Annotated in this window: 117 protein-coding genes and 2 tRNA genes (2 of these 119 running past the window's edge); 28 read left to right on the top strand and 91 right to left on the bottom strand. The window is 38.9% G+C overall.

Annotated features, from left to right (window positions below):
* The 3 genes from R2Q78_RS17375 to R2Q78_RS17365 all read right to left on the bottom strand — a co-directional run.
* A protein-coding gene (locus R2Q78_RS17375; RefSeq protein WP_316793818.1) for an ATP-dependent Clp protease ATP-binding subunit crosses the window boundary here: on the bottom strand, positions 1 to 1,090 show its 5' end (the start). 1,448 nt of this gene lie to the left of the window's left edge; only the first 1,090 of its 2,538 coding nucleotides appear in the window; it begins with the start codon at positions 1,088 to 1,090; the stop codon falls past the left edge of the window.
* Positions 1,091 to 1,406: 316 nt separating this feature from the next.
* Complete coding sequence (locus R2Q78_RS17370; protein ID WP_316793817.1) at positions 1,407 to 1,802, bottom strand: helix-turn-helix domain-containing protein; 396 nt, start codon at positions 1,800 to 1,802, stop codon at positions 1,407 to 1,409.
* A 354-nt stretch (positions 1,803 to 2,156) separates the two neighbouring features.
* Positions 2,157 to 3,728, bottom strand: coding sequence for a S10 family serine carboxypeptidase-like protein (locus R2Q78_RS17365; protein ID WP_316793816.1), 1,572 nt, complete (start codon positions 3,726 to 3,728; stop codon positions 2,157 to 2,159).
* Between the two features lie 160 nt (positions 3,729 to 3,888).
* Here R2Q78_RS17365 and ettA point away from each other — a divergent pair, with 160 nt between their 5' ends.
* Positions 3,889 to 5,565 carry an energy-dependent translational throttle protein EttA gene (gene ettA, locus R2Q78_RS17360; protein WP_316793815.1) on the top strand — a complete coding sequence of 559 codons (1,677 nt, stop codon included), beginning with the start codon at positions 3,889 to 3,891 and terminating at the stop codon, positions 5,563 to 5,565.
* Positions 5,566 to 5,593: 28 nt separating this feature from the next.
* Here ettA and R2Q78_RS17355 read toward each other — a convergent pair whose 3' ends face one another.
* The 8 genes from R2Q78_RS17355 to R2Q78_RS17320 form a co-directional block, all read right to left on the bottom strand.
* Positions 5,594 to 6,514: a sugar phosphate isomerase/epimerase family protein gene (locus R2Q78_RS17355; RefSeq protein WP_316793814.1), complete on the bottom strand. Its 921-nt coding sequence runs from the start codon at positions 6,512 to 6,514 to the stop codon at positions 5,594 to 5,596.
* A gap of 144 nt (positions 6,515 to 6,658) precedes the next feature.
* Complete coding sequence (locus tag R2Q78_RS17350; RefSeq protein ID WP_316793813.1) at positions 6,659 to 7,480, bottom strand: alpha/beta hydrolase family protein; 822 nt, start codon at positions 7,478 to 7,480, stop codon at positions 6,659 to 6,661.
* A gap of 5 nt (positions 7,481 to 7,485) precedes the next feature.
* The gene (locus R2Q78_RS17345) at positions 7,486 to 8,358 is read right to left on the bottom strand and encodes an ROK family protein (RefSeq protein ID WP_316793812.1); all 873 of its coding nucleotides are present in this window, start codon (positions 8,356 to 8,358) and stop codon (positions 7,486 to 7,488) included.
* Positions 8,359 to 8,561: 203 nt separating this feature from the next.
* Positions 8,562 to 9,563, bottom strand: coding sequence for a type IX secretion system membrane protein PorP/SprF (locus R2Q78_RS17340; RefSeq protein ID WP_316793811.1), 1,002 nt, complete (start codon positions 9,561 to 9,563; stop codon positions 8,562 to 8,564).
* 4 nt (positions 9,564 to 9,567) lie between these two features.
* Positions 9,568 to 11,574: a gliding motility-associated C-terminal domain-containing protein gene (locus R2Q78_RS17335; protein WP_316793810.1), complete on the bottom strand. Its 2,007-nt coding sequence runs from the start codon at positions 11,572 to 11,574 to the stop codon at positions 9,568 to 9,570.
* 132 nt (positions 11,575 to 11,706) lie between these two features.
* Positions 11,707 to 11,946 (bottom strand): DUF1456 family protein, encoded by a 240-nt coding sequence (locus R2Q78_RS17330; RefSeq protein WP_316793809.1) that lies wholly within the window; start codon positions 11,944 to 11,946, stop codon positions 11,707 to 11,709.
* A gap of 1 nt (position 11,947) precedes the next feature.
* Entirely contained in the window at positions 11,948 to 13,255 is a 1,308-nt protein-coding gene (locus R2Q78_RS17325) for a DEAD/DEAH box helicase (RefSeq protein WP_316793808.1), read from the bottom strand.
* Between the two features lie 23 nt (positions 13,256 to 13,278).
* Positions 13,279 to 13,497 (bottom strand): hypothetical protein, encoded by a 219-nt coding sequence (locus R2Q78_RS17320; RefSeq protein WP_316793807.1) that lies wholly within the window; start codon positions 13,495 to 13,497, stop codon positions 13,279 to 13,281.
* A gap of 251 nt (positions 13,498 to 13,748) precedes the next feature.
* Between R2Q78_RS17320 and R2Q78_RS17315 the strand changes: the two genes are divergently transcribed.
* Positions 13,749 to 14,222 (top strand): ribonuclease H-like YkuK family protein, encoded by a 474-nt coding sequence (locus R2Q78_RS17315; protein ID WP_316793806.1) that lies wholly within the window; start codon positions 13,749 to 13,751, stop codon positions 14,220 to 14,222.
* Position 14,223: 1 nt separating this feature from the next.
* Here the strand turns inward: R2Q78_RS17315 and R2Q78_RS17310 are convergent, their stop codons facing one another.
* The 3 genes from R2Q78_RS17310 to R2Q78_RS17300 all read right to left on the bottom strand — a co-directional run bounded on the left by R2Q78_RS17310 (position 14,224) and on the right by R2Q78_RS17300 (position 17,321).
* Positions 14,224 to 14,808 carry a DUF4468 domain-containing protein gene (locus tag R2Q78_RS17310; RefSeq protein ID WP_316793805.1) on the bottom strand — a complete coding sequence of 195 codons (585 nt, stop codon included), beginning with the start codon at positions 14,806 to 14,808 and terminating at the stop codon, positions 14,224 to 14,226.
* A gap of 64 nt (positions 14,809 to 14,872) precedes the next feature.
* Positions 14,873 to 15,895, bottom strand: a complete 1,023-nt coding sequence (locus tag R2Q78_RS17305) for an outer membrane beta-barrel protein (protein WP_316793804.1) — start codon at positions 15,893 to 15,895, stop codon at positions 14,873 to 14,875.
* A 43-nt stretch (positions 15,896 to 15,938) separates the two neighbouring features.
* Positions 15,939 to 17,321 carry an ammonium transporter gene (locus tag R2Q78_RS17300; protein WP_316793802.1) on the bottom strand — a complete coding sequence of 461 codons (1,383 nt, stop codon included), beginning with the start codon at positions 17,319 to 17,321 and terminating at the stop codon, positions 15,939 to 15,941.
* Positions 17,322 to 17,662: 341 nt separating this feature from the next.
* On the opposite strand from R2Q78_RS17300, the gene R2Q78_RS17295 reads away from it, so the two are divergent.
* Positions 17,663 to 18,145, top strand: a complete 483-nt coding sequence (locus R2Q78_RS17295) for an SRPBCC family protein (protein ID WP_316793801.1) — start codon at positions 17,663 to 17,665, stop codon at positions 18,143 to 18,145.
* Here R2Q78_RS17295 and R2Q78_RS17290 read toward each other — a convergent pair.
* Genes R2Q78_RS17290 through R2Q78_RS17280 form a run of 3 tightly spaced genes read right to left on the bottom strand, consistent with a single transcriptional unit; the run spans position 18,124 to position 20,005 of the window.
* Complete coding sequence (locus R2Q78_RS17290; protein WP_316793800.1) at positions 18,124 to 19,080, bottom strand: TIGR01212 family radical SAM protein; 957 nt, start codon at positions 19,078 to 19,080, stop codon at positions 18,124 to 18,126. The genes R2Q78_RS17295 and R2Q78_RS17290 overlap by 22 nt on opposite strands.
* A 41-nt stretch (positions 19,081 to 19,121) precedes the next feature.
* Positions 19,122 to 19,640 carry a hypothetical protein gene (locus R2Q78_RS17285; protein ID WP_316793798.1) on the bottom strand — a complete coding sequence of 173 codons (519 nt, stop codon included), beginning with the start codon at positions 19,638 to 19,640 and terminating at the stop codon, positions 19,122 to 19,124.
* A gap of 47 nt (positions 19,641 to 19,687) precedes the next feature.
* Positions 19,688 to 20,005 (bottom strand): hypothetical protein, encoded by a 318-nt coding sequence (locus R2Q78_RS17280; RefSeq protein ID WP_316793796.1) that lies wholly within the window; start codon positions 20,003 to 20,005, stop codon positions 19,688 to 19,690.
* Between the two features lie 169 nt (positions 20,006 to 20,174).
* On the opposite strand from R2Q78_RS17280, the gene R2Q78_RS17275 reads away from it, so the two are divergent.
* Complete coding sequence (locus R2Q78_RS17275) at positions 20,175 to 21,746, top strand: ATP-binding protein (protein ID WP_316793795.1); 1,572 nt, start codon at positions 20,175 to 20,177, stop codon at positions 21,744 to 21,746.
* Here the strand turns inward: R2Q78_RS17275 and R2Q78_RS17270 are convergent.
* The 3 genes from R2Q78_RS17270 to R2Q78_RS17260 all read right to left on the bottom strand — a co-directional run bounded on the left by R2Q78_RS17270 (position 21,743) and on the right by R2Q78_RS17260 (position 24,309).
* Positions 21,743 to 22,237: a DinB family protein gene (locus R2Q78_RS17270; protein WP_316793794.1), complete on the bottom strand. Its 495-nt coding sequence runs from the start codon at positions 22,235 to 22,237 to the stop codon at positions 21,743 to 21,745. The two genes, R2Q78_RS17275 and R2Q78_RS17270, sit on opposite strands and share 4 nt — an antisense overlap.
* Before the next feature lie 216 nt (positions 22,238 to 22,453).
* Positions 22,454 to 23,260 carry a phytanoyl-CoA dioxygenase family protein gene (locus tag R2Q78_RS17265; RefSeq protein ID WP_316793792.1) on the bottom strand — a complete coding sequence of 269 codons (807 nt, stop codon included), beginning with the start codon at positions 23,258 to 23,260 and terminating at the stop codon, positions 22,454 to 22,456.
* 272 nt (positions 23,261 to 23,532) lie between these two features.
* Positions 23,533 to 24,309: an SDR family oxidoreductase gene (locus R2Q78_RS17260; RefSeq protein WP_316793791.1), complete on the bottom strand. Its 777-nt coding sequence runs from the start codon at positions 24,307 to 24,309 to the stop codon at positions 23,533 to 23,535.
* Positions 24,310 to 24,462: 153 nt separating this feature from the next.
* On the opposite strand from R2Q78_RS17260, the gene R2Q78_RS17255 reads away from it, so the two are divergent.
* On the top strand, positions 24,463 to 25,311 hold the full coding sequence (locus tag R2Q78_RS17255) for a hypothetical protein (protein ID WP_316793790.1): 849 nt from the start codon (positions 24,463 to 24,465) through the stop codon (positions 25,309 to 25,311).
* A gap of 12 nt (positions 25,312 to 25,323) precedes the next feature.
* Here the strand turns inward: R2Q78_RS17255 and R2Q78_RS17250 are convergent, their stop codons facing one another.
* The 5 genes from R2Q78_RS17250 to R2Q78_RS17230 form a co-directional block, all read right to left on the bottom strand.
* The gene (locus R2Q78_RS17250; protein ID WP_316793789.1) at positions 25,324 to 27,489 is read right to left on the bottom strand and encodes a multicopper oxidase family protein; all 2,166 of its coding nucleotides are present in this window, start codon (positions 27,487 to 27,489) and stop codon (positions 25,324 to 25,326) included.
* A 12-nt stretch (positions 27,490 to 27,501) separates the two neighbouring features.
* A complete protein-coding gene (locus R2Q78_RS17245) occupies positions 27,502 to 27,981 on the bottom strand; it encodes a DUF3347 domain-containing protein (protein WP_316793788.1) in 480 nt (159 codons plus the stop codon).
* Between the two features lie 80 nt (positions 27,982 to 28,061).
* Entirely contained in the window at positions 28,062 to 28,382 is a 321-nt protein-coding gene (locus R2Q78_RS17240; RefSeq protein ID WP_316793787.1) for a hypothetical protein, read from the bottom strand.
* 231 nt (positions 28,383 to 28,613) lie between these two features.
* Positions 28,614 to 28,686 (bottom strand) — tRNA-Ile (locus R2Q78_RS17235).
* 248 nt (positions 28,687 to 28,934) lie between these two features.
* Positions 28,935 to 29,008, bottom strand: a tRNA-Pro gene (locus R2Q78_RS17230).
* Between the two features lie 401 nt (positions 29,009 to 29,409).
* On the opposite strand from R2Q78_RS17230, the gene R2Q78_RS17225 reads away from it, so the two are divergent.
* Entirely contained in the window at positions 29,410 to 30,123 is a 714-nt protein-coding gene (locus R2Q78_RS17225; protein WP_316793786.1) for a hypothetical protein, read from the top strand.
* A 48-nt stretch (positions 30,124 to 30,171) separates the two neighbouring features.
* Here R2Q78_RS17225 and R2Q78_RS17220 read toward each other — a convergent pair whose 3' ends face one another.
* Positions 30,172 to 30,786 carry a CDP-alcohol phosphatidyltransferase family protein gene (locus R2Q78_RS17220; RefSeq protein ID WP_316793785.1) on the bottom strand — a complete coding sequence of 205 codons (615 nt, stop codon included), beginning with the start codon at positions 30,784 to 30,786 and terminating at the stop codon, positions 30,172 to 30,174.
* A gap of 98 nt (positions 30,787 to 30,884) precedes the next feature.
* On the opposite strand from R2Q78_RS17220, the gene R2Q78_RS17215 reads away from it, so the two are divergent.
* Positions 30,885 to 32,237: a serine hydrolase domain-containing protein gene (locus tag R2Q78_RS17215; protein WP_316793784.1), complete on the top strand. Its 1,353-nt coding sequence runs from the start codon at positions 30,885 to 30,887 to the stop codon at positions 32,235 to 32,237.
* A 6-nt stretch (positions 32,238 to 32,243) separates the two neighbouring features.
* On the opposite strand, the gene R2Q78_RS17210 is transcribed toward R2Q78_RS17215, so the two are convergent.
* The 3 genes from R2Q78_RS17210 to R2Q78_RS17200 form a co-directional block, all read right to left on the bottom strand.
* Entirely contained in the window at positions 32,244 to 32,594 is a 351-nt protein-coding gene (locus tag R2Q78_RS17210) for a DUF2200 domain-containing protein (RefSeq protein WP_316793783.1), read from the bottom strand.
* A gap of 84 nt (positions 32,595 to 32,678) precedes the next feature.
* Positions 32,679 to 33,572 carry a bestrophin family protein gene (locus tag R2Q78_RS17205; RefSeq protein WP_316793782.1) on the bottom strand — a complete coding sequence of 298 codons (894 nt, stop codon included), beginning with the start codon at positions 33,570 to 33,572 and terminating at the stop codon, positions 32,679 to 32,681.
* Between the two features lie 72 nt (positions 33,573 to 33,644).
* Entirely contained in the window at positions 33,645 to 34,715 is a 1,071-nt protein-coding gene (locus R2Q78_RS17200) for an Rpn family recombination-promoting nuclease/putative transposase (RefSeq protein WP_316793781.1), read from the bottom strand.
* Positions 34,716 to 34,903: 188 nt separating this feature from the next.
* Between R2Q78_RS17200 and R2Q78_RS17195 the strand changes: the two genes are divergently transcribed.
* Complete coding sequence (locus tag R2Q78_RS17195; RefSeq protein WP_316793780.1) at positions 34,904 to 36,217, top strand: hypothetical protein; 1,314 nt, start codon at positions 34,904 to 34,906, stop codon at positions 36,215 to 36,217.
* Here R2Q78_RS17195 and R2Q78_RS17190 read toward each other — a convergent pair.
* Both R2Q78_RS17190 and R2Q78_RS17185 read right to left on the bottom strand, forming a co-directional pair.
* A complete protein-coding gene (locus R2Q78_RS17190; RefSeq protein ID WP_316793779.1) occupies positions 36,209 to 36,667 on the bottom strand; it encodes a DUF4112 domain-containing protein in 459 nt (152 codons plus the stop codon). The genes R2Q78_RS17195 and R2Q78_RS17190 overlap by 9 nt on opposite strands.
* 43 nt (positions 36,668 to 36,710) lie before the next feature.
* Entirely contained in the window at positions 36,711 to 37,343 is a 633-nt protein-coding gene (locus R2Q78_RS17185; protein WP_316793778.1) for a hypothetical protein, read from the bottom strand.
* 151 nt (positions 37,344 to 37,494) lie between these two features.
* Between R2Q78_RS17185 and R2Q78_RS17180 the strand changes: the two genes are divergently transcribed.
* Positions 37,495 to 37,908: a DinB family protein gene (locus R2Q78_RS17180; RefSeq protein WP_316793777.1), complete on the top strand. Its 414-nt coding sequence runs from the start codon at positions 37,495 to 37,497 to the stop codon at positions 37,906 to 37,908.
* Between the two features lie 31 nt (positions 37,909 to 37,939).
* On the opposite strand, the gene R2Q78_RS17175 is transcribed toward R2Q78_RS17180, so the two are convergent.
* From R2Q78_RS17175 to R2Q78_RS17155, 5 genes are read right to left on the bottom strand one after another with little or no spacing between them, the layout of a single operon-like run.
* Positions 37,940 to 39,589: a hypothetical protein gene (locus tag R2Q78_RS17175; RefSeq protein WP_316793776.1), complete on the bottom strand. Its 1,650-nt coding sequence runs from the start codon at positions 39,587 to 39,589 to the stop codon at positions 37,940 to 37,942.
* Entirely contained in the window at positions 39,579 to 42,092 is a 2,514-nt protein-coding gene (locus R2Q78_RS17170; protein WP_316793775.1) for a ribosomal protein L7/L12, read from the bottom strand. The genes R2Q78_RS17175 and R2Q78_RS17170 overlap by 11 nt, the downstream gene beginning before the upstream one ends.
* A gap of 1 nt (position 42,093) precedes the next feature.
* Positions 42,094 to 42,837, bottom strand: coding sequence for a hypothetical protein (locus R2Q78_RS17165; protein WP_316793774.1), 744 nt, complete (start codon positions 42,835 to 42,837; stop codon positions 42,094 to 42,096).
* The gene (locus R2Q78_RS17160; RefSeq protein WP_316793773.1) at positions 42,810 to 43,940 is read right to left on the bottom strand and encodes an AAA family ATPase; all 1,131 of its coding nucleotides are present in this window, start codon (positions 43,938 to 43,940) and stop codon (positions 42,810 to 42,812) included. Before R2Q78_RS17160 ends, R2Q78_RS17165 begins: the two co-directional genes overlap by 28 nt.
* Positions 43,924 to 44,583, bottom strand: a complete 660-nt coding sequence (locus tag R2Q78_RS17155; protein WP_316793772.1) for a hypothetical protein — start codon at positions 44,581 to 44,583, stop codon at positions 43,924 to 43,926. The genes R2Q78_RS17160 and R2Q78_RS17155 overlap by 17 nt, the downstream gene beginning before the upstream one ends.
* Positions 44,584 to 44,789: 206 nt before the next feature.
* On the opposite strand from R2Q78_RS17155, the gene R2Q78_RS17150 reads away from it, so the two are divergent.
* Positions 44,790 to 45,236 carry a DinB family protein gene (locus tag R2Q78_RS17150; protein WP_316793771.1) on the top strand — a complete coding sequence of 149 codons (447 nt, stop codon included), beginning with the start codon at positions 44,790 to 44,792 and terminating at the stop codon, positions 45,234 to 45,236.
* 7 nt (positions 45,237 to 45,243) lie between these two features.
* On the opposite strand, the gene R2Q78_RS17145 is transcribed toward R2Q78_RS17150, so the two are convergent.
* The 3 genes from R2Q78_RS17145 to R2Q78_RS17135 all read right to left on the bottom strand — a co-directional run bounded on the left by R2Q78_RS17145 (position 45,244) and on the right by R2Q78_RS17135 (position 46,458).
* Positions 45,244 to 45,447 (bottom strand): DUF5808 domain-containing protein, encoded by a 204-nt coding sequence (locus R2Q78_RS17145; protein ID WP_316793770.1) that lies wholly within the window; start codon positions 45,445 to 45,447, stop codon positions 45,244 to 45,246.
* 82 nt (positions 45,448 to 45,529) lie between these two features.
* Positions 45,530 to 46,054: a DUF1877 family protein gene (locus tag R2Q78_RS17140; protein WP_316793769.1), complete on the bottom strand. Its 525-nt coding sequence runs from the start codon at positions 46,052 to 46,054 to the stop codon at positions 45,530 to 45,532.
* 41 nt (positions 46,055 to 46,095) lie between these two features.
* The gene (locus R2Q78_RS17135; protein ID WP_316793768.1) at positions 46,096 to 46,458 is read right to left on the bottom strand and encodes a hypothetical protein; all 363 of its coding nucleotides are present in this window, start codon (positions 46,456 to 46,458) and stop codon (positions 46,096 to 46,098) included.
* Positions 46,459 to 46,573: 115 nt separating this feature from the next.
* Here R2Q78_RS17135 and R2Q78_RS17130 point away from each other — a divergent pair, with 115 nt between their 5' ends.
* Positions 46,574 to 46,954: a PH domain-containing protein gene (locus R2Q78_RS17130; RefSeq protein WP_316793767.1), complete on the top strand. Its 381-nt coding sequence runs from the start codon at positions 46,574 to 46,576 to the stop codon at positions 46,952 to 46,954.
* 13 nt (positions 46,955 to 46,967) lie between these two features.
* On the opposite strand, the gene R2Q78_RS17125 is transcribed toward R2Q78_RS17130, so the two are convergent.
* Together R2Q78_RS17125 and R2Q78_RS17120 are read right to left on the bottom strand one after the other, a co-directional pair.
* Entirely contained in the window at positions 46,968 to 48,137 is a 1,170-nt protein-coding gene (locus tag R2Q78_RS17125) for an NAD(P)/FAD-dependent oxidoreductase (protein ID WP_316793766.1), read from the bottom strand.
* Between the two features lie 24 nt (positions 48,138 to 48,161).
* Complete coding sequence (locus R2Q78_RS17120; protein WP_316793765.1) at positions 48,162 to 48,917, bottom strand: AraC family transcriptional regulator; 756 nt, start codon at positions 48,915 to 48,917, stop codon at positions 48,162 to 48,164.
* Between the two features lie 260 nt (positions 48,918 to 49,177).
* Here R2Q78_RS17120 and R2Q78_RS17115 point away from each other — a divergent pair, with 260 nt between their 5' ends.
* From R2Q78_RS17115 to R2Q78_RS17105, 3 genes are all read left to right on the top strand, one after another.
* Entirely contained in the window at positions 49,178 to 50,143 is a 966-nt protein-coding gene (locus tag R2Q78_RS17115) for a DUF2975 domain-containing protein (RefSeq protein ID WP_316793764.1), read from the top strand.
* A gap of 2 nt (positions 50,144 to 50,145) precedes the next feature.
* Complete coding sequence (locus R2Q78_RS17110; RefSeq protein ID WP_316793763.1) at positions 50,146 to 50,364, top strand: helix-turn-helix transcriptional regulator; 219 nt, start codon at positions 50,146 to 50,148, stop codon at positions 50,362 to 50,364.
* Between the two features lie 148 nt (positions 50,365 to 50,512).
* On the top strand, positions 50,513 to 51,853 hold the full coding sequence (locus R2Q78_RS17105) for an alpha-L-fucosidase (protein WP_316793762.1): 1,341 nt from the start codon (positions 50,513 to 50,515) through the stop codon (positions 51,851 to 51,853).
* Between the two features lie 19 nt (positions 51,854 to 51,872).
* Here R2Q78_RS17105 and R2Q78_RS17100 read toward each other — a convergent pair whose 3' ends face one another.
* Positions 51,873 to 54,563 (bottom strand): TonB-dependent receptor, encoded by a 2,691-nt coding sequence (locus R2Q78_RS17100; protein ID WP_316793761.1) that lies wholly within the window; start codon positions 54,561 to 54,563, stop codon positions 51,873 to 51,875.
* Positions 54,564 to 54,713: 150 nt separating this feature from the next.
* On the opposite strand from R2Q78_RS17100, the gene R2Q78_RS17095 reads away from it, so the two are divergent.
* The gene (locus R2Q78_RS17095) at positions 54,714 to 55,295 is read left to right on the top strand and encodes a hypothetical protein (protein ID WP_316793760.1); all 582 of its coding nucleotides are present in this window, start codon (positions 54,714 to 54,716) and stop codon (positions 55,293 to 55,295) included.
* 38 nt (positions 55,296 to 55,333) lie between these two features.
* On the opposite strand, the gene R2Q78_RS17090 is transcribed toward R2Q78_RS17095, so the two are convergent.
* Positions 55,334 to 55,813 (bottom strand): hypothetical protein, encoded by a 480-nt coding sequence (locus tag R2Q78_RS17090; RefSeq protein WP_316793759.1) that lies wholly within the window; start codon positions 55,811 to 55,813, stop codon positions 55,334 to 55,336.
* 645 nt (positions 55,814 to 56,458) lie between these two features.
* On the opposite strand from R2Q78_RS17090, the gene R2Q78_RS17085 reads away from it, so the two are divergent.
* The 5 genes from R2Q78_RS17085 (at position 56,459) to R2Q78_RS17065 (ending at position 59,468) form a co-directional block, all read left to right on the top strand.
* The gene (locus R2Q78_RS17085; protein ID WP_316793758.1) at positions 56,459 to 56,812 is read left to right on the top strand and encodes a hypothetical protein; all 354 of its coding nucleotides are present in this window, start codon (positions 56,459 to 56,461) and stop codon (positions 56,810 to 56,812) included.
* 121 nt (positions 56,813 to 56,933) lie between these two features.
* Positions 56,934 to 57,392, top strand: a complete 459-nt coding sequence (locus R2Q78_RS17080) for a YcxB family protein (protein WP_316793757.1) — start codon at positions 56,934 to 56,936, stop codon at positions 57,390 to 57,392.
* Positions 57,393 to 57,461: 69 nt separating this feature from the next.
* Positions 57,462 to 58,217 (top strand): hypothetical protein, encoded by a 756-nt coding sequence (locus R2Q78_RS17075; protein ID WP_316793756.1) that lies wholly within the window; start codon positions 57,462 to 57,464, stop codon positions 58,215 to 58,217.
* Positions 58,204 to 58,830 carry a DMP19 family protein gene (locus R2Q78_RS17070; protein ID WP_316793755.1) on the top strand — a complete coding sequence of 209 codons (627 nt, stop codon included), beginning with the start codon at positions 58,204 to 58,206 and terminating at the stop codon, positions 58,828 to 58,830. Before R2Q78_RS17075 ends, R2Q78_RS17070 begins: the two co-directional genes overlap by 14 nt.
* Before the next feature lie 95 nt (positions 58,831 to 58,925).
* Positions 58,926 to 59,468, top strand: a complete 543-nt coding sequence (locus tag R2Q78_RS17065) for a hypothetical protein (protein WP_316793754.1) — start codon at positions 58,926 to 58,928, stop codon at positions 59,466 to 59,468.
* Positions 59,469 to 59,677: 209 nt separating this feature from the next.
* Here the strand turns inward: R2Q78_RS17065 and R2Q78_RS17060 are convergent, their stop codons facing one another.
* The 3 genes from R2Q78_RS17060 to R2Q78_RS17050 all read right to left on the bottom strand — a co-directional run bounded on the left by R2Q78_RS17060 (position 59,678) and on the right by R2Q78_RS17050 (position 61,059).
* On the bottom strand, positions 59,678 to 59,974 hold the full coding sequence (locus tag R2Q78_RS17060; RefSeq protein ID WP_316793753.1) for a hypothetical protein: 297 nt from the start codon (positions 59,972 to 59,974) through the stop codon (positions 59,678 to 59,680).
* Positions 59,971 to 60,546, bottom strand: coding sequence for a hypothetical protein (locus R2Q78_RS17055; RefSeq protein ID WP_316793752.1), 576 nt, complete (start codon positions 60,544 to 60,546; stop codon positions 59,971 to 59,973). The genes R2Q78_RS17060 and R2Q78_RS17055 overlap by 4 nt, the downstream gene beginning before the upstream one ends.
* An 87-nt stretch (positions 60,547 to 60,633) precedes the next feature.
* The gene (locus R2Q78_RS17050; RefSeq protein WP_316793751.1) at positions 60,634 to 61,059 is read right to left on the bottom strand and encodes a hypothetical protein; all 426 of its coding nucleotides are present in this window, start codon (positions 61,057 to 61,059) and stop codon (positions 60,634 to 60,636) included.
* Between the two features lie 262 nt (positions 61,060 to 61,321).
* Here R2Q78_RS17050 and R2Q78_RS17045 point away from each other — a divergent pair, with 262 nt between their 5' ends.
* Entirely contained in the window at positions 61,322 to 64,174 is a 2,853-nt protein-coding gene (locus R2Q78_RS17045) for a TonB-dependent receptor (RefSeq protein ID WP_316793750.1), read from the top strand.
* Positions 64,175 to 64,391: 217 nt separating this feature from the next.
* The gene (locus R2Q78_RS17040) at positions 64,392 to 64,958 is read left to right on the top strand and encodes a hypothetical protein (protein WP_316793749.1); all 567 of its coding nucleotides are present in this window, start codon (positions 64,392 to 64,394) and stop codon (positions 64,956 to 64,958) included.
* A 40-nt stretch (positions 64,959 to 64,998) separates the two neighbouring features.
* On the opposite strand, the gene R2Q78_RS17035 is transcribed toward R2Q78_RS17040, so the two are convergent.
* From R2Q78_RS17035 to R2Q78_RS17020, 4 genes are all read right to left on the bottom strand, one after another.
* Positions 64,999 to 65,625 carry a DUF6266 family protein gene (locus R2Q78_RS17035; protein ID WP_316793748.1) on the bottom strand — a complete coding sequence of 209 codons (627 nt, stop codon included), beginning with the start codon at positions 65,623 to 65,625 and terminating at the stop codon, positions 64,999 to 65,001.
* Positions 65,626 to 65,627: 2 nt separating this feature from the next.
* The gene (locus R2Q78_RS17030; RefSeq protein WP_316793747.1) at positions 65,628 to 66,257 is read right to left on the bottom strand and encodes a DUF6266 family protein; all 630 of its coding nucleotides are present in this window, start codon (positions 66,255 to 66,257) and stop codon (positions 65,628 to 65,630) included.
* A gap of 66 nt (positions 66,258 to 66,323) precedes the next feature.
* On the bottom strand, positions 66,324 to 66,959 hold the full coding sequence (locus tag R2Q78_RS17025; protein ID WP_316793746.1) for a DUF6266 family protein: 636 nt from the start codon (positions 66,957 to 66,959) through the stop codon (positions 66,324 to 66,326).
* A 104-nt stretch (positions 66,960 to 67,063) separates the two neighbouring features.
* Positions 67,064 to 67,297 carry a hypothetical protein gene (locus R2Q78_RS17020; RefSeq protein ID WP_316793745.1) on the bottom strand — a complete coding sequence of 78 codons (234 nt, stop codon included), beginning with the start codon at positions 67,295 to 67,297 and terminating at the stop codon, positions 67,064 to 67,066.
* 227 nt (positions 67,298 to 67,524) lie between these two features.
* Here R2Q78_RS17020 and R2Q78_RS17015 point away from each other — a divergent pair, with 227 nt between their 5' ends.
* The 3 genes from R2Q78_RS17015 to R2Q78_RS17005 all read left to right on the top strand — a co-directional run bounded on the left by R2Q78_RS17015 (position 67,525) and on the right by R2Q78_RS17005 (position 68,370).
* Positions 67,525 to 67,707 (top strand): hypothetical protein, encoded by a 183-nt coding sequence (locus R2Q78_RS17015; protein ID WP_316793744.1) that lies wholly within the window; start codon positions 67,525 to 67,527, stop codon positions 67,705 to 67,707.
* A 25-nt stretch (positions 67,708 to 67,732) separates the two neighbouring features.
* A complete protein-coding gene (locus tag R2Q78_RS17010) occupies positions 67,733 to 68,116 on the top strand; it encodes a hypothetical protein (RefSeq protein WP_316793743.1) in 384 nt (127 codons plus the stop codon).
* An 80-nt stretch (positions 68,117 to 68,196) separates the two neighbouring features.
* Positions 68,197 to 68,370, top strand: a complete 174-nt coding sequence (locus tag R2Q78_RS17005; RefSeq protein ID WP_316793742.1) for a hypothetical protein — start codon at positions 68,197 to 68,199, stop codon at positions 68,368 to 68,370.
* A 121-nt stretch (positions 68,371 to 68,491) separates the two neighbouring features.
* Here the strand turns inward: R2Q78_RS17005 and R2Q78_RS17000 are convergent, their stop codons facing one another.
* From R2Q78_RS17000 to R2Q78_RS16930, 15 genes are all read right to left on the bottom strand, one after another.
* Positions 68,492 to 68,800 (bottom strand): hypothetical protein, encoded by a 309-nt coding sequence (locus R2Q78_RS17000; RefSeq protein WP_316793741.1) that lies wholly within the window; start codon positions 68,798 to 68,800, stop codon positions 68,492 to 68,494.
* A 32-nt stretch (positions 68,801 to 68,832) separates the two neighbouring features.
* Entirely contained in the window at positions 68,833 to 69,138 is a 306-nt protein-coding gene (locus R2Q78_RS16995) for a hypothetical protein (protein WP_316793740.1), read from the bottom strand.
* 14 nt (positions 69,139 to 69,152) lie between these two features.
* Positions 69,153 to 69,617, bottom strand: a complete 465-nt coding sequence (locus R2Q78_RS16990) for a hypothetical protein (RefSeq protein WP_316793739.1) — start codon at positions 69,615 to 69,617, stop codon at positions 69,153 to 69,155.
* A 29-nt stretch (positions 69,618 to 69,646) separates the two neighbouring features.
* Complete coding sequence (locus tag R2Q78_RS16985) at positions 69,647 to 69,790, bottom strand: hypothetical protein (RefSeq protein WP_316793738.1); 144 nt, start codon at positions 69,788 to 69,790, stop codon at positions 69,647 to 69,649.
* An 87-nt stretch (positions 69,791 to 69,877) separates the two neighbouring features.
* Positions 69,878 to 70,276, bottom strand: a complete 399-nt coding sequence (locus R2Q78_RS16980; protein ID WP_316793737.1) for a hypothetical protein — start codon at positions 70,274 to 70,276, stop codon at positions 69,878 to 69,880.
* Between the two features lie 205 nt (positions 70,277 to 70,481).
* The gene (locus tag R2Q78_RS16975) at positions 70,482 to 72,053 is read right to left on the bottom strand and encodes a HEPN domain-containing protein (RefSeq protein WP_316793736.1); all 1,572 of its coding nucleotides are present in this window, start codon (positions 72,051 to 72,053) and stop codon (positions 70,482 to 70,484) included.
* An 830-nt stretch (positions 72,054 to 72,883) separates the two neighbouring features.
* Positions 72,884 to 76,054: a type I restriction endonuclease subunit R gene (locus R2Q78_RS16970; RefSeq protein WP_316793735.1), complete on the bottom strand. Its 3,171-nt coding sequence runs from the start codon at positions 76,052 to 76,054 to the stop codon at positions 72,884 to 72,886.
* A gap of 3 nt (positions 76,055 to 76,057) precedes the next feature.
* Entirely contained in the window at positions 76,058 to 77,365 is a 1,308-nt protein-coding gene (locus tag R2Q78_RS16965; protein WP_316793734.1) for a 5-methylcytosine restriction system specificity protein McrC, read from the bottom strand.
* Complete coding sequence (locus R2Q78_RS16960) at positions 77,358 to 79,457, bottom strand: McrB family protein (RefSeq protein WP_316793733.1); 2,100 nt, start codon at positions 79,455 to 79,457, stop codon at positions 77,358 to 77,360. Before R2Q78_RS16960 ends, R2Q78_RS16965 begins: the two co-directional genes overlap by 8 nt.
* An 18-nt stretch (positions 79,458 to 79,475) precedes the next feature.
* Positions 79,476 to 79,892 carry a hypothetical protein gene (locus tag R2Q78_RS16955; protein ID WP_316793732.1) on the bottom strand — a complete coding sequence of 139 codons (417 nt, stop codon included), beginning with the start codon at positions 79,890 to 79,892 and terminating at the stop codon, positions 79,476 to 79,478.
* 15 nt (positions 79,893 to 79,907) lie between these two features.
* Positions 79,908 to 81,737: a restriction endonuclease subunit S gene (locus tag R2Q78_RS16950; RefSeq protein WP_316793731.1), complete on the bottom strand. Its 1,830-nt coding sequence runs from the start codon at positions 81,735 to 81,737 to the stop codon at positions 79,908 to 79,910.
* Positions 81,734 to 83,332 (bottom strand): class I SAM-dependent DNA methyltransferase, encoded by a 1,599-nt coding sequence (locus R2Q78_RS16945; protein WP_316793730.1) that lies wholly within the window; start codon positions 83,330 to 83,332, stop codon positions 81,734 to 81,736. The genes R2Q78_RS16950 and R2Q78_RS16945 overlap by 4 nt, the downstream gene beginning before the upstream one ends.
* 18 nt (positions 83,333 to 83,350) lie before the next feature.
* Entirely contained in the window at positions 83,351 to 83,548 is a 198-nt protein-coding gene (locus R2Q78_RS16940) for a helix-turn-helix transcriptional regulator (protein ID WP_316793729.1), read from the bottom strand.
* A gap of 377 nt (positions 83,549 to 83,925) precedes the next feature.
* Entirely contained in the window at positions 83,926 to 84,198 is a 273-nt protein-coding gene (locus R2Q78_RS16935; protein ID WP_316793728.1) for a hypothetical protein, read from the bottom strand.
* A gap of 224 nt (positions 84,199 to 84,422) precedes the next feature.
* On the bottom strand, positions 84,423 to 84,950 hold the full coding sequence (locus R2Q78_RS16930; protein WP_316793727.1) for a hypothetical protein: 528 nt from the start codon (positions 84,948 to 84,950) through the stop codon (positions 84,423 to 84,425).
* 202 nt (positions 84,951 to 85,152) lie between these two features.
* Here R2Q78_RS16930 and R2Q78_RS16925 point away from each other — a divergent pair, with 202 nt between their 5' ends.
* Positions 85,153 to 86,376, top strand: a complete 1,224-nt coding sequence (locus tag R2Q78_RS16925) for an erythromycin esterase family protein (protein ID WP_316793726.1) — start codon at positions 85,153 to 85,155, stop codon at positions 86,374 to 86,376.
* Positions 86,377 to 86,608: 232 nt separating this feature from the next.
* Here the strand turns inward: R2Q78_RS16925 and R2Q78_RS16920 are convergent, their stop codons facing one another.
* The 18 genes from R2Q78_RS16920 to R2Q78_RS16835 form a co-directional block, all read right to left on the bottom strand.
* On the bottom strand, positions 86,609 to 87,829 hold the full coding sequence (locus R2Q78_RS16920) for a TlpA disulfide reductase family protein (protein WP_316793725.1): 1,221 nt from the start codon (positions 87,827 to 87,829) through the stop codon (positions 86,609 to 86,611).
* Positions 87,816 to 88,904 carry a TlpA disulfide reductase family protein gene (locus R2Q78_RS16915; protein WP_316793724.1) on the bottom strand — a complete coding sequence of 363 codons (1,089 nt, stop codon included), beginning with the start codon at positions 88,902 to 88,904 and terminating at the stop codon, positions 87,816 to 87,818. The genes R2Q78_RS16920 and R2Q78_RS16915 overlap by 14 nt, the downstream gene beginning before the upstream one ends.
* Before the next feature lie 376 nt (positions 88,905 to 89,280).
* Positions 89,281 to 89,907: a hypothetical protein gene (locus tag R2Q78_RS16910; protein WP_316793723.1), complete on the bottom strand. Its 627-nt coding sequence runs from the start codon at positions 89,905 to 89,907 to the stop codon at positions 89,281 to 89,283.
* 445 nt (positions 89,908 to 90,352) lie between these two features.
* A complete protein-coding gene (locus R2Q78_RS16905; RefSeq protein ID WP_316793722.1) occupies positions 90,353 to 91,606 on the bottom strand; it encodes a serine hydrolase domain-containing protein in 1,254 nt (417 codons plus the stop codon).
* A gap of 66 nt (positions 91,607 to 91,672) precedes the next feature.
* A complete protein-coding gene (locus tag R2Q78_RS16900) occupies positions 91,673 to 93,175 on the bottom strand; it encodes a TlpA disulfide reductase family protein (protein WP_316793721.1) in 1,503 nt (500 codons plus the stop codon).
* A gap of 39 nt (positions 93,176 to 93,214) precedes the next feature.
* A complete protein-coding gene (locus R2Q78_RS16895) occupies positions 93,215 to 94,204 on the bottom strand; it encodes a TlpA disulfide reductase family protein (protein ID WP_316793720.1) in 990 nt (329 codons plus the stop codon).
* A 32-nt stretch (positions 94,205 to 94,236) separates the two neighbouring features.
* The gene (locus tag R2Q78_RS16890) at positions 94,237 to 95,388 is read right to left on the bottom strand and encodes a TlpA disulfide reductase family protein (protein ID WP_316793719.1); all 1,152 of its coding nucleotides are present in this window, start codon (positions 95,386 to 95,388) and stop codon (positions 94,237 to 94,239) included.
* Between the two features lie 23 nt (positions 95,389 to 95,411).
* On the bottom strand, positions 95,412 to 96,710 hold the full coding sequence (locus R2Q78_RS16885) for a TlpA disulfide reductase family protein (RefSeq protein WP_316793718.1): 1,299 nt from the start codon (positions 96,708 to 96,710) through the stop codon (positions 95,412 to 95,414).
* Positions 96,711 to 96,745: 35 nt separating this feature from the next.
* On the bottom strand, positions 96,746 to 96,898 hold the full coding sequence (locus R2Q78_RS16880; RefSeq protein ID WP_316793717.1) for a hypothetical protein: 153 nt from the start codon (positions 96,896 to 96,898) through the stop codon (positions 96,746 to 96,748).
* Positions 96,899 to 96,925: 27 nt separating this feature from the next.
* Positions 96,926 to 97,450 (bottom strand): hypothetical protein, encoded by a 525-nt coding sequence (locus tag R2Q78_RS16875; protein WP_316793716.1) that lies wholly within the window; start codon positions 97,448 to 97,450, stop codon positions 96,926 to 96,928.
* Between the two features lie 59 nt (positions 97,451 to 97,509).
* A complete protein-coding gene (locus R2Q78_RS16870; protein ID WP_316793715.1) occupies positions 97,510 to 98,196 on the bottom strand; it encodes a hypothetical protein in 687 nt (228 codons plus the stop codon).
* Positions 98,197 to 98,228: 32 nt separating this feature from the next.
* Positions 98,229 to 98,669 (bottom strand): hypothetical protein, encoded by a 441-nt coding sequence (locus R2Q78_RS16865; RefSeq protein WP_316793714.1) that lies wholly within the window; start codon positions 98,667 to 98,669, stop codon positions 98,229 to 98,231.
* Between the two features lie 116 nt (positions 98,670 to 98,785).
* On the bottom strand, positions 98,786 to 99,475 hold the full coding sequence (locus R2Q78_RS16860) for a hypothetical protein (protein ID WP_316793713.1): 690 nt from the start codon (positions 99,473 to 99,475) through the stop codon (positions 98,786 to 98,788).
* Positions 99,476 to 99,482: 7 nt separating this feature from the next.
* The gene (locus tag R2Q78_RS16855; RefSeq protein WP_316793712.1) at positions 99,483 to 99,995 is read right to left on the bottom strand and encodes a hypothetical protein; all 513 of its coding nucleotides are present in this window, start codon (positions 99,993 to 99,995) and stop codon (positions 99,483 to 99,485) included.
* A gap of 228 nt (positions 99,996 to 100,223) precedes the next feature.
* A complete protein-coding gene (locus tag R2Q78_RS16850; protein WP_316793711.1) occupies positions 100,224 to 101,570 on the bottom strand; it encodes a methyltransferase domain-containing protein in 1,347 nt (448 codons plus the stop codon).
* Positions 101,567 to 102,211, bottom strand: coding sequence for a hypothetical protein (locus R2Q78_RS16845; protein WP_316793710.1), 645 nt, complete (start codon positions 102,209 to 102,211; stop codon positions 101,567 to 101,569). Before R2Q78_RS16845 ends, R2Q78_RS16850 begins: the two co-directional genes overlap by 4 nt.
* 29 nt (positions 102,212 to 102,240) lie before the next feature.
* Positions 102,241 to 103,557: an HlyD family efflux transporter periplasmic adaptor subunit gene (locus R2Q78_RS16840; RefSeq protein WP_316793709.1), complete on the bottom strand. Its 1,317-nt coding sequence runs from the start codon at positions 103,555 to 103,557 to the stop codon at positions 102,241 to 102,243.
* Positions 103,557 to 105,785, bottom strand: coding sequence for a peptidase domain-containing ABC transporter (locus tag R2Q78_RS16835; RefSeq protein WP_316793708.1), 2,229 nt, complete (start codon positions 105,783 to 105,785; stop codon positions 103,557 to 103,559). Before R2Q78_RS16835 ends, R2Q78_RS16840 begins: the two co-directional genes overlap by 1 nt.
* A gap of 214 nt (positions 105,786 to 105,999) precedes the next feature.
* Between R2Q78_RS16835 and R2Q78_RS16830 the strand changes: the two genes are divergently transcribed.
* Positions 106,000 to 106,869 (top strand): hypothetical protein, encoded by an 870-nt coding sequence (locus tag R2Q78_RS16830; protein ID WP_316793707.1) that lies wholly within the window; start codon positions 106,000 to 106,002, stop codon positions 106,867 to 106,869.
* 2 nt (positions 106,870 to 106,871) lie between these two features.
* On the opposite strand, the gene R2Q78_RS16825 is transcribed toward R2Q78_RS16830, so the two are convergent.
* From R2Q78_RS16825 to R2Q78_RS16795, 7 genes are all read right to left on the bottom strand, one after another.
* Positions 106,872 to 107,243, bottom strand: a complete 372-nt coding sequence (locus tag R2Q78_RS16825; RefSeq protein WP_316793706.1) for a DUF805 domain-containing protein — start codon at positions 107,241 to 107,243, stop codon at positions 106,872 to 106,874.
* A gap of 42 nt (positions 107,244 to 107,285) precedes the next feature.
* Positions 107,286 to 107,666 (bottom strand): nuclear transport factor 2 family protein, encoded by a 381-nt coding sequence (locus R2Q78_RS16820; RefSeq protein WP_316793705.1) that lies wholly within the window; start codon positions 107,664 to 107,666, stop codon positions 107,286 to 107,288.
* A gap of 26 nt (positions 107,667 to 107,692) precedes the next feature.
* Entirely contained in the window at positions 107,693 to 110,065 is a 2,373-nt protein-coding gene (locus tag R2Q78_RS16815) for a beta-galactosidase (RefSeq protein ID WP_316793704.1), read from the bottom strand.
* Between the two features lie 105 nt (positions 110,066 to 110,170).
* The gene (locus R2Q78_RS16810) at positions 110,171 to 110,695 is read right to left on the bottom strand and encodes a hypothetical protein (RefSeq protein WP_316793703.1); all 525 of its coding nucleotides are present in this window, start codon (positions 110,693 to 110,695) and stop codon (positions 110,171 to 110,173) included.
* Positions 110,696 to 110,728: 33 nt separating this feature from the next.
* The gene (locus R2Q78_RS16805; protein WP_316793702.1) at positions 110,729 to 111,403 is read right to left on the bottom strand and encodes a hypothetical protein; all 675 of its coding nucleotides are present in this window, start codon (positions 111,401 to 111,403) and stop codon (positions 110,729 to 110,731) included.
* Between the two features lie 25 nt (positions 111,404 to 111,428).
* On the bottom strand, positions 111,429 to 113,000 hold the full coding sequence (locus R2Q78_RS16800; protein WP_316793701.1) for a hypothetical protein: 1,572 nt from the start codon (positions 112,998 to 113,000) through the stop codon (positions 111,429 to 111,431).
* A 220-nt stretch (positions 113,001 to 113,220) separates the two neighbouring features.
* The gene (locus tag R2Q78_RS16795) at positions 113,221 to 114,165 is read right to left on the bottom strand and encodes an SRPBCC family protein (RefSeq protein ID WP_316793700.1); all 945 of its coding nucleotides are present in this window, start codon (positions 114,163 to 114,165) and stop codon (positions 113,221 to 113,223) included.
* A gap of 74 nt (positions 114,166 to 114,239) precedes the next feature.
* On the opposite strand from R2Q78_RS16795, the gene R2Q78_RS16790 reads away from it, so the two are divergent.
* The gene (locus R2Q78_RS16790) at positions 114,240 to 115,022 is read left to right on the top strand and encodes a hypothetical protein (protein WP_316793699.1); all 783 of its coding nucleotides are present in this window, start codon (positions 114,240 to 114,242) and stop codon (positions 115,020 to 115,022) included.
* A 65-nt stretch (positions 115,023 to 115,087) separates the two neighbouring features.
* On the opposite strand, the gene R2Q78_RS16785 is transcribed toward R2Q78_RS16790, so the two are convergent.
* Positions 115,088 to 115,343 carry the 3' end of a hypothetical protein gene (locus tag R2Q78_RS16785; RefSeq protein WP_316793698.1) on the bottom strand. Its footprint extends 518 nt past the window's final position, so only the last 256 of its 774 coding nucleotides appear in the window; its start codon lies beyond the right edge, outside the window; its stop codon occupies positions 115,088 to 115,090.

Genomic DNA, 115,343 nt, shown 5'->3' with positions numbered 1-115,343 from the left:
TAGCAGGCTCAATCATCACCTTTTGGAAACGACGGTCTAAAGCACCATCTTTTTCTATATACTGACGGTATTCATCAAGCGTAGTTGCCCCGATGCATTGAATTTCTCCCCTTGCCAAAGCAGGCTTGAACATATTGGATGCATCCAGTGAACCAGAAGCGCCACCTGCACCCACGATTGTATGAATCTCATCGATAAATAAAATCACGTCTGTAGATTTCTCCAGCTCGTTCATCACGGCTTTCATACGTTCTTCAAACTGACCACGGTACTTGGTACCAGCAACCAGTGAAGCAAGATCCAATGTCACCACGCGTTTGTTGAACAACACCCTGGAAACCTTACGCTGAACGATACGCAAAGCCAGTCCTTCTGCAATTGCAGATTTACCAACTCCCGGCTCGCCGATTAAGATCGGGTTGTTCTTTTTACGACGTGACAAGATCTGTGACACACGTTCAATTTCTTTTTCACGACCTACAATAGGGTCTAATCTGCCTTCTTCCGCGGCTTTTGTCAAATCCCTTCCAAAGTTATCCAATACCGGTGTCTTAGACTTGATATCAGAAACTTTTTTCGGACTGCTAAAACTCTCCTCCTCACGATAATCGTCATCTCCGGTTGAAGCACTATTCTGAGTTTCATCTCTGAATCCGTTCTTATTCACTTCTACCTCCTGTTTAAATATTTCGTAATTGATATTATACTGCAGCAATATCTGCGAAGCAATATTATCATCATCACGCAAAATAGACAGCAACAGGTGTTCTGTTCCAATCAAATCGCTTTTGAAGATCTTAGCTTCCAGATAAGTGATTTTTAATACTTTTTCAGCCTGTTTGGTTAATGGAATATTACCCAAATTTACTGTAACACTTGAGGTACCTCTTACCGAGTCCTCGATCGAACGGCGAAGTTTTGATGTATCAACTCCTAATGATTTCAATATCTTAATGGCCATACCATCGCCTTCGCGAATAAGGCCTAACAAAAGATGTTCTGCGCCTATGTAATCGTGACCTAATCTCAGGGCTTCTTCCCTGCTAAAAGAAATCACGTCTTTTACTTGTGGAGAAAATTTAGCTTCCATATATAACCTTTCTAAATCCGGGATGCCCTAAACTAAAAAATTTGTTTAATAAAAGCACCCCTGATTTTTTTATTTTATCAACAATTACGCCATTGGTTAATAAATAGATGTTGCAACTGCCGTTATTTCATAAATGTTACTATTTTTTGACTAATGTAGTCGAAATACAAATAAAGGTTACCCCCATAAAAACACCTTTAAACTTTATACAAGATACCTTTTTTTATTGGTGATTACAGAAATAAAAACATATTGTCCTTAAATTGTAAGGATTTGATTCCCGTCTGCGCCTGTCAAAATATCCATTGTATTACCACTATACCCGCAAAATGTCAGCATTCCATACGTGGGACCGCCATACCTTTGGTGCAATACCTATTTTCTTTTTAAAACATCGGCTAAAATATGCCGGATCCTGCATCCCCAGCTCAAAGGTAATTTCCCTTATTGTCAACATGGTACTTTCCAACAAAAATATTGCTTCTGATAGAAGTCTGTTTTGGATCATTTCATACACAGTCTTTCCAAGATAGCGTCTCGTTAAGTTATTTAAGCGACAAATGGTACACCCGATATCTTCTAAATAGAAATCCCAATGTTTTTCCCGTCTGAAATTCTTTTCAATACATTGTTCCAAATGTGATATGAGCTTTAAATCCGATGTTACGTTTTCGCGATCCTCAGTTATTTCGTTTATACTAGTCCTAATCATTAATAAAATGCTGTGATGTCTTGAGATAACGCAAAGATATTCAAACTAGGAAGATTAACCAAAAAGAAATTTATTGTAACAACAATCAATATTCTGATTTACTATTCAGAATGCTTTCGTTACTAGCAGGTTTAAGGACATCCTTAAGCGCAATTGATACGCAGGTATAGCGCTTAACCCTCGTTCGAGATGCCTTTATATTTACAGCGGGTTTCAAGCGGCTTTGCTACGGGTTTGCAGCGGGTTTGGTACGGCTAAAACCCGTAGCAAACCCGTTTAGCATCCGTATGAAATACGACACTATTTTGCTTGTGACTACAACACATCCCAAACGGACACTTAATTCTTATTGTATTAAAATTTAGCCGACTCACCAGGTTTTGGCAAGGCCTTCATAATAAAGGATCTGATGTGCTCATTTGCGGTCTTTAAGTCTTCTTTACGCAGGTACATCATATGTCCGCTTCTGTAACCCTCCCAGCTCATTCTGTCTTTTAGTTTGCCAGCAGCATCAATTTGCCAGAGATTGTATTTGGCGTTGAAATAATCACATGCACCGTCGTAATAGCCCGATTGCACCAGCAAATGAAGGTATGGGTTTTGTGCCATCGCCTGTCTCAGGTTTTCACCAGTACGGTCGCCTGAGTTGTCCCAGGGAGAAACAGAACCAAACATGTTGTATTTTAAATCCGTTTTATACTTAAGTTCATTTCGGATGTACATATTAATGGCCGGAGTAAAGGAATGGAGCCATGAAGTCAGTTCGGAATTGTAATCCGGCCCGTCACCTGCAGCCATTTTATCTACACCACGGTAACGGGAATCTAAACGGCCAACAGTAAAACCTTTATCCCTCAGCAATTCCTTCCAGAAAAAATTTGTTGGTACATCCATATTATAGTCTGAAATCACTTTTTCTGCCAGACCGGAATAACGCGACATTTTTGCAATGATGCTCTTCCTTTTATCCGGACTCAACATACCTCCCTGAGCTATCGCAGGAATAAGTTCATTGATTGTGAAATTTTCTACTTCTGGCAACATTGCCGTTAGATCTTTACCCTGAAGATCGGCCGGAAGGGCTTTGTGATACCATGCCGTGGCAGCATAATAAGGCAAGCGAAGCGCGGCTTCTACCGGTCCGCTCCGGTCTATACCAAGTTCAGTTGGGGAAACCAGAACTACACCATTCAAATACATCCACTGGTTGTTTTGCAGTTCTAGTGCCAGGCCTGACACTCGTGTGGTTCCATAGCTTTCGCCAATTAAGAATTTTGGTGACGCCCAGCGGTTGTTACGGGTTACAAAGGTATTGATCCATTCGGCCAGGTATTTGATATCTGCACGAACACCAAAAAATTTACTTCCCGGAATCTCCTTGCTAACAGCTCTGGAATAACCCGTATTGACCGGATCTATATAAACAATATCAGCAACGTCTAAAATAGAATAGGGATTTTCTTTATAACCATAAGGCTGAACCGGATAACCTTCGTCATCAATATTCAAAACCACCGGTCCTGTGTAAGCAATGTGCATCCACACTGAAGCAGAACCCGGACCGCCGTTGAAAGAAATGACCAAAGGGCGTTTTTCCCGGTTAGACACATTACTTCTTTCATAATAAGTATAAAACAAGCCTGCAATCGGCTTTCCGTCTTCATCCCATACCGGCAATGTGCCGGTTATGGCTTTGTAAGGCACCACTTTGCCATCTATGGTGACCGAATGACTGGTTTCTACTGTACTTTCAACCTTGATGGTGCGTTCATTGGAAACAGTTGCACGGTCGGTGGAAACTGGCTTTATTTCTGTTGTTTGTCTGGCTTCTGTTCGGTTTGGAGCCTGCGAACCTCTTGGCCCCTGCTGTGCCTGTACTGTCACAGCTGAAATCATTAAAATGGTAAGTATAGGTTTAATATTCATGTCGGTTTGTTTGGTATATAAATATCAAACAATTACACATCTAATCATAAATAGCGTCAGAAATGTTACTGTAAATCCAGCCTTGGGAGATCACCCCCTTTTCTTATCTTTGTTGCAGACATAAGGTTTTCTAAACCCTATCATTTACTAAATACCAAGCATGGACGAAAAGATAATTTTTTCAATGGCGGGGGTAAATAAGATTTACCCACCTCAGAAGCAAGTTTTAAAAAACATATACCTTTCCTTTTTCTATGGTGCTAAAATTGGCGTTATCGGTCTCAACGGATCCGGTAAATCCTCTCTTTTAAAAATCATTGCCGGACTGGACAAATCCTTTCAGGGCGAGGTGGTTTTCTCACCGGGATACAGTGTAGGTTACCTTGCCCAGGAACCGCAATTGGATGAAAGTAAAACAGTAAGAGAAGTTGTTGAAGAAGGTGTGGCAGAAATTACTGCGATCCTTAAAGAATATGAAGAAGTTAATGAAGCATTCGGTTTAGAAGAAAACTACTCTGATCCGGATAAAATGGATAAATTGATGGCTCGTCAGGGTGAACTGCAGGATAAAATCGATGCAGTTAACGCCTGGGAACTGGACTCCAAACTGGAGCGTGCAATGGATGCATTGCGCTGCCCTGATCCTGAGACTAAAATCGGGGTACTTTCGGGAGGTGAGCGCAGACGTGTGGCGATGTGCCGCCTGCTGCTTCAGGAACCGGATGTACTTTTACTGGATGAGCCTACCAACCACCTTGATGCGGAGAGTATTGACTGGCTGGAGCAATTCCTCCAAAATTACAAAGGAACAGTGATCGCGGTAACTCACGACAGGTACTTCCTGGACAATGTTGCGGGATGGATCCTTGAGCTTGACCGTGGTGAAGGTATTCCATGGAAAGGAAATTATTCTTCATGGTTGGATCAGAAAGCAAAAAGACTAGCACAGGAAGAAAAAACTGAAAGCAAACGTCAGAAAACACTGGAGCGTGAGCTGGAATGGGTACGTATGGCACCAAAGGCCCGTCATGCCAAATCGAAAGCGCGTTTGTCCAATTATGATAAACTGGCTTCGGAAGATTCAAAAGAAAGGGAAGACAAACTGGAGCTCTTCATTCCTGCCGGCCCGAGGCTTGGAAATGTGGTGATTGAAGCCAGCAATGTAACCAAGGCTTATGGTGATAAATTATTATTTGAAGACCTGAGCTTCTCGCTACCTCCGGCAGGTATTGTAGGGATCATCGGACCAAACGGTGCCGGTAAAACGACCTTGTTCCGTTTGATTACCGGTCAGGAAACTCCTGACACCGGAACATTCCGCGTTGGGGAAACGGTAGAACTGGGTTATGTGGATCAGATGCACAATGACCTGGATGCAGATAAGACTGTCTATGAGAACATCACTGATGGTTTAGACAATATCCAACTGGGCAATAAAGCCGTAAACGGAAGAGCTTATGTTTCTAAATTCAATTTCAACGGTGGAGATCAGCAGAAAAAAGTAGGCATCTTATCCGGTGGTGAGCGCAATCGTGTACACCTTGCCATTACTTTGAAAAAAGGTGCTAACGTATTGTTACTGGATGAGCCTACCAATGATATTGATGTAAACACATTGAGGGCACTGGAAGAAGCATTGGAAAACTTTGGTGGCTGTGCAGTTGTGATCAGTCACGACCGCTGGTTCCTGGACAGGATCTGTACACATATCCTGGCTTTCGAAGGTAACTCACAGGTTTACTTCTTTGAGGGTAACTACAGTGATTACGAAGAAAACCGCAAGAAAAGATTGGGTGATGTAACGCCTCACCGGATCAGGTATAAAAAACTAGTATAATAAAAAAGGGGGCTGTGAGCCCCTTTTTTTATTTATGCAATTCCTGAATCTTCAGCAGCAACTCCTTGGTTTTCTTGATTCCTTCGTCTTCAGAAAGCTTATCCCCTTCATATTCTATCCCTACAATTCCAGTCCACTTCCCTGCCTGAACAATCTTAAAGATACGTTCGTAATCCATAGTTGCTTCATTGCCTTTATCGTCAAAGTCATAAGTTTTGGCACTCAACCCTTTTGCATAAGGCAATAATTCTGCGATCCCTTTATACCTGTCGTATTCTCTGGTAGAACTGATTTTAAAGTTTCCAAAATCAGGTAAAGTACCGCAATAAGGATTATTCACCTGTTTAATTACTGATGAAAGCCAACTCCCATCAGAAGAGTATCCGCCATGGTTTTCTACAATGATGTTGATCTTATTTTTTCTTCCATATTCAGACAGCCTGCCCAGCCCGTCTACCGCTGCTGCTTTAACCTCTTCCTCTGTTCCGCCACCTCCTGCGTTCACACGAATAGTTTTGCAACCCAGCACTTTTGCGGCATCAACCCATTTATAGTGATTTTCTACCGCTTTGATCCTGGCAGCTTCATTCTTATCGCCCAGTTGCCCTTCACCGTCAATCATGATGAGGTGATTTTGTATGCCTTCGTTCTTAGTCCTGGTAAGCAGTTCTTTTAAATAAGCCTGATCAGTTTCCTTTTTATTGAAAAAAGGACTTACATATTCTACGATATTGATACCAAAATCATTTTTAGCTTTTAAAGGAAAATCCAAATTGGTCAGTTTTCCACCAAACAAAGATTTATGAAGCGACCATTGCGCCAATGATATTTTAAAGAACTCCTTTTTAGGTGCTGCTAATGTGTCGAGAGGCAAAATACCCGATAGCCCTGTGGCGGCGGTGAGTAAGCCAATATCTCTGAGAAAACTTCTGCGGTCTTTTATTTCCATAATTAGTGTGTGTTAGGGTTGGTTTTAGATTGTATTCTCAACTAAAATAAATAATCTTTCCTTCAGAATGAAATCCTCCCTAATATTACAGACGACCAGTTGCCAGAGGCTACTAAACAAAGGAACTTAGACTTAAGTCTAAGGTTACTTTCCCTTATTAAAGAAATTATTGAAAAACATCAGTTGAAAGCCTATTGCATTCTTCCAGTAGTCCCAGTTATGTGCACCAGGTCTGATGGTAAAATCATGCGGAATGTTGCTGTATTGCAATTGCTCATGAAGTTTCATATTGACTTCGTAGAAAAAATCCTCTTTTCCACAGTCGATATTCAGGGCGAGGCGATTTGGAACGAGCAGATAAATCAGGTCTATAACAGAATTAGATTTCCATCTTTCTGGATATTTATCCATAGGACCAAGCCTTTTGGCGATATCCCAGTTTAATGGAAATGGCTTTATATCAACACCTCCGCTCATACTCCCGGCTGCTCCGAAGGTATCCTGATGTTTAAAGGACAGGTATAAGGCACCATGTCCACCCATGCTCAAACCGGTAATGGCTCTCCCCTTCCTATCCTTCAAAGTCTTATATTTCTGATCGATAAAGTTTACCAGTTCAGTCGCCACGTAGGTTTCATATTTCCAGTTGGCATCTTCCGGACTATCGAAATACCAGCTGGTTACGTTTCCGTCCGGGCACACAATGATCATCTGAAAATCGTCGGCATACTTTTTTATAGCAGGGACTTTATTTACCCAGCCAGAGTAAGCATCACCAGCGCCATGTAGCAGGTACACTGTAGGGAAATTTTTATTGTTTTCATAACCCTGTGGGGTAATGACTACCGCCTTAATGTTCTTTTTCATTGCAGTACTATAGGTAAGTACTGTATCAACCTGAGCAGCGTAAATAAACTGGCAGCTGATGAAGGCTAAAAGTACTGTAAGAAAAAGACGTATTTTCATTTTTACTATTTATTAATCCAGGTACATGCCGCGCCGACAAGTGCTGCGTCTTCCCACATTTCAGTTTGCTTAATTACAACAGTCTTATCGACTATTTTATCCTGCAATATAGTAATAAAATGATCCCAGGTCTTAGCAATATTACCACCGATGACCAAAACTTCAGGCTTTTCATCGGCAATAAAGTCATTTAAGAATGAGGCAAGATTGGTCGCGAATTCATCAAACAGCTGAACTATGATATCTGCTTCTGCTGTCGAAAGCAATTCTTCTACGTTTTTAACCTCTTTATCTGAAAGTTCTTTATACCTTTTCAAGAACCACCTGGTAGAAATATATTCCTCTGCTATGCTGTCAAGAAATGGGACAAACGCCCTGTTTGCATCTACAACATCACCCTTACAGCTGCTTGTGGAGCCCAAACCAGTACCTAGTGTGACACCAATAGCTTTCTCAAAATCAGAGGCAGCTCCTGAAGCAAGTTCACCACGTAAAAAAGCTTCCGCATCATTGATGAAAATAATATGTTCTCCAGGGATGCCCAATCGTTCAGATAATATTTCACGAACATTTAATCCGTACAGCGAATCGTATTTCTGCTGGTTCTTCATCAGCGAAATTCCATGCTCATAATCAAAAGGCCCCGGCATTGCAATACCAATCCTGGTATGCTGATCGCCTTGCTTAATGATCAATGATGACAATGCGTCAATCCATGAATCAAATATAACCTCAGCTGTATCCATAGATGCCACCCTGAGACGCGCCATAGTTTCATCAATAACTTTATATGATTTGCAATCTACATGTGCTGCTGTGATGTGAGAGCCACCTATATCTACCCCTATGAAAGGGAGTTCGGCCGTTTTTATGTTCATTTTAAAGATCTATTTGGTAATGACAGAATGGACAAGCAATTCTATAACTCAAATAAAGTCATTTAAACCGTTTTAGCAAAATTTATTTAGAAATTAATTGCAAGGCTTTTGTCACTAAAAGAAAAGCGCAGAAAAACCGAGAGAAAAGAGGCTGTTCGAAAAGGTATGTTCTTGGTAAATTATCTTTCCAGACAGCTTCTATATTAGAAATAACGGGGGCTCAATATCCTGTCCCTTTGTCCTGGGAAGGTAATGCTTAGAGAAACCTCATGTGAGCCCTGCTGATAATTTGCCAGTTTACTCGTGGTATAATCAAACGAATAGCCTATGCGAAAGCGCTCGCTGAGGTAGACCTCAACAATGCCAGAAACTGCATCACTTTTATTCAGACCACTTTGAAGATTTTTTTTATCCCAAAGTGCTACGCCTGTCCTCCATGACGCCCCTATCCAAAGCTTTTTACTGATTAGCAAATAACTATTCAGATCCAGACTGGTAGGCCCCTTGAAATCTTCCTTAATCATAAATGTTGGTTTAAGATCAAGGTTTTCTGTCAAGGGGATCATCACCCCTCCTGTAAGGTACAAATGGCGTACCTGTTTTAAAATCGTATAGCTGTCAGTAGTTGTAGTTTTATCTGTTATTCCGGAAAAAAGATCTATCACAGATGCACCGAGATAAAACTTAGGCGTATAATAATACACACCAAAGCGGAAATCGGGCGACAGCTTACTGTCATTTCCAACAGGAATGCTTCCATCACCCTGATCCACGGCTTTAAATTTAGAGCCATCTACGCTGTACTGAGTTGCACCAAAGCCAATGCCGAAACTAAGGCGTTTGGTATCCTCTTCATCAAGCTGCAGACGATAAGCATAATTGGCATAAACTGAGGAGTTATTCTGAGCTCCTAACCTGTCATTGGAGGCAATGATGCCCAAACCAACTTTCTTACCGGGATTACCGGTGAGTCCGTCAAACGATGCTGTTGCCGTTCTTGGAGCACCGTCCAAGCCGGCCCATTGCATACGATAACTCATGCTTCCCGTCCAGGCTTCCTTATAACCCGCATAGGCGGGATTAACGGCTAGTCCGTTAAACACATATTGACTGAACTGTATGGTTTGTTGTGCGCTCGCAATAAAAAAGCTGGCAGTGAATATCACTAAAAGTATGTATCTTCTTAAAATTATATTTGTTTTCATGTTCCTATCTCTTTAAAAATACCCAGCCTTTGAAAGTAGTCAAGCCACCTGTTTTCTCTCTTCGTTTAACAACATAGTAGTATGTACCTTCATTTAACTGCGAACCGTCCCAGTCATTTTTGTAATCATTTGATCTGTAAACCTCATTACCCCATCTGTTCACAATGAAAATCTCTGTATCGAGGTAGTTTTCTATGCCCTTGATTTTGAGTACGTCATTTGAACCATCTCCATTTGGAGTGACAATATTAGGAATGATAAAGTCAGCATAGTCTACAATCGTTTCAACTATGTTACTTTGAGCGACGGGCACTCCGTCCTCAGAGGCAGCAGCCGATGCGGCATTCACAATTATCCCAACAAATGATTTGGAAATGAAGCCATTAACAGTAATTACAATCTTATTTACTATTCCTGCAGGCAAATCGGCAGTGATATTTAAATGATTGCCGTTTCCGGTAATCCCTGTATTAATCTTTGCAGCGCCGGAAACTATCGCTGACCATTCCACGTTGGTGATTTCACTGCTGATCACGTCTGTAATTGTAAGGTTCTCTGCGTTGCTAAGACTGGAATTGCTAACCTCAATAACATAGGTAATCCTATCCCCTGATTTGAGCTTTGCAGGCCCTGCTTTTGTTACGGACAAACTTGGAGCTCTTCTTACCAAGGTTTCAACAGGCGGTGAAACTACCGGCGGATTTCCGGGTTCGGAAGGCGTAGCTGTCGCCGTATTGATAATTATCCCGGCGAAAGACGGGTCAATTGTACCCTTAACTGTAATGATGATCTTATTGCCAGGACAACTCCTTATATCTGCAGTAATGGTAATCGTATTTCCTGTACCTGTGATCCCGGTTTTAACAACAGCAGTCCCCGTTACAGCGGTTGTCCAGCTTACATTAGTTAAATGTAGGGATACAAAGTCTGTAATTAACAAATCTTTTGCGTTGCTCAGGCAACCATTCGTCACCTCTATAGTATAGGTGATCTCCGAACCGGCAGTGGCAGTAGCGGGACCAGTTTTAGTAATGGCAATAACCGGATGCAATTCAACTACAGTCTGCACAGCAGGTGTGGTTACTGGCAGATTGCCAGCTTCTGAAGGAGTAACGGTAACCGAATTGAACAGGGTACCTCCAAATGAGGCATTGACTTTTCCCGTGATGGCAATTTGAATCTTATTGGCCGTGCCGGCATTGATACGGCCTACCAGGCTTACATTATTGCCCGATCCAGTTTGACCGGAAATGACCACGCCCAGGCCTTCTGTATTGGTAGTCCAGGTAACATCGGTCAGCTCTGGAGGTACAATATCAGTAATCAGCATGTTGTTTGCATTGCTCAAACCCGTATTACTCAACTCAATGAAGTAACTGATCGTTGTACCTGCGGTAGCAGTAGCGGGGCCCGAAATGGTTGCTACAATCACTGGTTTTTGGGTGACGAGGGTCTGCACCGGCGCTGAACTAACCGCCGGAATTCCTGGTTCGGAAGGGGTTGCTTTTGCGATATTACTAAGGGTACCCACAAAGGAGGGGTGAACAATTCCGGTAACGGTAATTCTTATCTTATTTCCGGATCCTGCGGGAATATTTCCATGCAGGCTAATGCCGTTGCCCATACCGCTGGATGCACCGGTTATCGTACCTCCGCCTATTGCCTCCGCCTGCCAGGCCACATTGACAACCTGATCAGGAATGTCATCTTCAATCAGGAGATTGGATGCATTGCTCAACCCTGTATTACCCACCTCAATTACATAACTGATTGCCCCTCCGGCGATGGCCGTCGCAGATCCTGTTTTTAGCACTGTAACCACTGGAACAAGGTTGGCCGAGGCGGACCGGATTCCGCGCGCTGACAGCTCCATATAAGAATTGACTCCCGCCAAAACCTGGTTACACATTGATAACATCAGAAATAAGATAGCTGACAGACGAACGGCCTTATTTAAAAATGCCGACGTACCTGAAGTACGTAAAATTGCGGGAGGCTGACATTTTATCATATAAAGAGGCATTAAGTAGATAAATAGCACTGGATATTATTTCATCCCTAATATTTAAAGTTATAAACATTTTGGAATTTATCAACACTAATAGAGAACTTTATGATAAAAATAATGTCAGAGATAAAACATTTACTTAGTTTCCGTCCTTGGCTCTCTTGGACCCCGCTTGTATATCACCAGGCCGTTTAAAAAGTTGCGCAAGATCTGATCTTTGCAAAGCTTATAGTTTGGATGATCTTCGCTCCTGAACATGTCTCCTAACTCTGCTTTGGTCGCCTTAAAGTTTACCAGCGAAAGAATTTTTATGATATCATCCGTGTTGAGCTCTAGCGCAACACGTAACTTTTTAAGTATTTCGTTATTACTCATATTACATCGCAATTTCTATTTTTACCTTTTTATTTTTTATGCGCTCATTAGCAAGTGCAGAAAGCACTTTCCCCACCATTTTACGCTTTATTGCTACATATGAAGTCTGATCTTTTACTTCAATCAGACCCACATCTTCTTTTTGCAAGCCACCCTTTTTCAACAAAAGACCTACAATATCTATCTTATTGATTTTATCTTTTTTACCTGCTGCAATGTATAAAGTTTGCCATTCGCTATCCTTTGGCAAAGCAAATTTGCCTTTCAAACTTTCTATTTCGATATCCTGTTTTAAAAAGGGATACTTTTCATCGTCAGCGATGACAAGATAGGCCGTTCCTTTTGCATTCATCCTCGCAGTACGCCCATTTCTATGTAAAAATGCATCCTCAGTATAAGGCAACTGATAATGAATAATACATTCAACCTCAGGTATGTCAAGTCCACGAGCAGCAAGATCTGTCGTAATCAATATTTTGATACTCCCATTTCTAAATTTCAACAAGGCTCGCTCCCTTTCATCCTGTTCCATTCCCCCGTGAAATATATCATGAGCCAAATCCTTATCAATCAGCAGATCGCTGATCCTGTCTACTGTTTCTCTATGGTTGCAAAAGATTAACGTCCGCTGATCTCCTATTTTACAAATCAACTGAAAAAGTGTATCCAGCTTATCAGCAGCCGTAGTTTCTACTTTCTTTAATTTAAGGTCCGGAGCAACTTTTACGTCCTTCAAAAAATCTATCTCTACTGGCTGGTCAATTTTCGTAAAGGCTGGAATCTCTTCCATAGCCGTAGCAGAAGTAAGTATGCGCTGATTCAGCGAGCGTAAGTTTCCTATGATGTAAGACATGTCTTCCTGAAAACCAAATTCCAGTGCTTTATCGAATTCATCCAAAACCAACGTATTGATTCCCGATTCGTCAAAATTCTCATGTCTAAGGTGATAAGCGATTCTGCCGGGTGTGCCGATGAGCAGCGCAGGAGGTTGTTCAAAATTATTGCGTTCTGTCCTGACCGCATGCCCTCCATAGCAACAATTTACTTTAAAGCCTGTACCCATTTGTTTAAATACCTGCTCAATCTGCAAAGCCAGTTCGCGGGACGGAACCAGGACCAGAGCCTGCACTCCTTTTACATCCGACTTTAGCTTATTTAGTACCGGAATTAAAAATGCAAGTGTTTTACCGGAGCCTGTAGGCGCCAGTAAAACCAGATCACTGCCTTTTTTTGCGGATGCGAGTGCAGCCGTTTGTATTTCATTTAAGGAAGCAATCTTTAGCTTTTCCAGTATCTTATCTACCATCATGGCATCAAAGATAAGTGGATATATTAGAACTTCAGGTATTTCTTGCGCAAGTGCTTCATAGAGTTATACAAACGCACATCTAAACTCATCAGCATAAGACCACGCTCAGAAATCCAGGTGGTCATTTTATGGTTCGCATGTTTTAGCGGCGCGTAAACCTGTTCTTCCAATACCTCATTATACTTGTTTGCAACCCTGCTTTGTTGTAACAAATAAAACTCATTGATCAATTCTGCTTTCATAATGATTATATTTAGGTAAATAAAATACTCGTACTATACAATTTAACGAATATTTTAAAGGTTTGTTGACTTCTTTTTAATATTTATTAGCAGAATTTCCCGTTCAGGCTCCTATCAGAAACAAACTAAAGTGTTGACAAACAATAGATTGTTAGCAATTAAACAACATCAAATTAACCTCATTTTAATTTAATAGCCTTATTTTTAAGAAACCTGAATACGGGTTGTTTTTATCATAACTCAATTAACGTATGACCTGGAAGAAATTTAGCGGCGAAGTGATCCACTCGCCAATTTTAGAAGAAATCGAAACAGCAATCCTGAGAGAAACAGAAAATGGTTATAGACTTAAAGTCTGTATCGGAACAGACTCACAGGTAAAAGGGGCACTTACCGACTTTGCTACTGTAATTGTTTTACTCCGGGAGCATCATGGGGGTTTTATGTATATACACCAGGACAAAACACCTCAAAAGATGAGTATTAAAGAAAGGATGCTGGTAGAAGTGCAGAAGTCAATAGAAACTGCTTATGCCATCTGCGATCTGCTGGATTTATACGATGTAGATCTGGAAGTACATGCTGACATCAATACAAATCCAATGTTTAAATCAAACAAGGCATTGAATGAAGCAATGGGCTACATTTTAAGTATGGGTTTTATTTTCAAAGCGAAGCCGGAAGCTTTTGCCAGCTCTACCTGTGCTGATAAAATGGTACACTAGTTTACCACTTCTTTGTTGAAATAATCTCTCTCGACTTACCTGCAGGCTTAATCTCTTGCTTGTTGGCCATGCTTTCCTTAAACTGAGCCGCCAGGATTCCTGCCTCCTTACCGGTATTATTGATATACCCCTTCCACTCCGCGGCATTTAACTTCCCCGGCTCATTTTCAAGCGGAGTACCTACAGTCGTAGCCGCAACAAAATTACCGTAGCGATCTCTTTGATATGGTATAAATACAAAATCCGTCAACCAAAAACGATACTTGCCATCCCGGCATTCTACATTGAAATTATATTTGACCTCTCCAGATGGACGATTAAGTACCAAGGCTGTTTTATTAATAACGATCTTGCCATCGGCCTGTATGACAGTATCCTTTGACCCGGACTTCAACTTAATCTGCTTAGCCCTTTGCTTAAAAAAGCGATCTGCCCTTGCTGATAGATCAGCTTTAGAAACCCCAATCTGCTCTACTACTTCATAATGAATCAACTTACCTCTTTCATCATAAGACAGCGGCCGCTCCTGACCCAAACTCAGCAGGCTGATCATTAGCAAAAAAAACAGACCGGATATAAATTTCATAGTTTAAATGTATGAAAAAGCCACCGAAAATTTTTCCGGTGGCTTAAGATTAACGTAATAGAGACTAAAATGCGTAAACTGCCGCCAAAGAAAACTGAGCAGCAGATTTTGTGAATGCACCATTGCTTTTCTTAAACTGATAGAACTGCTCTTCGTCATTATCGAAGCGAACTTCGGGAATGAAGGTCAAACCACCAGCTTTAATATTACCAGATAAGGTCACTGAAGTGATTGCTGAATCAGAAGCACCGCCAGTGCCTTTTATGTTAAAGTATTCACCTCTCACACCCAAAGAAACAGCTGGTGTAAAGGCATATTGAGGATACAATGCCGCTCCTGTATAACCTCCGTTATCATTTGTTACTGAATAATCTGCGGCATTCAGACCTAATTTAAATTTATCCGTCACCTGATAAGCTGTAGTCAGGTCAAAAATAGTCCCTGTACCGCCGGCCCCGGCTGAATAACCAGATAAAACGTTTAAGTATGCAGTCCAACCTTCGATTGGATTAACAGTTAATTGTCCACCAACATGCGATACCCCATTAAAGTCCTGATATACATTCCAATCGTTAAATAAGCCTACCATCAGACTTACCTTATCTGAGAACACATAAGAGCCTTTAATACCGGCATTCTGAAATGGTCCTGCTCCAAAAAGATAAGAAGTAGAATAGTTGAAATTTGCTACAGGAGAAATTACTTCATAACCAACAAATGTCCCCATATAACCTGCAGTAAGACTGAATTTATCAGTAAAAGCATAATTTATATAAAGATTCTGGATATGAAAAGAATTGCCATCCGGGCCATTCCCTATCGATTCGTACTGGCCCCTGGGGCCGAAAGAAAGCTCGCCAACAAACGATGCTTTACCAGTACTTTTCTTTAATGCAAGATCAATCATTCCTATCGAAACTGAATTTTGCTCTGAAGCAAAGTAAGTTTTGATATTGGGCGTCTTTGCAAAATCATATTTAAAATAAGTGTCTACAGACCCAGAAAGCTGTAGTGGTGTAGCTTCCTGGGCGTAAGTTGCAGATGCAAATGATAAAGTCGCTATGGTCAGTAGTGATTTTAGTTTCATGGTTTGTTTTGGTTTGAGGTTGAAATTTAGATGGTTTATGGTCTTATAGAGCTGGTTCGTTCTCTAATTCTTCTCCGGTTGAAGCAACAATAAGCGTTCCCTGGAAATATTTTTCATTGTGCTGACTTGCATCCAATCCTTCTTCTTCTTCTTCTGAAGTTACGCGAATAGGTTGAACAAGGTTGATCAGTTTAAAAATCACGAAGGACATTACAAAACTGAATACCACAGTGATCACCACTCCTTTTAACTGAGTCAAAAAGAAAGCAGGATTACCATATAATAGACCGTCAACACCAGCACTATTTACAGTTTTAGTTGCGAATATACCTGTCAACAACATACCTACGATACCACCTACACCATGGCAAGGGAATACATCCAATGTATCGTCAAGGCTTGTTTTTTGTTTCCATGAAACAGCAAGATTAGAGATCACCGCAGCAATAACACCGATAAATATAGCTGAAGGAATACTTACAAAACCTGCTCCCGGAGTGATGGCAACAAGACCAACTACCGCTCCAATACAGAATCCCAGTACAGAAGGCTTTTTACCTCTGGATACATCAAAGAACATCCATGACAATCCTGCCGCACCTGCTGCGATATTTGTAGTAAGGAATGCCGAAACTGCTAAACTATTTGCACCTAATGCAGATCCTGCGTTGAAGCCAAACCATCCAAACCAAAGCAATCCTGTACCTATTAGTACATATGGAATGTTAGCAGGAGGAACTTCTTTGTGTTCTGCATGACTTCTTCTTCTTTTCAAAACTAAAGCACCTGCAAGAGCAGCCATACCAGCAGAAATGTGAACTACAGTACCGCCTGCAAAGTCAAGGACGCCCATTTTAAAAAGCAGGCCTTCCGGATGCCATGTCCAGTGTGCCAATGGAGAATATACCAGCAAAGAGAACAATACAATAAAAAGAATATAAGATGTGAAACGGATACGTTCCGCCACAGCACCTACAACCAGCCCTGGCGTAATGATGGCAAACATCAATTGGAAAACCGCAAATAAAGAAAGCGGAATGGTTGCTGCAAGACTCCATGAAGGACTTGAGTTTACACCCTGAAAAAAGAAAAAGGTCTTAGGGTTTCCAATAATCCCGCCTATTGTATCACCAAATGCAAGACTAAAGCTTACAACTACCCATAACACAGAAATTACTCCTGCAGCTACAACACTTTTAATCATGGTAGACAATACATTCTTACGATGAACCATACCGCCATAGAAGAAAGCAAGACCTGGAGTCATCAAAAACACAAGCGCCGCAGCAATTAACACAAAAGCGATGTCCGGTCCGCTGTACTTACCCTCGTCAAAATTAGGAAGCAAGGGAATAAATAGGGCAAGAATTGCAATTATTAATAAAACTGCAAATGGACCCCACTGTTTAAATAAAACTTTTGCCATAAATGTTAGATTTTACTAGTTATAATTATAATTTGTTTGATTTATTTTGATAAAAGTATGATTTATTTCCATCATTTTACATTTTTAATAAAAAACAGAGCACATAAACATAAAATCAAAGCACAAAAACCACAAAAACGCTAACAATATTTAAATTTTAAACCTAAAATTTTGAATATATCTAATATTAACACACAAATACCATCTAATTTTTAATAAAAAAATAAAAATCACACGAATTTTAAGACAAAAACATAGAAATACTAAATAAATCCAGGCAGATTATCACTAAATCATTCAAAAACAATTTCACCGCAATAATTGTATCTTTAAATACAATTATGAAATCATATCACCTTACTTTCTCGCAGTTACTTCCAATTTCCATAGATGAGGCCTGGGAATTTTTCTCTTCTCCTATGAACCTGGCCAAAATAACTCCTGCAGACATGTCTTTTACAGTCACTTCAGACCCAAACCACATCAAACACATGTACCCGGGAATGCTCATTACTTATAAGGTATCCCCAATGGCAGGAATCAAGCTCAACTGGATGACAGAGATTACGCAAGTGGAAGACAAGAAATATTTTATCGACGAACAAAGATTTGGCCCTTATAAGTTCTGGCACCACCAGCATCATTTTAAAGCCATACCGGGAGGTACTGAAATGACTGACATACTCACTTACGGATTACCTATGGGTATCCTGGGAAGAATTGCAAATGGAATATTTGTTGCCAATAAGCTACAGCAGATATTTGAATTCAGAAAAAAGAAGGTTATAGAAATATTCGGGAACTATGCTTCAACAGGAATATAAGCCGAGCCTTGAACCACTCCTCTTCGCTCTATTTCTTTATCTATGTAAGTTTGAATAGCAGACTTATTCAAACCCCAATTTGGCGCAATCAGCAAATCCCAGTCCGAAATACCAAACAGGCGTTGAATAACGATATCCGGTCTAAGCAAAGGAATCAATTTACACAATAAATCAGTGTATTCTTCCAGAGAGAACAATTTAAAAGGGTTCTTTTTATATTTCACACCCATGATAGATCCCTCTACAATATGAAGGTGGTGAAACTTAACGAATTTAATCTGCGGAAAACGGTTGATCTCATGGATATACCCCAGCATCATTTCTTCTGTTTCCCAGGGGAAACCAAAAATAGTATGGACACACAGATCTAACTTTGAATTATCCAGCAGTTTAACAGCCTCTACAAATTCGCCATGACTACAACCCCGGTTAATCTGATCAAGGGTCTCATCATAGATAGATTCCATCCCCATTTCCAAATCCACATCGAAGCGATCCGTATAACTTTCCAGTAAAGCCACCTTTTCTGCATCAATACAATCGGGCCGGGTACCTACTGAAAAACCTACCACATCTTCTGTATTGATAGATAATGCTTCGTCGTACATCATCTTCAAATAATGAACCGGCGCGTACGTATTGGTATTCGGCTGAAAATAGACTATAAATTTATCGGCTTTATAAAAACCTTTTCCCCGCTCCATTCCCTGCTCCAGCTGTTCACGGATCGTAGGCAGTTTACGGGAAAGTTCGGGAGTAAAAGAATCTACATTACAATAAGTACAACCGCCATAGCCTTTACTACCATCACGATTCGGACAAGTAAATCCTCCATCTACAATTACTTTAAATACACGCTGCCCTTTATACTTCTCTTTAAGGTGAGTGCCGTAATTATTATATCCTTTAATACCTTGATCCAGTAGAGTTCCCAATTTCTTTTTTTTGCAAAAATACAGCTTTTTAATTTATTATTTTATTTATCGGCGCTCATGGCATCGATTTCAGTCATATACTTTGTCAATGCAGCCATGTAAGTAAGACCTGCCTGTTCCGGCTGCGACATAAAAGCTTTAAAATCATTCAGATCATTAACAGTAAAACCCATCCTCACAAACAGCTCCTGATCTGCATCCCAATTTTTCAGGTCGATGCGTTTCTGTCCTATCTTTTTATAAAGAGAAAGTCCATATTCAAAATCCTTATATTTATTAGTTTTCCGAAACTCAGCAAAAAAGTCGACTATGGTACGATACGTCGCCGGCTTACCTGCATTTACTTGCTCCAGCATCAATACACCTAAAATCGGCCCTTTCAAAAATGCACTATCAGTGCTATTGAAATTGCCGCAGCGTTTTAATATTTCAATATCCCGAATCAGCGAATGGTCCTTTTCCCCGCTTTTATTCTTGACGAAATAAGGCTCTGTATCGAGCACCTTATCACAGTCAAACTTCTGTTGCGCAGATAAAGAAGTGCAGAGCAAGAGGAACATTAGAAAAAGAAATATGGTTTTTTGTATAAGCGTATGCAATGTATTCATCAATCCTCCCTACGCTGATTGATCACATAAGGAGAGAATTTCCATCTGATATAACCCAATTTCCCACATTGTTCCGCTACTATATTTTCCACTTCTTCAGGTACATCGTTTACAATCTTCCAGCGCAGGCTGTATTTACTGTTATAACTAATATAGATTACCACGTCTTCAAACAAAGGCTCAATAGCCTGTAAGTCTTTAAGATGCATCATTTCTAATTCTTTTGCCAGGCGCTGAAGTCTTTCATTCATTACCTTGGTCAATGGAGGTGCTGGGTTCGTATGCGGCTCAATAATTGGGAGTACAGTTACTGTCATGTCTAATCCTAAATACTACAAATATTAGCAAAAGTAACTAATATTGCTGAAATAAATGACAGGTTTAAGTCAATTAACTGAATTCTTCCACCCTTAAAAAACAATTTTACGATGCCCGATAGGCTAAATGAGAAAAAACATTACCTTTATTTAACTATAAGCTAATGCCATGCAAACTGTAGATCACCCTAAAAATTCTTACCATCAATATCTTTCCGGAGGAGGAGAAATGGGTGAGCTTACCCGCACATTTGACTGGTCGTCTACAGTTCTTGGGGCACCCGAAAACTGGTCACAAAGCCTGCTTACTACAGTTAGCATTATTCTCAATTCAAGGTTTCCTATGTTTTTATGGTGGGGCCCGGAACTGATCCAGTTTTATAATGATGCTTACAGACCCAGTCTGGGAAATGAAGGCAAGCACCCCATGGCTTTGGGTCAGCGAGGCGAGGAATGCTGGCCGGAAATCTGGCCGGTAATCAAACCACTGATTGACCAGGTAATGGCAGGAGGAGAATCTACATGGAGCGAGGATCAGCTAATCCCCATATACAGAAACGGTAAGTTGGAAAATGTTTATTGGACTTTCAGTTATAGCAGAGTGAACAACGAATATGGCAAACCCGGAGGTGTACTCGTTATTTGCAACGAGACCACCAAACAAATCAATTCCTATCACGAACTGGAACTTGCAAAGGATGAATTAGAATTTGCCATCACATCCGCAGAACTGGGTACTTGGGATTTAAATCCCGCTACGGGAAAATTCATAGGCAATGAAAGGCTGAAGTCATGGTTTGGATTGCCGCCAGATTCAGAGATAGAACTGTCGAGGGCAATCGATGTTATCGCAGAGCAAGACAGGGAGCGCGTCACGAACGCGATACAAGCAGCAATAGCTGTCGAAAATGGAGGTAGCTATGACATTGAATATACCATCATTAATCCGCTGGACCCTATGCCCCGACACGTAAGAGCCAAAGGAAAGGCGATGTTTAATTACAAGAAGGAAGTATTTAGATTCAGCGGGGTCATGCTGGACATCACCGAACAAAAGAAAGATGAAATGCGTAAGAATGATTTCATCGGCATGGTTTCTCACGAGCTGAAAACTCCATTGACCTCGCTGACGGGCTACATCCAAATGCTCATGATAAAGACCCGTAAAATCGACGACGACTTTATGACCCCTGCTCTTGTAAAAATGAATGCACAGATCAGAAGAATGACCGGGCTAATCAATGGTTTCCTAAATATTTCACGTTTAGAATCCGGAAAAATACAAATCAACAAACAATCTTTTTGCTTAAATGAACTGATCAGGCAGATCATAGAAGAAACAGAAATGACCACTTCGGGATATGAAATTAACTTTGAATGCCCAAACTCCTTAACACTGTTTGCAGACAGAGATAAAATCGCCGCAGTGATTTCCAATTTGCTGAGTAATGCCATTAAATATTCACCAAAAGGTAGAAAAGTAGATATCAAATGTAGACAGGAAGACGACAAACTTCACTTTAGTATACGTGATGAAGGAATGGGTATTAAACCTCATGACCTTCAAAGATTGTTCGACAGATTTTACAGGATAGAGACCAAGCATACAGAGAATATCTCCGGATTTGGCATAGGTCTCTACCTGAGTGCTGAAATCATTGCGCACCACAAAGGACGTATTTGGGTAGAAAGTCAAAGTGGCGTAGGATCGACCTTCTTCTTTGAACTTCCTCTTGCTTAATCGTACCGCATTGCCGGATAGTCTAAAAGTCTGCGCCATAATGCGAGCTGACCGATCATACTGGCCTCACGATATATTGTAAAAGAAGTCATTTCATAAAGACTAAGTTTCATAAAGCCCATATCAATAATACTGTCCAGCTTTTGATCATCAACCGAGATCAAAGCCTGACGGGCAAGAGGCGTCACCTTTTCCCAGTCCTCCAGGTATTCAGCTATAGTTGGATACTTTGCATCTTCCTGAAGGCCTTTATTGTCTTTAAACAAATCCCATCCGTTCTGTTTCAGCTCCGGATGTGTATCCTGGATCATGTAATAACGTTGTCCTACCAAAGCTCCCGTCAACCAGGCCATATGATTGGCCTTTGTATTTAAGCGTTTGTACATATCCTCCTCAGAAATGCCTTCAATTGCCCTTGCGAAAAAAGTAGTGTGCATGTCAAACAGGGGTAATAAGCCCTCAATCCTAGTACTTGCTGTTTTTGTTCCCATAAGTTAATCAATTAGTATTCAATAAAATTAACGAATGTATCTAACAATAAAGCGGTAACAACCGGACAATTAAAGGGGGCGATTGCGACAAATCACCATTTTAGTTTTGCTTTTAATTTCGTAAAACCAAAACCTCCCTGATAAGCTTGTCTAATAACTTCCATTTTCCCTGTACGCACCAGATAAGTAATAATTAAAGCGATAAGCATAAACCATTTATTTAACCAGGCCAGCAAAGCGTTGGTAGAAAGCAGTTGGACTATTCTCATGTTTAGGTTCGTATCTACCCGCTATGATCGGCAGATAAATAACCCTGCGACGACTCTCCTCTCCAACAACTGACGACTGTGCAACCCGGTGCCACAGACGACCATCATGAATAGTAAGGTCACCTGCTTCCGGAATGATGGCAATCTCATTAGCATCTGCTTTATTGTCCAGGAAGTACTTCTTGCGAAAAAGCATCTGGTAAATGCCTTGCTTATGTGTTCCGGGCAGAACCCTCAAACCACCATTTTCTGGTTTCAGGGTACTAAGATGAATCCCGACATTCAGCATCGGATTTAATTTCTGCCCATGAAAAATATCTCTGAGTCCATCCGTATGCCAGCCCATTTGAGTAAACTTGCTCTCCGGCCCATTCACATAATGATTTAATACCATGCCGTCTTTCTCTTCTGTACCCAGTCTGGCACCGGGACCAATCAGATTGAGTAAGGTTTCAAACCTTGGATCCCGCGGCAATTCAGAAAATAAAGAATGGTGCTGATTGATAAAAGCAAAGCGCTGAACGATCGCCTCACCATTCAGGTCCTTCCCGTACTTTACCGGTATCCCATTCACCTTGACCCTTTGGTTTGCGATCCACTCCTGCTCTACCTGACGTGAAGCCTGAATGATGTCGTCTACCGTTTCCTTTTTGATGAAATTCTTAAAATGTATGAATCCGTTCTGATTAAAAAACTCTTGTTGCTCTGTTGTAATTGTACTGCCTAAGTTGAATTTAACGTATGTATTGCTCATGGTTATGCTGATAAAATGAAAAAATAAGATGATAAGATCCAGTGCCGGGTGTGTGGACAGACCGCGGTTAATTATGATTCGATAAGAAAATCGAGGATCAACAACAACAGCAACAACCTGCCCACTTTAGCATGGGCATTCGCATCAGATGCGCAGTAAATATGTTGTTGTTATTTGTCATTTATTAAAGACTACCATTTTAGTAGACATTACAAATGTAGGAAAATATTTATAGGATCAAATATTTTTTAAAATAAAATGCATTATTTTTTTTATCGCCTGTACAATCCGGCTGTAATCCTCTCAATCAAAGACTTAGGAAGATGATTGGCACCAAAAGCCGAAAGCTTATTTAAAAAGCCAGGGATAATCTCCGTCTTTTTTCCAAACATACCCTTCAATGCACTTTCCGCTACATCATCAGGTTTCATGTTAAATTTATTTGCAAGATCCGCTAATGCATCCATACCTGCCCTACTCGCAAAATCCGTATCAGTAGGTCCCGGGCAAACGCAACTGACCGATACTGAGCTATCTTTCAATTCAAAATGCAGTGCCCTGCTATAAGACAAGATGAAAGTTTTGCTTGCAGCGTAAAGTGCCAGCGTTGGTACTGCCTGGTAAGCGGCTGTACTAGATACATTCAATATATACGACTGCTTTTGTGCTTTCAATATGGGCAGCAACTGATAGGTCAACGCTATAACCGTATCCACATTCAGTCGCATCATGTTCATCTGCATTTCCAGATCCAGTACATCAAAATCACCCCATACGCCATAACCGGCATTGTTTATCAGCACTGACAATGAAGAAGTACATGTCTTAACCCAATCTGTGACTTTAGCCGCAGCATCTTTTTCAGACAGGTCTGTAGAAAAATATAACGCTTTTACCTGGAACTGTTCTTCAATCAAAATTGAAAGCTCCTGAAGTTCCTTTTCAGAACGCGCCACCAACATCAGGTGATAACCTTTATCAGCCAGTCTCAAAGCCATAGCTTTTCCAATTCCTTTACTGGCACCGGTTATTAATGCATATTCATTCATGGCAATTCGCATTTAGCTCCGGCTAAAATAAACATATTTTCTACCTATTCTCGCCTGAATATAAACTCAAACCATAAAAAATTTAAGCTACAGTAAGAATTTTAAAACAATAATCCTTAATTTCACGTTAAAAAAATTAAATAACTAAAGCCCATGAAAAAGCTATATATATTCCTCATTTTAACTTTTATTTCCGCAAATCTTTTCGCTCAATCAGGAAATAACACAAAACAAGACATTATCCAAAAGACAAATGGTGAGGAAATGACCGGAAAAGTCATTAAAATTACCGATAACGACGTAACTTTTGTTTACACGGGAGAAACTGCCGAATATGTGATTAAGAAATCTGAAATTGCTAAAATTGTTCATTCAAGCGGAAGGGTAGAGATGATGAGCGCAGCAAACGTTCCCGCACAGGTACGACAGCAAGAAGCGGTAGCTATGACGGCCTCTCCTGCAGACAACCACAACAAAATAGCCATACTGCCATTTACTTACCTGTTGGAAAACCAGCCTGGAGCTGATGCAATCGGCTATAAAGCGCAAGACGACACCTATGCATTCCTTTCAAAACATTCTGCAGGTTACACAATTTTAGATACCAGGACAACCAACGCTGCCCTGGCAAAAGCTGGCGTAACCAAAGACAAAATGATGAATTTCACCATGAAAGAGATCTGCGGCATACTAGGCGTAGAATATGTAATTGATGGTACCGTAACACAAAATAAGGGCTATCAAACCAGTTATACCAGTGGCAGCTCAAATACAAAAGTTAAAACAGACAATGATAAAAATATCAAAGGTGTCTCTTCTTACGGATCAAGCTCAAGCAATGCTGCGCAAAACTATGAAGTAGCCGTAAGTCTGCACATTTACATGGACACCAATGCCAGCATTTACAATCAAAACCATAAAGCTTTTTTTGCAAATACTGACGGATCATTCTCCAGTCCTCTTGAGTACCTGTTGAAAAGATGCCCGCTATATAGAAAATAAACTTGTTGGGGGCTAATACGTCAAAGTAATTCCCCCTCCATACCCCATATCACTGTCATAATGGGTGGAGAATGAAAAATACTTGGTAACAATATAACGCAGTCCACCCATATACTCTTTATCTGTATTCCCCATGATGTTCAAGCGCAATCTACCGCTCAATGGGATGTCTTCACGCATCAACTGGAACCGCATTTTCCCCTTACTGTCCAGCCTGGCTTCAGCAGTAACCAGCATAGGCAAAGTATATTGGAAACCTATCACCGCCGCCTTCCTATTCATCTGGTTACTCATCTGACCAAACATGTTTTTTTCCTCCATATTACCCATGCGGTTATAGTGGTAATCAAAACCTACAAAGGGCATCAGCCACTGCATTTTTCCAATATAACGGCCAAAATAAGCTTCCACCTCATTACCATGTTCAGCTTTTAAGCCTAGCCTAAATTCTGTTGAAAAACGGTAACGGGTGTTTCCTATCATCAGATCTCCATCACTACCATTGCTTTCCAGACCAATATTTCCCATCAAATGAAATTCCCGGTCGTCCGAATTCAGTTTTCTCCTAGCATATGCAGGATCAGGCAATTCAGGATTAGGAGGCGAATTTTCATAGCTAAATACCCTACCCATACCACTCATCATATGGTACAAAATATGGCAGTGAAAGAACCAATCTCCACCAGGCTCAGTTGCGGCAAACTCTATAGTATCACGTTCCATCGGCATAATATCCAGCACGTTCTTCATCGGCGCATACTCACCCTGTGCATTTACTACCCTAAAATCATGCCCATGAAGATGCATAGGATGACGCATCATGCTGTTATTATACAGGATGATGCGCACGTTCTCTCCCTTTTTAATCAAGATCTTATCTGTTTCCGAAACTGTTTTATTGTCCAGAGTCCAGACATAACGATTCATATTACCAGTCAGGTCGAATTTCAATTCTTTCCAGGGTCCTTTAGGTAATGTTGTTTTTTGAGTAGCACGGAGCATATCATAGTTAAGCGTCACGATATCCTTACCTTCTTTTTTCTCGCCGGCGATCTCAGGGTACATCACCGTATTCATATCCATGACCTGGTTCTGCATTTTCATACCCTCCATTTCCACCATATTCCCCTGCATGTCCACCATGTCATTCATCATTTTCATGCCAGCAAAATACTTTAGCTTAGGAAGAGGCTCAGCAGCAACCTTATCACCTTTGCCAAGCCATAAAGACGCCGATTTGGTGCGGTCTTCAGGCGTCACCAGAAACTCATAGCTCTTATTTTCAGGGACGGTCACGACCACATCATAGGTTTCAGATACCGCAATGATCAGGCGGTCTACCTCCACCGGCTCTACATCATTTCCATCCGTGGCTACTACCGTAATCTTCCCTCCTGCATAAGTCAGCCAGAAATAATCGGAGGCACCCGCATTTGCAATCCTGAGCCGTACCTTGTCACCTGCCTTAAACTGAGGCTGCTCATTTTGATTTTTACCATTGATCAGGAAGGTATCATAATACACATCACTTACATCCATGGCATTCATGCGCTTCCATTCATTGTTCAGTTTTGTTTTAAAGTTCCCGGTCTTAGCAGCTTCCCAATAACTCTGCGTTGCACCCTTTTGAATTGCAAACCAGTCGGTGGCACTGTGGAGGCTACGATGTACCTCCATGGGTTTCATGTCTGTCCACTCGCTAATCACAATAGGTAAAGTCGGTATGTCCGATTCCTTTCTCTTGTTTATGATGAAAGCCCCATACATCCCAATTTGTTCCTGTAACCCGGTATGACTGTGATACCAGTGTGTTCCGTTCTGAACAATTGGAAACCGGTACACATAGGTGCTATGTGGTTTTATGGGCATTTGAGTAAGAAAAGGAACACCGTCCATATTGTTGGGCAAAAACAAGCCATGCCAGTGCAGAGAGGTTTCTTCATCCAAATTATTGTGTACATGGATTTCTGCAGTATCGCCTTCCGTAAAGGTCAGCGTAGGCATCGGGATCCGCCCATTTACGGCAATCGCACGTTTTGATTCCTTACCAAATGTAACCGTTGTATCGGCAACGTACAGATCATACCGGACCGTTCTTGGCGCTTTAGCTCGCTCATGCTGTGCAAAGGCAAACCCGTACATACTCATGAAGACTATGTATAAGATAATTTTTTTCATAAAATCCGGCCGTTATTTTATCGTTCCTACTACATTCCCACAGGTCAGCATACTGCTGCCATAGTATGGATTTTTAATAGCCTTTTCACTGCTCAGCCAGCTGCTTTTCTTCATTGGGCAATATTGCTGATAAATCGGCTCCGCAGACAATGTAGCTGATTTCGCCAGCGCAATCATTCCTGTAGAAAGTCCGGCAAAATATTCTCGTTGAGCATTCAGGTCTTTGGTTTTGACAATCTTATTTGCATGCTCAGTAAGAGCGGCTTTAGTTGCTTTGCCTACTATTTTCTCATCAGCATTGCTGATGGCTTTAATCAATTCGCCAGCACTTGTTGCAGCAAGTGTAGTATTTCCCGCTACCAGTGCATCTTTAACCTGATAATATGAGGGAAGAATAGCTGGTATTTTTTCAGAAGTATTGTTTTGTTGTGCAAATCCAATTTGCACAAATACGGTTGCAATTAAAGCAACCAATAAAAATATCTTTTTCATAATGGTTTGATTTTAATGCATAACAAAAATTACGGAATAGTGGTTCCTTCCACGTATGCAAAAACTAAGAAATCAATAAATCAAATCTGAAAACTCTGAATGCTCACTCGGATGTCCGGTATGGGCGGATGGTAGTCCCGGACAAAATATTTAGTGCAGGAGCTACGCTCAAACGATACTAAAACATCAGACTGATAATAAGACGCGTAAAGTTTAATAAAAGCAGGTGGGTTTATTACAATAACCGAAGCAACAGAAACCTTATCTGCCTTCAATAACTTTGTAACCTCATCCTTACAGCAATTGTCTTTATCAGCATGATGATGGTGAGCCACAGTCCTGTGAAACCTATGCTTATGTACTACTCCCGCACCAATAACACAAGCAAATCCTACCGCCATATTTAATAAAAAAACGACTAGTAAAAAAACTGCTTTCAGAGGATTAGAGAAGTTGCTTTTCATAGGTTGATGTAATGACACAAAGTTCGTTGCTAACGGGAGAAAGATTTTATATAATTCAGTAAAAGATTTATATCCTATCGCTGTATATTTTGTTTTCCTGCATGGAGTCGAACCACAATCTTCTGAACCAAAATCAGACGTGCTACCATTGCACTACAGGAAAATATGTGGAAATAAAAGGACTCGAACCTTTAACCGGTACCGTATAAGAGTACTGCTCTAACCATTGAGCTATATTTCCAGTTTTAAAACAAAGAATCCCCTTAGACTTATCTAAGAGGATTCTTTGTTTTAAATATATTTATTCAATACATAGTCATCCCCTCAGATAAATAGGTTGCTGTATTAGGCTTTGTATTGACGTTGTTTTCATCTTGTAATGATTTAAATTTTATGTTATTTATGTTTTCCTGCATGGACTCGAACCACAATCTTCTGAACCAAAATCAGACGTGCTGCCATTGCACCACAGGAAAGTACTCTACTCAGTAGAGTAACCCGGACTCGAACCGGGAACCTCCTGCTCCCAAAGCAGGTAATCTGACCAATTGATATATTACTCTAAAATTTACCGCTAAAACAAAAAATCCCCTTAGATTTTCTAAGAGGATTCCTGTTTTAAATATTTTTATTCAATACATAGCTATCCCCTCCGATTATTCGGTTGCGGTATAAAGCTTTGTATTGTTGTCATTTTCATGTTGCAATATTACACAAAATTTCTGCCATCCAAAAATATTTTTTAAAAGCGTAAATAAACGTTCTACCCTGTAGCATTTTATTTATAAAATGAATGTTTGTCTTTGGATATGGCTTGGTATACTTTTCGTACAAGTACGAATCCAGTCAAGCTAAAACTAGCTGTTTGAAATGGTTCAGGGAAAAACACCGCACGAAGAAGTGCTCTGCCTTTGTAACCTTTCTAGTATAACTCAGTCTTAATTGAAAATTTAATACTCCTCTCATGACTACTATAAAAGCAAACGTCTTCTTCGCTTTTCTCTTTTGGACAAGTGCATTTCTAATCAGTTCCTGTAACCATTCGGATAAGAACAGCATTCCGGTACAGGGAAACACCAGCAAAAATAAGGATAAAAAAAACAACAGTTTGATCCCTGTTTTTAATGAAGGAATTCCCTTAGAAAACACCACATCTATTATGTATCCAATAGCCTTGGGCGTAGCAGGAAAAGACGATGAAGGATTAAAAAAATACCGCTCCGACTCCGATAGTGGTCCTTACTGGAATATAGCTTTTTATGACCATAAAACAGGCGTTTCCAGTTTATTAGATTCAGGAAGAACTATTCTTATCAATTCATTTCAAAAACTAAAAGAAGTTATAATCTATTCAGTCAGGATTAAAGATTATAATGGTGATGGCAAGCTTGACCGCAATGATCCTGTTTGCCTTTTCACGTCCAATCTTGCAGGCAAGAACTTCAAACAAATAACTCCTGATCATTTAGATGCCCGCAATTTTAGGTCAATTGACAAGTCTAATATCATCCTAATACAGGCAATATCAGACTCCAACAAAGACAAAGCATTCGACGACGATGATCTTGTGACACCAATGATATTTGACAGTGAAAAGGCTGAAACAGCAAAAGAAACATTCAACTCTTCTTTCAAGAATGAAGTAAACAAGGCATTCAACCAGTTATACAAGAATTGAAACTTAGTTACATCACAGCTTTTCTATTGTTTAAGCTCATAAACTAAATCAGCCATTGAATAATTTATTCCTTTTAATGGGCTTTCCCTTTCGGATCAATACCGCATGATAAAGGCTAGGTACATCATTCTCCCATTTTTTAATAATGAAAAGGATAGCAATGATCTCCATTCGGGTAATCATTCCCATATAAAAACAAGTGATGAACAACCAGCTGGAATCGCATGTACTGATGATTTGTACCAATGTAGCAAGAATGGTCAACGTCCAGACTTTTGAAAGAATAGCATGCGTGGCTACCTCCTTTTTAAATTTCAGGTAACTCACAATGTAAGTCAGGGCCTCTGCACCTAGCAATACAGCCAATAAAAGCGTATTTTCTTTGAAAAATTCACTGCAGATTACATATGCTCCTACCAAAGCACTCAACCAGAAAATCTGATCTATAAAGGAATCCAAACGGCGAAACTTAACTGTTGAAACATTTAGCTTTCTGGCAATAATCCCATCAAACACATCAGTTACTAAACCAGTGATGAGTAGTATATTGATCATTGACCTAAAGTATTCCGGCTGAGTAAAACTCAGCAACAATATTACTATACTGAACAACAAACGGCTATAAATTAACGAAATTGGAATGTGTATGTAATATTTTTTCATTTTTCTGAATTTCAATATCTAACACAATGATAAAGAATATTGTAACAATTATTCCGTGACCTATTCTAACACCATAAACAACCCTACATTAAAACACTATGAAACCCATTAACGCTTTCCTTGCAGCGCTCCTATTTAGTACCTTACTTTTTTCCTCAAATACCCAGGCACAGCAAATCAATACTGCCAAACTAGACAGCTTTTTCAATGTTTTATTTGACAACAACAGAGTGATGGGTAGTTTTATTATTGCTAAAGACGGCAAACCCATTTATCACAAAATAACTGGTTATAGTCAGATTGAGGGCGACAAAAAGATCCCTGCCACTTCCAAAACACAATACCGCATCGGTTCTATTAGCAAGACCTTTACCGCAACGATGATCTTCCAGCTTATCGACGAAAAGAAATTATCACTAGATACCAAATTATCCAAGTTTTTTCCGCAGATGCCAAATGCAGATCGCATCACCATTGCCAATCTACTCAACCACAGTAGCGGGCTGGCAGACCATGTCAATGAAAATCGGGAATGGATCGTAGATCCCCATACCAAAGCGGAGTTACTCGACAAAATAGCTAAAGTCAAACCTCATTTTGAGCCCGGGGCAAAGCAGCAATACTCCAATGGCGGTTACCTGCTACTTGGGTACATCATCGAAAAGATTACAGGAAAAACATATCAGGCAGCTCTAAAGAAAAGAATTATAGATAAAATAGGTTTAAAAAGCACTATTGCGGGCACGATCAATAACAGTCAGAAACTGGAAGCCAGACCTTACAAATTCACCGGCCAGTGGACGGATATAAAAGACATTTATTTTCCAAGTGTAGTTGGAGTGGGCGATATCCTGTCTACGCCGCAAGACCTTATTGTCTTCATAAATGCGCTCAGCTCAGGAAAGCTTGTAAGTGCAGAAAGCTTCAAAAAAATGAAGAGTTTCGACGGCTCGAAAGACTACAACCCAACAGGAATGGGGCTATTTAAAGCACCTTATGGTGGAAAGACGCTGATAGGACATAACGGAGGAACCTACGGAAGCATTAGCAATATGTATGCGATCACAGATGATGGAATGTCTTTTGCGTTTACGACCAATGGCATGACAAACTACGCAATGAACGACATTACGCTCGCTATGCTGAATGCCTATTATAACAGCCCTTATGAAATTCCTGTATATAAAACTGTTGACCTAAAAATAGAGGATCTTGACGCATTATTGGGCAAATATACCAGCAAGGATATGCCATTAAAGATCACCATTACAAAATCAGGAGCAACGTTAATAGCCCAGGCGACAGATCAGCCCTCTTTTCCGCTCGATGCCATTAGCAAAGATGAGTTCAAACAAGAACAATATGATGTGCTGCTAAAATTTAATAGGGAAAAGCGTGAAATGACCCTGGTACAGGGAGGAAAAAATTTCCTCTATATAATTGATAAATAAGGATCCCTATTTCCTTAAAATCTTTTCCATTACCTTACCTTTTGCCAGTTCATCTATCAGCTTATCCAGATAACGGAGCTTCTGCATAAGGGCATCTTCGATTTCCTCTACCCGATAACCACAAATGAGTCCAGTGATTTTATTAGCATTAGGATTGATTTTAGGTGCCTCAGCAAAAAAGGTTTCAAAGTCGGTCCTGTCTTCGATCAGTTGCTGCAATGATTGCTCATCATAGCCCGTAAGCCAAAAGATCACTTCATGCAACTCTGCGACTGTGCGTCCTTTTTTCTCTACCTTCTCTACATAATGAGGATAAACGCTGGCAAAAGACATTTTAAATACTCTGGCATTTTTCATTTCTACTGTTAACTAAACCTTTCACCTACTGATGAAACATAAGAAGACGATTGTTTTATATTCCCTTAAAAGTAGTAAAAATTCCTAAAGTACGTATTCCCCGTTGATCGGTTTAATTGCTTCCGGAACTTCTTCTGCGCCGATCATTTCCAACAGATTAATTTCGATGGTGCGGGTAATCTGGTTGAGCGGCACTCCGGCAGAATTATTGGTAAAAGGATCTACAAGGCTCATTCCATTGATCTGGGTAGAGACAAATACGAAACTAATCAACCATCCGAGTGGAATAGAGAAAACACCTGCGGTTTCACTAATAACCAGAGTAAATGTCACCACAAACAACCAAATAAACACTTTAGTCAAGTATGAATAAGTAGTTGGAAATATGGTATTCCGGATTCGCTCGCTCATGCCCATAGCATCACAAAAGCGAGTCAGCATTTCATTGAGTTCTATAAATTTAAAGCCATCGATATGCCCCTGTGCGGAGAGTTGCTGCAGATCCTTTGCCTGTAAAGAAAGAATTGCATTGTGTTTATTACTGGCACCTGCAATTTCCTGCTCATCGTGCTCACTAAGGTAACGCGTTGGAGTATCATCATTTATTGCACCCCTTAAATAGGATTTAAGCGCGTAAAGAAATCCTATATGGCGACGAATCATTCTATGGCTGATTTCTTTTTCGGAACCCGTATAATGAACAAGCGAGCGGGCAAATGATCGGGAATCGTTGACCAGGGATCCCCAGATTTTACGCGCCTCCCACCATCGGTCATACGCCTGATTATTATTGAAACCGACAAAGAATGCAATCGCAGTACCCAGCAGTGTAGGAAGTATGCCTGGAATACTGAAATGGTTTGCGATCAAAAATTCCCTGACCATATATGCAGCTGTACAAGAAGCCAGCATGATGAGATCAACCTTCCAGGTATTACGGATGATCCTACTTAAGCGGATGTTAGGCGTAGTGAGCATAATCTATTTTTTAAGGTCAGTGAGCAATCCAAATGCCAAGATCATTAGGTCTTTTGCATTTCCTGGCCCCAACTACAAAGCAGTTATTTCTTCAACGGAAAGACCTGTAGCTTCAGCAATGACATTCAAATCAAACCCTGCAGTTTTGAAGTTTTTGGCAATTTCCTTTTTTTCTGCCAACACCTTCAGCCGCGCTTCTTCAAGACCTTGTTCAATACCCTGTTCAAGACCTTGTTCGAGACCCTGTTCAAGACCTTTTTCAAGACCCTGTTCAAGACCCTGTTCAAGACCTTCTGCATACCCCACTTGACGACCTTCTGCGTGACCAATCTTCTGGGCTTTTTGCTTTGCAAAATCAAGGATATTCTCGTTATCCCATGCTCTCTGTTGTGCTGTTCTAAACATATTTCTTTCCTCCGGTGTTAAATTGGCATATCTAGCCAGGTAAAAAAACTGATCTAATCCAGGCGCTTTCAAAAAACCAGGTTCTTCTGTCATTTTTGAAGCATGCTTCAATGCGTAAAGCCATTGATCGAGCGCAGAATTCAACTCAGCCCTCTCTTTGATAAATTTCGGCAATTCGATATAGATGAAATGAAGCTTATTGTAAAATGGCTTGCCTGTATTCGTATGGCATAAAGACACTTCGTGCATATATTCCTTACCCTGAATATCTGGCAAACAGAATTGTTCCAATAATGAAATCGAGTATATTTCTTTCAGATTGTGCAGCCATTTCTTATTTCCTTTTGGTGCCTGATCGCTGATTAATCTACTGGCATAAAACAACGAACGCTCCTTAAAGTAGATTTGTTCCTGTCGTTGTACCTCAACGAGAAAAGACGTCCCGTCCATATCAGTACACACAAAATCGAAAACCATACCGGCTTCGTCTGCGATTTCTCCTGGATATTCGTTCTTCCCGTAAGTAATACTCTGGATTTGCCTTTCTTTGGGCAATATCTCATTCAAAAAAGCCTTAACGACTTCCTTACTCGTTTCAGAAGCAAAAATCTTTTTAAAAGCCCAATCTAAAAAAGGATTAATATAAGTTACCGGCAACCCCGCGGTATTACTTTCATATATAGCTGATGGTTCACTAACTATATTTTCTTCCGACTCTTTTGGCATTTTCAATTTCATCTGCAAACAAAAGTAATCAATGCAAATTGAAAAAACAATAAATAATATCTTAAAAGTTACAATAAATAATCTAAAAACAATATTTTGTAATTAATTATAAAATATTGGATAATAATTCCAATATTCTGAAAATCATCTATAAGGATCTTTTAAAGAAAAATCTCATATATTGGTGATTCAAATTAGCTATGTCAAAGTCTAAAAACAACCAGTTATATTGGATTCTTGTACTTTTTGTTGCCTTACTATTTTTTTGGGCATTGAAGCATTACGGACATAAGCTTGGCATCCCTACACCTAATCGATGGCATGGGAGGATGAGAAATCTGATATTAATTGTCCTTACTTCCCTCTCCACTTTAAGCTTTGGACAATCTAAAATAAAAAGTCTAATCGTGGTGGAAACCGACACCAATAAGATGGGTGAAAAACATAGAAATCTTGTATCCTACAATTTTAAAAAGGGCAACTTTATCTCCAAAGACACCCTTTACACAGCCCTGGATGACAAGAAAATAAAGTATGGAAGATGGTTCTATTATAGAGACGGCAGTTTCATTTACAAAAACAGGTATGCCGTAGGAAATGGTAGTGTATATGATTTAAAAACTAATACTCTGATCCTCGACTGTGGCCACGACTTTGTGCGGATTAAAGCTGACAGCATTTTTTTCTATCAAAGTTTTGGTGACAAAGAAGGGCTTTGGGCACTCGATCTTAAAACCACAAGATATGTGAGGCTAGACAGCAATATCAGACATTATGACGAACGACGTTCTCCAGATCAAAAGCACTACATCCTGGATGACAGCAAGACTGACATTAAATTATACAAATCCGGAGATGTTGCCTTTACGATAATTCCTGCAACAGGGGCGTATTACGCAAGGTATACAAGAAAGAGAACAGAGATACATTGGCTGGACAACGAATCGTTCTTATATGCAGATCATACCAATACCTTCCCCCCACTTCCCAAGCCTAAGCCACAACCGGTTTTGAAAACCACGCCAGACACTCCTACAGTCTATGAATTTACCGTAAGAGATGATGCCGTCACTAAAGCCACGATCTTGAAATACAATGTAAAGAAAAAGACTTCGAAGAAGCTTGCAGAGCTAGATTCAGTCACACATAGTGTTACAAGAGGTCGATTTATGGTTGATGGCTTCAAACAGTTAATATATATATCAACCAATGCTGTGTACCATCGGTTAAACCTGAAAAATGGAAAATTTACTTCCTATCCCTACTTGATCTTACCAAATGGCTTTTCAATAGAAATCAAACAACGTTCAGGAGGACGAATCTTAAAATATAAAGAAGTTGAAATCGGACAAGTAGACTCTTATAGCAATACATACACTTCAAATAAGTTTTTTGCATCAGCAGATTATGCTAGCCTATGGATTTGGAATGCTTACACACGTACACCAAAGCGTTTTGAAATGCTAAATGGATTTCAAGTAGTCGGCTGGATGGATCGGCTACCTTTAAATTGACGTCCACAACCACGTTGCCAGTTGGTATAAACCATAAAATAGCAAAGCCAACACTGCAACCAGTACAATAATGACAACGACAATGATGTTTTTGCCGCTTCCCTGGTGCTTCCCCTCCAGATAATGCGCTTTCATCAATCCGATATTCCGCGAATTGGCTTTAAAAAAGAAATCGAATATCTGCCCAATGATTGGGATGGCACCTATAGTGGCGTCCAGCAAAATGTTTAGCGACATCAATACCACAAGCTTGCTGCTTGCCCCTCTTTTGGCCATGGCAAGCAGCAATCCCGCAGAAACCACCAGTCCGGCCATATCACCAGCAATCGGAATCAGATTTAGTATAGGATCAAGCCCAAAACGAAATTTTGTACCTGGAAACCGGAACTGCTCATCCATTAAATAGGAAATCTTGGTCAGAAAAGGGAACTTGTTATTGCTGTTGTTCATTTTAATAAATCTTTAACGACAACAGTAATGGTTTGCTATTGTTTCAAATCTCTACCTTCCTAGCAAACCAACTGTCATTTTTTGAACGTTTATAGGTACGCCAGCTTTTAGAAGAGAACCTGAATGGCAGCGCCTCCTTTAATGCATTGATATAATTAATCTCGTATTCGTTTAATTCCTCAAATGGCAAAGCGAACCAAACAGAAACAGTTTTACTTGAATTGGATAAACGTACGTATACTTCAGACTGGGGCTTTCTAATCTCCACAACAGGTAATTCCTTTTGACCTGGCAATACCTCACCAGTTTCAGAATTTACAAAATAGAACCGCCACAGGATAGCGATCAATAAATTATCATCCGCTGTAATTAGATTAATTTTTCGCTCCAGCGACCGGGATGATACGCTCCATGAAACTAAATCCTTTCGAATAGCCATATAACTCCAGAAGTGGAAACGAGGAATTCCAAAACGCAGGCTGTTTTTTAAAAACTGTCCCAATTTAAACCGAGTCATCGAAATACTGACATGTGAAGTTTTACTATCAGTATACAAAGCTATAAATTGGGTTATTGAATCAAATATCTCATCATTACTATGCTTATTTAATTGATGTCCGCCCCCCGATTTTAAAGGGAGACCATCGTAAATGATAAAAGACTTCAACACATTCATGATGATGCTGTATTCACGAAAAGATCCAATTTATTCATGTTATAAAATATAGCTGAAAGTAAGGAAATTACCAGAACAACAATAGAAAAAATCAATACTTTTATCCTATAAATCTATCATCATGTTTGTCTCCATAATAAAAAAGCTTCTTTTGCGCGATTTAGCCAAACTTCGTACTGAAATCGAATTATACCGCGATGAGCAAAAGCTCTGGCATACCGAAGGCGAAATCGCCAATTCAGCTGGCAATCTTTGTCTACATCTGATAGGGAATCTGAATACCTATATTGGAGCAGGTAATACAGGATATGTCCGCGACAGACCATTGGAGTTTTCACTACGTAACGTGCCACGTACCGAACTTCTAAAAAGCATAGATGACACTATTGATATGGTAGCTTCAACACTTGACCAGTTAAATGATGATCGACTAGCGGAAGAATACCCGCAGCTCATCGCAGGAGAAAAAGTAACTACAGGCTATTTCTTAACTCACCTGTGTACTCACCTTGCGTATCACCTTGGACAGATCAACTACCATCGTAGGCTTTTAGACAACGACTAGTAAATATTTGGATGTAACCATTTCGTTATGATTAACCAGCGTTAAACCTGATAATATCTTTGATTAACTCCTGGTCTTTCTTATTGAATTTTATCAGTTCCGAAACTATTTCTGGATTTTTGGGTATTCGTTCAGCGATGATTCTATAAGCAAGGTCCCGTATAAATCCTGACAACTCATTCTGTTTACCGAACTCATGCTGAATCACCTTTAAAAATAATTCTTGATCTCCTGGTTCTACTTCATTTTTATAGATCCTGCTGATTTCCCGTTGGCGTTGACTTAGTTCGCCGACATTATTAAAATAGTTGTTCAGACAATTAAAAGCATCTCTATCTGCTCTCCAGCCTTCCAACAGTAGTGCTTGCCCACTTTCCATATCCTGCATCTTATTCTTACAAATGATTGAAGCTTTTATGTATTGGTGTTTTACTGTATATTCTTCAACAGTCTTCTGAAAATAATGCATTGCTTCTTCAGGTTTATTGATCAGCAAATATAAATCACCAATTTTTTCATGTTCTTTTAATTCCTTGTAAATCTCAATGGCCTCGAGGTACATCCTTCCCTGTTCATAACATTTTGCACCCTTAATCTTATCTGAGCCATAGTTGAGGTAAATAGCTGCAGCCTCTGAATATAGACCTGCGTCTTCTAATGTTTTAGCCGCTTTATTATAGTCTTTCAACAATTTGAGATAAACAAAGGCGGCTTTTTGAAATTGCTGTTGCTTTATAAGCGCCTGTGCTGTCTGAATATATTGAGATTGCAATTCATAAAACCGTTCACCTATATTTACACTGCCGGAACCCGCAGCATGTGCAGATCTGCTCAAAGAAAAATCAAGCCAACGCTTCGTCCAGTCCATACCTCCTGAAAGGCTTTCTCCACGGCTATTGCCGGCCTCATCTAACGGGATTGCATATTTCAATGCCTCAGCAGGATCTGATTTAAGCATATTCACCAGACGGTCTATCTGATTCTGATTCCGCGATTCCAAATTCTCAAAATCCCTCCGGATTTTTTTAATCAAATCGGAATCCGCATTAACACCGCTTATCTGATCAGCAGGACCAGAGTTTTTCAATAGCAAACGATAAGCCTGCAACCTTAGTTTTTCAAGCAAGTTTAGTGGATTCAAATTTTCCCCTTCCCTTTTTGGAAAACTCAATTCTAATTGCTCTAAGGCCTCCTCCGGAGCTAGACTAAAAACCTGAAAACTCTTTATGCGACGCGGAACCATAATTCCAGGGACTGGTAACTGGATACGATGATTTATCATCTGTGGGACTTGTATATAAGCAGCCCAATTTATCGTCTCGATAAGTGGTACCAATCCTATTCCAGGATATAGCAAGCATTTGGAACTGACCAGCAACTGCTGTAACTCGTCATGCAAAAGTGTGGGAAAAATATCAGCTCTCTCCGGAATCACTAACAATTCATCCACCACCTGCAAATATTCATTCTTCCCAATATCCGGTACTTTCGACTTTGTCAGAATCAGACAGGCAGCAATAGAATAACCACTCTCGGCAGGAACTATATAAGCGTCCGCATCTCCAAGTGCAATCCCCATCACCGATAGCTCATGCAACCAAGAACCTATCGAATTCCCGCGAATTAGAACCCCATGCAAGGGCCATTTATTTTTCGAATAATGTCTAATTCTAAGTTCCATTTCTAATCGTATTTACAAAGACATCAATATACTTGTTAAAAAAAGATTTAGGGGTAAGTCTTTCCCTCCTTAGTTCAGGATGAGCTTTTGTAATCACTGCTAATGCACCAACCTTTTCTAGTGCTCTCCTCAAATCATTAGCCTTGATCAACGGAATACCGGACAATAGAGTTGTCGGTATATTTTGAATGATCTCTTGTGACGCCATCAGCCCGATTGCTGTAAAATCATTGATGACCTTTACAGTGTGTAAACGATTGGGGCTCAATTTTTCAAGTACCACGTCAACTTTCTCTTCCTTGTAAAAATAATCACTTCCGGAGAAGGAACCATCAGTCGCAACACCCAATGGAATATGCAAAACGTTAGGAATGTAAATTGGTAGAACTGTCGGATCACTGCTTTTTAACATGAACAGTCCCGAACGTTTGATCTCCACTGTACTCCCATCACTGAACATGAATTTCCTCTTGGATATTTTACTTGCCGTAATCTCCTGTCTAGCAAATTCGCCTTTGTTCAACATAATGCTTCCCTCATTAGTGACATGCAATTCATGACCATTAAAAACTAAATTGCCGGTCTGGTTGATAAACACTTGTTGTAGTTTTATTAGGTTGTTATAGTAGACTTGCATTGTATTCGTTAGTTCCTCCAACTCCTTCTCCCTGGCTTTTGCCTTATCCAGGATAACTTTGGGATAGAACTCACTCTTACGCACTCCTCCTTCTAAATCGATACACCAATTATTGTTTGCAGATACATAATGAAAGCAATCGCCATGGAATACAAATTGCTTCGAAGTATGTTTATACTGTTCAAACTTTGAATTATACGCCTTACCTGTATCAAGGTTTAGGATAAAAGTAGCCGTATCCTGCTCACGGAATAAAAACAAGATGTGTTCTTTATCCACACTGAGTCCTATTTCTATTTTATTCAGTGCGAATGGCAAATTTTCCGCAATCAACTCCCAACCCCGCTTGTCCTTTGGCGCAGTACGGTCAAAAAGTCGGAAAACCTTTCTTTCTGCTGTAACTTGAAAGACCTCTGCATCTTCAGTGCGTATGATCCTCTTGACGTTTTTCGGACTTTTCACCAGGATTGGCAAACTGACCAGATACCCATATGTTTTGCTTTCGGACTTCTTTTGCTTCCAAAGCTCATGTAGCGGAAGTACAAACTCTTGCAATAGCTTTTGTTCGCTTTGCTGATGCTTATAGACGGATACCCTTCCCTCTGTCGTCGTATAAATGCAGTAGTTAAAAAAGTCACGTCGCATAGCCATCAGTCGTTGCAACTCAGGAGACTTATGGCTGTCTACAGATGAGATAAAGATAATTTCATGTTGATGTCTTTCTTGATATTTCTCCATCAACTGCCCTACGCCCTCGGCTGCACTTAGTGAAGTATCTAATATTCTAATGCTGTCAATTAATTCGTGTATTGTACCAAATGACAAAGTATATAGACCCGTACCTACCCCATAAACTTCAGAGTTAATGGTTGATTTAGCTGATCTGGTCAAAGCAAGCATGAGTGCATAAGCCAGCGTCTTTGGGGTGCCCCAGCTTCTCAATGATATATCGATCAATATAATGCGCTTTCGATCTTCACTCGCCGGTGGAACCTCCCTGTTTAGATACAACGCCTCCTGATTGGCCAGCCGGGACAAAAACAAAAGTTCATCATTTGCAAACTCGGAAACGAGAAGACGATCAAAATCACCTTTATTACTCAGGTCTGAAAAACCTCCCAGCGGTTGGTTACTTGGCAGGGACTGGTGAAAGGGAATACTCAATGCAGCCCAGAGGTGCGGCAACAATATGGCCATCGGAAAAGTCTGCGTATCAGATAGCAATTGGTCGACGAAATCAGCATTTGGCTTCAAAACCTCATCAATGCGGGTTTCCAGTTCCGGATTTTCATCAAACTCAACGACTCCAGCCATACGTTCCAGAATGCGTTCCACGGTAGAAAATCTACGCTCCAATAAGCTTATGACACGAATGTCCTTTTGAATCACATGCTTTGTAACGGGAATGCTTTTAAAATCAATACGTCCTTTATTCGAGTCATCTCCATAAGCCTTAGCCAATTGTCTTGATTTTGGAATAGAAAGTATATCATGACAACCTTCAAAGATTGTTTGGAGAAGCAGCAATCGTTTTGGTCCCTGCTTATATTCAGGCTCCATCTCTGCCAGAAGCTTCAGGAAGGAAATACTTCCCGAAAGGCTTATATCATCCGTTGTTTCTATAATACGGGACAATATGCTATAGACGATATTAATATGTTCTTTTCCCCCGGGGTTCGTTGCAATCACGGCCAGCAGCAGCGGGCCAAAAGGCGGCAAACCTTGTGGACTAAGCCGTTGTAGCAGTTTAAAAATGAATTCCCGATAAGCTATTGTACTTGCCTCAGGAATTGCAAGTACCTCCCCTTCGTCTTCCCATTGCCAGAAATATCCATCATAACTTTGAAAGTAATCGAATATATCCATACTACAAGTCTTCTGCTCCTTGTTCAAGACTCCTTTTGAATGAGCTCAGGCTAAGGTCAGTTAGGTGCCTTTTGTTTATCTTTACATAGCTTGAATCCTTATTCCAAAGAATCCAGCTCAACCCTGCAGGATCAATTATACTTTCTAGCGCATCGCTGATTAATGGCAACTCCAAGTCGCATCCGGCAGGAAAGAGAAAATTATTCCGTTTCCAATATACTTCTCCTGGGATAGGCAGTATTGGGTATCCCATTAGCAGAGCTATATTAGGCTGGATAATGACCCATTTCATCCTTTGCAGACGGATGACAGGAGCAACACCTAAAAAAACACCTAATTTATCCAATGGGATGATCATAGCTGACGCTTCATGTGTATTGTCAGAAGGTACTATCTTTGGATACAGCGATTCCTTGAGCATCGGCGCCTGGGATTTCGGAATAGGGAGCTTTACCAGCAAAGCCCGATCAATAGCCGTCCAAAGCAAGGACGGGACTTGTCCGCTTGGCAACAAGCTATTCAATTTATACAGCAGGGCATCCTTTTCATAATAGATGCACTTTCCCTGCATGACTTTAATTGCCATGGAATCTAATTCCGCCTCGTTAAGCCCCTTTAACCAAATTACGTCACCTTTTATCGCCATTTTCAAATGATTCCAATGTCTTATTCCACCGAGATCATCTCTTCGGCTGACTGGGATGGAAAGGTAGTAATCTAGAGTGACTGTAGCATGTTGTGCCATAATGAATCGATCTCTTTTTGGATATGTTGCTTATGTTCAATATTAGCGAGCCAGGCACTACGGGTTTGTAGGTAGCGCAACCTGTCTTTCGCCACATTCTGCTCTTCAAAAGAGAGCTTACCAGAATCCCATTGCTCCTTAAGGAGTACCACATCTTTGATGAGGCTCTCTGCATTGGGGGTTTTATGAGCGAAAGCCTGAGGATGGGCTCCGTCAGGATTTTCCTTTTCCAACACCTGGTCGATCATTCCTGACAGCAGTTCTATCTGCTCTTCAGTATCCCATATATATTTCAACACCCAAAGATCGGAAAGATTCGCCTCCTTTCGGCCAGACATCAATGCGCTGGCAGCGAGCAAATTCTGGATCTTTACCGCACGTCTGTCAGAAACCTTTACACCTGTATTCCTCAAGCTATATATCAATTCTAAAAAAGGCTTTCTGATCGCCGATAAATCTACTTCCTTGCATTGTTTTTGAAGTTCCTGTACTTCATTAGGCATCATAAATGGCTTATCTACAGTTGAGGCTGACTGAAGTTTTCTTCCCGCAACCAAAACCTGTTCTAGCAAATCCGGAGCTACATAATCACACTTTACACGGATAAGAAATCTATCCAATAAAGCATTTAAAGCTTCATCTTCGGGCATTACATTACTGGCCGCCACAAACATTAGCGCAGGTAGTTTGCGGGTTTCCTTACCCCGGCGAAAAATTCTTTCATTTAAGGCCAGTAGTAAGCTGTTTAGGATGGCACTATTGGCATTAAAAATCTCATCAAGAAAAACCATCGATGCCTCTGGCATCATTCCTTCTGTATTCGTAACCAAATCCCCGTTCTTTAGGGCGCGGATATCAAAAGGTCCAAAAATTTCATTCGGCTCGGTGAATCTTGTCAAGAGGTATTCGAAATTTTTACCTTCCGTAATACAATCGGAAAGCGTTCTCACAAGGGCACTTTTTGCAGTTCCCGGAGGGCCAAGCAAAAAAGCATTTTCATTGGCTACCAAACAAATGCCCAGAAGCTCCACAATCTCATCTTTACCTACATAGGACGCCTTCACGTAAGAAAGTATAGCGTTTAATTTATTTATATTGTTCATCAGAAGGTTCTGGATTTTTAAAGTCATTCCATAATTCACTGGCATATATGCCCAGGTTAGCTGCCACACGCGAAGCGAAGAAAACATGATGCGCCAAGCTAAGATTTTTATACTCCACAATTCTGTTAAGATATAACTGAAGGAAACACTGGTCCTGATCCAGATTCTCAAAACTCATGTTATTGCAATCAAGCGGATAAGCTACAGCGGAATAGTGCCATTTTCGAAGAATACCTTCCAGCAAGTCGATCAGCACATCCTCTGGGTCTATATATTTTAATTGATGCAGTATATCCGGCAAAAAACGCATGCAAAGATCTGCAGATAGCATCATAGCCGGTGTAGGTGCCTGGGAAAAATCACTAATTAAATCCTTCAGATTCTCCGATTTATGCTGTCGAAAAAGTAATAGCTGTGCCGCTACATACACCACCCTTGCTCCCCATAAGGCTGCATCCGAATCAAAATCCGGAATATCATAAGGGTAACTTTGCGACTCATCTTTATATTCAGATCCTAAAAACTGTCTGGCCTGTCGTTCGTCTGCATCTGATATGTCCAGTAGATTTCCGTATAAGGTAAGCTCCTCGTAGATACGCAAGTTATTTAAGGCTTTAGTAAAAGGAGCGGCATCGAGAGACATGCTGAATTGAAAAATTAAATTAGTTTCTAAAAATAGGCAATTTTACAGCTTTTGCAAACGAGATAACAAAAGATTGCATCCTGTGTCCAGTTGTATTACCTGTCGGATTAAAGTCCCCTTTTCCACGCCATTGAAATAATGACCTATAAAGGAAGGCAAAATCAAAAGTAAGTTATTAATTTTGATAAGAACCATCAATAAACTCAATGCTATTAAAACTTTGTCAATACAACAACTGGGCAAATTCCCTGGTACTGAACACCTTAATCGAGGCGACTGAAATCACCCCCATTCCTGACTACTGCATAACCCTGCTCAGTCACATCGCCAATGCACAACAAATCTGGACCAGCCGCATCCGCTGCACTGTACAAACGGTAAGCGTATGGCAGCTGCATGACCTAAACACATGTAAAAGCATGCTCCTAGAGAGCGGAAATGAGCTGAGTGAGGTCGTAGAAAACGATCGTGATAAAGACCGTATCATTACCTACAAAACCTCTACAGGTGCTGATTTTGAAACATCTGTTGAAGATATATTATTGCATATTTTCAATCATGGCACTTACCACCGCGCGCAGATCGCCAGACAAATGAAGGAGAGTGGGTTACAACCAGTCAATACAGATTATATCCAGTACGTAAGGATTTAGATTATTTTCACAGCTTACCTACCAAATAAGTAACCAAACCAGTGAATAAAATAGTTCCGCACAGGATCATTATCAAATAATAATATGATTTTCTATGGGCCCAGTTGAAATCGAATCCAATTCCGAATCTCTTTTCGACAAAGATTGCAGGATCATCGGGGTTATAATAAAACAGGCCAAGTTTCCAGTATTTTCGATCAGTTGCTTTCATTTTTCAATTTAAGAAATTAAAATAAACTTTCAATATTTTGGAAAGTAGCTTGTCTACAATAATATCATTTCAAAGGGTATCTCTAACCCGTAAAGACAAGTATATAATCCTGTTCATCTTTCGCGCTACTAAAGATCTTCTTTAGTCGCTCGAAATCATCTAAGAGATGACGTTCGTTATAAGCTTGGTTTTCAGAATTGTCATCGTGCCAGATTTCTGGATAAACTTTATGCATATTTAGTTCATTCGAATTATAAGCAGAACTGATATCTGTAGCAGAAAATTCACTAAATACACCGAGGAGTTTGGAAATCTTTTGGGGACTTAAATATGGAAACAGCCTGTCCGCAGAATACAATTCAAACAGTTCAAGTGGATCTAGGCTGCTTAAGTCTTGTATCCCAATTGCTTGCTTAGGGCTCAGGATCTCGTTTAGGAGTTCGACAATGCTATTATCTTTCTGTTTCGACAAAAGATAGGCAACTGCCTCAAGGGAGCCATTAAAAGTAGCATAACTTTTAGCTGAATCAGCATCAAATTTAAGCGATTCATTTAATCTCTTGATGGCTTGTTCAGACAGTCGGTAAAACGTTACTGATATACTCATTACATTACTTGAATCTTATCATCCCTCCTCTCAAAAAGGACCTATTTCTTTTTATTATCACCATCGGCATATCCTAACCTGATGTGCTCCACTTCCATGCGACCTGGTTCACGTTCCTTCCATTCTTTAAAAATACTCAACACCTCTTCTAATGTCTTAATTCCGCTTACATAGTTCGCCTTACCCCAGTAGTACCAGGCAATATGAATATTCTGAGCATAAACTCCCGGTTTTATCTGGCTCCCCACCGTTTCCTTCCCTTTAATTCTGGTAAAAAAATCTAGCTTGCCGCCTTCCTTAGATTCCTTGATAATTAGTTTTCTTAAAGTCAGTGAATCGGGAGTTTGTGCGAAACAGTTAAAACTGACAAAAGCGAAGAAAAGCAGTAAAATAGAGCGTTTCATGTAAATTGATTTTAGAAGATCTAATTTAGCAAAAGAAGATGAATTCATAGTCAGACATACAGATTATGTAACAATCTCCCCTCTTTTAGTCTAATCAAAAACAAACTAGAAAAACATGGGACTATTTTCAGCCCTTATGGGCAATGCAGGAGCAGTCAGTAAAGACGATCTTTTAAAAAATTACGGAACACTATTGATTGAAAATGAAGAAATAGAACTGGGCTTCAAACTCATCAGAGATACCTTCATTTTCACCAGTAAGCGCTTAATCATTGTCGACGTACAAGGGCTTACAGGGAGCAAAACCGAATACGTTTCTATTGCCTACAAGTCAATATCAAGGTTCAGTATTGAAACCGCCGGAACATTCGACCTTGATGCAGAATTGAAGATATGGATCTCAAGCGAGCCTGCACCAAGCATCAGGAAGAAGTTCAATAAATCTGTCAATGTGTTTGACGTGCAGAAAGTATTGGCTTATCATGTACTTGGCTAGCCCATCCTAAAGACTACAACTGGTCTACACCCTTAAAAAACCCGACCATTGTAGTTAGCGCATTTTCAGAATGCATTAGTTCACCATTATCCAAAGACTCTTTTGCCATGATTGCTGCCCTTTTGCGCATATTGGTTTCGTATATCCCAATCCCCTCATGGAAACTCCGGCATTCTTCAGAAGTTAACAGTTCAGAAAGTTCCAGAGCATCCAGCATAGCCATGTTTACCCCTTCTCCTGCAAAGGGAGGCATCACATGCGCCGCGTCACCCAGCATGGTTACATTAGGCAAAGCTTCCCAGGTCTGGTCTAAAGGCATACAATAAATAGGACGCGGGATAAAAGGCATTGTCGCACTTTCAAACAGCTCATACCAAACCTCACTCCATTCAGCATATTTCTCTTTAAACCAAGCCAGCACCTGCGCCTTGTCCGAATAATCGAGTCCGCTGTCCTTAGCCCAATTCTCCTCAGCTTTGAAACTGGCATAAAAACCCACTTCACCATTACCCTTCTGCCCAATCAGCAGATCCTTCTTGTTTCCAAAAGCCATGATTTTACCGCCCGCCAGTAAAGCATGCATATTGGGAGCCTTTGCTTGCGCATCGTAAATATTCCCCTCCAGCATGATAATGCCAGAATAAAAAGGCTTTATATCCGTGATGTACGGACGGATTTTAGAATTGGCCCCGTCAGCAGCGATCACCAGATCCGCGTAAGCAGTTACCCCATTTTTAAAACTCAATTCCCAGCCATCGCCTTCTGGTTTCATGGCAACAAAATGGCTGTCCCACACCACAGTTTCAGGCTGCAGGGAGTCCAACAAGATCTTTCTCAATGCACCGCGGTCTATCTCTGGACGGAAGTGTTTGTGACCGAAGTTCTCCTCAGGCTTACCTTCATGATCGCTGAAAAAAACTTCAGCCAGCTCATTGGTAATGATCTCCCGGTCTGCACCCGCCATATAATTTGCTTTAAATTCATCCAGCAGGCCTGCTTTTATGATGGCTGCCAGACCAGATTCCTCATGCAAATCCAGGGGCGAACCCTGTACTCGGGCATGCTTGTCCAGATCACGTTCATATATCTTCACATTTGCACCCTTAAGGAGTAAAAGTCTTGCCAGGGTCAGTCCACCCGGACCGCCGCCTACAATGGCGATTTGTTTATTTTGATGCAACATATCTTTAAAATTTATATTGCAAAGCTATTTGTCCTTCAAAACGGATAATAGTACAAATCGGTCGTTTTTATTTTTTGACAGTTCTTTAGGCACCACACCTGAGAATTTTTTTATTTCCTTGATGAAATGAGTTTGGTCTGTAAAATTGAGTTCAGGAGATAACCTCCCCTGTGCCACATGCTCAAGTGATACCCTGAACCGTAAGATCTTGCAAAACATCTTTAAAGAAAGACCAAGCTGCTGCGTAAAATAGCGGTTGATTTGCCTGCTGCTCCAGAAAGCCTTTTCCGAAAGTTCCTTCACACTCATCTCGCCGTTCGTAGCGTAGATTAAGTCAAACAGTTTTCGCTTCCTGTCATCCACTTCTGCTGGCAGCAATGTCATTAGCTTTTGAGTAGCCTTTTTATAGAAAGCATCAAAATCATTCAGGTCATCTGCACTGAAACCCCAGAAATCATCACTCAACTGCTGAGCACTGTTTAAAAAACCCGCAATAGAACAAGGCAAAATATACTCAACAGCCAGGGGTTTAAAACTGACGAAAAAGGTCAGTGTATTCGGAGGAATACTTCGCTGTTTTGACTCAGTTTCCAATCCCATCAAAAAAATACGGAAGGGAGTTTCTTCGGATTTAGAGAAAAACAGATCAATCCTCCCATCAGGAATGATCACCACCTCCTTCGGGAGATCCGCCTGGTTATGAAACATGCCAATGCTCTCCACAAAATGTGACAACGCAACATCAGGCTTCAGAAATTGATAAGTAAAACTACTTTCCATATCTATAGAGCCAATTTACAATTAATCGTCAACTATATTAGTGGACCTGATTAGATTTTGTCATCTGTTATACAGTTTCGGTACAGATGAGATTAATTATTATTTTTTAATAAATATTTATTGTAAATCAATAAATATTTGCTGTTATTTGCTTCATGAAAATAAAGCTACTGAACGCTTTATAATTTTTTAACCAAATTATTTACAGATGAAACCATCATGATAGCTTCATCACCATTAAAAAACAATATTATATAAAGATGAAAATCATAATACCCTCTCAGAAAACCATTAGCATTATCATTGCTGTGTTGGCCATACCTTTCATTGGCTTTGCAATATTGACATTTCAACTTAGTACCAGTAGCACTATCAGTACCTCAACAACCAGTGTTATTTCAACTGATGTTTCTGAGTATCAAATAGATAAATTACCTCCTATAGACCCCGAAATTCCAGGCACACTGCCACATTACCAGTATAAGAAAAAAACCGACAGTATCCGCTTTAAACGGAGTCTTTTAAATGGAACAGGCGGGAATGGTGTTACTTACCTGGGTATCGGGGCAGTAAGGACGTCTTCAGATGATTTTATTTTCGAGCGAAATGAGATACCCATCAAAAAAATCAATTTGATCATACTTCAATGGTGGACATTGGACACAGGAAAGCGGGAAAATCCCATAAAATATTATGTGAAGGACGATCAGGCCTATTTAAGGAAAACGAAATGCCAATCCGTAAAATCAACCAGAGCAAACCAAACTGTTTACAAGTGTAAAGAAACTGATGTACCCATTCCATTTCGTTACAATCCTGACAACAAAAGCATCATGATACCGGTAAATAAAAGGACTGTTGACATCATATTTGCAATGTTCCCGATCTCTCTTGCAATTACAGGTATAGGAGTTACATACTACCTATTCGGCGGTTTCATCCAGTTCCTACTTGAGATTGCGAGAGGCAATCCTTTTTCTGAAACCAATGTCAAAAGACTTAAGCGCATGGCCATTATTCTATTTGCCATTCCCGTATTTTTACTTTTGCTCAACCTGGTGCTGTACCTGATTTTCCAACGTTATTTTACTACCGACATCAAGATGAGTGCTGATATATGGGCTTTTCTGTGGAAACCTGCAATATTAGGTCTTATCTTTACGGCGTTGTATTTCGCATTCAGACAAGGAAAAAGACTAAAAGACGAACAGGACCTAACGGTTTAAGTATGGCAATAATTATAAACATTGATGTGATGCTCGCTAAGCGAAAAATGTCTTTATCCGAATTGAGCGAGAAAGTAGGAATTACCATTTCCAATCTTTCAATTCTTAAAACAGGAAAAGCAAAAGCCATTCGGATAGAGACACTTAACGCCATCTGCAGAGTACTGGAATGTCAGCCCGGAGATATCCTGGAATACTCAGAACTAAATATCCATCGCTAAGATAACTTAGGAAACAGGTAAGATTCATTTACACAACTAGAATCCTATCTTTTAGATTTGTATTGATTAATTTAGTCTATATTCCATTCCGAAACAAAAAACTACATTAATACAAAACCCAAACTGGAAATACAAAATTGATATGTTCTTGAAAAAACTAAGTGTTCTCGCCCTTTTTATCGCCTGTTATACAGTTTCAAATGCGCAGAATAACGATGCAGCCAATGCCCAGCATCAATTGCTAAATATGCCAGCTGATATTACGTCTGGAACCGGGAAGTTTAATCCCGATCCAATGGCTGCCTGGTTTCCCAAAGCCGGACTGGGACTTTTTATCCATTGGGGCGCTATAGCCACTTATGGCGGCGGAGATATTTCCTGGTGCATGCTGGCCAATAAATCCTGGCCGGATGATGGCACCGTAACGCCCAACTTTTACTACAGCCTGATGGATAAATGGAATCCACAAAAATATAATCCTGACGAAATGATCAAACAAGCTAAAAATGCTGGTTTTGAATATGCAGTCTTGACCACAAAACATCATGATGGCTATACACTTTGGCCATCCAAACATGGTGATTTAGGAACGCAAACCAAGTTGAACGGCAAAGATTTCGTAAAACCATTTATTGAAGCCTGCAGAAAATACGGACTCAAGGTTGGGCTATACTACTCTCCACCAGATTGGTGGTTTGACAGAAACTACCGCAGCTGGAGCTACAATGGCAGTTTACTGGACATGAACCATCTGCCTATAGCTGTTTTACCTAAAAAACCAGCTGATCATGATGCCAAAAGGAAAGAAATGGTAGCCAGCCAGGTGCGCGAACTATTGACGAATTATGGTAAGATCGATCTGCTTTGGTTTGATGGTGGAGCGGGAGAAATTAGTGACAATGAAGTGCGCAAGCTTCAACCTGGTATTGTACTTAACCGCAGAAATGGTGGGGCTGGCGATTTCGGAGATTCTGAAGGCAAATTGCCAGAAAAGCGTTTTAAGGGTTGGTTTGAAACCTGCGATCCGATTTGGCCAACCAGGTGGTGGAGCTACAGCACCAATGACACTTATGACGAGGCTAGTACCGTGATCAGCAATCTGATTAAACTAAGAGCCTGGGGAGGCAATTATCTGGCCAATGTTGCACCAGATGGCAATGGCGCTATTCCACAACCGGCCTTAACAGCGATGAAAGAAATGGCATTGTGGATGAAGCATAGCAAAGAAGCGGTCGTGGATGTTGAGGGTGGCAACTACCCTGAAGTATCCAACGTGCCGGTTACCGCAAAAACCAATACGCTGTACGCCTTTGCACTGCCAGGCCATCAGGGAACCCTAAAAATAGGGACCTCTTCAGTTCCTAAAAAAGTGACATTACTCAGAACAGGCCAACCGTTGCAATTCAAAAAGAACGGCGATTACTTGTTTGTAGAGATTGCGCCAAAAGACAGGACCAGAATGCCAGACGCAGTAAAAATTGTTTTCTAGTTTTAAGGTCAAAAAATCACTATTTGCCAAATTTTTCAAATCTCATAATAAAACTCAGTTTGAAATAGCGTGTCGCCTGGTTGTTTATAAAGTCAGTATAGGAGTTTGCACCAAAATTCCTCTCGATATTGTTGCCCTGATTGAAAACATCGAATGCTGCCAGCTTGAGTTGACCAAACCTATTCTTAAACAAATACTGGTCAATACTAAGGTTAAGTAAAAAAGGATTGGCCCGGTCGAATGTGTAACCCTCATAGATGGTTTTACTGAGATTAAACCCTGCCAATAACCTCCCATTGATGATAAATTGAGCATCGGATTGAAAACACCAGGTCTTGATATCCTGTAGATTATTACTCCGCAGGGTGTACTGATTTCCACTAAACGAATAACTTGCAGTACTGGTTAGCGAAAGCCATTTCTGATTTGCTGTAAATTTTAATTCCTGCGACAGATTTAAAGACTTTGCAAAGCTCTTGGTTCCCTCGGTAAAGAACACATTTCGCATATAACCTATATCGCTGCTAAAGGCGACTTTATATTTATTATTTCCAAACGGTTTAGACAAAGAAAATGTTCCGTTCAGGCTATAGTAACCATTGGCATTTTCAAATGTGGTCTGTTGTTTTAAACTGTTCAATGTATCTGGAATAATTATACTATTCATAACAATCAGGTTTTTCACCCATTCACCACCAGCCATAAAGCTCACAAAACTTCCATTTTTAGTGTTATATGATACATCAACACTGGAGCTATTTGTCGTGGTTGGCCTCAAATCTGGATTACCAATAATGATATTCTGAAGATTCGTTGCATCTCTGCCCGGTTGCAACTCTATGAGTTCGGGAAGCTCTCTCACTGCCTCAAACCTAAAACTGAGCGATTTTGAGCCATCGTCAGACATAAGAGAAAAATCAGCCTCGGGCAATATACTCCATAAATCAGTTCCAATTGGCTCAACTGCATTATTATAAATCGCACTTCTTTTTATGTAACGAGTATCGAACCCAAGATTATACCTCATTTTCCCTGAAAATACAACTAGCCCGGCAAATAGGTTCTGCTTAAATATAGACGATCTGTTTTTTGTACTCAAGGAATCTACTTTATCATAAACCAAATTGGCATTTTCAAATTTTGAATTCCTTGTGTTGGCCTGATAGGAAAAAGATGGAGTGTACCTAAACTGAAGATTCTTATAATTCATTCCCTGAGGCTTCTCAAGCGGATGACTATAGTCAACGCTGGTACTCAAGTTCAGCAACTGCTGACGGGACTCCAGCAACCTGTTAACAACAACACCTTTATCAGAATTATCCATTCCAGCCTGATAATAAGTGGTCACTTCGTTTAAAAAGTTGTCAATCGAATTTTCTGAATACCTAAGAGAAGGCTGCAGGGAAAAGAATCCGCGATTTGTTTTACCAGGGCTATACCCAAATTGGCCACTAAGCGATACATTTGGTATTAAACTATGAGAATCTCCCGTCGTCGCCAAGTCCCTTCTTATCAAACCGTTTCGGTTCAAACGGGAAAAAGTCAGCTCATCAGCCTCTTTTAATGCAGAAGAAAATCGAATAATATTGATTCCATTCATTAACTCCAGCTTTAGCTCATGCATATTGTTGACCACAGTCCCCTCAGAATAATAATTATCCAAAATACTCCCAAGATTGTTCACCGTTTCCGTAAAACTCTCGTGGTTATTATTGCTATTATTTCGCTCAAATTTATAGGTTGATTTAGCTTTCCATTTGGGACTAATCCGATCAGCATACGTAGCTTCAGAAATAATCCGTTCACTCTTCCCCGCACCGTTATCTTCAGTATTATAACCACCGGTCAACGAGATTTGCTTCGTCTTGGCCCAAATATTACCTGTTATGGCCCCTCCCAATTGGTTATTTGTTCCCCCATTGGTGGTTACAGATCCGAATTTTCCGAAATCCTTATTCGGTTTGGTTACAATGTTAATTATCTTCTCAGGTTTCCCAACTTTTACTTTTGTAAAATTTGCCAGATCACCATAATCATCTATGATCTGGATCTTAGCGACAATATGCGCGGGCAGCTTTTCTAGAAATTCTTTCACATTACCAGTAAAAAAATCTTCACCATTGACCCTAATTTTAACCAGTTTTTCACCCATTGAAGATGCATTGCCGTTATGATCAATGGAAAGTCCCGGCAATTGTTTTACCAGATCTCCCAAGCGGTCATGCTCACGCACTATGTAGGCATCCACGTTATATTCCACCGTGTCTTGTTTAAATGTTATAGGATTAATCTTTGCTTTGATTTCAACCTCTTTGAGCAAATTGAAAGCCGGCTTAAGTTCAATCCGCTTTAGCTCCACATCTGTTTTAATGTCTTCTATCGTGTAATTGCCATCAAAGAGATTATATCCCAGGCTAGTGATGGTCAACCGAAAGTTACTAAGAACCGGCTTATTAAAAACAAAATTCCCCAGGGTGTCTGTGTTGGTTTTAAAAGTATCCCTCCCCGAAATCAGCTGTATATACGCAGGTATGACTCCCTTGCCCAGGCTATCGACGACTACGCCTTTGATTTTCCGGGCTTTCTGAGCCTTGACTGTAAATGCAGGAGCAAGAAACAATAAGAGAATCAGAAGCCTTCTACCACTGACAGGGTAGCGAATATCGCCAAAGTAGTGACAAAAAGAAAAAAACTTTGAAGGAGAGCGCATAAAGTTTCAGTTGTCCAGAAAATTAACATTAATAATTGAATTAATATACCCACTTGTAAAAATTTCGCATCAGTCATAGATTTGTTTGCTTTGCGATGATGATTTGGGTTTTTTTTCATAAATTATCATCACACAAAAACAAATGAAATCATGAAAAGAACAATGCTTGCTTTGCTTGTTCCCTTGCTTTGCTACATGCAAAAAGGGACGGCGGCTACAACTGTCGTAAACGACAGCCTCTCCAAAACCAGTATCTTCCTTAAGGACAGAAACATCTATTACCAAAAAGTATTTACTTCTAATCTTTCTAAGGATGAACTGAGCGACAAAGTTGCCGTTCACCTCAGTACCATACCCTACTACAAACACAAAAACGACAGCTATTTTACTGAGGGTGATTTTATTGGGTATTTATCCAACAATACTTTCAAAATCAACAGACCACTCACGTTTTTTAACGTGCCCACGCTCCTGCATTACCCCATGGACGCAATGGTGGCCATACAAGTTAAAGACAACAGGTATAGGGTTACGGTATCAGAAATGGCCTTTAAAGTCACAAAAACGGACTCCATACGTACAGTTACAAAAAGATACCCGCTGGAAGGCGAAGTCACCAGAAAAAGTGGCTCTGAGATCAAGCCGTCAAAGCAAAAAATCCTTGACACGATGGAGCAATATTTTACAAATCTGTTTGACCTTGGTAAATCAGCGATTGCCACAGATTTTTAATCAGAAAGCTGCATGGAGGATTTATGCTCCATGCGGCTTTAATACTCTTTATCCCTGATTACCATAAAATATTCCTTATCTTTTTTCTCCATTTTCACTTCATACTCCGGCCATTCCCCATCAAGGCTTTTGTGCATCAATACATAAAAATCATCCTGATGATCATAAGGGACTACCAACTTATAACAATATAGCCGCTTCAGTTTCTCAGGCTGACGAACATCAATGATGACTTTCTCCTGCTCACCAGCTTTAAAAGAAGAGTCATCAGGCGGTGCCAATCTCAAAGCAATGGCATACAATTGCGGAATGGTATAATTGCGGACAGTAATCATCTTCCCCCGCATAAACTCGTCTGCACTAATGCGACAACTACTCTTATAACCAGACTTATACCCTGTAAAAGCATAGATGTGAGTCCGGGTAGTTCCAGGCTTAGGACAATTCTTTTTATTCTGCCCGTAGCAAAAATTCAGGCAAAGCGCGGCCACTACGACCAGTTGTATCGTTTTTTTCATAGCTGATATGTTTGTTTATTTCCCTCTTTTCGCGGTAAGCGGATACTATACAGAATCTGAAAGTGGGATTTTGGCTTTAAGCGACTGATTACCTGGGCTACGGAATCAAAAGTCGAATGTTGTAAAAACGCAAAAAGCGCGAACCCCACTTACCGCTATAGAGGTCCTAGGAGACCGTGCAACGAATAAGCGGAGCCCACGCTTTTATAGCGTGAGCACCTTTCACTTATCCTCTCGTTGCGATGAAATTTCCTAGGTTTCTATAGCGAGACTCTTAAGTGCTAAATGCTCCAAATATTTTGAAGATTTTGCAAATGTATAATATTAGCTTATCACATACATATTTTGTTTTTTCAAACTTATGTATTTAACCAAATAAAACCAACAATATCTTAATAATTAATTTTATTGAATAATTATACGGAATTTTGGATATTATCTCAAAATATTGAGATTTAATACGTATGTTCAATCAAAGCAATTTTAAGTCATGGACGACATTATTGGTATAATTATCGAATTCATTAGAGAGCTACATTTACGGTATATGAAAGAGCGGACTAATGATGCTGCTAAATATCTCGTAATAAATAGTTCAAACATGTGGGGGCTTTGATCTGTTGAACTAGAACAAAATCTACGACAATGGAAAACATACACGATAAGAATAAAGATCTGAAAGAAAACAATACTCACCCTGAACCAAATGCCGATCCGGGTGCTGAAATCGAAACAGTGATCCCGAATGCAGAAAAAACTGAGCCATCAACTGAAAACACTCCTGAAGCAGCAAAAGCTGCTGCCGGATCTGATCAGAAAACTGCTGACAAGGCTGATCATACTGACGATACCGATCAGCAAGATCAACCCGAAATAACGGAGGAAGAAAAGGATCAACCGGAGATAACTGAAGAAGAAAAAGATGAACCTGAAACATCCGACAATGAAGGCGGAGAAAGCACAACGGACGAGCACGGGATAGAGACCATTAGTCCTTAATCTTCCTTTACAAGGATATTTACTATGTTTGGCTGATATAACACCTAATTTCATGCACTCACTCCATATCACTGAACACGATCATATAACATTTCAATTATATGAAGCATCAACCAATCCAATGAAGAAAAAAACCCGAAGGAAGTCATTTATTTTTCTTCTGGTAATAGGTGTTTTCATGGTTTCTTTCGGACTTGTGCAAAAAGACAATTTCCTTCTCTATTATGGATTGACATGGACCCTACTAGTTTTATGTTTTGGAAATATCTACATTAAATGGAAACATAAAAGACATTACACCAAGCATGTAAAAAACAGGTTAGAAAACTCATCTGGCGGATTTGTACAAGTTGAGATTGGCGATGAGCGTATCAGGGTGATAGATGATGCTTCCGACAGTTCTGTAAAACTAAGTGAAGTTAGATCGGTAGATGAGATTCGGGATATTTACTTCATAAAACTGAGCCCAGGGCAAGTGCTTGTTATTCCTAAAACCATTCCTGAGTTAAATAAGGAGATAGAGGCTATCATCCAAAAATTCAATATCCCACATATTCAGCAACTCGACTGGAAATGGTAATTAAAACAAAATACGAACAAACCAAACTATACAAGCTTTCAAATCTTTAATTTTTATTAAAAATTCTAAATGAAACACTTTCATTATTTTCTCTTATTAGCGTTCACATTCTTATACTCTTGTAAAAAGGACAACCAAGGCGATGGCAAATGCAAGGTTACTTCAATCGGATACACATTCAATTCGCAAATCCACAGCGATGGTATCGTGAATTATGACGAACATGGCAATTTAAGTGGGATGACTTCTTCATCAGAGGCCACTTTTCCAAGTTTTTCTCTTGAGTATTTACAAGACACAGTTAAAATTTTCTCAAGGGAAAATGATTACATATATCCTTTAAATGCGCAAGGTAAAGTAACTAAAGTGCTCTTTCAAGCAATCTCCTTCAATTATGGCAGTGATGGATTTATTGAATCCATGACAATAGATAGAGATCGATTAAAGTTTTCTTACCACGAAGGAAATCTTGTCAAAATTACCCAGGAAAAGTACTTGCCGTATTTATTTAAGACAACATTTACTTTTACTTATAATCTGAATGAAAAAGCTGTAGATCTGCTCAGCGCTACAAACCCTTTGTACTATAGTTTGCCACATCCGATACTGCTTCCCAACACACGATATTTTGGAAATACCAGTAAAAACCAACTGAAATCTGTGGAAATATTGACAGAAGACACATATTATCAGACCAAACAAGTAAGCACATACAATTTATCTTATAAAACAGAGTCGAAAAAAATTACTTCTCTTCATCTTATCGAAAATATCCTTGGCAAAAAATCCGATAAATTATATGACTTCAAATATGAATGTGAATAGTTTTATGCATAAATCTCTCGTTCTGTTATTCGCTGTCATCACCTGCATTTCGCTCAGTGCCTGTACTTCGAATACAGAGATCAACAGTTCCACGATTATCGAAGCACCTATATTGCTAGAACCGCTTACAACAGAGAAAATAGATCAGACTCCAGACTCGGCTCTTGTGTGGCTTGTGTTTCAGCACATCTCTCGGAGTATACCAACTGATTCAGATCAGGAGCTGGCTTACATTCTTTCTCTCCCCAAGCCACAACAGGCTATTTATGTTAGTTGTGTACTTGAGAATGAAGTAAACAATGGCGGCTTTAACCAGTTCTACTACAATCCAAGTGGGCAATTTACCAAGTTGGTGCCCGATGCATTAAAGCTGATTGGCGCTACTCAATTTGCAGCACTAACTCAAGCCGCGAATGAAGTGTACGAAAAGGAAAAGGAGCACATTACCAAGCATCAGGATGGCACAACTGAAGGCTTTAGTAAGTCATATGAAGACAACCCTCTAGATAAATTTGATGATCAGTTTTACAAGCTTAAGGAACCGCTTGGGGAATTACAAATTGCTTTTATCAGGAAAAACAAAGAGGCCTTTGTAACACGGGGAACCAGGTAGGTATCTACACCTGTTTCTTCAGGTACTAAGCCAATTGATTCTGAAGGTTGGTTGCACACAGCAATTCTTAACCTGAAAATGCTTAAAATAGATTTATGAAACGCGCTTTTGTTTGGATAATTATTGCCTGCCTAATTTATGGATGCTCTGCAAGAAAAGAGGTCTACTTACCCTTCTACAATCTAGGCTATTCTGCCAGTAGGTTGTTTCCGATCGCAATGAGCGATTCAAAATTTGCATGCCGGATATGGATTAATAATGGAACATCCGTCGAGCGCATCATTTCACTTTCGAGCGATGATGACTCAGAGAATGTTGGCGAAATTTGCAAAATTCCTGCTTTTAAAAGAAAAGTGTCTAAAATTGAAACCTCTCCCATCATGCCGATCAGTGGAATGGCTGATTTTATCGACAAAATAGATTCCCTGGATTTAATGAATTACCGGAGTCAGGAGGACACAGCTTTTAACGCGCCGATGCATCGACCTTTTTCTTTGTATGTGGTGGAGATAAAACGCGGACACCGTTACAATTGCTTTAAATTTCGCACCCAATTTCCAAACGAGGAAAGCGATACGAGTAAATACTCGAGACTACAGCTCTTTATTCTTGAACAATTTATTGCTGGTTTTAAATAGCAATACAATTTGATCACAAAGGTTATTGATCACCTTATACCTTGACTTAGGTAACCTGGATAATTTCCAAGCAACTGTCTTTTCTCCTATAGCACCTTTGATCCGAGCTTTATAAATCGCGTAAATCGCAACTGGAATAGCTAAGAGAATAAAAGGCCAAAAGTTCGCTATAAGTTCTAACATCATATCTATGGTTTGAAGACTAATATCTACCGCTTTCCATATTTAAAATAAGATAGCAACCGTTCAATAAGAAATCCATAAATCAAGGCATTTACAGCCAACAAACCCAAGAAAACAAACCATCCACTGTCTCCCATAATATTCCAAAATAATGGATGTGTAGGGAATCGAAGAATATAGAACAACTTGGAAAATGCCAATACCCAGAGACTACCTCCATCTGTACCCTCATCTACTGTACCAGCAGCTATCAGACTAACTGCTGTTAAAAGCAGCAAACTGATGGTTGTGGTAAGTAGAATTTGAATATTTATTTTTTTCATTGTGTTAGTGTCTGACTACTTTTATATCTCCCTACCATAATAATTCCGAATCCCATTAATCCATCTTTTTTCTCTACGCTTAACGTGTCTCCATTTTGCAATGTGCCGCCAATTGATTTAGGAACTCTTATTCTGATTTCTTCTCCGTCCAGCGTAACGAGTACTCTGGAGATATTTCTCCCTTGCAATGGGTCACGGATTGTCACAAGTGATTCATGCTTATCGACCTCATAAGTCCTATTGGCAAAACTTGCGAAAGAAATAGTCAACAGGATTATTGGAATAAGAATTGTAAAAAACCCTCGCCAGCGCAACTCTTCAATTAGATTCTTTTTGTATATCAGTATTATTATTCCAATTGTTAAAATTAGGCCAAATGCGATGAAGAGTGAAAGGAACACTATCGGTGATAATAAATTGAATATTAAGTTTAGCTCTAAAGCAAACCAAAAAATACTCAGGGCTAAAAGAATCTCAAAGACGACGTAAACCTTCGGTTTCTTCTTAGCTATGTTTTTATTCCCAATTAGTGAGAGGTTTGAAAAAATGTCAACAACGTCTAACAAACTCATCTGATTATTTTAAATAAACCATCCAAATTATCGTACTTTCCAAACATTTTTTGTGCGTCGCGAATAAATATATAGAATTTCAAGTGGTTAAATATAAGCCCTAAAAAAATAACTAACGACCAGCATTACTGGAATGATGGTTAAATAGTATAAAGCAGCTTGAAAGGCAAGCTTGTGATATTTAGATACCGATGTTACCTTATGATTGTTATATGCGATAATTCCCATTAAAATCGGTGCAAGGATGATTAAATAGAAAGCCCCTAATGCAGCCATACCCGAATACTTCCAAAACAGGGCAGTTAACAAGGACATCAGTAAACCACCATAAGTAATAAATAATATAAAAAAATCAATCCCTAGCTTAGCTAGATTCTCTTTTTTAAGCTTAGCCAATAGGCGCAGGTAAATTATGAGCCCTATCAAAGGCAATATCAGATGGATAAAGAGAACGATAAAAATATTTCCTAATGACATTTGAGTACCGAGAATTTCAATTAGCAATATCATCATTTGGCTTACTTAACTGTAAACTTCCTGACGATGAAGATATCTGCAAAGTAAATATTTCCAGTCAATTTTCATAAGCCTGGTCAACGCAATCCCTCCGGCAGTAAAGCAACACTGATACACACACAATTCACTCTGGATGCTCCTTGCTTTAACTTAAGTATAACATGTTATTAAGAATTCCTTAATCGAAAAAAGTTCACAAATGCTAAATTAAAATTGATTTTTGCGGTCATAATTTTACAAATACTAATATTTGGTCACAATGAAAAAGAATACATTTTTAATTATTGTCAATATTTTATTTTTTTCGCTAACTGCTATCGCTCAAACAGGTTCTTTAAAAGGACGGGTTCTGGATGCAAGATTCCCTCTTCCAGGTGCCACGATAAAAGTTGACGGAACTCAAAAAAACGTGACTACAGATTTTGATGGAAATTTCACCATCACGGGTATTACTGCCGGAAGCTACACAATTACGGTGGGGTACCTTGGCTACGAAAAAAGAAATGAAAGCGTCAAGGTCGAGTCCGGCAAAATAACCATTGTTCCAGACATGCTGTTGAAACCGATCTCCCAAGATTTAAACGAGGTTGTGGTTTCATCAAACGGTGGTAAGCGATTGAGCGAAGCCAAAGCATTGAACATTCAAAAAAATGCCGTCAATGTATTGAATGTTATTGCTGCAGACGGTATAGGAAAATTGCCCGACAGAAATGCAGCCGAGGCGGTGCAGCGCGTACCCGGTGTATCTATTGAACGTGATCAGGGCGAGGGCCGTTATGTTGCGGTAAGGGGGTTGCCGGCAGAATGGAGTTCCACTACATTGAATGGCAACAGACTGCCGACGGCCGCTGATGAAGGCGCAAGCAGGGCGACTGCTTTCGACTTTTTTCCTACAGAAATGATTGGTTATGTTGAAGTAGCAAAGGCGCTTACTCCGGATATTGATGCAGATGCCCTTGGTGGAAGCGTAAACTTTATCACCAAGACGGCTCCATCAAAATTTACACTCGATGCCACTGTCGGAGCTGGTTATAACGCAAAGTCTGAAAAGGGAATTTACAGCGGATCCCTATTATTGGGCGATAAAAGTAAGAACGGAAAGTTTGGTTATATATTAAACATTGCACAATGGAACCGCAACTGGGCCTCTGATAATTTTGAAGCGAGGAGATCAGGAGATGAAGGTGTTTACCGTCTGGAATTGAGAGATTATACAGGAAAAAGAAAAACAACGGGTGTTAATGGAGGTTTTGAGTTCAATCCTACTGATAAAGATAAGCTCTTTGTGAAGCTGAACTATGGCAAACTATTAGATGAGGAACTGCATTATAAACAACGCATTCGCTTCGATAAATTCAACAAAACGACCAATAATGGCCGAATTGAACTTCAGAATATCTATAATGAATTAAATTTTGACTTTTATGGCGGAGAAATTGGAGGAAAACACATCGGTAGTAAAGGAATTCTAGACTGGAGCGCTGCACACTACAGCACTACCTTTTATTATGGAAACGTGCCTGACGCTAAAAACAACAGTTATTACTCTTTATTTTTCAAGCAGGATGGCGTTGGCTTTAACCCTGCGTTCATTCAGGATAAAGGTAACGGACCAAGGGCATACTGGAATAGTGACGGTGGCATTATGAACAATGACAACATGTTCGACTATTTATCGACTCCAAATTTCCAGACCACAGCTGGACAGATGAATTTTACTACTTTGGAACTCTATAAAGTTGGCGTAAAGGAAAGGGATAATATTGTTGCAACCTTAAATTATGAACTCACTGCTAATGATAATCTTACTTTTAAGTTTGGCGCCAAATTTAGAGACAAAGACCGAAGGGCAACGTTTTCCGATGAATTTTACAACTGGACAGGAGCGGGCGCTGTACCTAACTTAGCATCGTATGGACAGTACAATATTTATCAGCCCGGCGGTAAAGAGTATCTCAATGAACTAAACACGAACATTGGTGACAGCTTCGGGCCCGTACTCTCCAAAAATGGGATGAACCAGTTTTACCATGATAATTTCAGCAATGGCAACCTGGCATTGGCTGAAGGAGACTCGGAAATCCTGGCAAATGGTGGTGGCCTCGGTAGAAATTTTGATGTAGATGAAACCCATACTTCAGTTTATGGCATGGCTACTTATAAGATAAACGATAAATTTACTTTTTTGGGAGGTTTAAGAGCTACAAATACGCACACCAAAGTTACCGGTTACCAATATGACGTGACTGATATCAATCCGAAAGGCCTGCTGTCGAAAGTGATAAAAACCAAGGATTATTGGTCTATTCTTCCGATGCTTCACTTTAAATATACACCGGAGGAAAACACCAACTTAAGATTTGCTGCGACAAGAACTTTTACAAGGCCTGATTTTGGATATCTAGTTCCCGGGGGAACTTACCTGGCTGCAGACAATGAATACGATGGCGGTAACCCTGACGTGGATCCAACCTATGCTTATAATTTTGATTTGATGGCTGAACATTATTTTGGAAAGCTTGACGTGATTTCCGCAGGAGTATTTTATAAAGTTATCACCGATCCAATCTTTATGGATACAAGACAGGGTGACATCAACGGACATACAGGTGTTGAGATTTCCCAACCCCTAAACGGTGACAATGCGTGGCTCTTCGGTATAGAAGTCAGCGGCAACAAAAAATTTGATTTTCTTCCTGGCTTCCTGAGCGGGTTCGGAGCTCAGGCAAATTACACTTTCACTAAATCTGAAATGACTATTCCAGGCCGTTCAGGTAAGACCAGCTTGCCAAGGCAGGGAGATCATCTGATAAATGCACAGCTATACTATGAAAAAGGGAAAGTCAATGTAAGGGCTGCGTACAATTTTAAAGCAAAATATATTATCGAACACGGCACCACGGGGCTTAAAAGGGATGACGTGTATTACGGTGACTATGCTGCGCTGGATGCAAACATTTCCTTTAGGCTTACCAACCACTTTACCATATTTGCCGAGGCAAACAACCTATTAAACCAGAAACTGGAATACTATTATGGAGATGATAGCAGACCAAAACAGGTGGAACTTTATGGGATAAGGGGACAACTGGGGCTCAAATGGAGTTTATAAGTTAAAGGGGGGCTGGCGATAAGAGCTGGCCCTCTCTTTTTCACTGCTCATATCCCCTGCCATACCATCCTTGAACAAATAAGACACTGCTGCATTTGTTCTATCCTATTTACTTTGATTTTATTTTTTATATTAGTCTACCATCTTCTATGGCTAGATTATGCATCGGGTTTCAGTTTCTTCCTGACCCGATAGCTGGAGATTAATCAATTAGAATATGAATTATATACATCTTTCTTTACTATTTTTTTTTACTTGTTTAAATCTTAGTAAACAAACCCCCGAATTAGTAACTAAGAAAGTGATGGTTATTCAAGTGTATGGTGAATTGCTAAAAATCAACAACCATGGACCAGTTCCTGTTGATTATTGGGGTTTTTATATTTCTCTGTTTGCTCCAAAACCTGGTGCTTTGAAACCAATTGTTTTAGGGAGTTTTGATGATAAAATAAATAAAAACAAAATTTTCGCATGGGATATTGATGCCAACGCGTTCTCGAATGTTGAGAGAAGATATCAAATTGTCAGACCAAGAACCGGACCGCATCTTATATTGCCAGATATGAGAGAATTTCCCGAATGCAAAACCTATTATCAATTAATTGAAAAGCCACGCACTGCTGTGATGTGGACAGCTGATGCTATATGCAAGAAATACACGAAAGAGGTTAACGGAGCAGTTGTTGATAGTATATTTATGGTTCAAAGTTTAAAAAACCTTCAGCCCTTGGATGATTTTGTAGATGACTCATTCTGTAAAATACAATGGAGATCTAAGAAATAATTATGAATGGAGTTTGACTGTGAGGTTATATTTTTCTTATTCAAAGCCCTCCCAAATACACACTATCACTTACCTCTTTCCTGTTTACCGCCACAAAAGAAATATACAGCTCCATACCCCCTGCCATACCATCCGGTAAAGCCAACACAACAGAACCGCTGCTCCTTACGGCAGTACCAATCTCAAACACCGCCTTGGCCAATCCCGGGAAATACGCCATTACCATCACCTCATCGCTGGGCAAAGAAAACGGAAACGAAGGATCATAAGACCAGCTAAAACGTAATCCCTCCGGCAACAAAACAACACTGGCATTCTGCGCCGGAGCCAATACACCCCGCGACACCAAAACCCTCGAATAGTCCATCTCCAAAAAAGGGTACGAACCCTTCACAGCATACCTCAACAAATAAGACACCGCCGCATTCTGCGGAAACATGCCCGATTCCTGCGCCTGCACCGCATACCCCACATTGATAAAAGGCATGATGGGTTTCAGAAACGCATTCACTACAGACATCCGCTGCCAACCCGCCAACTGCGCCACAGAAGGAGAAACACTGCGACCGATGCGCCGTACCACCTGCCTGCCCATCAACTTATAGAAAACCAAGTTACCCAACCTGCCGCGATAATCGCCAAAGGGGCCAAAATCTACACTACTCATGGCTACACAATTACATAACTTGCATACATCGTATCACTCTGCCCCTTTCCCTCAGCGGCCGAGTAGCTCATATAACCATGCAACCTATGGCCAGCAATGCCGGGCGGCAAAGTAAAGAAGTAGATTTCCTCGTGCCTCCTGGCAGCATCACGCTCCACATAAAAAAGCTGGGCATCCTCATCATAGAGCAGAAACGTACCCAGATCCATCTGATCAGCCTGCGTGCCAGCAGACCAGCTGAATATCAGCGAGCCCCCTTCATCCATCATGATCACCGTGACAAGGTTCGTCAACACCGCTCCCTTGCTATAGCACAATTCCGAGCAATCGATCAATGGCTCCGTACCATTATACACAATAGCATGCCTCAGGTTATAACTCACCGCAGCACTAAAAGCCGTTTGGTGCTTTTTGTACTTGCGGAAACCCAATGCGATCAGCTCCTTAATGGGCGACAAAAAACTCACCATCATAGGCAGCACCAGCAATTGAGCAGGCAACGAATCCCTGTTCATCCTGCCACTCTTGCGGTACGATGCAGTGATCACAGATTGCCCATTTACTTTTCGGCCTACCAGGGCACCAGTCTTTCCGCGGAAACCACCAAACAAACCATCATCTAAAATTCCCATCACATCATTGATTTAAGTAAAAGAAAAGACCGGCAGCACACATCGCCACCGGTCTGTAAAAGAAGGTCAAGCCACAGTTACCTGACCCAGGTACGCACTGTCGCTCACCACCTTACCATCCGCAGATACCGCGCTGATCCAGCAAGAAACCATGTCGCCCGTAAAATCGGCTGGCAGTGCCAACGTGTAAGTGAGCGCAGAGCGGGGTACTACCTGCATCAGCCCTACAAAGGCGTCCTTCGCCGGATTGTACACCAGTACCGAGATCCGGTCTGTCGCCGCACCACCACCCATACCCACATTAGCCAGCCATTCAAACACCACAGCCCCCGCAGCGCTAGCTACCTCGGGGATGTAAGGCGTATCCAAGTGACCCTTGCTCAGCACGATCTTCGTGTAATCGATGGCAAAAGGAAACACCTTGGCTACCGCATCGTAGTTTTCCCTGAAGGCATAGTTGAAGGCCGACTGCTTCTCCTTCTTCACGTGTTTAAAACCCACCTGCAGAAAACTATTGATCGGCCTGATGAAGTCGATCATGACCCTGAAGATGCTGCGCACATCCAATTGAGACTGCGTGGGCGGCTTAGTAGACGGATACGGCACACCCGTAATCACGTTTTGTCCATTTACGCGGTGCCCCACCAGCGCTCCAGCTTTTCCCTGGAAACCGCCAAAGGCACCTAAATGTTGAATTCCCATAATCATAAGAATTTATTGTGAAACCATTGAGTTAATTGTGAGCCAAATCTAAATTCGGTATTCACAAAAACCTAATAGACTGCAACTTATGACAACAATTGATATCATTTGACAACATTTGACAACAATTCCAGAGCATCATTACCCTTAAGTCGCCACTGCACATCAGCTATATCCAGGCGAAAACAAGCGCAGTACTCCCGCATCGTCACCTCCCCATAAGGGGCTATGTTAAAGTGTTTTCTTACGAATTGCAATTTCCGCTGAGCGGTACTAGGACTTACATTTGCCAGTTCCTCCACGTCTTTTATAGAGATAAATAAAGAGCATGTTTTCATAATTCTTTAGGTTTGATGATTTCTTCATACCCAAAAATAAAGCGGAGGCAGGATCAAAAAAATGAAACTATTTTAATTAATCACGAAGCAACTTCACAGTATCCGACCAAGCATTAAACATCCTGAACAACACACCAATTATAATCCATCCCTGGTCATTCGCTTTTTCTGATTTACCTAAATATTACCTAGTTTTAAATAATATTATAAACGCATTTTATGAAGTCATGACGCCTGAAGAAAAAAATGAAATATTAAGTACTTATAAATGGGTCAAAGTCCCGAAGTATGTTGACGACGAAAATCTATCCTGGGAAGAACGTTACAAAAGATTGAATGACCATCACATCAAAGAAACTACATTTCTAATCGAAAAGATCAGAAGCATCGTTGCATTAGATGTATTATAATCATATAACCCATTAGGATTTTAATATGCACACTCCTTACCAGAATAGACTCGGACACGAAGCTGATTTTAAAGTTAAATATCGTTTTTATTTAGCTGAAGAAGGCGGACGAAAATATACACCACACCAAGGTTACCGTTCTGACTTCTGGTACTACCACCCTTCACACGACGGGACTAATCAATTTTTCATGATCTGGCCGGAGTTTCTGGACGAACGCGGAAATGTAATTTTGGAAGAGCAAGGCTCAGTTCCTTTATCTGGCATTGCACAAATGTGGATCATCAATTCTGAAACGCGAAACTACCATAATGATAAAATTGTCTTAGGTCTGAAAGGCTATTTCATGGAAGTACCAAGACGTGTAGCAGAATGCGAGGTAATTGAAATAGGTAATTTGAAAATGTAAATTATGAATATACGTACTGGATTGAGAATTTTCAGAAGTTTAAATAATCTATTATATTTATAATGGAAAACACCTAGCCCATGTCAGCATTATTCGGATTGATAGTAGAATTTTTAGTTTGGTTCATTTTTGAAATGCTGATTGGAGCAATCGTTGAAGGTTTTAAGGCAGTATGTAGGGCATTCTTCCCTGCCCCTACCAAGCTAGCTCCCACAAAACGTAACATTAAGTTTAAGTTGACGCCCAATAAGTAACAGCCATCAACCCATATCGGCTCTAAAAAGCCATTGATTCCATTATATAACTCACCTCATCCCCTTTATGGCGTATACAAAATTGGAGCTCTAGCTTAGCGAGCTCCTCATCAAGTATTACTTAAAATATGTCTAATATAGATGGATCCGACCAAAGATCAAATTTATCTAAAACAACAATCAGTCTGTCTGATTCTTCTTCCCGTTTTAGGAGATATATCAAAAGATTGTCAGATGTACCGCCATTTCCTTCAGATGTCAAAGATTTTATGGCAGATATATCTTGCTTTTCAAAAATGCTTTTAACATCGCTATAATTAGCCTGTCGGTATTCGATCGAATTTAAAAATTCCAAGGTAACTGAAATGTCGGTTGGGATTTTCAAGCGCTCTCTTAGTTCAGTCAAAATAATTTCATCAAATTTATGCATTGTGTACATAATAATAATTTTCGCAATTGTAATTATATTCGATGCACGGGCAAAGAACCAACAGTTGCTTTACCAACTATTTTATCGTACCAAAAAATCCTTGCTTTTTCAGGTGTCGTCTTTGTATTGTATGTCTTGGGTAATTCTTTGTCCTTGGAAAACCTTCCAACTAATTTTAATGTAAGAGGAAGAGTCTGTCCATCCCATAAATCATTTGCATTCACCAATGTCTTATTAGTTGGTTCAAGATAGAATCTTTCTACAAATCCAAGATTTAAGTACCAACTAACCCACGCAGCCAAATCAACACTTCTAGATCGTTTGAACTGAGCTGACATCAAGCTGTTATCTATTATTTAGTAGTTTTATACCCAATTTCTTGAAGTACCCAAGTTGAATCGACCAATTTTAAATCATAGATAATCGACTGAACTCTATCCAATTTACTCTTGTTATTAAAAACTACCTTTGCGCGATTACCATCAACTATTTCTTCAATATTATAATCAAAGTAGCTAAATTGATTACTAAATTTTTTATCTCCTGCTAATTTATTGCTGGCTGTAACTATATCTTTCCAATACTTTTCAGGTGTAACTGAAAGTTCTTCAGCATATTTCCCATATAACTTATTAATATCCTGATATTTTTTTGCTTCATTAAACTCACCAGCATTTTCTGATGATTGTAATTGTATAATTGAAACTAAAGGGGAATTAATTTTGGAAACTTTGTTATTACAACTTACTAATAACGTCAATAAAATTAAAATTTTAATTTTGTACATCATGCTAATTTGTCCTGTTTTGTTTTCCATAATACTCTTTATTTTAGTACTCCATTATATTAATTATTTGGAAACCAACCAACATTATCTTTAATATTGAGATTTTTAGCTAGCCAGCTAAGTCTCAAAAGCCCTACTATCTTTTCATCCCAGTCAAATCCATTAATTTCTACAAATTCAATTTCACCTTCTTTAAACCGCATAAATGTATCATTGTCAATCCAATATCTTTTACTTCCAGTTATGATTGGTGTCGATATACCTTTAATGTAAAGTGTTAAACTATCATACTAATCTGCAATACTTTTAGATTTCAATACCTGAAAACTATAAAAAGCGACCATTATCAATAAACCAGAAAGAATTGAAGACATGGAATAGCCTTTATTCAAAAACCCTATAAGTCCAGCTTCAGACATATTCATTAATGGAAAATTAGGTGAAAAAAACAGAAAAGATAATTCATATAAAAGCATACTAAAAATAAAAAAAATAATACGCCTATTGTCTCTCAAATATTTCTTAAGAAAATGAAAAAACACAATTGAAAATAAGAACTGTATTAATGAAGCCAACATTACCGTCAATGGAGTCATGCCAACTTCTCCTCCGCTATAGTCACTCATAGTAACATATGATATAAAAATACCAATTGTCAAGATGCTTTGTAATAAAAACCAAATGATCATTTTTAAAAATTTAATTCGAGAAAAATTGTTTTAATTCCCATTTGAAACCAGGACGTCTTCTTGTATATTCTTCGTTAAATCTTGTTTCCTTAAAACTTCGTCTTCCACTATCAGCTTCAAAGTAAAGATATAGATCCTTTTTAACCTTATTTTGCCCAAAGACAGAATAAGCACCCGCAGCACCGAAAAAATGAAACTATTTTAATTAATCCCGAAGCACCTTCACCCTTTCCAACCAATCATTACACCTCCTGAGCAACATACACTGATCCGTAGTATCCACACAAGCATGCACCCTATACCTGAGGTTCCTATCCGCATCCAGCAATACTTCAAACAGCTTCCTATCCTCCTCCCTACTTGTTGGAAATACCTCATCTATCAAAGGATCTATCATCCTGCACAGCGCAAAAAGGTGTTTCAAATTCAGCTGATTGGGTCTATACGAAATACTGACCTCTATATACACCAGGCAGATTTGTACCATTGCCTGGCTCAGCATAGACGCCATCACGATCCCATTTTCCTCTTCCGTCACATCAGCCGCTGCTTCTACCAAGGCTACTGCCCTATTGTACCTGTTGTACCAAAGCTGTGTTTTGTGCAACAACACTTGTTTATCATCCAATTCCGGAATAGCAAACCCGACCGATTCCGCCCCATAAATCAATTCCCCCTTGCGCAGCAGTTCATGGAAAAAGAGCTGATTATCCCGCAAAGCATCCTGTACATCTTTTACACTGTGCATCAGCAAGGTCACCCCTTTGATGATGCCCTGCACATTCAATACCTCTGATGTACAAGGAGCATCGCAGATCACCAGCAGATAGTAATGCACCTCTACCGGCTCTTTCTCAGCAGAGGAGAACATGCCTAATCTAACATCCGCTTTCGCATACCTCGCCAGTTTATATATCTGCACTACCGGAACCAAGTCGCAGATTCTAGCGATGATCAGATCCAGCGGCTTTTCTTCTTTAAAATCTGATACCATTTGCTCATACATCCTCAAAACCAGGCTTTTCACCAGATCCGCTTTGGCGGATAGCCTTTGCAATTGCTCCTGACTGATTTCATAATCCACCTCATAACGGACCGAGCGATAGGCCCCATCCAAAAGTGTAAGCAAAGCCATCTCGGCTTCATCCTCCTCATTAAAAACAGCACCCAGTTCCCTGAGGTAGCCTTTCATGAGGCTCTGATGATGACGGATGGAATGTATGGCTTTATCCCTGCCTATAACCAGTAACTCTACCGTCCGGTAACTGAGCTCTACTACCTGATGCAGCATAAAAGCGGCTAAATCATACTTGGCCTGATCAAAATAGAATTGAAAACCCTCTCCAAAACCTGTTATTTTCTTCCATTCCTTTTCAAAGTTGCGCTTTGCTTTTTTCAGTACCGCTTTGGCGGTCATATCGGCAGACAGCAACTCAACAATCCCTTCCGACTGGTACAGCAAATTCTCTTCCTTGCAAATCGTATAAAAAACCATGCTACCATAATGCAATGCGCGTTTGATCTCCTGTACGGTGAATACAGTGAAGCTGTATTCATGATAATCGGCCATGATCATACCGATCAATAGCTTGGCCTCCGCGGTGTGGATTTTACTAACCCTGGGAAGCACGATGGTCAGTTCCTTGACCTGGCTTTCCTGAGCATTGTAATGATGACTGATATAGATGCGCTCTACAGGCATCAGTTGCGTTATTCTATTGATGAAATCATGCTGGTTCAGCATGTTGGAGGTTAGAAGGTTGTTTGGGTTTGCCATAAGCTCATTTTTAATGGTTAAAAAATGAGTCTCAGAGGGATTTAGAAAAGCTCGCTTTCATTTCACCCAACAGTAAGTACTGGACTTGATAAAACGAAGATGCGCTATAGCGAACTCTAAAAACCGATCAACCAGGCTTCTCAGGACCTTGAGCACGGATTTACAATAGAGCCCATAACACTATAGCGCACCTTCAAAAGTACAACAAATATTGTCATGGGCATTAATCTATTGTCCCGGCTCTATAAATCTGAGAATTTGGTTGCGAGACTCTTGAATTAATACCTCAATTAAGAAGTAGTGATATGTTGTTGTATTTCTTTATTTCATTGGCTATTGACTTTTGTTTTTCTTTCCATCTTTGTGAGGATAAAACAAATTTACGAAAAGTAACTAAAACAACCAAACATTTCTTTTTGATTAATATTTTGTAATATATTTAAGAATATTGCACACCATTTCAAGAATTTGGAACAATATCTAATAGTTTACAATGGGAATTGTGTATTTCAGGAAAGTAACTATTTATTTTTCTCCAACTGGCATCATAAGGATTTGAAGAGTAGCGAAATATCCACCTGATATTTACGTACATGCGAATACAATTTATAAGGGGCGGAAAATAATCTCTAAATGAAATCCATTCAAATAGCGAAGTGAGGTTATCATTGAAATAATACCTCAAAGCGATGTATTTGCGAGTATTAAATATGCTTCTAATCCAACGGACTGCCAAATTGCTAAAACAAAAGGCACCCCTGTTGGGCATAAATGCTGCTAAACAGTCGAAAAGTATCGTGATAGCATTAATAAAATTGGTATAAAATGTCTTAAAATCTTGCGTAACTGTAAATATGCTGATAAACCGCAAAGCTTTTTAAGTGTACTTCTTCATCGCTATACCTTTCTTCAGGAAGCCAAAGTAATTGGTCGTAGATAGTGGTTTTTATACTAGCTTTTAATTCTCTGCTTTCCTTCCAACCCGGAATATTCAACTTTTCTTTTTGTAAGATTTCCAGAGTGTCTTTTGCGACTTTTTTCACTTGTTCTTTTTCCTCCTTATTGAGTTCTTTATTTTGAATTAATAAATCAAAAATGGATAAAGTAGGTTCATCTAAATTTTCGCGATAAGCTCTTTTTTCTTCTTGACTTAGGCTTTGGATGAATGCCGTTAGTTGTGCAAAACTACGTTTTAAAGCTTCTGCATCCTTCCCATTGTTATATTCTTCTACAATTTCTTTGTAGCGCTCATAAAATTCCAAACGCAAAGGATTTTCCCTAAGCATCTGCTCCAATTTTTGCTCTACTGCTTTATTCAAATCATACACCAACTCATTTTTTCGCGACACTTTTTCAAAGGCTTTTCGTAGTGCATCTACATTCAAATTAGATAGATCTATTGTAACATTTAGTGGTTCAGAAACCGTATTTACTTGAATAGAATCATTCACCACACTTTGCAAACGCATAATTACTTCCGTTACATCTGCGCTTTTAATTTTCTGATTAAGCTTATTGTAAATCGCATCGATTGCATTGTATTGCGGGGTGAATTTTTTAGCTTGTTTTTCGGGGAAAAGGGCTTTGTATTTTCTAAAAACATTTCTGGCAGCTATTTCAAATTTTGCCCGACTTTCATCGTTTCTACATACGGCATTCGCGCCACTGTTTACAGCAGCGATTTTTCCCATCGCCGTAGCGTTGATGAGCGTTTTAAGGTCGAAATTCTCTTCCGTCAACATTGTTTCTACTTCCGAAATGGCTTTTTTAATCTCATCAGCCATATCTTCCAATAGTTCGAAGGGTTTTTCATCGCCTTTTTTATCGCCACCATTACCTTTCTCACCCTCTCCATAAATAGAATAGGCTTTCTCTAACTGCTGATATACATTGCCATAATCTACAATCAATCCGTTTTCTTTTTCATCGTCATACACCCGGTTGGCACGGGCTATGGTTTGCATCAAAGTATGGCCTTTTATAGGTTTATCCAGATAAACAGTTGAAATTGCAGGCGCATCAAATCCGGTAATCCACATCGCACAGACAATAGCCAGTCGAAACGGATGGTCTTCATCTTTAAATTCTTTTTCCAGATTTCGTTCTACCATTTTGCGACGGTGTGGCTCTATTTCCAAATTCATTTTTCGGAACTTGTCAATCTCGTTCTGCTCCGAACTGATTACTACTGCCACTTCTGTGTTCGCCACTAAATTGTATTTGCGTTGTAATTCCTGCTCTTCCTGCAAGTCCGTGGTTTGATCGATACTGGCTTTTAGTTCCGATAAATACGCCGGCCAATATTCCATCACATAATCGTACATCCGCACGGCAGTAGGCTTGTCTAAGGTTACCAACATTGCCTTTCCTTGATAGCCTCGCTCATTAAAATGCCAAACCAAATCTTTGGCTATGGCTCTGAGTCGGGTTCCGGCCGTAAGTATGGGATATTCTTTTTTGAACAAATAAGCCAACTTCTTTTGTTGGTCTTCGTCCAGATTTTCATTTTCCAAAATCTCCGCCATTTGCTCGTCGAGCTGAGGATTTTCAATTTGCAAGCGCTCGCCACGGTTCAAATATTTTAGTGGTAAAGTAGCTTCATCTTCAATGGCTCTTTTAAAATCATAGACTGAAACATATCCACCGAAAATATTTTTAGTAATCTCTTCATCTTCCTTAATTATAGGCGTACCTGTGAAACCCAAGAATGAAGCATTAGGCAGACCGAAAAACCTCATATTCCGGGCATATTTCCCGCCCTGTGTACGGTGCGCTTCATCGGAAATAACGATGATATTTTTACGGTCAGTAATTAATGGATATTCGGTTTCCAATTCAGGATCGATGGAAAATTTGTGGATTAAGGAAAAGACATAGCGATGATTTTCACTGAGCAATTCCCGCAAATGCTCTCTTCCGGTTAGGCCTTTCTTTTTACCGGCAATTACATTTTTATTGTTCACAATGCCCACTCCCGAAAAGGTATCGTAAGCCTGGTTTTCAAGCTCTGTACGGTCTACCACAATTAGGAAAGTGTAAGAACCACCAAATTTGCGCTGGATTTTTTCGCAAAGAAAAACCATCGAGTAGGTTTTGCCCGAACCTTGTGTATGCCAATACACCCCTAATTTTCCTTCAAGGTCTGCAATGTTTTCTACATTTTCCAACACACGGTTTACGCCTATGAACTGGTGGTTTTTGGCCATCAATTTAACAATGGATCCATTGCTTTCATCAAAAAGAAGAAAGTTTTCAAAAATATCCATCAGGTTTTCGGGTGAACAGGTTCCCCGTAACATTGTATCCAAACTCACCACGCCTTCAGCAGCTTCTGTAATTCTTTTCCAGTCCAAAAAATATTTGTACGGACTGGTTACCGTTCCCACTTTGGCATCGGTGCCATTGCTCAAAATCACAAAGGCATTGTGGGAAAACAGGTGCGGAATGGTGTCTTTATAATCTTTGAAATTGTCTTCATAAGCCGAACGCAAATCGTTGGCATGACTTTTCAATTCTATAAACACCAGCGGAATGCCATTTACAAAGCCGATGACATCCGGGCGGCGATTGTGCAGTTCGCCGCTCACTTCCAATTGGCGTACTGCTAAAAAATGATTGTCGCTATAATTTTGATAATCAAAAATACGCAGGGTTTTCTTTTGGTTTTTGCCTTCTTCGTTTACAAAGGAAACTTCCACACCATTTTTGAGGAATTGATATTTTGCTTTGTTCTGTTGCGCAATGGTTTTATCGGCTTCTTTTTGGGTAATCTTTTCTATGGCTCGTGTATAAGCCAAGGCGGGCAAGCCCGGATTGAGCTTTTGCAAAGCCGACGACAAATATTTTTCTAAAACCACTTCAGTTTTATTGTCACGACCCAGCAATCCATTTTCGCCAAAGCTTTCATTTTTCCAGGCGGTCACCACTTCCCAGCCTAGTTCCTGCAACACTTCCTGTGTGGCATTTTCAATGAGTGCATCTTCAGAGTATTCGTAGGACATAGGTTAGTTTTTATTAATTATGGGTATAGCAACATCTAAGGCGTAAATATTAAAATAGTTATTCAATTCTTGCTTAGTATGTAGTGTACTCTGATCTAATTTTGTTTTGTTACTATTCGCTTTCGGATATACAATTATAGCATCTAAAATCTCATTGGCCTGCAAACCTAAATCTTTAAAGATGGGTTTCATTCGGGCGTAGGCCGCAACTTGCCTTACATCTTCAATATCCACCGAACGCTCGGCATAGGCCTTATATTTTACATCCACAACCGCTTTAATATCTTTGGTGTTAATGATAATATCGGGTATTCGATCTGCGTATTTTTTTTGAAAATAGATGCCTTCCCTAAAATTGGAACGCAACAATTTTAATACGTGTATCTCAAACAACTTACTCATATTGATCCAATACGGAAAAGTACTAACCGTATTTTTAGTTGTGTTTGTTATATTGAACGAACTTCTTTTTACAATAAGATTAGCCAGTTTTAAGGCATTCTCATACAAAGGAAATAGTGGGTTTTTTTTGACTGCTATTGGCTCTCGAATGTTAGTTTTCAACTCAACATTGTGTAAAGAACCTCTTATAAATCCTAATTTGCTTTCTAAATTTTTAATTAGCCCTAATTTTTTAAACTGATTGAGGTAATTCAGGCAAAATTGGAATATATATTTTAAAAATTTATTCTCTGCTGTATTGAACCCGAAGTTTTGATATTTACAATGGGTCTTGATGTATTTAGATTTGAGATGATTATTTTTTATCGTCTCTTTTATTAAAATTTTCCCTTTTATTTTATTATCTAAATTTTCTTCTACCCAATAATATCCCTTTTGCAATCCTGCGTGACAGATTTTTTCTAAGTAGGTGACAAATTGAATGATCAAAATTGGCGTTAAGAAGTCATCTTTTTGATTGATTTCAATGGTTGGTTTTGAAAAATCTACAAAATAAAGATCAGAGATATCTTCGGTACCTTTTACGAAAGGCAAGCTGTTGAAAAGCATATCATAAAAATTGACTGAAAAATCTTTTGCATCATCTTCAAACTTCGGTTCTACAACAAATGGGATATGGTTTTCCAAATAATCCATCCCTATCAAATAGGATGTATTGAGTAGCAAATCATCACCAACTTTCTTTATCTCAATACAATTAAGGTCTTTGTCAATTTTTTCACACTTTAAATTAAATGCTACTTTGTTTTCAACACAGTTCATTAAATGCGTTTTCCATTTCGCATCGTAATCTACAATCGAACTTAATGAATGGATTCCAGAAACAAAGTTCTCTCTAATCCTAAGCATCGGGATCTTGATATTTTAGTAAATCTTGAATAATCTGTTTTACTTCTGTAGTATTATTCAAAATACCATCTTTTACATACTCTTGCAAAATCGGAACAATCTCATATTTCAAGCGCAAGCTGAAGGCGGTGTTTTCTTTTTTGAAAAAATAACTATGACCCAACCAAATATCCTGTGGCCTGTCTTGAAATTCTAAACTCAAATGTTCCGAAGCTTCCAACTCTTCGGCAGTTGATTTGATTTCTTTTACAAATAATCTTGCAACTTTTTTAAACTCGGGCGATTGAAAATTATCTTGCGTAAAATCTTGTGGCAGTACATCATAAAAGGCAAATCTTCTACGTAACGCATAGTCCAAATGACCTACGCTTCTATCGGCGGTGTTCATTGTACCAATGATGTACAAATTATCGGGAATGGTAATTTCATAATTCCCATTTTTATTCGCATACATCGATTTGAAAGCATCATTTCTGTATTCCAATGCATAAATCAATTCACCTAAAACTGAAGACAAATTGGCTCTGTTTATTTCATCAATGATTAGAATGTAGGGATTTACAGGGTCTTTTGAAGCCTTATCGACCATCTCCAAAAACAGCTTGTCTTTGGAAACGTAGTTGATTTTATTGCCCACAGGTTCGGTCACAATTCCCCTGATAAAATCTTCGTAAGTATAGGCTGGATGAAACTGAATCAAATCTATTTGATCGCTTGTAGATAATATATTTGACTGCTCTTTTTTATCTTGGGTTACCGTATCAAAAACAACATACTCTGCCAAATCTTTTGCAGTATAGGTTTTACCGGTTCCAGGTGGGCCCTGCAGTATGACTTGCCTTTTGTATTCTAAAAGTTTTTTTAGTTCTTTCATTTGTTTTTCAATTAAATAAAATGTATCACCCTCAAGTATACGTACAACCTTATCGTAAAATTTATTATCATTAAGTTTAATGATTGTGGTATTAACCATATTAGTTTCATATCCTACGCCATATATATGCTTGCCATCTTCTTGTACACCATTCCATTGCTCCACTAACAACCGTTGACCATATTTACCTTTAAATCCGTTGATTGATCTGGTATCTTCGTAATAACATATTGCATCTTCAAAACCTACAAGTGTGTTATCTAGTTTAATTTTATTGTTAATTATGTCCTGTAATTGCTCTTCACGCTCAACTTCAAAGTCAATTTTTTTTAATTCGCCATAAGCATAATAATGGTTATTAGTATATAGAAGAATACCATCCCCTTCTTTCATCCTCTTACATTTACTAAGCAAACCGCTAACTGTAGAATTATTTTGATCATGGAATTGCTGTTGCATCAGAAAAATACCATTTTCCAAATCATAAGAGATAATGTCTGCATCATTTCCGTTTACAACCCAATAATTGCGTTCAGCAGTCTTCTGCCGGTATTTACACATAAAAGCATCATAGATTTGTTGTATGCGTAGTTGTGAAAATATTTTGCTGGCATTTTGATTAGCTAAAATTTCTCTTATAATTTTATCTTTGTTTCTACTTCCACTACCTACAAATTCTATCACTTTTCCATCAAACTGGGCGGCAATTGCGGGGTCTGCGTAGAAAATTTCAGCCATTTTTGGAATATTGCCATCAAAATAAAATTGTAAGTCTTTAGATTTTTGAACAATGTTTTTTTCATCAACACAGTTAACTATCTTTCTAAAATTTCCTTCATCTTCCCAGACCGAATAATCGAGTAAATCAAAATCTTCTACCTTTAACTTGAAGAAAGCCTTAGCTTCTACTGCGGTTGATCTAGAAGATTTAACGATTAGGGGGATATCTAAATAAAAGAATTTGAATGCAACAAATTTCGAAATATCAATTGGTAACTTTTCATTTAAAACCTCAAAGTAAAGACGGTCATTTCCGTTTTCAGAAACTTGCCACTCTTTGGCTTTCCACAACTGAATTTTTCCGCCACCAATGATAAATGCATAGTCATCTAGAGCTAAGCCGTTAAACCAAGTACTTGATTTTGGAGCTTCATAAAATCCATCTATTAACTGTTGTGGATTATGTTCGTTGGATATTTTTCCGAAGAATATATTCATTACATTTTTTAAATTAAATCAAAACCCCTCATTCCAATCAGGCAACTTTCCATATATTTCATAAAAACGTTGCAGTAACACGCCTTCCACAAAACCAGGTAAATCTTTATGGTTTTCATCGAAGGTTACAAACCAATAAATGTCTAATGCATCTATTGTTTCATCTTCTAATTTTAAATCCAAAAAAATCTGGCGTTTTAAACCACCTTGCTTATTATTCACTCTGTTTTTAAGCAGTTGGTTTTTAAATTGTCCATTGGGCAGCATTGTACCCGATTTTCCAATGTACACTATTTCTATTTTACCTTTTTGTAATCGTAAAATGTAATAGACACCTGGTTTATCAGGAACATCTTTGCTTACGAGCCTTAGGTTATCTCCTTTTTCGAAAAAGAAATGTCCATTTTCTTGATATTTTTCTAATTCTGAAAACAAAGCGTTAATACATTTTTAATTATTTCCATATTCCAAAACTCCTTTCAAATACCCTATCGCCCGCTCAACATTCTCATAACTAAAAATCATTCGCTCCAACTTTGCCTCCCATTCTTTCTCAGATTTAATAATCCCTAAAACATTACTGGTCGTGAACTCAAGATTCTTTTTATAAAGCTCGACCAAACTGTTGTCAACGGTAGCTAAAAGCTCAAGTTCATCATTAGACTTAAATTTAAATTCTGTAACCAACCAATCTAAATCTGCGGCTTGCCAATAGTTGGAAAAATACTTTTTAGCATCCTCTATTTTTTCGGAGGTAACAAAACCTGTTGTTCCTTTTTCTCCTTTCCAGTTTTGAATGTATTTGCTGTTCAAAGCAATTTTTTCAGGACCGGCATATTTGGTTTTCGGGTTGTAGGGTCCGGCGGCTTTCCTCAGATAGTCTTGAATTTTATTGTCAGCATATCGGTGAAAGAGGTAGGAAAGTTTGGTGTACCGTTTTCTTCCCAATGGATATTTTTCGCTTCCAAATTTATCCGTTAAACAAGCAATCAAAACAGCTTCTTTAAACTCCTTGGATGCTTCTTTTTTACTTTGTTTTAAAGGAATTATTGTAGCATCAGTTGGTTTTACTTCTACTTTTCCCACATTTTTAACTTCCATCTTCTCCACATCAATTATCCCCATCATCAACCGCGGCAACAAAATATCTCGGACTTCGCGTAAACGTTGGTTTTGGGATTGAAGATTGTGAATTAATTCATACCGAGACTCGCAGTAATTTTGAAAATAATTCATTACCGTAACACTTGGTTTCAGAACTTCTTTAAAGTAAGCCGCATCTCTGTTAAGACCAGGTACTGCGGCGTCATTGTTGATGAATTTTAAATTCCTAATTGAATAGTATAGAAAATATAGGCTGTATCTTGTTGTAACATAATATACGGTATCAATTGGATAGAAACTGTTAGGTTCATAATAAACCGACCCAACATTTCCCTTTCTTCCAATAATTAGACTAGGTCCATTGACAAGATATTCGTTGTGCGTTCCCACTACTCCAGAAGATCCGTAAACATTATAATTTCCTTCAACTCTTACATCTTGCTTTAGTGCCTTTCCGTAGTTTAGTGCAAGCATTTCCCTCAATTTCACCTTCTCCCAACCCTCTGGCAAACCATCTTCGCCAATCACAGCTGCTGAGCCTGTCGAAGTATCATAGCCCGGAAAACGCATTCGTACAAACCATTCCTCGTAGGTTTGTTGCACCATTTCTTCCAAAATTTTAATCCGCTTTAGATTGTTCTCTATCAAATCATCATAACCCGATAAAATAGAAGAGATCTTGCGCTGGGTTTCGAGAGGGGGGAGTGAAAATTTAAAGCATTTAATCGTCTCAAGAGTAACACTTGCTTGGTTTGCTGCTCCTTGAGCAAAGTTTAAATTATGATATTTAAAACTATCTTCTTTTAGTCTATAGTATAAAAAATCCTTAAATATTCTTTGATTGGGTATTAACTTAACAGCATTTTGATTTAATAAAGAGCTTGTAAGATTAGATGGAACTCTAACAACTTTTCCAACAATGGAAGCTGGATTATGTTGCCAAGAACCAACAGTTTGAATGATAATATCTTTATGATCTAATTTTACCGTTGAATATTCGCTTGCAATACTTTCAGCAACATAAAATATTGAATCCTGAGATATCGAATTTTCTGTAAAATCTGAAACTCTTACCACAGGGATTCCAAACTTAACATACCATCCACTTTTAAAAGCAAACCCTTTTTTTGTAGTTATTAAATCACCCAATCTAACTTCTTTCCAACCTTCCCTCATAAACTAACACTTTGTATTTGGGTCATCAATTGGTTGGCTTCGGTGTTCAGCTCGGCAAGCTCTTGGTGCAGTTCCTGCATACGGCTTTGGTAGTCAAAGTCCATATCAATATCAATGTTCACGCCTACATATCGGCCGGGTGTAAGGCTGTAATCCTGCTCTGCTACTTCGACTAAAGTCACCACTTTGGACAGGCCTTCCACATCGCGGTATTGTCCATCGGGAAAATGCTCGTTAAACCAACCGTTGTCTGCCACTACTTCGGGGCTTTCGCCCCGGTACAGTGCCATAACAGCCGTAAGTCCTTCCAATTGTTCAGGTGAAAAATCCTTGATGGTGGTACTCACTTTGCGGTACACATTGCGGGCATCAATCATCAAGATTTTATCTTGGTTGCTTGCTTTTTTGCCCTTATCAAAAAACCACAAATGGCAAGGCAAAGAACGGGTGTAGAAAAAGTTGTTGCCAATCGACACGATGCAGTCTACATTTCCGGTTTTTACCAGTTCCTCACGGATGCGCTTTTCGGCATTGCCAGCATCGGTAGCGGAAGAAGCCATTACAAATCCAGCTCGTCCCGTAGGGTTGAGGTAGGCCATAAAATACTGTATCCACAAATAGTTGGCATTGCCTATTGTGCCTTTTCCAGTGAGTGGCGCACCAAAAAGCAGGCGCTTGTCTTCGGCCAGAAATTTGTTTTTGGCATCTACCTTATCCACGTTAAACGGCGGATTGGCCATTACAAAATCGCATTTTTCGAACAACTCGTGCGGATCGCTGTAGAAACTATTGTTATTGGCTATTTTGCCCTCAATACCGTGAATGGCGAGGTTCATTTTGGCCAGTCGGGTGGTATTGCTTTTGTATTCGGTGCCATATACCGTAATGGCTTCGTTTACTTTTCTGTTTTGATGGTCTTTGATGAAATGCGCCGTTTGCACAAACATACCGCCCGAGCCACAGGCCGGATCGTGGATGATGCCGTGATCTGGTTGTATAAAATTCACAATCAACTGCACCAGACTTGGCGGGGTAAAAAACTCGCCACCTTCCTGTGCACCAGCACCCATCATCGATAGTTTCATCAGGAAATATTCGTACACCCGGCCAAAAACATCGCCTTTGGCATTGCGCACGCTGTCGCTATTAAAAATACGGATGAGGTTAGCCAGCAGGTTGTTGTCGCTATCATCTTCGGGCGTTAGCTCCTGATAATTTTTGGGTAAAATACCGGCCAGTTCTTCATACTCAGCCTCAATCATTTTCATAGCACCGTTTACCGCTTCGGCCAAGTCTTCACTTTCGGGCAGGTTGGCCAAAAAAGAATATTGTGCTTTTTCGGGCAGGTACATCGCACCAATGGCCGCGTAATCGTCTTTGGTGGCTTCACGTTGTCGCTTTGTCCGCGGATTGATAGGCAGGGTTTTTAGTAACTTTGCCTTTGCTTCTATAAATTTATTTTCGGCAAAGCGTAGTAGAATCAGTCCCAAAAGCGGGTCTTTGTATTCTCCAGCTGTGAGTTTAGAGTTGGCACGCAGTTCGTCTGCAGCTTCCCACAGTTCTATTTCGAGTTGTTTGATATGAGTGTTGGTCATCTATTTCGATGGTAATCTTTACTTACTTGAATTAATAAGTTCTTTAATGTCTACATCTAATAAAACAGCAATATCTAGAAAGGTTTCCATTGAGGGTTGTACATCATTAGTTGCCCAACGAGAAACAGTTACTTCCGTTTTATTAAGCTTTTTAGCCAACCATTTATTGGTTTTTTCCTTTTCAGCAAGGATAACCTTTAATCTGTTGATTTTCATTTACTGTTATTAAATTAACATTTGGTGTTAAACTTACAAAAAACATTGCAAATCCTATATTGTATTGGTGGTCATTGATGTAGGGATTTTGGTTATGTAGTGCTGTCAGGTTAAGAACAATATAAAGTTGATTAAGTCCCGATTCCATTTGGACAGAATCTATAGTGTTTTGATCTGATGGTAACCGATTTTCAGATTTTTGGTATCTTTTAAGAGGTGACAAGAGTAGTATTTTTGAAAAATAAATTAGAAATAAGTGAGGTTTCTTTATCGCCATTTTCATGAGTGGAGGCAACACCGTACTTTTTTGTTTGGCCATTCTCTGCTGCAGTGATCTATTCGTTTTACTCCATATAAAATAATTGGATCTCGTTAAATCAGCCCTTTGATTGTTCTTCAAATTTATTTATCCCGATAGAGAGACCGTTCGCATCAAAAGGATGAGTATCCTTTAATGCTAAAAGTCGAACAACTTGGCTATTGTTTTCAAAAATTATTCCTTTCAAAGCATCTAAAACTGCTTTATGAGAATCGCCGAATGCCATTAGCAGACCTACTACTCCAAAAAGCACTAGCATATAAACTACGTTACTCAGCCCATATTCGAGCCTGCGAATTCGCCCCTCAAAAGAGAAAGGGTTATTAAACATACAGAGGTTATTTAGATGGTTATTAGTTTGTTTGTTTACTAGGGGCGATTACAAACAAAACGAACAACTTACCTCAAACAAGAAGATTTATTTTAACTTTTTTGAAAATATTTTATTTACTCCGCAGCTACGGCATGGTCAACGTTCCTAAACAGAGAGAGTGACAACTGCCGGATTCCGGATCATGTCCGGAATGACGACCGACTTAACGTAGTATACAGTAATCAATCTGAAGAAAAAGTAAAGAAGTCTCCATCGTTGCCTTTACATTTACGAAAGAATTCTTTAGGCACTCCATTATCAAAACTTACATAGGTAACTAATTTTGGGTCGCATGCGCGTCCTTTATTGAGGAAAACCAGTTTATTGTTTTTAATATAATTAGGTACATCATCAATTGTTGTTAAATAGTAGTTTCCTATGTATTTATTTTGATCTGTATAAACCAGGATTCGGCTCGTTGCTCTCTTCGAAAGCCCCCATGTCCAGATTGAAGTAAGTATTTTATATTTCTTGCCCTCCTTGGTGTGAATAGTGCCGAGAAATCGCAAATGTGTAACCGAATTATCTTCTGTATTGAATTTATACGTTTTCCCTACATGGTTAGTACGTAATACTTGAAGCCTGATATCATCCGTTTTAGTATTGCTTTGGGCAATGGTACTTTTCGTAGCAAATAGCAGTACACATATTAAAAGCCCACACTGCAGCCTAGTTGTCCTTCCATTAAAAGAAAAAGGGTTTTTAACCATAAGCGTATTAATCGTTGGTTATTATAAAGATCATATAAAAATACTTGAAAAAAATTCAAAATGTTTAACTCCTACCCTTTCCTCATCAAACTATTGTACATCCACCCCCTGCAAAAACTATTGATTGCACAAAAGTTAAATATTGTTAACGTCCACATTCTCATAACATATCCCTATATCTTTAGTATAAACTTTAAGGAACATGAAACTCTCACTTATTTTTTTTGCAATCCTTATTTCTTTCATTACTTCAGACAAGGGAATTAGAGGCCATGTGAAAGCAAATCTGCACATCGTCAGGTCCATCAATCCAGAAGATAGTTCTTTTGAAGATTTATTTGAAATAGGGAATGCTATCGGAGATGCAAAATTGGTATTGTTAGGCGAGCAATGTCATGGAGATGGAGCGACTTTTGCCGCCAAATCAAGGTTGATTAAATACCTTCATGAAAAAAAGGGATTTAATGTATTAGCATTTGAGGCCGATTTTTTCACATTAAATGACAGTCAGGATCAACGAAGGGGAATAAATACCATTTGGAGCGAAGCTGAAGAATGTAGTGACCTGCTCAACAACTATATTCCAACGACAAATTTAACAGATGCGCCAATAGTCATTTCCGGGATTGACAATCAATTTTATGGACAAGTTGGTAGTAATAGGCTAAAAGATTTTTTAAAAACAGCTGCCAAGTCAGATTTATTTGATAAAGATATTTCTTCTATTATGGATGAAGATTTTTATAGTTCCTGGGATTCATTGAAATCTTCTTTGATTAAAAACCAAGAACAGCTATTGAATCCATCAGCATCCTATCTTTCGTTATTGGACAAATACGATACTTCTCTTTCAATCCTACTTTCTTCAGCTACAAAAAAATCAAATAGTTTTGGTTTTCAGGTGATAAAAAACATACAGGCCTTCAATAACCAAGTTCAAGATTTTAAGGATGTTATTGCATGTAGAAATTCAGTTCGCGATAGTATGATGGCCGAAAATATACATTGGCTGATGAGCAACAAATTCAAAAATCAGAAAATGATTGTATGGGCGGCCAACGGCCATATTTCCAAGCAGCCATTTTCAATTTCATTGGTTCATCCATGTCACACAATGGGAAGCTTTCTCGAACCAAAGTTTCGGAAAGAGGATATCTATACTATTGGTTTTACTTCAAGGGGAGGAGAGCATGGCATATTCAGGACTATAAAGCTCAGAAAACCGCTGGCTTCCAATATGGAAAGCTGGATACCTGATGAGATCAATTATGCTTTCCTCGATCTTAAAAAAAGACCAGACCTTGCTAACGAAAGTTTTACGATGAGGGTTTTTGGCCATGGAAATTTAAAAATGAACTGGCAGCCCAAATTCGATGGTATATTTTATATTAAAGAAATGTATCAGTCTAATAGGTTTACGAAATAGCGGCTATGGAGTTCCATCCATGCTAATGATTTAAGCACTTTGAGCGGACTTGCTGAATTGATCTATTACATCAAACACTTGCTATAACAAATAATTAAACATACGTTTAATAAAAAATAATCAACTATATTATTTCCTAAACAGGGTAGCGCTAAGGCCAGCAAGCTTATTCAAATTGGTATTTGCTTTTCTAAACAACACTAGGTATTGAATTCAATTCAAGGCGCAATATTTAATCAAAATGATATATCAGCAGACTTTTTGTTTCTTTTTTCGCAGAAAACCCACTCTCAAAAAGTGATTTTTTAAGACTCTCGAAAGAACTGTTATTAAGAGTTATGTCAAAACTAGACATAAAGTGAGCAACATCCTCTATTTCAATTTTTACCCCATAAACCATATTCAACTCATCTTCAAGTACTTGCAATGAGCTATTATAGATAGCAATTACGGCTGAATCATCTGATATACTTGATCCAGAACGCATTAAACCCTTTTTTTTCGAAGCCTTTGCTTTATTCAGTTTCACTGTGTCGATTACTTTAATGTTAATGACTTCCTGGGTTTCATAAGTCTTAGTCAATTTTAAACCTAGGCCTTCAGTAATTTTCGATATCAGTAGAGTTTCACCCTGTTTATTACTTGAAAGGCCCTCTTGTTTAAAGCAATAACTAATTGCTTTGTTTTTCAAAGCTTTAGGTAAAATCACCTGGCCTTTGCTGCAATGAAGTAATTTTATAAATAATGTAGAAATGTCAATTCCGAATTGACATGTGTTATAATTAAATTGATTAATTTTACTTATCGACTTGCCTGAATGTTGATTGTCAGGCTGAGACATATGAAAAACATTAGTAATTTTTTCATTGTCAAAAATCGCTCGGTATTCCTTATATTGAGCCTCAGATCTAGAATTATCTGAAATTATTTGTTTTTTATTTTCAGAAATAGGTAACAAATCATCTCCATTTACGAATTTTTTCAACAACTCTGAGGTTAAGTCTCTCGGGTCCCCTATCCATCTAATTATATTATTCTTATCAATTAAAAATGTTGTTGGCAACAATTTGACACCATAGGAATTAAAGGTTACTCCAGATGTATCTGATAAGATGAGGGATTTGAAATGAAAATGCGGCAAAATTTTATTAATTTTGTTTTCATTTTCATCAGTCATGGATAAAAAAAGTAAATCCTTTTGATTTTCAAATTTCTCCTGTAAACTATTCAAATGTGGAAGTGCTGCTAAACATGGGGCACACCACGTTGCCCAAAAGTCCAAGACCAAAAACTTTTCTTTCAAGCTTACATCATTTGGTTTTGAACCGATTCTAATATTGGCTTGAATTTCAGGCGCCTTAGAGTTAACTTTTAACTGACCAAATAATGGTTGGTTAATTATAGATGTATATAAAATGACTATTATGAATAGCATCTCTTTATTTACGATCATTAAATATCTCCTTAAGTTTCCCCTCAATTTTTTCGATTTCGTTGGTTGTCGTCATTAAAATCTTACCCTCAGGCGATATAATCACATAGAAAGGAATTGCACGAAAGCCATATTTCGCAGAATATTCATTATTCCAACCTTTTAGATCAGAAATATTGAGCCAGCTCATTTCATCTTCGGCTATAGCCTTCTTCCAGTTATTCAAATTGTCATCCAATGAAATGCTGACTAAACTGAAGTTTTTGTTACTATATAATTGATTAAGTTCTCTCAGTTTTGGATTATTCAACCTGCAAGGGCCACACCAGCTGGCCCAAAAATCAAGAAGGACATAGTTTTCATTAGGAAATGATATAGTTCTGGTTATTCCAAGAGTATCTTTTTGTTGAATATCAATAGCTTTGTCCAATCGGGTTGACTTCAGATAATCTCGTATATATCGTCCATATCTGTGCATTTTCAATTCGGCTGAAACGTGTTCGTAACGTCTTTCTGTCTCTTCGGTTCGTCGTGATCCAATCATACCCCAGATATTTGCCAACGCATGAAAACTCTCAGGATGATATCGGTAAAATGAATCAAGCTTTTTACTGTAACTGTCGCCAATATAGTTAGCAGAATCGTTATACAACTTCCACCTCACATCATTGATTTTAATTAATTCATTCGACTTTTTTAAGTACGTTTCTTCTTTTAACTGATCGGACATCGAAAAAAAACTTCTTCCATGACTGAGCAATCCATTCTGTTTGCCACCTTTTACTGTAAAGTCAAGAATGTTTTTTTTCCCTTGAATATTTATCCTTCCTTCCTCAAGAACAAAATAGGCCATTCTGCGGAACTTGGCATCTATTATTGAACACATGAGTAATTCTGTACTGGTTCCTTCCATCACAAATCCATTATCGTATATCGCAGAGTCTATTCTCTTATTATCAGAAGTAACATATAAGTATAGTTTAGTTCCGTTCTCCACAGATTCGAATTTTCCAGAGATTCGGTAATTGAATTCCGCAAAAGAGGCCTTCCCAATTAAGAGGAATGTTAAAAGAAGAAATATCCTAATTTTTTTCATGTGATAATATATAAGTTAGAGGCTTCTATGTCTTTTACCACATTATAGTACTTAGTGTTAATCAGAGAGGACATCACGTATATGGTATTCCCTGCACTATTTATAGAGCGTATCATAGAAATATTTGATTAACAATTAATAACTAGCAAGTGACATTGCAAAGTGTCATTTCAATTAAAGACCGGAACCCGAATAAAAACTGGAGATTGAGCGCATAGGATTGATTTATTTGATTAATAATCCCAAGATATAAAGTATACAATTACTAAACAAATTTATTTTAAAAAAATATAATATTGTCTTATTAAACTTCATCAGGTATATCTTATTGGTTTGTTAGGTTGCAATAAAATAAAAAATTCAAAACGTTTAACTCCTACCCTTTCCTCATCAAACTCTCTTTCTTCATTTTAGAATAGTATTGCTCGGTCATGTCCAGGTAGCCGGCCAACTCCTTAAAAGTAAAAGCCTCTTCTATCTCTCGCCCGAAAAACGCAAGCATCGCATCTCTTCTTTCCGATTTATCCATCCGCAACAGCCGCGAGCGGTCCTGCGCAAAGCTCTTATTTTCTGCCACCACATTTATCGCCAGTATTGCCGCTTCGGGTGCCTTCGTGGCCAGTGCTTCAAAATCTGTCGTACTAAATGGGATGAACACCGATTCCTTCTTCACCGCATAGTGCAGGTTAGACGCCGCGCCATTGAAAAAACCATGTTCATCCAGCATGATGGTTCCCTTGGGATAGATGCCAATGATCACATTCGATTTTGTTCCGTTCTCATCCGCCACAATTTCATAACAGTAGCCAAAACCCTCATCTATCCAATAGGCGGTTTTAGAAACGCCTTCTTCCTTCTGGCATTCAAAATCGGTTTTCTGTTTGCGATCCTCCAACATCGGGAATATCGTAATCAGGAATTGTTCACTGAGTTTGGCCCTTTGAGATAGATAAATGATGAGCCTGCCTATCGGCCTGCTTTCATCCAGGTAATGGTGGTTCATAAGATGACGTTAACCTATTGTTTATATTTGGTTAACTAAATATATTTATATTTTTCTGATATACAGTAATTTATCTATCAATCGATACTGTGTTTCCTACCTGAAAACCCAGAGAAAGGCTAGATAAAAGCCATAGAAATGCCTTGTTTGGTGGGGACTTGGAGCGGTCTTGGGCCGGTGTTGCTGGGGGGTTGTCCGGTCTGAGACCGGAGCAACCCCGCCCTAAGCCCCCGCCAACACCTCTGCAGGTATGGGATTTCGCTGGATTGATACTGGTTTTACACAGGGCTTTCTAATGTCAGAGGAATTGCAGGGAGGCGCTCAACGTCATCAGCAGATAAATACTTTTACAATTTAAACCCACTCAAATTCAAAAGGAAATGAGATTCAAATAGTAAGCGGTCCTTAAAGTCCCCATGTCCAATTAATGGTAGATCTGAGGAAATTATTTCCGCTGGCTCAAATCGTTTAGCTTTACGGAATACTCATCTAACAAATCGTTTATCATTTTTTGACTTTTACTAAACTCTTTGCCTTCGCACTCAGTATTAACTATAAAATATTTTCCTATTTTTTTGTATTTGTCAAACCATATTACCGAAAACAAACCTGGGTCTCCACCAGTATGCCCGAAATTACCAGTAGAGCCAAAGCCCATTGTTATTCCCATATTGTATTCGTCACTATACTCGCCCGTACTTCTATCTATGAAATTTTTGGCGTTCAACTGAGGTGTAAAATATTCCTTATAGCTCTTTTTTGAAAGTATAGTTCCATTTCCAAAATATCCTTTCATTAACTCCGAAATATATTTACTCATGTCACTGGCTGTTGTCAACATTCCTCCGTCAGGATAAGTATTAAGCGAATAATATGGATAAGGTGTTGTTTTATTTTGAAAGGTATGAGTATACTTTGAGAAATTTATTGAGCGAAAGTTCCAGCCGGAGTTATCCATATGCAGTGGTTTCAATATATATTTGGTAGTGAAGCTGTCGTAAGACATTCCTGTTGCCTTTTCTAATACCAATGCAGCAAGTGTTGCCCCAACATTCGAATAATTAAATATTTCACCCGGTTTTTTATCCGAAAAAGCTGTTTTCGAATACCATTTTCCGCTAGGATTAAGCATATTATTCAGAAACGCTTCTATAGATATTTTTGCAGACGGAGAATTAAACTTTGTTGGAGAAATATCAATCTGAAGATTTTTTACAAGATCTGCTGTGTCTTTTAACACAATAGTTTTGGTCATATAGTCCTTTGTGTCAGTAATTGATGATGTATGCGTTGTTAAATGCCAAACCGTTATCGGTATCTCAGGGTGATAAGGATTAACTACTTTAAATGGAAGGTATTTATTAATTGGGTCATCTAAGTTCAATTTCCCTAACTCTTGTGCTTTAAGTATTGCTATACCTATAAAGGTTTTGGAAACGGATGCTATATTCTGAACAGTGTTTTCATCATATTTCTGTTTCGTATTGAAGTTGGTAATACCAAATCCATTTTGGTACAGAACCTCCTTTTCATTTACCAATGCCACACCGAACCCGTTGAAGCATGTTTTCCTGGTAATTGCCCTCAATTTGCCTGTCAACTCGTTTTGAGCATCTTGAAACTCTTTAGAATTTTTGTGACTTGTTGTACAAGAAGTAAATAAAAAAGTGATAATTATGATTGTGATTGATTTTGCCATATTTCTAGAGGTAGAAATTTTTAAATTTATTCAGGTTGCGCAAAAATATAGATCATATAAACCCATTTACAACAAATCGTTAATCATCTTTTTAACTTTATCATTTCCGGGAAAGCCTGTGAATTTATTGATCAGCGCACCATCTTTGTTATATAATATATATGAAGGAATACCTTTAAACGCAAAATGTTCCATCATGTACTTCCACTGAGTGTCTTTCAGATAATAATGTTCACTTCCTATTCCTTTAATTTTTTCTTCCCATAGTTCTTTAGGTGACGACCCATTTGTCAAATACACAAATACAACGTCCTTATCATGAAACTCATTCTTTGTACTTCTGAATTCCTTCATTGCATTCAGACAAGGAACACACCATGTTGCCCAAAGGTCAATAAGAACAACCTTGCCTTTATGTTTAGCGGCAATGGTTTCCATAACTTTATCATCTGCAATAGACGAGATGTCGTTTACTACAACGGGCCACTTGGATTTGTCCAGCTCGACGATCTGCTGGTTCTTCCGCAACAATATCTTTGCGATCTCCCCATCTTTCCAGTAATTTCTTATATTTTCCTTTTGCCTTTCACTGAACGGCCTTAACTCTTCAGTTAGTTGTCTGCCATAGGCATTGGCCGCGAGAATATCATAATATGGGCCATCGTTGAATCCGAGCAAATCAGATAAAATTGCTTTCACCTGTACCAACCAGGAGCGAACATCGCTTTCTCCCACTTTGGGAAGTGCTAGTATTTCATTCTGGAGGATTTTTCCTTGAAATTCCAGGAATGAAAAAGCATACAGATGTTGCGGGTTGTTGAGCTTAAAGTCTTTCAAAAAATGATAAAAGGACCTATCAATCTTCTGGACATAAGACTCTTTATCTTTGCTATGATCTTCCTTCATCTCTCCCGTGTAAGCGAATACAGCCTCTCTATACGTAAATAAACGAGCCTCGTTATACAAAACCTCCTTTAATTCTTTTGATATTAATGTATCATTGTTTACGACTGCAAGCCTTTCTGATAAGATCGTATTGATATAATTCAGAAAATAATCCGGACTCATTTTATGCAGCGGTTCTGGTGTTTTACCTGGCAAAGTTTGGATCATTATCATTTCACCAATAAGATTGAAGCATCGGTCCATGTCATTTTTGTTCATATCAGGCGTAACCTTGATATTCTCGATATCACTATCTGAATTGTAAACAATATCAATCTGGGTAACATCTCCACTTTTCAATTTAAGAAGGAGGGCTTTATCTGTATTTACACTTGTATGAAAGCGAATCAGAGAAACAGTTGTTTCGACGTCAACATCAATGGAGAATTTTCCAGATTGATCAACAACTGCTTCGTAGTTGACATACTCTCCCGTAATTTGATGTGGAACAGTAATTTTCACATAAATGTTATCCTTGCTGGTGTTGTTCGGCCTCGTTATTTTTCCCGTTATTTTAGCTGTACCTGCAACGATATTTAGTACTCCATCATCAGATGGTTTACTTGACGACAAGAACAAAAAGCAGCATATGCAAAGAAAATTTAATCCCTTCAATTTAGTCATAGGTATTTGATTTTATTCTGGCAATTTACACTTTCAACTTTAGAGAATAACTTTTTCAAGTATTTTCTCAATTTCATTACCATATAGATTTTTAGCAATAATAATTCCTTCAGGATTTATAAGATAATTTTGCGGGACTGACTGAACCTGATATAACCTTCGTGATACACTGTTTTCCCAACCCTTCAAATCAGATACATGATGCCATATAAGTCCATCTGCTTTTATTGCTGCTACCCACTGATTTTTATCCGTATCAAGTGATACACTTAAAATTTCAAAACCTTTACCATTAAATTTATTGAAAGCCCTAACCAGATTTGGATTTTCTTTTCTGCATGGTATGCACCAGGAAGCCCAAAAGTCGAGTAGAACGTATTTCCCCTTTAAATCTGAAAGTCTAAAAGGATTGCCCCCGGGATCATTTTGGCTGAATTCCAATGCAGGCTTACCAATCATAAACTTAGACATCCTCGTTTTAATATCTATGTGCCAGGAATTAACCCGAAACTGGCTTGGTATCATTTTCTCTAATCTGATAACCTGCGATTCAGGAATTTTATACATATAGGAAGATAGCAGATAACCACCGAATGGCTGTCTGATATTAGCCTCTATATTTTCCAGAAATTGGAGGCTATCATTTTTGATCTTTGCACTTTCCCTGGCAAAAACCAGTTGAAAGCCATCATCGAATACTTCGTACTTCTTTAGCAGCGTATCTTGAAATTCAATTTTTGTGTCTTTCGGAAGTAACTTGATCATTTGATCGTAGCGCTTACCTGCATGACTAATAGTGAAGCCATATAACTCAAATCCTAACCTGTCAGATTGAAAAGAGAACTTCCCATCCTTAATTGTTGTGACTTGTTCAGGCAAATCTTTAGCATATGGAGGTAATATGATATACATTTTTATCACATGTCCATCCATTTTTCTGTCAATACTACCACTGATCTGAAATTTCTTTTGTGCAAATAGTACAGTGGGTATTAATACAAGTAAAAAGCAAATTAATTTATTTTTCATATTCATAAGTATAAAAGAGGCAGTCACAAATATTATTTAATTAATTTCTCCAGTGTACTTAGGAGCGCCTCCCCATTTAAATGCTTTGCTATGATCTTTCCTTCTGGGTCAAGGAGAAAATTATCAGGAATTGAATACACATTGTAGCGTATTGAAACTTTGTTATCAAACCTGTCCTGTAGATCAGAAACATGATTCCAATTTAAGCCATCTTTTTTAATAGCCTCTAGCCACGGCTTCTTCTCAGAATCTAATGAAACACTTAAAATAGAAAAATTCTTTTCCTTATACTTGTCCATAGCTTTAACTAAATTGGGATTATCTGTTCTACATGGAATACACCAGGAAGCCCAAAAATCGATTAAAACATACTTTCCCTTGTAACTTTCTAAACCAACAAGATTACCTATTGTATCACTTTGCACAAAAACAGGCGCATGTCCTCCAATAAAAAGGCTATCTATCGTATACTCCAGATCGTTGCCGTATTTATTGTTCTTAACACTTTTTGAAAGCAAATTAAAATATTCTTTTATTTGAACCTCGGGTATTACGTCTATTAACCTGTGTAACAAATTAGAATTAATAAATGATTCTGGATGCTGTTGAATAAAATCCAATGTGGTTCTGGCAGCGAAGTTATTTAGTACTATCTCCAGAGAATCAAGCAAGTGTCTCTTTAATTTAATATCAGCTTGATCTGGTAAAGCCCGGGATTCTATCCAAACGGTCCTTGCTTTGCTATATTCCCTGTAAATCTTAGCATTTTCCAGCTGATTTCTATAGGACTCATATTCCATAGTAGTTTTGTTGCCATCAATCTCTATATTCTTCAAGTTTGAATCTGGAATTCTTATCACAAGATTACCTGGCGCCAGACAAAGCGATTTAAATCCTTTATCAGTTAACGAAAGACTATATATTTCTCCATTTCTTACCCTGAGAGTTGATTTAAACATTCCATTTCTAACTATCCCTATTGGATTTTGACGAGCTATTTCAGTCTCCTTATACTGATCGATTGAAAAGCGCCGGGGATAAGATGGGGTTAAATAGATCGCAGTGCCATTTTTTAATTTTGGGGCGTATCCCTTAATGGTTAAAACACCTTGCGCGTGGACAAAATTAACGCACATTAAGAAGGTGAAAAAACATACCAATTTACATATAACTCTAATAATCATAATAGATAATTTTGTAATTCACTTTACATCTCTATTTCATCAAGGTAAGTCATCAAATTTTTAAGTCCTGTAGCACCAACAGCACGAAATACAACTTTTCCATTATGATCAATCAAGATGCTTGTTGGGAACTCTTGCACCTTATAATTATCAGAAATTTTACCTTGATTTATTTCTCTGTCATCCAATAATTGCGTCCATGTCATCTCATATTGTGCTATCAAATGTTTCACTTTCGCCAGGTCGCGTCTCTTATCGAATGCTATACTAACAAACTTTATTTTTTTACCATATTTCCCAAAAGCCAGTTTTAGCTCGGGAATTGCCTTAATACACGGCCCGCACCATGAACCCCAAAAATCTATTAGAATATAGGTGCCTAATTGCTCTTTTAATGAAAAATCTCTGGAAGTGATAATATCTTGGCCCGTTATCTCTGGAGCCAAACTGTTTAATTCAGCACCTGCAAATTCCTGTTTGCCAATTAGTGACAGTACCAAGCGCTTATCGTCAACTTTTAAGATTTTATAGCGACCATAACTAATATCAATCGTATCGGCAGGCTTATAACTATAGGAAGTTATTGATTTGGTTTTTGCGTCTTTAGTCTCTATAATTAATCTAAAGCTGTCTTTCCTTTTGTCATTATAGTCGGCTATTGTGATATCATATGCCTTCTGGCTTAGTATATATCGCCCAACAAGATTCTTCGAAATCTTGAATATACTTACGTCCAGTTCTCTAATATCTTTTTCAATTTTATAAGACTCCTCATCATAAAGATAATTATACGGATCTATTGATAAATCAACTTTAAGTTTTCTAATGGCTTTGCCATCATAATAATCAACCCATGCTGCAATATTTTGCGTTTTCTTTTCTTGAGATTTTAAGTTGAATACATATTCTTTATCATCTCCGAAATCACGGTTGTTATTGGCATCAACCATAACATGTTTTATTCCCAATTCATCTATAGCCGTGGCAATATAAATTCTGTTTCCTGGAAGACTTTGCTTAAAAACATAACTAGTATCCAATTGATTTTTGTGCACAAAGTCCTTGTAAAATTTCTCTGTCCACTTTCCATCAAGAACTTTTTCATAGAGGTTCTGCATTGCATCATAAGGCGAACTGCGTAAACTAAAATAAGGCTGGTTTTTGTAAGGGAAGTTCTTACACAATGTGACATCTTCCTCTTTTTTTATAGACAATACCTCTGAATATATGCCATTCTCATGAAGAGAAATTTCTAATTCTTGTCCACTCGCAGTATGTGCAAAGGCCACAAGTATAAATAGGAGAATATAATGGCGATTCATCTTTCCGTATTTTAATTAGATAATTAGCATAATTTCTAACTAACAACCAAACGTTGTATGCAATATTTTAAAAATTCAAAATAGTTAACTCCTACCCTTTCCTCATCAAATTCTCTTTCTTCGTTCAGCGTTGTACTTCTCGTCAACTCTTTATCATATAAGCTTTTGTAAAATGAAAAGCTTTCCATATAACAATTATCGGATTTAATAGCTTGCTAATTCTTAAATTGGGTATTATTTAAAAGCTCTTTTAAAATAGCATTTGCCTTATCATTATCTTCTTTTTTATACTTTATGAACCCATTAACAGAAAGATAATTATGTTGATCAGAATAAAAACGGTAGTAATAAAAATCTCCATCCTTTATTTGCAAGATCAAATATTTGGTGCCTTTATATTTCTGAATGTTTGAGCTAACCAACACATTCTTGGTTTTCAGCGTCTTAAACATTCCTTCTGATTCTTTTTGAATTTCCTCAAGTGATCTTTTGGTATCTCCCTGTTGCATCTCCCATAAACCTATAGCAACTCCATCCTTTTCATATAAATTATGGGTTTTGGGTAAATGTTTTATATCTGCTTCGGTCATAATAGCAGTTGACTTCGCTAATAATTGTGAGCCATTTATTGCTTTGGCATTTTTAGGCAGGTTAATATACGCCACTTTACCAACGGTTAATTTTTGTGCTTTAAGTCCCAGACTTAATAAACAAAGTACAAGTAATAAATAATTTTTCACTTTTGTTTATTAAGGTAAATAAATTCATGGACAATACAGCTGAATTATCCATGAAGTCACTAATCTTCGTATCTGAAAATTCCCTCAATTGCTTTTCGATATTCAGAAAGATTCTTTTTCGCCTTATCGGTATAAAAGCAGTAAAAGTTAACAAACCCTCTTCCTTTTTTCTGCAAATAAAGTGCTTCAAGATTGTTGTATTTCCCTTTATAATAATCTTGACTATCGAGTTTTATTGGAACGAATACTGCACTGTCTGCATTAAATTTGGTTTTGGCTTCTTTTGCTGAATAGTAAGTAACATATTGTTTCCAGTTCAATGATGCATCCTTACCCATTGAATTCCTTATATCCCCTCTGATATAATTAGTATGCTGCTTATCAATATGATCAAAATTACCACCAGGCATAAACTTTTTGAGGTCTATTGAATCTGCCTTGCTGAAAGGCTTTTCGATCCGAATAAAAGCAATAAACTGGCTATCATCAGCATGCAACTGATGATTAGCACAGTTAAGGATTTGGTTCAACCGAGCATTTTCGTTAAAGCACTCCATCCCTATAACCTCACTAAAAATAGCGGGCTTTTTATAATTTAGCTTCATTGATTTTAAAACGTTAGCATCGTTTATCGGCATCCAGTTATCGTCACTCACCTCACCTACAGCTATAATCTTAACCTGGGCCATAAGAGTAACGGGTACAGATAATAAAATTGTAAAAATTAAAATCTGAAGAGGCCTCATCAATATTTTCTTTAAAATAAACCTATACAACCCTAATCAACAACATGACCAACAGCATAAAGCGAAGCATACTCACCCGCCACACGCCTACCATTTTGACCTGTTGTTGGATCATAATACTTAACATAAGTAACCCCATCCTCAACTACTCTCCCTGTAACTGCAACCGCATGGTTAATCCCGGGAGTAGCACCAGCAAAAGTCATCATAATCCTTTCGCCAGCACTAGTCATTCCACCAACTGAAATCGTTACAGAGCCACTAAGCTCATAAACATTCATTCCACCATATCCTCCGATAGTCGGTATATCACTAGTTGAGACCCCACCTCCATTGCTTGCAGGTGTATATCCCAAATTATAGGAAGTACTCAAAGAATAAAAATCGTAATCATGAGCACTACCGTCTAAATAGTCGAAAACATTAAAAACACAATCGCTACTAACATCTACTCCTCCAGTAAATGTTGACAATTCGGCTTTGTTAATTACTTCAAGAGAGCCATCATATTCCAAAGATTTTAAAGTGAGTTTTTTTGTCTTCATTTTTCTAATAGTTTAATTTATAGTTTTAGATTATAGTTTCTTTCCTAATCTTCGTATCTGAAAATTTCTTCAATTGCTTTTCGATATTGAGGAAGTTTCTTTTTAGCCTTATCTGTGTAAAAACAATAAAAGTTAACAAACCCCCTGCCTTTTTTCTGCAAGTAAAGTGCTTCCATATGGTTGTATTTCCCTTTATAATAATCTTGAGGGTCTAGCTTTATCGGAACGAATACTGCACTGTCGGCGTTAAATTTGGTTTTGGCTTCTTTTGCTGAATAGTAAGTAACATATTGTTTCCAGTTTAATGATGCATCCTTACCTAAAGAACTCCCGATATCTCTTCTAATAGAATTAGTATGCTGCTTATCTATATGGTCAAAATTACCTCCGGGCATCATTTGTTTCATTTCTATAGAGTCTTGCCTACTAAATGGCTTATATATTGGAATAAAAACAACAAACTCCTTATCTTTAGAATATAAATGATGACTAACGCAAGTAAGGATCTCCTTTAATTTTGGGTTGTCATTAAAGCATTCGCTGCCCTTTACTTCCTCAAAAGTATCAGTCGTCCTGTAAATCAGTCCCATTGATTTTAGAATATCCCTATAGTAATGACCCATCCAGGTATGATCATCCGGTGGTGCATCGACAATGGTTATTTTATTTTGAGCAATACCAACATTAAATTGACACAATAGGGCTGTAAAAACAAAACCCTTAAGTATTCTCATGGACAATTTAATTTGCCATCATTGGTCCAACAGCGTACATACGACTAAAATCACCTGCATTCATCTCCCCTGGCAGGCCAGTTGTAGGATCATAATATTGAATTTTAGAAACTCCACCCACTGTGGAAGCACCAGTAACAGCTACAGCATGGCCTACCCCTGAAGTTCCACCATCTATAACCATCATAATCCTTTCACCAGTTACAGTTCTCCCTGAGCCTGTTATTTGTATTCCTGCCGATGCGTCAAGTTCATTGACGCTTAAATAACCTACCGCCCCGAGTTGCGATATATCGCTATTTTGAATACCAGCAGATTGTGCTGTATAACCTAAATTTGATATGGCATAATTGTAGTACGTTGAATAACTGCCTCCGGCCCCGTCTAAATAATCAAAACATCGAATGATACAATCATTGCTGATGTCTCCCCCCATAAAAGTTGATAATTCTACTTTGCTGATTACTTCAAGTGAGTCATCGTGTTCCAATGTTCTTAAAGTGAGTTTTTTCTTTGTCATGATTTTTAGAGTTTAATTTATATAATATCTTATTAGTATTATGCCAGGCTAAAGTCTTACAACAGCGATTAGACTTATTAGAATTAAACTCCAGGGCTTGATAATGAACCTGCATTTAATTCCTTTTCTAAAATTGACAATATTTTCCCATTTATTTTAAAAGCATTTTACCTATATACACACTAATTTTACCAATTCATTGTAAATGTTAAAATCGAACTTGAATGTTTAAGGGATCATTATACCTGATTGCCTCAACTTACTTTTATAGTGTTCAGGATGAATCAGGTTTAAGATTTTTTGGTTTGCAAATGAATGTTCATAATCCTCTTTGATAATAAGGAATATGTTTTGCCTATACCACCAGAATATATCTGGATTATCCCAGAAATGAGGCCTAAGCACATCAAAAAAACGATAGCCATGTTTAGCAAATTTTTCCACCCAATACTCCGTCCACTGTTCATTGATGTGATTTTGACCACCCTGACCCGGTATTGCGGCTGAAAAAAGAATGACATCGCTTGCCTCAACCAGGGACTTCACCAAAATATCGGACGATTCTTCTTTTAAATGCTCTGCAACTTCCAGACAAATAGCCAGATCATACGCTCTGGCCAATTTGATTGGCTTATCAAGATCAGCATGCGTAAATTCATCTGGATTTATCCTAAGATTATCTATGTCGATCCAGGCACCATCCAAACCCAAAATATCTGTGACACCAATTGATCTTACAACGTGTAAAAAGTTTCCTAGTCCACATCCAAAATCGACAACACTATTGAAATTTATTAGCTCCTTTACAAAAGGAATAATTTCGAGGGCATCTTTATCCCTGTGTATTAACCGATCATGATGATATGGTTTAGACTCACCCGCAATGGAGAAAAGCGGCTCTTGGGTTTTATCTGTTTTGGAAATGAACCGATCAAATACTTTTCGGTAAACTTCAAAATTACTTTGCGAATTCTTGAAATGGCGAACTATAAGCCCACTTTGATTATTGTTTGACGTCACATCTGAGTAACCAAAATCAAACTGGTTTGATACAAATGGGTAGATCACCAATATATTATTAGTCATTTTTGAAAATTTCCCGTCGGCAGTATCACTTTCAGCAAACTGCTCTTTTAGGATTTTTTCATAAAACTTACGATAGATCACAATAAATTGAGTACACCAAAAAGTATCAACCCAATATAATGAATCCCCAATTGGCACTGCATTGGTAAATCCTCCAATACCACCGTTTAATATATCACATCTTTTTTCATGTGCTTTTAGAATACTTTTTATAAATAAGTTGCGATCATAATTGTCTGTAAATTGGTGGTCATCCTCACAGATGATAATAAAATCCTCATCATTTTTAATTCCATCTTCAACACACTTTACAATGCTCGACCACAGTCCAACTGCACCAATACTATGCTTACAAGCTTTCATAAACCGAAGCTCAAACTCACTTTTACCTACAAACTGGTTCTTGATATGTTCCAGCCTATCTTTACGTTCTTCCAGGTTTATCACATAAACTGGGAGTACCAAATTTTCAAATTCCGGCTCTTTCATGAACGATAATAAAAGTTTTTAATCTTGGACAAGATTTCGAGACGCGTTGAAGTTGTTTTAAAAAGTCCGTCTACACGCCCGGTAATATTATTAAAAGGAGTTACATCGGAATAGCCAAAATCTTTTTGAGTTGAAATAAATGGATATACAACAAGTTTCTTATCAGTCAAACCAGAAATTTTTAGATCAGCAACGTCATTTTCACCAAATTGGGCAGACATGATTTTAGGGAAAAAACTTTTAAAAATAATTGTAAACTGTAATCCTGTAAATTTTTCAACCCAAAATAAATGCTCAGATACCTGTATTGGTCGGTTCATCCAACTTATTCCTCCACATAAAATATCAATCGACATTTCCTGGGCAATTTGAATCATATTGAATAAAGCATCCTTGTTATAGCTCTCGGTAAATTGATGATCGTCTTCACAAATCAAAATAAATTCAGCGTCCGTATCCTTGTTTTCTTTGACTATTCTTCTAACAGTCTGCCAAAGACTAACAGCTTTAAAACTGTGTTCTTTGGCTTCAACGATTTTGACGTTGAATTCTTCTTTATCTTGGAACTGCAGCAAAACAGAAGATCTCCGATCTGTTCGCTGCTTAAGATTTATAATAAATGTGTCGATTTTTCTTTCCATTAGCAAAGTGTGGGTTTAAATTTGTAAAATCATTTGTTCAGCACATATTTAATATTATCGAATAGCCGCTGAATAAGCCTTCTGTCGTTTGTAATGATATCTGCAGAACCCTTAGACTCAGACTTAAATTCCAGTTTCCTGCCATAATTTGTCCTCAAGCCTTCACTAAATTTTACCGTGACCAGGTATGTCTCCAGGTTTCCCTGTTCAGTCTTTTCCGTATTGGTTGTCAGGGAAATCGCACTGACTTTACCCTTGATCGTCCCATATTCCATGTAAGGGAAATCATCCAGTTTCACAATCACCTCCTGTCCCATTTTTACTTTCCCAGCACCAATTGCAGGTAAGATCAATTGCCCATATGGTTCCTGCTGGTCTGGGATGATGGTGAACACTGGTTCGCCAGCCTGTACAAAATGGCTGTTCGTCCAGAACTTTAAAAACTGCACCTTACCATTAAAAGGTGCTTTGAACAGGTATTTCTGCTGCCACAAATTGATGTTGTCCTTTAGGTCATTATAAGTGGTGGATAAGGCCAGGGCTAATTCTTTTTCCTTTTCGTTCTTTTGGATCTCAACTTCCTGGATTTTACTTAGGGTCTGCTGGGCTTGTTCACGGCTACCAATTACTGCACTTAATGTGCTTTGATAATTGTCCCTGCTACTTAAAAAATTCATCTGGGTTTTATCAAAATCCGACTCACTCAATACTTTTCTGACAAACAATATGGAATCCCTGCCATAGAATTTACTTCCCAGCTTTAGATTCTCTTCACTGATTCTCAGCTTCTTTTCAGTGGCTACTATAGCAGCCTTTTGTTCAGTTGCCAATTGCTGAAGACTACTGATCTGTTTCTCATATAGCTTGTTCTGCTTGAAATTCTGTGTCTGCTGAACGCAGCTGATAAAAGCATAATACTTTTGGCTCAGTTCTCCCAAAGCAACTTTAGGAGGTAATTTATCTAAAATGCCTGTATTCTCAACTTCATTGGGATCAAACTGATCAAGTAACCGGATGATCGCGAGCAATGACTCTATTGATGTTGGGTTTTGAATGTACGCGATGATGCTTTCTTCCCTGACAATATCCGAGGATTTAAAACCCCTAAGCTGTAATTTACCTGAAATATTAGAGACCAGTTTAATGGGTGCAACGGAAGTATTGATCATGATCTTTCCGCTTACCACATCTGGATAACGTATGATCCAGCCAAAAACAAACAGGATAATAAAAATGACACCTACAATAACTGAAATCCAAAAACCAAACTTTACAGGCATCCTGTCTATGATGTGCTGAACGTGTTCAGTTCTTTCTTTGCTATGATATTTTTGTTCTGTTTCCATCAGTTACTCAGAAGATTTGTCTGCGTATTTTGTTGTACCACTGAAGTTAGATCCAACTGAGATTGTACCAATTGAAAATAGCGTCCTTTTTTCTCCATTAACGTTTCGTGATTTCCGATCTCCACTATGCTTCCTTTTTGCATGACTACAATCTGATCTGCTTTACGAATGGTGCTGAGGCGATGGGCAACGACTATCACGGTTTTTTCTTTAAAAACATTGTCCAGGGCAGAAACAATTTTCTGTTCATTGATGGTGTCCAGTGAATTTGTTGCCTCATCAAAAAATAAATAGTCAGGATCTTTATACAATGCCCGGGCGATAAGTATGCGTTGCTTTTGTCCTCCGCTTAATCCCCGTCCTTGTTCACCCATCATGGTTTGATAGCCCAAGGGCAATTGTTCAATTTCCTGGGAAATATTGGCCGTGTCAAGCGCTTTTTTTAACTTTTGATAGTCAATCCTTTCATCATCCAGTACAATGTTATTGAGTATGGTATCATTAAATATCTTTCCATCCTGCATCACCGCTCCACACTTGTCCCGCCATTGCCGTAAACCAATGTTGTTTACATTCATACTTGCAATTTGAATATCCCCAAATGAGGGTTTATATAACCTGAGCAGTAATTTTAACAAGGTTGACTTGCCGCTTCCGCTGTCACCTACTATGGCGGTTACCTGGCCTTCGGGAATAACAAGGTGTACCCCTCTTAAGACAACCGGGCCTGTCGGGGTATATTGAAAAGAAACATTATTGAGGATCAAGCTCTTGTTGCCCGTGAGTTCAATGTTGTTATTGCCGACATTTTCGTGTTCATCTTCCAACTCATGAATTTCATTCAACCTCAAAAAGCTGATCTTGGCAGACTGGTAAGAGGTTATAAACAGGATAAACTGCTGTACCGGGGCATTCAGCATGCCAATAATGAACTGAGTGGAGATCATTACTCCAAAGGTCATTTCGCCGTTTATTACCGCCTTGGCACAGAAAAAAGTGATGAACAGGTTCTTTAAATTGTCTATAAACTGGGCACCCAGGTTTTGACTGTTGGTAATGTTAAGTACCCGCAGGTTGACCTTGTAAAGGCGGGCCTGAATGTCTTCCCATTTCCAGCGTTTGGCCTTTTCATAATTGTTAATCTTAATGTCCTGGATACTCGCAATGGTTTCCACCCAATAGGTCTGATTTTTAGATACCAGCTCAAAGTATTCCCAGTCCAGCTTTTTCCGGGCGTTCAGGAATGCCATCACCCAGGCAACATAGAAAACACTTCCTGCAAGAAAAATATAGAATATAATGGTATTGTAAATCAACAGAATGATGCCGAATACGACAAAAGTCAATGTAGAGAATATCATGTTCAGGGAATTGTTCATGATAAAACTCCTGATGCGCTCATGGTCCTGTGCCCTTTGTAAGATATCACCGGTCATTTTATTTTCAAAAAAGGTAATGGGTAGCACCATTAACTTAATCAGGTAGTCAGATATCAACGCGATATTTACTCTCGAGGTTACATGCAATAAAATCCAGTCCCGGACCATATTGGACAAAAGTATACTAAGGTAGATGGCAATGTTGGCAATGAGCACTGTATTGATAAAATTCAGGTCGTGGGTCTGTATACCCACATCAATTACCGCCTTTGAGATAAAAGGTAGAAAACCCTGCAATATGGTGACCAGCAGCATCACGGCAAAAAGATTTATAAAACTCTTTTTGTAGGGTCTAAAATAACCTATGAAATGCTCAAATGTCTTTCTCCTGTCCCGCTGTTCATTTGCCTGCCGCTGATGGAAGTCCGCCTGGGGCTCCATGGCCATTAACACCCCTTTTTCATCTTCTTTTTTTATCCATTTCTCAGCAAATTCCTGTTTTGAATACCTTACATATCCTTTTGCAGGATCTGAGACGTAAATGTGTTTTTTGGAGGTTTTATAGACCACAGCAAAGTGATGGTTATCCCAATGAACGATTGCAGGCAGGGGAACTTTTATTTGCAGGTCTTCAACATTGCACTTTAAAGATAAAGTCCGAAAACCAATTCCTTCTCCCGCATAGCTCAAGTCTAAAAAGGAAACCCCTTCCTTGGTCGTACCGCACTTGTCCCTGATGTATTGTAAGGAATAGAATTTCCCGTAGTACTTGGCAATCATTTTTAGACAGGCAGCACCACAGTCCATCATGTCTAGTTGCCGGTCATTCGGGAAAGTTTTTAAAACCATATTATAGAGCATTATTTATGAAAAATGCTGTTTTAATATTGATTTTTTCAATTTTTTATTGCTATACGGTAAGATACATACACAGATAGGTAAAATTCTTTTAAATTATGAGAATAGACCATCATTATAGTCGATGTCAATTAATTACTTTTAAGAAATCAAGACTATTGGAAAACCAATCAATCTTGTGGATAAGATTATACTCACTGACATTATGAAAAAAATACGTGTTAAAATTACCGGCTTTTGGCAGTCTGACGAAAAAATGCTAGAAATGGTAAGGGAATACGGCTTTGGCAGCACCCAGTGGAAAAATATCGAGTTTACCTTAGGGATATATGACAAACTGATCATTCTAACCAGCCCGAACGTCAAATGTGTAGAATATGATGTCCAAAAGGCGATCACATTTCATACTGAACCGATAACTTCAAGTAATAACGAACCTCATAAAAGCTCTTTTATTGCACCATTGTCTTTAGTTGGATGGACGTTGAATAAAACATCTAAAAAACTGGTGTTACCTAATAAAAATGGGTTGCAGATAAAAAAAACCGGCTTACTATCTTCTGTTACAAGTGACTTATGCTATTTGGATGGACATAGAGCCCGACTAAAGTTCTTGCAAAGATTTGACCATCTTGTTGAAGATGGATTCGATTTGTGGGGTAGAAACGAAATCGGTATATTTTTTAAAACCATTCGATCGTACAGAGGAGAAATTGATGATAAGTATGATGCACTACTACCTTATACTTATCACTTTAACTGCGAAAACTCGTTTGATGAAAACTACTACACTGAAAAATTATTAGATCCAATCTTAACAGAAACGCTTTGCTTTTATGACGGATGCACAAATATCTCTTCGTTTATTGATGATAGGGCGTATGTCAAATTGGACATCAAAAATATTGAGGAATCAATTGATATCATCATAAAATCTATTGATGCTAATGAATATAAAAAGAGAAGACCTTATGTACGTAAACAAAAGGAAAGAATATTGACTCATCTGAATCCCTTAAATATTATATGGATGGCCGTAAACGACATGGACATTATCAAAGAATGTACATTGTAGGCTTATGAACCCTGCTGCTCTTTCTCTTCATTGGCAAACGGATCCCAGTCATCATGATACTCGATACCCTTGGGGTTTGGACCATACTCATTACTTCCTGGATCGCTTTCTCCAAATAACATGATCCAGAAATAAAAAGGAATGATCTGCCATGCACCGTTAACCCCTCTGTCATGACAACGCTTTGCACCCTGTGCAATCAAAAAATATAGACTCGGAAAATAAATCAGGAGGATAACTACTGAAGCGGTATTCAAAGACTCGGCCGAAGCCAAACCACCCGCGACGAGTAATCCGGCCGTACCAATGATCACACTGAGACCAAACTCGAGTCTTCTGATTCGTCCCTTAAAGGAGAAAGGATTTTTAAACATACAATCGTTATTAATTATTAATCTGTTTCACTCTTATGGAACTCACTTACTTTTCTTAGCTTCTACAACTGCCAGGTTATTGATGATCTTCCATCGGTTATCAGTATCAAGTATCAAAGAGTTGTAGGCAACAAAATGATTCTCTGAACTTTCCAACCGGACTTTAACCATTGCCACAGTACCGCTGCTATCGATATGCTCAATTTTCATTTGCCGAGGCAGGCCACCAAAAACACCAGCTTTGATATTAGAAAGGTATTGCTGTTTATCTATAATCGTAACTCCCGGAGTACCCATAAAACCGTTATTCGTTACCCTGAAGTCTTTATGTAAAACCTGGTCTAGAAGTAGTGTGTCACTATTGTCGCCACCCTTTACAAAGTCTGTTACCGCCTGCGTTATTTCTTCTGTTAATGTTGTCATAGATTTTTGTCTGTTTATCCTTCCTCTTACAACTGAAACGGCGTAGCTTTCAGGTAAATCCTATATTCCTTTACCATGCCGTTTTTAGATTTATCAGACCTTGGCAAGTAGCGCAATCCTTTAATACTCACCTCCTGCCCGAAATCTATCACAATTTGGTGAGGATGTTTGGTTTTGCCCCCAACAAACTGAGAACTCCACATCGTAGATTCCTGATTATCGTAAACGCGATCCGCAGCATTATTGGCAGCAGTAATTTCTTCGCTGTCTGCATAAATTATCTTCCACTTTTGAGTTGAAATTGGTTTACCATCGACACCGACAAACTGTAGTTCGGCAATAGATGTGGTGATATCATTAGCTTGTTGTGCACTTAAGGCCTCAAAACAAACATATCTTCCGTTATATGCCACATCAAAAGTTACGTCCTTCCAGCCTTTGGCATCGTCGAAGCTACTTGTCAGTATTGGTTTTTCATTGGCCAATTTCAATTCCTGCCCAGCTTTTCTGCTCAGCAATGAGGCATCGGGTTTGATTTTATCAATAATCGGAGTTTTTAAACCAACAATACTTGCTTCAGCAGGCTTTTCTAAGTCAAGTACGATGATTTCGTTTTCACCCTTTTTCAACCAAACGCCCGGCATAAACAGTGTTTGCTGTGGGCCGATTTTCCAAAAACGACCGATGTTATAGCCGTTTACCCAAACCATACCTTTGCCCCAACTACTCATATCTAAGTAAGTGTCCGCTGTGCTGGTTAAATTAAATTTAGCTTTATACCATGCCGGACCATTTGGGGTTTGTGCCGAAAATTTATGTTTAGCCTGGAAAGCATGGTCTACGGGAAAGTTATAAACCGTCCAATTTTGTAAAGTAGTAGTGGTTTTTCCATCATTAATTTCCACTTTCTCAGTAATTCCTTTTCTATCGATAATGGCTTCGCCAAAATTTACCCTGCCAGTGGCCTCCACCAAAATATCTAATACTGCATTTGCTTTCGTTGCAGGAATCTCTATGGTATTATCTGCACGGCGACGATCTAGTTTTCCAATCAATTTACCATCGATAAATATTTCGGCCCAATCGTGTAATTCGGTAATGATCAATTTTCTAGGAGCTGCAGATGCTTTTAAATTCGTCCGGTAGTTGATTCTGCCCCAGCCCTGGTTAAACATTTCCATCGGTTTTATATCTACCGATTTTTTACCTAATGGCAAGTTCTGAAAAAGCGGCGCTGCTTGCGTAAACTTGATTTTAGGAATTTCCATTAATGGCATTTGTGCGGGAATATCTGCCAATACCTCTCCCGGATTTAAGTAGTTCTTCAACAAGTCCCTTACCGCAAAAAACTTGTCGGTAGTATTTCCCTGTTCTCCGATTGGTGCATTGTAATCGTAAGAAGTAACCATTGCCGAATATGGCGGAGAATTAGCGCCACCCCATTGTCCAAAAGTAGTACCACCATGAGCCATATATAAACTGAAAGATATTTTACGATCCATCATGTCTTTTAAGCTTCCTATAAAACTATTCACCGAGCGTGTTTCATGCGGGCGCCCCCAGTTGTCAAACCAACCGGTCCAATATTCGCTGCACATTAACGGTGCATCTGGATTCTGCTCTTTAAATGCTTTAAATTGTTTATCAATATCTGATCCTGCACCAAAATTTAGGGTAGTGGCTACTTCTGGATTTACTTTATAATAATCGAAAGTGGAAGCCCAGTCGCAACGCATTAGTTGTACTTTATCGAAACCCGCTGCTTTTACATTTTTGCGGGTTGCTTCCATATATTCAGTACTATTACCAAATGCAGCATACTCGTTTTCTACCTGCACCATAATGATGTTGCCACCATTTTGGATTTGTAAAGGTGCCAGTTGCTTACCTACTTCTTTTAAATATTTAGCTGATCGCTCCATAAAAAAAGCATCGTCAAGGGTCCTTACCTTTAGGTCTTTTTTCTTTAGCAACCACCATGGCAAACCACCCATGTCCCATTCGGCACAAGCATAAGGACCCGGCCTAACGATACAGTACATGCCATTTTTTTGGATGAGTTTTACAAAAGCGGCTACGTCTTTTTGCCCTGCAAAGTCAAACTTATCTTGCTCTTGTTCATGGTAGTTCCAAAAAAGGTAAATACAGATCGTATTCATGCCCATTGCTTTGCAAAGCTTGATGCGTTGATCCCAATATTCCCGCGGAATCCTCGGAAAATGGATTTCTCCGGCCCGAATCAGGAATGGCTTTCCATTTAGCAGGAACTCGTTTTTCCCAAGAGAAAAACTGCCTCCTGTTATAATTGAATTTTTTGTAATTGACTTGTCTTGTGTTTGAGATTGCGCAAAGGCATTTAAACCAATTCCCAATAGGATTACAAGCAGTATTCGTTTCATAATATGTGTGTTGTCTAACCAATGTGCAAAATAGCATTTTTGGTTTACTTTGATATAAGAATATTTCTTACATACATTTAGACCCCATTGCGGGTGTAACTTATCTCAATTAATAACAAATGGTATCTCATTACTGTCAAACCACCCTTTAATGCAATTGGAGCCATATTGGTTATGGTATGAAATTTTTATCTTGTATTTGGCAGGGGCTAACAATATTCCCTGTTTTTTTAATATGGAACTTATATTGAAGGCTCTTGCATAAGTTTTACCTCGTGGTATCTCAATATATTTAAAATCGTTTCCCGGGCCAAAATCCATCTTACCCCCTCTTAAAGGACTTATGATATTTCCATCCTCTTTTGTAATGGTCATTGAAAAGAAAATTCCTTCAGGATCAAAACGGTCAAGAAGTTTTACAGTTTCATTTCTCAAATTACTGAAGTGAGCCCATATTAATAACCCATCGCCTTTTATAGCATTTTTATTTTGATTACTTATTTTTAGATTAATCTGTGGAGTCTTATTTGCCAAATTATCTTGGGCAAACGAAGAATTGCCTAAAATGGCAAAAGCCAAACTATAAGCAGTTAACAACAGGAATACGGCAAGGAGTGAGATCTTTTTCATATTAAGTGCCTGTACAGTCCGAGTTTAACTCCCTCATCTGGTATAATCAATATCTATCATTGGAGAGAAATAGATTGCACCGCCCACCACCGATTTATTTTGTTGAGATGAGACTATTGATAGGTATAATTTCAATTTATATTTTCCAGACGACAGACTTTTTGTGGGCTTCAGGATTCTGTTTTGCACATCCTGGGGTGTTTCTACTTGTTTCACATTTTTAAGAATCAAATTGACCTTACAATTGCCGTCTGCTGGGATTTGTATATATTCCTGCTTTTTGAAATCGCTGCTTTCTTTTCTCCCATTGATGGAAACCTGATCCACAATTACTGATTCTGATTGAAGTTTCTTTTGACCATCCTTTGGGCTCCTGTTGATTTTAACTTCACTTGAAACATCATTAGGTACGGAAATATTAAGTCCCTTTTCGTTATACAAAGACACAGTTAATTCGTTAACAATATTTTGAATGGAGATAGCATTGCCCGAAGTATTTTTTACTATCAATGTAAAATGAATACCGTTCCCTGATACCGACTGTCTGGCATTAATAGCAGCACTAACTGTTACTAAATTTTTGTCAGTAGCCAAAGAACCATTTAATAATTTAAATTTAATTTCACTACCTGTTTGTGCAAAATTTGTACTACTCATTAATACTATACCAAAGCATATTAAATAGATGTAAGCTGTTTTATTTTTCATTTCGAATCATTTTTAAAGTTAAAAATTAATAGGGGCAACTGGCACATCCCGGCCATGCAGGAGTATGGGTACTTGCATTATTGCATATTCCAGTTCCAACAGGGTCTACAATAGCATGTTCGGCCAGGTCAGTAGCCCCACCAGCCGCGTGATCATATTGTATGAGATTTACGTAGTCAATATCCCAAAGTGTTCGGGCAACATTTTTGACCGTTTGAAACGCAGCTAAATTCATTAACTCTGTAACCGCTTGAGCTTTTGTTTGTCCAGTAGCGGGTACCGTTAGTGTTCTCACATCAGTCACAATGGCTGATAATACGTTATTTAAAGCTGGCAACAGCCGGCTCGCATGCACATTTTCGTGTGCTCGTACTGCTGAAACCATATACCACTGCCCAGCAGCATTGCCCAGTGCTTTTAAATCAGTTACTTGAGCACAATAATTATATGAATTAGCCCCTCCCACTTCACTGCAACCCAGTATAAGACGGGCCTGTAAAGAATAATTACCTCTTGCACTTATCAATACAGCTGTCCAGACACAGTCAGATAGACTTGCACCTATTGTTAGGTCTACAGTTTCATCCTCAGTATATCCCCAATTCGTTCCAAGCGCACTAACGGACGCCGCTGACGGGGACACTTCTGCAATAGATGCTGTAGGTGTTAATGTAGGGGGATCTGCCAACTCCGAACAATCCGATATACCAGTTGTACCGCCGATACACCCACAACAAGTATTATAAGCACTTCCTCCGACGACACCTGCACAATCTCCTGCTTGGTTATTAACCGGTCCATCGGGATATTCAGGATCATCCTCAATATCTGAAGGATGAAAAGTATAGGTATATGGAACAAATTCGTAATTAAAGGATCCATCTATAATCATCATAAATAATTCTGGGTAAAATACACCCGAACTGACGTTTTCTTCATTATCACAAAGGCAAGTTATTGGATCAAACAACATAAGTGATGGACATTGATAAATCACCACTGCCAAATAACTAGATCCATAAGCAAATTGAACAAGTTCCATAAACCCACTTTCAGTTATCATTTTTTTATTAAACGCTGATGAGAGAATCTTGTTTCCATTTCCTCCTATAGACAGTACATCTCTCTTGAAAACACTAGCCTTTAGTTTTGTTTTTAATTGTCCGGCTAAAGTATAGCGCAAGGGATAATATTTCCCGCCAACACTCATAAATTGCATGATGCTGACTTCAGTTTGCCCCCTGACATTTTTAATATAAAGTTCAAAAACGTCTTTGGTTTTTGCGGGGGCAATTTGCTTGCTGTCCTTTGGTTTTAGTTTGCTTAAATCAAAATAAATGGGTACACGTATGTTATTAGCGCTATCAACAATCGCTTTTTCCCAATTTATTTCGAAGCCCATTTTTTTAACAAAAGAGTCAGAACCCTGTTCTTCCAGAATGGATTCTACATAGACTTTTGCTTTTAAAATGGCTTCATTGACAACTACTTCAGGCTGATTTTGAATTTCCAGGCCACGTTTGCAGGAGTTACCTAGCAATATGATGCCAAGCAGTAATACGACACATAGAGGCGTCTTCGTGTTTATTATGTTCATGTATTTAATTTGTTTCATCTCGAAAATGTCTCCTTTGCAGCTAAGAATAGGAAATCAGGGCGCATGCTGGCAGTGCCAATTCGCAATGGATTTGAAAGTAGGTAAATACTTAAGATTTGCTTATTGAGAGCCATGAAAGAGCGTTATATCTGGTTATATAAAGTAAAGACGGCAAAGGGTAGGGATATGGGGTAGATAAATTTTAATTATTTTATTGAATTTACCCCTCTGAGTTTTCTTTAATATGCTCCAGTACCCTCATGTGGATTTTGTGTATAATATATTTGCTCCACAAGCTCCAATAAAGTGCCGGTTTGATGTTGTGAAAATACCATGTTGTGCCTTCCAATAATGTATTCCCATCGGGAAGCCTGGTTAACTTAAACTGACCACGTTTTGATACAAAATAGTCATGCAGGTGAGGCGCATCGATATCATAAAAACTCAGCTCTTTCATAGGTGCAGGCTGTTCCTGCACATCAAATTTAAGAAGTCTCGGCTCATCCCAAACAGTAATGGGCTCTACGAAACTGCCAGTCGTAAAGTTACAATGCCTGACCGCTCCAACACCCCTACCTTCAATTACAGCATTGATGGGGTAAGCAATACCTGTTTTAAATATAAATTCTGTTGGTGCTTTCAATTCAGGGAATTCAACCACATTTTTCCAGACTTCTTCCGGACTGGCTTTTATCACAATAGAGGTAGTTACCGGCTGTACTACAGGCGGGATCGTTGTTTCTACAAAAGCAGTCAATGGCGTAACTAAGAATAAAAACAAAATCACAGCCTGACCATGCACCATCTTTTTTCTCGATATCCCATATCCAATGTAACTGCCAGTCCATAAAAACAATAATAAAAAAGGAGAAGCCATGCCGATGCAGATCAATCCCTCAATCGCGAATGCCAGCATTAGTAATAGGGAAACCAATAAAGTTAAAAAGGCGGCTTTGTGTTTATACGCTACTTCTCTTCCAAAAGTGTAAAGCCAGGTAGCGCTAATACCCATGAGCAGAGGTATCAAAACGAACAAATACATGCCATAAGATCCAATACCGTAAATGCCAAGTAAGGTGAGCAAGCCACAAATTATCGTAGATCCAAGAACCGAAAAGTATAATCTGGTTTTAGGGTTTTGCGGAAAGTAAGAGAGCAGGTTCATGCGGATTTAAATTATGGAAGTAAATATAGGGAATTATTGATTTCGTTATCTTTATAACCTATTTATATCCAAATATGAAAACGACTCTTTTTGCCTTAATCTTCTTCATAGGCATCTTCTTTACCGAAGCCTACTCCCAAAGCCAAAAGGTTAGTTTTAGAGTATCCATTTCAGACGGTTCTTCTAAAAGCGTGTTTGACCAGAATCCCGATATTGAACACATCTATATCAGATACAAAAATGGTGAGCCTGCAATTATCAGCTTTTATGAGCGCTCTGAAAAACCTGAAAGCAAATTGATAGAAAAGTATTACACCAGATTTGAGGGCGACTGCTATGAACTCAGCAAAAAGTATCCGGGCTTACAACTTCCGCAAATGCCTAAACTGGATGTATGGCATTTTGCAGGTGTACAAAGTTTGAAAGACAGCTCCATTCACGTTGAAGTAACTACAAATCTAAAACGGGATACCCTGGTTCATAACTTTACCTATACCATTTTAGGCAACACCTATGTATATGATTTTATGGAAATGAACGAACGACCAAAACTAAAAGGGAGTATCTCAGATTTTCAGAAAAAACTAAGGCTTGCCTATCAGCAATGGAAGCCCATAGCGGTCACAGATTCTGCATTGCTCATTACAGGAATTGTAGAGAAAGACGGATCATTTGGCAATGTCCAATTGCTAATGGGTAAGCCATCGCCGTTCTCTGACAAAGTATTGAACTTCATCAGCAGGGAAGCTAGATCGTGGTGGCCGGGGAAAGCACTTAGAACAAAAATTATAAGAGAATACGCAAAAATCTTCGTCCGGCTAAATAAAGATGACTCCATAACTTTTTCCACTTTGTAATCTAATCCTTGCCATTCCCCGGCTACTACAAACTAAATTCGGCTCAAGGCAGCTAATATCTTTTCCTACTGGAAGAGATACCCAAATACGTTCCGTCCCATCAGTGTAAATCTGATATAACCATCCCTTACACGGTGCTTGATACCATTTTTACCATATAGGTTCAATTCAAATTTCGCTTCGACATAATAGTAGTCCTTGCCAATTTGCTCAGTCTTTACAATCTCAAATACAGAGTCATCCTGTGGATAATTTGCAAGTGACGCTTCAAAAGCAGATTCAGGCTTTCCAGTTCTGCCGTAAGTATCAAATGAAATGGCC

Source organism: Pedobacter frigoris (genome assembly GCF_032678645.1).
Classification (GTDB): domain Bacteria; phylum Bacteroidota; class Bacteroidia; order Sphingobacteriales; family Sphingobacteriaceae; genus Pedobacter; species Pedobacter frigoris_A.
The sequence above is the reverse complement of the archived record's forward strand: the minus strand, read 5'-3'. Positions and strand labels throughout refer to the sequence as shown.

Excerpts from the sequence above, each read along its gene's own strand:
- R2Q78_RS17370 (WP_316793817.1), bottom strand. The coding sequence starts at position 1,802 with ATGATTAGGACTAGTATAAACGAAATAACTGAGGATCGCGAAAACGTA.
- R2Q78_RS17365 (WP_316793816.1), bottom strand. The coding sequence starts at position 3,728 with ATGAATATTAAACCTATACTTACCATTTTAATGATTTCAGCTGTGACA.
- ettA (WP_316793815.1), top strand. The coding sequence starts at position 3,889 with ATGGACGAAAAGATAATTTTTTCAATGGCGGGGGTAAATAAGATTTAC.
- R2Q78_RS17355 (WP_316793814.1), bottom strand. The coding sequence starts at position 6,514 with ATGGAAATAAAAGACCGCAGAAGTTTTCTCAGAGATATTGGCTTACTC.
- R2Q78_RS17350 (WP_316793813.1), bottom strand. The coding sequence starts at position 7,480 with ATGAAAATACGTCTTTTTCTTACAGTACTTTTAGCCTTCATCAGCTGC.
- R2Q78_RS17345 (WP_316793812.1), bottom strand. The coding sequence starts at position 8,358 with ATGAACATAAAAACGGCCGAACTCCCTTTCATAGGGGTAGATATAGGT.
- R2Q78_RS17340 (WP_316793811.1), bottom strand. The coding sequence starts at position 9,563 with ATGAAAACAAATATAATTTTAAGAAGATACATACTTTTAGTGATATTC.
- R2Q78_RS17335 (WP_316793810.1), bottom strand. The coding sequence starts at position 11,574 with ATGATAAAATGTCAGCCTCCCGCAATTTTACGTACTTCAGGTACGTCG.
- R2Q78_RS17330 (WP_316793809.1), bottom strand. The coding sequence starts at position 11,946 with ATGAGTAATAACGAAATACTTAAAAAGTTACGTGTTGCGCTAGAGCTC.
- R2Q78_RS17325 (WP_316793808.1), bottom strand. The coding sequence starts at position 13,255 with ATGATGGTAGATAAGATACTGGAAAAGCTAAAGATTGCTTCCTTAAAT.
- R2Q78_RS17320 (WP_316793807.1), bottom strand. The coding sequence starts at position 13,497 with ATGAAAGCAGAATTGATCAATGAGTTTTATTTGTTACAACAAAGCAGG.
- R2Q78_RS17315 (WP_316793806.1), top strand. The coding sequence starts at position 13,749 with ATGACCTGGAAGAAATTTAGCGGCGAAGTGATCCACTCGCCAATTTTA.
- R2Q78_RS17310 (WP_316793805.1), bottom strand. The coding sequence starts at position 14,808 with ATGAAATTTATATCCGGTCTGTTTTTTTTGCTAATGATCAGCCTGCTG.
- R2Q78_RS17305 (WP_316793804.1), bottom strand. The coding sequence starts at position 15,895 with ATGAAACTAAAATCACTACTGACCATAGCGACTTTATCATTTGCATCT.
- R2Q78_RS17300 (WP_316793802.1), bottom strand. The coding sequence starts at position 17,321 with ATGGCAAAAGTTTTATTTAAACAGTGGGGTCCATTTGCAGTTTTATTA.
- R2Q78_RS17295 (WP_316793801.1), top strand. The coding sequence starts at position 17,663 with ATGAAATCATATCACCTTACTTTCTCGCAGTTACTTCCAATTTCCATA.
- R2Q78_RS17285 (WP_316793798.1), bottom strand. The coding sequence starts at position 19,640 with ATGTTCCTCTTGCTCTGCACTTCTTTATCTGCGCAACAGAAGTTTGAC.
- R2Q78_RS17280 (WP_316793796.1), bottom strand. The coding sequence starts at position 20,005 with ATGACAGTAACTGTACTCCCAATTATTGAGCCGCATACGAACCCAGCA.
- R2Q78_RS17275 (WP_316793795.1), top strand. The coding sequence starts at position 20,175 with ATGCAAACTGTAGATCACCCTAAAAATTCTTACCATCAATATCTTTCC.
- R2Q78_RS17270 (WP_316793794.1), bottom strand. The coding sequence starts at position 22,237 with ATGGGAACAAAAACAGCAAGTACTAGGATTGAGGGCTTATTACCCCTG.
- R2Q78_RS17265 (WP_316793792.1), bottom strand. The coding sequence starts at position 23,260 with ATGAGCAATACATACGTTAAATTCAACTTAGGCAGTACAATTACAACA.
- R2Q78_RS17260 (WP_316793791.1), bottom strand. The coding sequence starts at position 24,309 with ATGAATGAATATGCATTAATAACCGGTGCCAGTAAAGGAATTGGAAAA.
- R2Q78_RS17255 (WP_316793790.1), top strand. The coding sequence starts at position 24,463 with ATGAAAAAGCTATATATATTCCTCATTTTAACTTTTATTTCCGCAAAT.
- R2Q78_RS17250 (WP_316793789.1), bottom strand. The coding sequence starts at position 27,489 with ATGAAAAAAATTATCTTATACATAGTCTTCATGAGTATGTACGGGTTT.
- R2Q78_RS17245 (WP_316793788.1), bottom strand. The coding sequence starts at position 27,981 with ATGAAAAAGATATTTTTATTGGTTGCTTTAATTGCAACCGTATTTGTG.
- R2Q78_RS17240 (WP_316793787.1), bottom strand. The coding sequence starts at position 28,382 with ATGGCGGTAGGATTTGCTTGTGTTATTGGTGCGGGAGTAGTACATAAG.
- R2Q78_RS17225 (WP_316793786.1), top strand. The coding sequence starts at position 29,410 with ATGACTACTATAAAAGCAAACGTCTTCTTCGCTTTTCTCTTTTGGACA.
- R2Q78_RS17220 (WP_316793785.1), bottom strand. The coding sequence starts at position 30,786 with ATGAAAAAATATTACATACACATTCCAATTTCGTTAATTTATAGCCGT.
- R2Q78_RS17215 (WP_316793784.1), top strand. The coding sequence starts at position 30,885 with ATGAAACCCATTAACGCTTTCCTTGCAGCGCTCCTATTTAGTACCTTA.
- R2Q78_RS17210 (WP_316793783.1), bottom strand. The coding sequence starts at position 32,594 with ATGAAAAATGCCAGAGTATTTAAAATGTCTTTTGCCAGCGTTTATCCT.
- R2Q78_RS17205 (WP_316793782.1), bottom strand. The coding sequence starts at position 33,572 with ATGCTCACTACGCCTAACATCCGCTTAAGTAGGATCATCCGTAATACC.
- R2Q78_RS17200 (WP_316793781.1), bottom strand. The coding sequence starts at position 34,715 with ATGAAATTGAAAATGCCAAAAGAGTCGGAAGAAAATATAGTTAGTGAA.
- R2Q78_RS17195 (WP_316793780.1), top strand. The coding sequence starts at position 34,904 with ATGTCAAAGTCTAAAAACAACCAGTTATATTGGATTCTTGTACTTTTT.
- R2Q78_RS17190 (WP_316793779.1), bottom strand. The coding sequence starts at position 36,667 with ATGAACAACAGCAATAACAAGTTCCCTTTTCTGACCAAGATTTCCTAT.
- R2Q78_RS17185 (WP_316793778.1), bottom strand. The coding sequence starts at position 37,343 with ATGAATGTGTTGAAGTCTTTTATCATTTACGATGGTCTCCCTTTAAAA.
- R2Q78_RS17175 (WP_316793776.1), bottom strand. The coding sequence starts at position 39,589 with ATGGAACTTAGAATTAGACATTATTCGAAAAATAAATGGCCCTTGCAT.
- R2Q78_RS17170 (WP_316793775.1), bottom strand. The coding sequence starts at position 42,092 with ATGGATATATTCGATTACTTTCAAAGTTATGATGGATATTTCTGGCAA.
- R2Q78_RS17165 (WP_316793774.1), bottom strand. The coding sequence starts at position 42,837 with ATGGCACAACATGCTACAGTCACTCTAGATTACTACCTTTCCATCCCA.
- R2Q78_RS17160 (WP_316793773.1), bottom strand. The coding sequence starts at position 43,940 with ATGAACAATATAAATAAATTAAACGCTATACTTTCTTACGTGAAGGCG.
- R2Q78_RS17155 (WP_316793772.1), bottom strand. The coding sequence starts at position 44,583 with ATGTCTCTCGATGCCGCTCCTTTTACTAAAGCCTTAAATAACTTGCGT.
- R2Q78_RS17150 (WP_316793771.1), top strand. The coding sequence starts at position 44,790 with ATGCTATTAAAACTTTGTCAATACAACAACTGGGCAAATTCCCTGGTA.
- R2Q78_RS17145 (WP_316793770.1), bottom strand. The coding sequence starts at position 45,447 with ATGAAAGCAACTGATCGAAAATACTGGAAACTTGGCCTGTTTTATTAT.
- R2Q78_RS17140 (WP_316793769.1), bottom strand. The coding sequence starts at position 46,054 with ATGAGTATATCAGTAACGTTTTACCGACTGTCTGAACAAGCCATCAAG.
- R2Q78_RS17135 (WP_316793768.1), bottom strand. The coding sequence starts at position 46,458 with ATGAAACGCTCTATTTTACTGCTTTTCTTCGCTTTTGTCAGTTTTAAC.
- R2Q78_RS17130 (WP_316793767.1), top strand. The coding sequence starts at position 46,574 with ATGGGACTATTTTCAGCCCTTATGGGCAATGCAGGAGCAGTCAGTAAA.
- R2Q78_RS17125 (WP_316793766.1), bottom strand. The coding sequence starts at position 48,137 with ATGTTGCATCAAAATAAACAAATCGCCATTGTAGGCGGCGGTCCGGGT.
- R2Q78_RS17120 (WP_316793765.1), bottom strand. The coding sequence starts at position 48,917 with ATGGAAAGTAGTTTTACTTATCAATTTCTGAAGCCTGATGTTGCGTTG.
- R2Q78_RS17115 (WP_316793764.1), top strand. The coding sequence starts at position 49,178 with ATGAAAATCATAATACCCTCTCAGAAAACCATTAGCATTATCATTGCT.
- R2Q78_RS17110 (WP_316793763.1), top strand. The coding sequence starts at position 50,146 with ATGGCAATAATTATAAACATTGATGTGATGCTCGCTAAGCGAAAAATG.
- R2Q78_RS17100 (WP_316793761.1), bottom strand. The coding sequence starts at position 54,563 with ATGCGCTCTCCTTCAAAGTTTTTTTCTTTTTGTCACTACTTTGGCGAT.
- R2Q78_RS17095 (WP_316793760.1), top strand. The coding sequence starts at position 54,714 with ATGAAAAGAACAATGCTTGCTTTGCTTGTTCCCTTGCTTTGCTACATG.
- R2Q78_RS17090 (WP_316793759.1), bottom strand. The coding sequence starts at position 55,813 with ATGAAAAAAACGATACAACTGGTCGTAGTGGCCGCGCTTTGCCTGAAT.
- R2Q78_RS17085 (WP_316793758.1), top strand. The coding sequence starts at position 56,459 with ATGGAAAACATACACGATAAGAATAAAGATCTGAAAGAAAACAATACT.
- R2Q78_RS17080 (WP_316793757.1), top strand. The coding sequence starts at position 56,934 with ATGAAGAAAAAAACCCGAAGGAAGTCATTTATTTTTCTTCTGGTAATA.
- R2Q78_RS17075 (WP_316793756.1), top strand. The coding sequence starts at position 57,462 with ATGAAACACTTTCATTATTTTCTCTTATTAGCGTTCACATTCTTATAC.
- R2Q78_RS17070 (WP_316793755.1), top strand. The coding sequence starts at position 58,204 with ATGAATGTGAATAGTTTTATGCATAAATCTCTCGTTCTGTTATTCGCT.
- R2Q78_RS17065 (WP_316793754.1), top strand. The coding sequence starts at position 58,926 with ATGAAACGCGCTTTTGTTTGGATAATTATTGCCTGCCTAATTTATGGA.
- R2Q78_RS17060 (WP_316793753.1), bottom strand. The coding sequence starts at position 59,974 with ATGAAAAAAATAAATATTCAAATTCTACTTACCACAACCATCAGTTTG.
- R2Q78_RS17055 (WP_316793752.1), bottom strand. The coding sequence starts at position 60,546 with ATGAGTTTGTTAGACGTTGTTGACATTTTTTCAAACCTCTCACTAATT.
- R2Q78_RS17050 (WP_316793751.1), bottom strand. The coding sequence starts at position 61,059 with ATGATGATATTGCTAATTGAAATTCTCGGTACTCAAATGTCATTAGGA.
- R2Q78_RS17045 (WP_316793750.1), top strand. The coding sequence starts at position 61,322 with ATGAAAAAGAATACATTTTTAATTATTGTCAATATTTTATTTTTTTCG.
- R2Q78_RS17040 (WP_316793749.1), top strand. The coding sequence starts at position 64,392 with ATGAATTATATACATCTTTCTTTACTATTTTTTTTTACTTGTTTAAAT.
- R2Q78_RS17035 (WP_316793748.1), bottom strand. The coding sequence starts at position 65,625 with ATGAGTAGTGTAGATTTTGGCCCCTTTGGCGATTATCGCGGCAGGTTG.
- R2Q78_RS17030 (WP_316793747.1), bottom strand. The coding sequence starts at position 66,257 with ATGGGAATTTTAGATGATGGTTTGTTTGGTGGTTTCCGCGGAAAGACT.
- R2Q78_RS17025 (WP_316793746.1), bottom strand. The coding sequence starts at position 66,959 with ATGGGAATTCAACATTTAGGTGCCTTTGGCGGTTTCCAGGGAAAAGCT.
- R2Q78_RS17020 (WP_316793745.1), bottom strand. The coding sequence starts at position 67,297 with ATGAAAACATGCTCTTTATTTATCTCTATAAAAGACGTGGAGGAACTG.
- R2Q78_RS17015 (WP_316793744.1), top strand. The coding sequence starts at position 67,525 with ATGACGCCTGAAGAAAAAAATGAAATATTAAGTACTTATAAATGGGTC.
- R2Q78_RS17010 (WP_316793743.1), top strand. The coding sequence starts at position 67,733 with ATGCACACTCCTTACCAGAATAGACTCGGACACGAAGCTGATTTTAAA.
- R2Q78_RS17005 (WP_316793742.1), top strand. The coding sequence starts at position 68,197 with ATGTCAGCATTATTCGGATTGATAGTAGAATTTTTAGTTTGGTTCATT.
- R2Q78_RS17000 (WP_316793741.1), bottom strand. The coding sequence starts at position 68,800 with ATGCATAAATTTGATGAAATTATTTTGACTGAACTAAGAGAGCGCTTG.
- R2Q78_RS16995 (WP_316793740.1), bottom strand. The coding sequence starts at position 69,138 with ATGTCAGCTCAGTTCAAACGATCTAGAAGTGTTGATTTGGCTGCGTGG.
- R2Q78_RS16990 (WP_316793739.1), bottom strand. The coding sequence starts at position 69,617 with ATGGAAAACAAAACAGGACAAATTAGCATGATGTACAAAATTAAAATT.
- R2Q78_RS16985 (WP_316793738.1), bottom strand. The coding sequence starts at position 69,790 with ATGCGGTTTAAAGAAGGTGAAATTGAATTTGTAGAAATTAATGGATTT.
- R2Q78_RS16980 (WP_316793737.1), bottom strand. The coding sequence starts at position 70,276 with ATGATCATTTGGTTTTTATTACAAAGCATCTTGACAATTGGTATTTTT.
- R2Q78_RS16975 (WP_316793736.1), bottom strand. The coding sequence starts at position 72,053 with ATGGCAAACCCAAACAACCTTCTAACCTCCAACATGCTGAACCAGCAT.
- R2Q78_RS16970 (WP_316793735.1), bottom strand. The coding sequence starts at position 76,054 with ATGTCCTACGAATACTCTGAAGATGCACTCATTGAAAATGCCACACAG.
- R2Q78_RS16965 (WP_316793734.1), bottom strand. The coding sequence starts at position 77,365 with ATGCTTAGGATTAGAGAGAACTTTGTTTCTGGAATCCATTCATTAAGT.
- R2Q78_RS16960 (WP_316793733.1), bottom strand. The coding sequence starts at position 79,457 with ATGAATATATTCTTCGGAAAAATATCCAACGAACATAATCCACAACAG.
- R2Q78_RS16950 (WP_316793731.1), bottom strand. The coding sequence starts at position 81,737 with ATGAGGGAAGGTTGGAAAGAAGTTAGATTGGGTGATTTAATAACTACA.
- R2Q78_RS16945 (WP_316793730.1), bottom strand. The coding sequence starts at position 83,332 with ATGACCAACACTCATATCAAACAACTCGAAATAGAACTGTGGGAAGCT.
- R2Q78_RS16940 (WP_316793729.1), bottom strand. The coding sequence starts at position 83,548 with ATGAAAATCAACAGATTAAAGGTTATCCTTGCTGAAAAGGAAAAAACC.
- R2Q78_RS16935 (WP_316793728.1), bottom strand. The coding sequence starts at position 84,198 with ATGTTTAATAACCCTTTCTCTTTTGAGGGGCGAATTCGCAGGCTCGAA.
- R2Q78_RS16930 (WP_316793727.1), bottom strand. The coding sequence starts at position 84,950 with ATGGTTAAAAACCCTTTTTCTTTTAATGGAAGGACAACTAGGCTGCAG.
- R2Q78_RS16925 (WP_316793726.1), top strand. The coding sequence starts at position 85,153 with ATGAAACTCTCACTTATTTTTTTTGCAATCCTTATTTCTTTCATTACT.
- R2Q78_RS16920 (WP_316793725.1), bottom strand. The coding sequence starts at position 87,829 with ATGATCGTAAATAAAGAGATGCTATTCATAATAGTCATTTTATATACA.
- R2Q78_RS16915 (WP_316793724.1), bottom strand. The coding sequence starts at position 88,904 with ATGAAAAAAATTAGGATATTTCTTCTTTTAACATTCCTCTTAATTGGG.
- R2Q78_RS16910 (WP_316793723.1), bottom strand. The coding sequence starts at position 89,907 with ATGAACCACCATTACCTGGATGAAAGCAGGCCGATAGGCAGGCTCATC.
- R2Q78_RS16905 (WP_316793722.1), bottom strand. The coding sequence starts at position 91,606 with ATGGCAAAATCAATCACAATCATAATTATCACTTTTTTATTTACTTCT.
- R2Q78_RS16900 (WP_316793721.1), bottom strand. The coding sequence starts at position 93,175 with ATGACTAAATTGAAGGGATTAAATTTTCTTTGCATATGCTGCTTTTTG.
- R2Q78_RS16895 (WP_316793720.1), bottom strand. The coding sequence starts at position 94,204 with ATGAAAAATAAATTAATTTGCTTTTTACTTGTATTAATACCCACTGTA.
- R2Q78_RS16890 (WP_316793719.1), bottom strand. The coding sequence starts at position 95,388 with ATGATTATTAGAGTTATATGTAAATTGGTATGTTTTTTCACCTTCTTA.
- R2Q78_RS16885 (WP_316793718.1), bottom strand. The coding sequence starts at position 96,710 with ATGAATCGCCATTATATTCTCCTATTTATACTTGTGGCCTTTGCACAT.
- R2Q78_RS16880 (WP_316793717.1), bottom strand. The coding sequence starts at position 96,898 with ATGGAAAGCTTTTCATTTTACAAAAGCTTATATGATAAAGAGTTGACG.
- R2Q78_RS16870 (WP_316793715.1), bottom strand. The coding sequence starts at position 98,196 with ATGAGGCCTCTTCAGATTTTAATTTTTACAATTTTATTATCTGTACCC.
- R2Q78_RS16860 (WP_316793713.1), bottom strand. The coding sequence starts at position 99,475 with ATGAGAATACTTAAGGGTTTTGTTTTTACAGCCCTATTGTGTCAATTT.
- R2Q78_RS16855 (WP_316793712.1), bottom strand. The coding sequence starts at position 99,995 with ATGACAAAGAAAAAACTCACTTTAAGAACATTGGAACACGATGACTCA.
- R2Q78_RS16850 (WP_316793711.1), bottom strand. The coding sequence starts at position 101,570 with ATGAAAGAGCCGGAATTTGAAAATTTGGTACTCCCAGTTTATGTGATA.
- R2Q78_RS16845 (WP_316793710.1), bottom strand. The coding sequence starts at position 102,211 with ATGGAAAGAAAAATCGACACATTTATTATAAATCTTAAGCAGCGAACA.
- R2Q78_RS16840 (WP_316793709.1), bottom strand. The coding sequence starts at position 103,557 with ATGGAAACAGAACAAAAATATCATAGCAAAGAAAGAACTGAACACGTT.
- R2Q78_RS16835 (WP_316793708.1), bottom strand. The coding sequence starts at position 105,785 with ATGGTTTTAAAAACTTTCCCGAATGACCGGCAACTAGACATGATGGAC.
- R2Q78_RS16830 (WP_316793707.1), top strand. The coding sequence starts at position 106,000 with ATGAAAAAAATACGTGTTAAAATTACCGGCTTTTGGCAGTCTGACGAA.
- R2Q78_RS16825 (WP_316793706.1), bottom strand. The coding sequence starts at position 107,243 with ATGTTTAAAAATCCTTTCTCCTTTAAGGGACGAATCAGAAGACTCGAG.
- R2Q78_RS16820 (WP_316793705.1), bottom strand. The coding sequence starts at position 107,666 with ATGACAACATTAACAGAAGAAATAACGCAGGCGGTAACAGACTTTGTA.
- R2Q78_RS16815 (WP_316793704.1), bottom strand. The coding sequence starts at position 110,065 with ATGAAACGAATACTGCTTGTAATCCTATTGGGAATTGGTTTAAATGCC.
- R2Q78_RS16810 (WP_316793703.1), bottom strand. The coding sequence starts at position 110,695 with ATGAAAAAGATCTCACTCCTTGCCGTATTCCTGTTGTTAACTGCTTAT.
- R2Q78_RS16805 (WP_316793702.1), bottom strand. The coding sequence starts at position 111,403 with ATGAAAAATAAAACAGCTTACATCTATTTAATATGCTTTGGTATAGTA.
- R2Q78_RS16800 (WP_316793701.1), bottom strand. The coding sequence starts at position 113,000 with ATGAACATAATAAACACGAAGACGCCTCTATGTGTCGTATTACTGCTT.
- R2Q78_RS16795 (WP_316793700.1), bottom strand. The coding sequence starts at position 114,165 with ATGAACCTGCTCTCTTACTTTCCGCAAAACCCTAAAACCAGATTATAC.
- R2Q78_RS16790 (WP_316793699.1), top strand. The coding sequence starts at position 114,240 with ATGAAAACGACTCTTTTTGCCTTAATCTTCTTCATAGGCATCTTCTTT.